The organism is Brumicola pallidula DSM 14239 = ACAM 615 (assembly GCF_000428905.1).
GTDB classification, from domain to species: domain Bacteria; phylum Pseudomonadota; class Gammaproteobacteria; order Enterobacterales; family Alteromonadaceae; genus Glaciecola; species Glaciecola pallidula.
On the sequence record NZ_AUAV01000017.1, the window covers coordinates 1 to 115,343 of the forward strand.

Below are 115,343 nucleotides of genomic sequence, written 5' to 3' on the forward strand. Positions count from 1 at the left end.
CAACGCGCTAATAATAAAGCGCGTGTAAAAGCTATTCACGCAAAGATTAAAAATCGCAGAAAAGACACTCTGCATAAATACAGCCGCAATTTAGTGAATGAAAATGCGGCAATATTCGTTGGTAACGTCAGTAGCAAAAAGCTTGTAAAAACGAAGATGGCAAAATCCGTTTTAGACGCAAGTTGGTCGGCACTTAAGGTAATGTTGGAATATAAATGCGCTCACGCAAACATTATTTTCGAAGAAGTTAACGAATCGTACACCACCCAAACATGCTCGTGTTGCGGCTCACGCCTCAACAGCCCAAAGGGTAGAGCCGGTCTTGGAATAAGAGAATGGACATGTGAGTGCGGTGTCACTCATGATCGCGATATCAACGCGGCACGGAACATTCTTGCGGTCGGACTAGATCGTCTTGCAGAAGAAAAGGTCGCAGCATAGCGCTGCCCTAGTCTTTGAGCTGTAATAGCTCTTAGAATCCCCTTGCTTTAGCTGGAGGAGAAGTCAAGCTTTATAAAGTTGTTCTGCTTTGGCTGCACAAATTTAAACTTATCAAACACAATTTTTCAACTTGAGATACATGCTGGCGCGAAATACTCAGAATTTTGAAGCGGAAGGAAGCGGAAGAAGACGACTTTGCTGTTGCTTTTTTATAACTTCATTGTATCGATTTCACAACTAAGTAAGTCAGAATATGCTAAGCCATGTTCAGTGAAGTATTGCAGGCTGCTACTACTTCTAGGTAACCTAAAATAGACCACTTACTCCATATTTGGATTTGTCGTATCTTCATGCTGGGGTATTAAGTGTATACATAAATTTCGACTTAATACCGTGTTGGCAATTAACCTTATATCGCAAATAAATAAACAGAATGTGGCTTCGGGTAAGGCAAAGTAGGTATGACTATGAAGTCACTTTTATAATTTTTATTACATAATAAAAATGACTCAATAGGGAATACAATGTGTCTAATCAACAAGTTAACACTGAAAAAATCATACCCAAAGAAAGTATAAAAACCAAGTTGAATCGCCCGTATCCTCTACTTAGGGACCAAGCAGATAAGGTATACACAAATGCCGCTAAGGAGCATTACTCTAGCGAAGACTTAGAACGACTCATCACCCAATTACAGGTTGGTAAAAGAGGCTTCTTTGAAGATAAGGATCATCAATTCACGGTTATTCTAAAGGGCGTCTTATGCCTCGCTGACATCAATACAAGTGTGGCGCAATTCGTATTTAATCAATATCCTTTTGTTGAATCTCATATAAAAAAATCATTCAGAAATTCGAAGGAATGGCACGCAGCTCAGCTAATTCGCAGGCAGTAATGCGCCGTATTGTTAAACATTACGCGTTCGGAGAGAGGATTAAATTAGATTACATCGGGGAGTCCACGATTGGTTTGCCAAAAGACATTCTCAAGACACAGAAGCAAAATGCGACTATGTTGATTCGCTTCATTACCTTTATCATGGTAATTCAGATAAGTACTTGAAAAACTTGCTGTCCATTACCAACTCAATTAAAAAGCAAAAGTTGTCCAAAGGTATTTGAATTACTGAACCTGTAATTTGAAAGGAGGGCATCTGTCTTATTCTTTCCAGAAAAAGCCTTTGCCGATAGACTTTATTAGTTCATCGCTACCCTAGGTTCAAAGCACAATTGCGAATGTCAACTAGCTGTTATCAGCCCACATTACATAAGACTTATCCTGAACTGCTGTTTGCAACATCTTAATTAAAGGCAAAGCACGGTGATGGAGACTGACAGGAGTCACTTCCTCATTGTCATCTGCCGGCAATTCTGGTTCGGTTACTTGTTTTGCTTCCTCCATTGCAGCCTCTAGAACTGCTAACGCAGCAGGAACATCTTCTGCGGTTAACGCACTGGGAATGGTACCTCTGTGCCCCATCAGTTTAATTAGATGAACCGCTATATCCCCAAACATTATTATATCTGCAGATGACCGACTGGAAAAGGTTACTAGCATGTTTATATCCTCATTGTTTATGGTTGTATTTAGTAAAGCGAATTAACCTCAGCATATGCTAACTGAGGCTTGGCTAAATTTTTCTCGACCCAAGTATACTTGTGGATGCATTTTAAAGAAGAGTGGATTGAATTTGTTATCTACTATCGTTTTCTAAAAAGGGTAGCATACCGTAAATAAACATTTCAATATAGACGCCGCCATTTAGGTACAAATTCGGCCCACGTGTTCCTTAATAGATGAGCTTAACTCGATGCTAGCTAAGTAATTATTTTAAATTCAGGTGTCAAAGCGCAAACATTATTTGGGCTTTTTGCGAATATTATAGCTTGTCAGTTTACATTTAGAACTCATGTACCATACTGTAGGTGATATAGTTTTTTAGGAGAAAATGGAGTTATTATGAAGACAACAGGATATGCAGCAAAAAGCGAAGGATCTGAACTCACAGAGTTTTCCTTTGAGCGCCGCAGTTTACGAGATAATGATGTAGAAATTGAAATTCTATACTGTGGTGTTTGTCATACAGATCTACATGTCGTGCGAAACGATTGGGGTGGCAGTAATTACCCATTAGTACCGGGACACGAAATTGTAGGTAAAGTAATGTCGGTAGGTGGCGGTGTCACAAAATATAAGCAGGGCGATACGGTCGCTGTTGGTTGCATGGTCGATTCATGTAAAAGCTGTGACCAATGTGATAACCACGAAGAACAACTTTGCCGCGAGGGCATGGTTGGAACCTACGCAGGTAAAGATAGAATAAGTGGCGAGATGACTCAAGGTGGTTATTCAAAACATGTTGTTGTACGCGAAGAGTTTGTGCTCTCCGTTCCTCAGAGCCTAGAGCTTTCGCGCGTTGCACCACTATTATGTGCAGGTATTACTACGTATTCTCCGCTACACAAATGGGGCGTCAAAGAAGGCAGCCGTGTTGCAGTCCTTGGCTTAGGTGGACTTGGTCACATGGCGGTTAAAAATGCGGTCGCTATGGGAGCAACCGTGACCGTAATTGGTCGTAGTGAGTCTAAAAAAGAGGATGCTATTAACTTAGGCGCGCAACATTACGTAGTGTCAACAAATGATGATGAAATGAAAGATTCGAAGTCTGCATTTGATTTAATCATTGATACGATACCTGTAAAACATGATTTGTCAATTTACACACCTCTGCTTGATATAGACGGTACGCTTGTTATTGTTGGTCAAATAGGTCCTGTTGACGAAGTCAACACAGTGCCATTGTTAATGGGTCGACGCCGTATTACGGGCTCATTAATTGGTGGTATTAAAGAAACGCAGCAAATGCTTGAGTTTTGTGGTGAAAACAACGTATTACCAGAATGTGAAATGATCAATATTGACGAAATCAATACAGCGTATGAGCGAATGGAACGCTCTGATGTTCGCTATCGTTTTGTTATTGATATGGCGTCGTTAAACGCATAATATTTCAATGAGCAATTGATCGCTAAAGCCAGCACTGCTTAGTAGTGTTGGCTATTCAACAGCCCCTAATCAGAAATCGCCTGAGGATGCCTGTCGGCTTGATACCGCGCCACGGCATCAAGCGTATATTGCGGCGTAAGTGATCCGCTTTTGCTAATCACCAATGCCTTAGGGGTGCCCTGGGCCATTAGTTTATCGCCTTTATAAAAGTGATGACTGCAGTAAAAATATTTTTCATCAAAGTCCGTGATCTCCATGTGAATGTCTATTTTTGCAAACACTTTAATAGGGCGCATTTAGGTCATGGTATGTTCGGCAATAATCGGCGACCATTTATGTTTGAGCATTAAGCCGGCAATGCCAGAGCGCACAAAAAAGTCTACTCGAGTCAAATCACATAAGGTTAAATAACGACCGTTATTCACGTGCATGTTTACATCTAGGTCGTTGGGCATGATGCGGATGCTAATGCTGTTTTTTTAGTAGCGCCGGGGTAATAATGTCGCGCCGCAATGCATTTAGAACCACAAGTATTAATCTAAAATAAAGATTCATTTTTTTCCTATTATTTATTCGTGTTTTATATTCATAAGGCTTTGCGCGCTGAATAAGAGCTCATTTTACATAGCGGTTACTTGATTAAGCGTTGCTCATTATCGATGTATTCATGGTGCCTCCTGGGTGTCCAGCAAACCGCGACTGCGGAGCATGCCCAAGCAGATGTAAAGGCCTTATTTTTTGCCAATGTTGATTGGATTAGCCAGCAGCCGCAGTGGGCCCAATACGTGTTTCATCACCGCCCCAGTAGCAAAGGTCCTGGTCAATCCAAACTTAATGGTAAGGATGATAGCAGACGTGAAGTCCCACTCATTGATTATCGCGATTCTTTTGCTGAGGCCGCTTGGTTAAGCATTAAAAAGTAAGTTGTCTGTTCGTTTATCACTGCTAATATTAAAGGGCCTAATAAAACACAGTTAAACTACATGAAATTTTTGAGGAATGGGGAAACATATCTAAATATCGTATTTTTCTGCACCCTCGTTATACTTAAAAAGGAACGCGGATGAACACTGATGATATTAATTACTACTTAGGGTTACCTGAAAGATATAGAGACTGCGCTGTTGATTTATACGACGAAGCTTTTGGACAAAAATTTGCTGTAGCAATACCCTCGAGAGAAAAAAGAATCATTTTCTTAAGGAAATGTTTTACGCTCGACTATGTGATCGGTGCTATTTATGACGATAAGTTAATCGGCATAGCAGGCTTTCAAACCCCAGAGGGTTCTTTAACAGGCGGTATAACGTATCGCGAATTACTTTCTCAATTAGGATTCATCAAGGGAAATTGGGCTGCGATCATTTTTGCCCTTTACGAAAGAAAGGCTGTTTTTAAAGAATTAATTATGGATGGTATAGCCGTTCACTCTGATGCAAGAGGAAAAGGCGTAGGGAGTTACCCTCTAAAGGAAGTGGCAAAATATGCCAAAGACCATCAATTTAATACCGTCCGTTTGGACGTTATTGATATAAATACCAAAGCTAAAATACTATATGAACGAATGGGATTTAAGTCTGTTAAAACAGAATCCTACCCATATTTAAAATGGTTACTTGGCTTTAGTAGTTCAACCACAATGGAATTAACCGTGTAATTTCAAGCTAACAATAGAGTCAACAAGGACTAAAAACAGCGAGCAGTTCGCTGTGAGCCATTTTAGCCAGCAATTATTTGCCTCTTATAGAACAGTGGGATGGTAACCTCTGTGTCAGAGTGATGTAATAGACTTTGATTTTACAACATAACTACTTATAGGACTCCCAAAAAGGGGCCTACATTTATTAAGCTGTAAGCGAGTAATTCTTCAGTTATACTTTGCGTAGACAAATCAAAAGACCTCTGGTAGACAGTATGAATTCGAATGCGATAGGCTTCATTAAAGATGGTTGCCACATACAAACAAATATAAACATATCCCGTGTGAATTTAACTTTGTTTGCACTAATTATCCTTAGCCTTTGCGTTTCTTGCTTGGTTCAGGCTGCAAATTCAGATTCAGATTTCCAATATGCTCCTGTCTCATTTCAAGACGAAAACACGACCTTCGTGCCGGTCGACATTAGCCAACAGAACGTTTTTTGGTCGGTTTCTGACGATCTTTCCTCGGTTCAGGCGCGATCTGAAACAATTTTTTCTATTCAAGAAAGGGGCTCTCCGTTTCTCCTCTTAAATCCTAGCACAACAGGCGCTTTGGTTTCCAATAGTGGTAAAGAGCCCTTTGAAATTAAAAAAATGACCGCTTCGCCTTTTTCGAAAAGTAATTTTTACTATATTGATAAAGTGCTTGAACCGGGAACTTACGTCGTGCAGTTTCAATATAGTTTTATTCCAGATTTGAAGATGTCTTCTTTTTTGCCAATACAATATAACGCACATGCTTTTGGTGAAGCTGGCATACCAAGCAATTACGTCTACGATCATTTCAAACTTACCCTTGATATTACGATAAACAGTCAAACTTCAAATAAGTATCAGCTGATAACGAATGGCTCGGTGACAACGGGCGATAAGCCCAATACATTCCATGCACAATATCCCTCTCACTTTACCAGCATGAGCTTTTTTATCGATATTGTTGAAATAAGTAAAGTGATTGAAAGTAAGTTTGAAGAAACATCCATTGGCAGTAACAAGGTTGACGTTCTGATATATGGCACTTGGAGTGAAGTTGCGGTACAGGCATATAAGGAGCTAATTGATTGGGAATTCAATGAAATAGAAAAGGTTTTCGGCCCGTATCCGTATTCCTATATTATTTTAAAAACGTTTGGGGCAGAATCGCCTACCAACCTTGCAGGTGCCTTCGCGGGAGCAATGCTAATGCCGATTGACTATACTATGGAAATTTTTCATGAGCTAGGCCACAGTTGGTATATGCAAAATATATCGCCGGCGCAAGGCGATGACATGTGGCTTTACGAAGGGATAGGGATGTGGGCACCCAGCTATCTGCCCGCAGGAAAAGAGAACCGAGAGCCACAATTTAATCAATATATTGACCTCTCTGCAAACCCGTACTCCCTGTCTTCGACGAAATACATGCATGACGTTGGTCCGGCGATCCTGTCTGAAATTCATAGTCAGCTTCAATGCAAAGGTGGGTTGCTAAAATATCTCAAAAAAATCTACGAATTTAAAATGAGAGATGGGGGTATACATAATCGCACGCTTTCTACAAAAGAATTTAAGTTGCTGTTGGAGGAGCTTTCCGGAGAAAATCTAGATGAAATTTTTAGTTACTACTTCAAGAATTTTTGAGGAAATACCGCACGTTCTCGCATCGTTAAAAGTACTGCTATCTGGTGCAAAAACGTATTCATTGAGGCTTGTGGGATAAAATAGAACAAACCAGTACCCCTTCTTTTTTAGTAAAAGTGATGCTTAAACACAGAATCATAAGCCAAATACATCAGATGAGGTGGCGTGTTGTGTGAGGTCGTAGATGAAGAGTCGGTTCGACTACATAAAACCAGAGCAGTTAGGGTCTCGTTTTATACTATTCGTTACATTGACCTGCAAGGCTCATGAGATCCGACAAAGCCTTGCTTTTAGTCAACTATACCTACTTATTCTATGACGCTCTTTTTGTGTGCAAGTGTTCTGTCGTTATACATATCTTCATCTAACTCGCCTTCTGTCTTCGCAACGATAGTCGCAATAGTGCTGTCACCCGTTACGTTTACGACGGTGCGAGTCATATCAAGTAAACGGTCTATACCGATAATTAATGCGATACCCTCCACAGGTAAATTAACCTGTTGCAGTACCAATGCGAGTAATATCAATCCAACACCGGGTACGCCAGCGGTGCCAACCGATGCTAGGGTCGCTGTCATTACAACCATCAGCAAATCGACGGTTGATAAATCAACGTTATAAACTTGAGCAATAAACACGGTAGCTATACCTTGCATAATAGCCGTACCGTCCATGTTAATAGTCGCACCCAGTGGCAGAGTAAAAGAAGCTACTGAGCGACTGACGCCGAGTTTTTGTCTGGCTGTCGCCATTGTTAACGGCAGTGTCGCGCTGCTGCTTGCAGAACTAAATGCAAACATAGCGACTTCTCTCATTTTAAATAACAGGTTTGCAGGATTTAGGCCTGTAGTTATTTTTAGTAATAAAGGATAAACAATCACTGCGTGCAATATTAAGATGAAAAGAACATTTATAAAGTAGTTAAAAATAGCAAAAATTGCGCCTGAGTCTACTGTTGCCGATAATTTTGCCAACAAACAGAAAACCCCATAGGGCGCGAAATTCATTACAATGGTCACTATCTTCATAATGACTTCGTTGAGGTCGTTAAAGGAAGCTGCCATGCGCTTGCCTGCTTCTCCAGCGTATGTCAATGAAATACCAAATAAAATAGCGAACACAATAATCGGTATCATTTGTCCTTCTGCCATGGCGCTTATTGGATTACTTGGCACCATGTCAATGATGACTTGAACAAAGCCTGGTGACTCTGTTGCTACAAACTCGCTGGTTTCAGTGGGGGGGTTAAATCCTTCACCTGGTTTGAAAATTAATGCAGAGGTCATAGCAACAATAACGGCGACAAATGTCGTGAACATATACAGTGCAATTGACTTTCCACCCAAGCGTCCCAACTTTGAAGGGTCGCTCAAACTACTTGTTCCACATATTAATGATACGAAAACTAAGGGCACCACGAGCATTTTCAACGCGTTGACAAAAATCTTGCCCCCCGCATGAAATATACCATCTACGAAAAATCCATACGTAGAAAACGTCATTGAGAATATATTGAAATCAAGATCTCCTATAAGATAGTTTGCAACTTGCAGGAGAACACCTATCAGGATTCCGGCGCACATGCCGATAAAGATCCGAGTGGTTAAACTTAGTTTTGTGTTGTCGGTGGACATTTATAGACCTTTTTATTTTCGTTATATGTCTGTATACCCAAAGACTACCAATTCTTGAGTCAAAGCTAAACATATTTTGTTTTGGTGACCTGTTAATTGGCTAATTTACTAGCGAGAACTCAGTAGGGTATTTAAATGAAGGCGTTAATAAAATTTTTAGTAATGTGCACCACCTCTATTATGCTTTTTGCATGTGGTGGCGGAGGTGATTCTTTAACTAGAGATGGCGGTGGTGTTATAACGACACCTGACCCTGATCTGGTCGCCACTTATTCGGTAGGTGTGAGTATTGCAGATAATCAGGGCAATGCAGCGAACGAGTTGAGTGAAGGTAACCCATTAACTATCACGACAACATTAACCGCTACCAATGGTGGTATTATTAATGACGTGTTGGTTACTTTTTCTCTAAGCCAAGCAAATTTAGCAACATTTAGTAATGACACCGCAACAGCATTAACTAATGCTGACGGTGTCGCTGTTATTGGCCTTGAAGTCGGTAGTTTGCGTGGTGACGGTGTTGTTAGCGCAACTATAGAAGCGGGGGCATCAGGCACTGTAGGATTTAGCTCCGCAGGTATTCAGGAAGTTCAAGTAGTACCGGCATCCTTAGAATTGTTTGCAACACAAGTGCAAATGGCTTCCAGTGGTGATGACAAGGTAGAATTGATTGCGGTTGTCAAAAATGAACAAAACGTCTTGTTAGAAGGCGTAGTGGTTGCATTTTCTGCGGACGCGGGTTCATCAATAGAGAGCGTTTCAGGCTCGACAGGGCCAGATGGAAAGGCCACCGCGACATTAACGACTGAGAATAATCGCAGTAATAGAGTGATTAACGTTACAGCGAGTACAGCATCATTAACTGACTCGTTGTCAGTAGATGTTGTTGGTACAGAAATTAACATCAACGGTGCTACCTCGGTGATTATAAATGACCAGGCGCCAATTACATTTAACTTGGTCGATTCGTCAGGTATCGGTATATCGGGGCAGCAATTAACGCTTTCAACCGATGTTGGTCAGTTAGATAACGTTGCTCCAGTTACCGGTGCTAATGGTCAAATTACGGTTAACTTTACCGCGACTTCATCAGGTCAAGGGACCATTAGTGCTTCAGCATTAAATGCCTCCGGTTCGTTACAAATGACAGTGCAGCAAGATGATTTTTCATTTTCGTCATTGCCCGATGCAGATGTTCCTCTGCAAACGGATCAAAGCCTTTCAGTTCGTTGGTTCAAAAATAATGCCGCATTTGTAGGCGGCTCAGTTACGATAACAACTTCTCGTGGCATTATAGCAACACCAACAGTGACGACAAATTCGGCGGGCACTGCAACCGTCATTATTCGGTCCGAGTTTGCAGGTCCAGCCTCAATTTCAGCGTCAGGTACCGATGCAGATGGTAACAACGTTACAGCGCGAGCAAATATCGAGTTTATTGCTACGCAAGTTGAAAGCGTATTTGTTGATGCTACACCTGACTTGATTGGTCCAGAAGGACAGACCAGCACTATTAGTGCTGTTGTCCGTGATCCAAGTGGCAATCTAGTAAAAGGTAAAGTAGTTGATTTCACTCTAATTGATTCTAACGGTGGCAGCATTGAACCAAACAGCGCAACCACTGGCAGTGACGGAATTGCTTCTACTGTATACACATCAAATGCGGTTAGTCCAGAAGATGGTGTAACCATACAAGCAACAGCAGACAGTGTCGTGGGGCAGGTTGATTTAACCGTAGGTGATAGAGCATTTGATATCTCGATCGGAACCGGTAATGAAATTGAGGACCAAGACCCTTCAACATACCTAAAAGAATTTGCCGTGTTTGTGAGTGATTCCGTTGGTCGCCCAGTTGAGAATGCTGCTTTAACAGCTTCAGCAACGCCAATAAAGTTAGTTAACGATGGTTCCTACAGAAAGGGTGTATGGATTTGGGATACTGATAATGAAATATGGATTGCGACCACGACAATAGAGTGCGCAAACGAAGATCTTAACAACAATGGTCGTTTGGATGCAGGTGAAGATACCAATAATGATGAAGAATTAACACCGGGTATCATTGGTACCATTAGTTTCAAAGACAGTATTTCTCGCACCAATGCTGCAGGTCAAGCAACGCTTGAGCTTAGATATCCTAAGCAGTTTGCCGTGTGGGTAGGAGTAGAGGTATCCGTTTTTGGACAAAGCTCGGGTAGTGAAGCGAGAGATAGCCAGACTTTGACTCTGCCAATTGCAGCCACTGACATTGCTAGTGAGGTAAATCAGCCGCCGTCGAATCCATTCGGCTTTAGTTCAACGTGTACAGATCCAAATTAAAATAAGTTAAATTAAATAGAAAAAACCGCTAAATTTGACTTTAGCGGTTTTTTTATACTAATTTTGGAACCGATATACGCTCCCAAGGTGTAAAATTTGAGTCAGTTGGTCAAGTGCCGTACGCGATTCTATTAAGAGTTGTGGGTCGATTAAATCAGCAACATGTAACTCATCGCGATAGTGCTTGTTAACCCATTCACATAGTCGGTTATAGCTACTTTCATTAATGAAAGTATGTGGATTTACTTTGTTCTTTTCGACTTCTGTCATGGCTACTCTGAGCCTCAAACAAGCGGGTCCACCACCGTTTTGCATACTCTGTTTTACGTCGAAATAATGTACTTCTTTTATGGGCGTTTTTAAAGTGACGAGTTTTGCTAGATAGGCAGATACCACAGCATTATTTTCACATTCTTTTGGCGCAATGATTGCCATGTTTCCATTAGGTAGGCGAATAACTTGGGTATTAAATAAATACGTTTTAACTGCGTCGGCAACAGATACTTCATTGTCGGGTACTTCAATAAAATGAAAATCGTCTGAACCGAATTTCTTCAGTACTTCCGTCTGCATTTTTTGCGTGTTTAAGAAAGCCTGTTGATGATAAAATAAGACGTTTTGGTTACCCACAGCGATAACGTCATTGTGAAAAACACCGGCGTCAATAACGTCCGGGTTTTGCTGTGCAAATACAACATTATTTTCGCTTAAACCATGCAATCGTGCGACAGCTTCACAAGCCTCGTAGGTCTGTCGGGCTGGGTATTTTTGTGGCGCTGGTTTTGACTCATCAAAGGCATAGCGACCAAATACAAACAATTCGACACCATTACCACCATATTCTTGACACAAGCGGGTGTGATTTGCAGCACCCTCATCACCAAAATGTTCGTTGTCTGGCAAATGCTCGTGATGCGCGAAATAGTCTGGATCTGCAAACGTCGCTTTTAATATATTACCGGTTATTTGAGGCTCCAATGAACGATGATACTTGTTGGTTAAATTGGCCGGCGTAAAGTGTATTTTAGCATCGCCAGTATCGCCGCTGGGTGAGACTGTTGCTGCGTTTGCTGTCCACATGCTAGAGGCTGAGCAAGAGGCTAAAAAAATATGCGGTGCCTGCTTATACGCTTGCTGCATTACGTTGGCATCGCTACCGCTAAATCCAAGTCGGCGAAGTGCGTATATGTCAGGTCTTTCTTGTGGTGCTAGAACGCCTTGTATCATGCCCATATCAGCGAGAGCTTTCATCTTTTGGAGACCTTGCAATGCCGCTTGTTTCGGTTTACTTGCCACATTAGCGTTACTTTTCGATGCTACATTGCCGAAAGATAAGCCAGCATAATTGTGAGTAGGACCGACTAGACCGTCAAAGTTAGCTTCAAATTGCTTCATTTATACATCTCCAATAGTTGCCTTGTGTGTGCTTAAGCCAGCTAGGTTTGCTGAGTACAAGCAGATAAAGGATAGTGTTAGTTGAGCGAATTACACACGAAGTATACGCAATTTTTTTAACATGCCAATTCATAAATATGAAAAAGTCATAAAAAACAAAGAGTTTAGTCATTTTTAAAATATAAGTATGTGGAACAACTTGTTTTCTATTCACTTTGTAGATATATGTTAAAAAGGAAATTAATAACATTGTTAATCGCGTTAGACGCTTTTTATAAATAAATCACTGTATTTCATAAGGTTCTTTCCATAAATGGGTAAATCACTGGTAATAGTAGAGTCACCGGCCAAAGCGAAAACAATAAATAAATATCTAGGTAAAGATTTTATTGTTAAATCGAGCGTTGGGCACGTGCGAGATCTTCCAACTAAGGCATTAGGGAGAGTTGAGCCTAAAAAACCAGCGAAAGAACTAAACCAGTGGACGGAAAAAAAGAAAGCTGCATACCTAAAGGATTTCGAGTATCAGAAACTCGTTGACCGCATGGGGGTTGATCCAAAACAAAATTGGATGGCGCATTATCAAATTTTACAGGGTAAAGAAAAAGTTGTCGCAGAATTAAAGAAATTAGCCAAAGACGCTGACACCATTTATCTGGCAACGGATTTGGATAGAGAGGGAGAAGCTATCGCTTGGCATCTGCAAGAGCTGCTAGACAGTAAAGGCAAAACATTTCAACGAGTCGTGTTTAACGAAATTACTAAGAACGCAATACAAGAGGCTTTTGCAGACCCCGGCGTGGTTAATATTAACCGGGTAAACGCGCAGCAAGCACGTCGGTTTTTAGATCGTGTTGTTGGTTTTATGGTGTCTCCTTTATTGTGGAAAAAAGTTGCTCGTGGTTTGTCTGCAGGCAGAGTGCAGTCAGTCGCTGTGCGTCTTGTTGTTGAACGCGAACGAGAAATTAAAATTTTTGTACCAGAAGAGTTTTGGGATATTCAAGCGGACCTAACTACGCAATCTAAAGATGCATTGAACATGTTAGTTGCAAAGCACAAGGGCGTTGCATTCAAACCGGTCAATAAAAACCAAGCTGATGTCGCAGTTAGTGCATTAGAGTCTGCTGAGTACACCGTTGCTAGCCGCGAGTCTAAACCAACACAAAGCCGTCCTTCAGCACCTTTTATTACCTCAACACTGCAGCAAGCAGCGAGTACTCGCCTTGGATACGGCGTAAAGAAAACCATGACAATGGCGCAGCGCTTATACGAGGCTGGGCATATTACGTACATGAGAACTGACTCGACTAATTTGAGCAAAGACGCTGTGGAAGGTTGTCGCCAATATATTCAGAAGAATTTTGGTGTTCAGTATTTACCGAACGATCCACTCATTTATGGAAGCAAAGATGGCGCTCAAGAGGCACATGAAGCCATCAGGCCGTCGAACGTTGCCAACAAGGCAGATTTACTCAAGGAAGTTGAAAGAGATGCTCAGCGTCTCTATGAGCTCATTTGGCGACAATTTGTTGCATGTCAGATGACACCAGCAAAATATGATGCCACTACGATTCGAGTTGAAGCCAATGGCTATGAACTAACCGCAAAGGGCAGAGTGTTATTATTTGATGGCTGGACTGTGGTGCAACCGCAAATAAAACGCAAAGGTGAGAATGAACTTCTGCTACCGAACGTGAAGCAGGGTGACAAGCTCAAGCTAATTGAATTGGATCCTAAACAACACTTTACAAAACCGATTGCCAGATTTAACGAAGCATCATTGGTTAGAGAACTTGAAAAACGCGGTATTGGTCGTCCTTCAACTTACGCAAGTATCATCTCTACTATTCAAGACCGCGGCTATGTTAAATTGGATAGTAAGCGCTTTTACGCCGAAAAAATGGGCGAGATAGTCAACGATAGATTGGTTGAAAACTTCTCCGATCTCATCAGCTTTGATTTCACCGCCAAGATGGAGCAGCGATTAGATGATATTGCGCATGGTGAAACTAAATGGAAGAGCGTTTTAGATGATTTTTATTCTGAGTTTTCAGAACAACTAGAGATTGCAGAAAAACCCGTGGAAAATGGTGGGATGAAGCTGAATCAGCCCGTTCCTGTGGATATTGAATGTAGCAAGTGCTCGCGTGAAATGAATATGCGTACCGCTAGCACAGGGGTTTTCTTAGGCTGTTCAGGCTATAATTTGCCGCCTAAAGAAAAGTGCACCAATACGATGAATCTAACGCCTGGGGATGAGGTAATTAAGGTTGAAGATGAAGAAGAATTAGAAACTGAGGTATTACGCGCTAAACGTCGTTGTGACAAGTGTGGCACCGCGATGGACAGTTACTTGGTGGATGAAAAACGCAAGCTACATGTGTGCGGTAATGCACCCACATGTGATGGTGTTTTTGTTGAGCAAGGAACATTTAAAATAAAAGGCTATGATGGACCTATTATTGAGTGCGACAAGTGCGGCGGTAATATGGAACTTAAAAATGGTCGATTTGGCAAATACTTTGGTTGTACCAACGAAGAATGCAAAAATACGCGTAAACTTTTACGCAGTGGGGAAGCTGCTCCGCCGAAAGAAGACCCTGTATTTTTACCAGAATTAGAATGCGAAAAATCAGAAGCGCATTTTGTATTAAGAGATGGCGCAGCGGGGCTTTTCTTAGCCGCTCATACGTTCCCTAAATCACGCGAAACACGAGCGCCACGAGTTGCAGAGTTAGCGCGTTTTAGAGATCGAATTTCACCTAAGTTTTATTATTTAGCTGATGCACCAAAAGCGGATCCAGATAAAAATCCGTCGATTGTTCGATTTAGTCGCAAAACCAAACAGCAGTATGTGATGTCAGAAGACGATAAAAGTAAAGCAACTGGCTGGTCTGCATGGTATGAAAAGGGTAAATGGGTTGTCGACGATAAACGTAAGAAAGCGAAAAAATAGAGAATAATAATGGCATTATCGTTACAAGAACAGCTGCTTAAAGCAGGTTTGGCTGACAAAAAAAAATCAAAGAAAATTAAGCAGGAAAAGCATAAACAGGTCAAAGCAAAGCAGCGCAATAATCAAGAAATAGAAAGCGACTCTAAAAAAGCGGCGGCGGCTGCGCTGTCAGCCAAGCAGGAGAAAGATCGATTACTTAGCCAAGAGCAACGTAATGAAAGATTGCGCAAAGAGATTATTGCGCAAGTTGTCAACTTAATAAAAGTTAACGCACAACCTCGTCGTAAAGGTGATGTTGTGTTGAACTTTACTGACAATAACCTTGTTAAACGCATGTATGTTGATAAAAACATGCATAAACTTGTTACACAGGGCCGTTTGTCGGTTGTTAGCTGTGAATCTGATGTGTATGAGTTGGTGCCAACACCTGTTGCCGACAAGATCAAGGAGCGTGCTCCTGAGTCTGTGATATATCAAGCAACAGAACTACCAGACGATAAAGAGAGCACAGAAGATAATGATTGGTATGCTGACTACGATATTCCTGACGACTTGACCTGGTAGCTAATATAAGCAGCTCAATGTTGTTGGCAAGTTACTCTTTCATTAAGCAAAAAAAAGCAGAATCAATTGATTCTGCTTTTTTGTGTCTGCCTCAAATCAGCATTATGAACCAGAAGTGGTATTCTTCATCGGTGAACTAGCTTGCGACTTTGAATTCGCAACAACCGCTGACTTACCGCCAAGTCCAACATTACCTCTAAGATCGTCAGAAATAACGTGAACTATTTGTGGTTCCGATGGCATATCGACTTTTGCCGGTGTTGCCATAGGGTGAGACGCAGTCTTAACTGCAACCCTAACATAAGGAACTCGAGCCTTAGTTTCTTTTGCTTTAGTTTGAGCTTTTACCGGCGTTGCTTCTACAATTGCTGTTGGCGTTGCTTCTGCAGTTTCAGTTGGCGTTGCTTCAACAGTTGTTGCTGGCGCTGCTTCAACAGTTGTTGCTGGCGCTGCTTCTACAGCAGCTGTTGGCGTTGCTTCTACAGCTGTTGCTGGCGCTGCTTCAACAGTTGTTGCTGGCGCTGCTTCAACAGCTGTTGCTGGCGCTGCTTCAACAGTCGTTGCTGGCGCTGCTTCTACAGCTGCTGTTGGCGCTGCTTCTACAGCTGCGTTTGTCGCTGCTTCTACAGTTGCTTCTGCATTAGTGATGACAGTTGCTGTAGAAGTTACGCTAGCATCTAGCTCAATTTCCTTTTGAATAGGCTCAGGAGACGCTGTTTTTGAAGCTACTTTAGCACTTTGTGCGTCGCTTGGCTGGCTAGACGCGCTAGCAATAGGCTCGTCAAATTGCAATTCATCTTGCACCGAATTAGCATCATCAGCATCGTCTGAGGTGGTTTTCTCGTCCTTATCTTTCTTGCGACGTTGACCTGCAGCTCTAACGTGTCTTGGTGAACGTCGCCCTCTGCCACGAGGTGCTTCTGTTTCGCCTTTAGATACGTTGTTATCGTCAGTAGTGCTGACATCTGAGGTGTTAGCGTCTGAGGTGTTAGCGTCTGAGGTGTTAGCGTCTGAGGTGTTAGCGTCTGAGGTGTTAGCGTCAGTATCTGGTGACGCTACGGTTGTTGATGCTACTGCGACTTGGTCAACCGCTTCAACATCTACTGGTGCCTGCACTATAGCATCTGCAACGTTTGTTACCGGCTTATTTTCAAGGTCATGTTGCACAGAATCGTTGGTTTTGTTCAACGGTGATTCTTCAGCTTGATTTCCCGGCGCTGGCGCAGGGGAATCGTCATTGACGCGCACAGTATTTCTTGTGTCTCTGCGCTTTCTTCGTTCAGCTGGTGCTCGCTTCTTAGCGGGCTTAGGCGTTGATGAAGTGTCCGGTGTTAATTCAACACTTTCTTGTGGCTTTTCATCTTGTTTTTCAGGTGCTGTTTTACGCTGCTCGCTCTTTTGATGATCTGGACGATCATTATTGTTGCGACGCTTACGATTATTAGGACGCTCACCTTGTGGCTTATCTTGGCGCTCTGTAGAAACTTCAGATGTATTTTCCTTACTAGTTTCCTCTGTACTGGTACCGTCAGGACGATTTCCTCGAGGATTATTTCTACTGCGCTTATTTTGGTTTCTATTTCTATTGTTATTGTTATTGCGACGCGGCGGCACTGCCACCTCAGGTTGCTTCTCTTCTTCTTCAAAAAGTGATTTAAACCAAGCAATAGTTTTGGTAACAATAGAAGGTTCAACCTTCTCAACCTTCTCAATTTTCTCAACCTTTTCGGTTGGAGCAGGCGCTGGAGCGGCTTGAACCGGAGCAGTCATACCCGAAATCGCCGGCTCTTCTCGCACAACTACTTTAGGGGCCGTTGTGTCAGCAGCAGTTTGCGGTACCTGAGCTAACTCAATATTATAGCTAATATCATCAATTTTATCATCCGGACGTCGACGCACAATTTCATAATGCGGTGTTTCGAAGTTAGGATTTGGAATAATCAATAATTCAACGTTATGACGAGTTTCAACGCTCAGTAATGCATGTCGCTTTTCATTAAGCAGATAAGTTGCTACGTTAATCGGCAACTGCGCTTCAATTTGCCCTGTATTGTCCTTGATGCTTTCTTCTTCGATAATACGTAAAACAGAAAGTGCAAGAGACTCTGTTCCGCGAACAGTGCCATGGCCGCTGCAACGCGGACACACATGGTAGGCAGACTCACCTAACGACGGACGTAAACGCTGGCGAGACATTTCGAGTAAACCGAAACGAGATATGCGACCAAGTTGAATGCGAGCTCTGTCAGGTTTGACTGCGTCTTTCATTCTGTTTTCAACTTCACGTTGATGTTTAACTGGAGTCATATCGATAAAGTCGATAACAACTAAACCACCTAAGTCACGTAAACGTAGCTGTCTGGCAATCTCATCAGCTGCTTCTAAATTGGTATTAAACGCAGTTTCTTCAATATCACCGCCTTTAGTCGACCGGGCCGAGTTAATATCAATAGAAGTTAATGCCTCTGTTGGGTCAATAACAATAGAACCACCAGAAGGTAATCTAACTTCGCGTTGAAATGCGGACTCAATTTGACTTTCAATTTGGTAGTGACTGAATAACGGAACGTCGCCTTCGTAAAGCTTAACTCGACTAACAAAATCAGGACGAACCAACTCAATGTGCGCTAATGCTTTTTCAAAAACAGCAGGGTTGTCGATCAGTATTTCACCAATGTCTCTGCGTAAGTAGTCTCGAATAGCGCGGACGATGACGTTACTTTCTTGATGAATTAAAAAAGGAGCAGGTTTAGACTCTGACGCCTTCATAATGTTAGACCAGTGGTTGACTAAAACCCCCAAGTCCCATTGTAGCTCTTCATATGATTTGCCAACGCCAGCAGTACGCACTATTAAGCCCATACTATCAGGTAATTCTAATTTACCTAGTGCATGCTTCAGGTCAGTTCTTTCATCGCCTTCAATTCTTCGTGAGATGCCGCCAGCACGAGGATTGTTAGGCATTAACACTAAATAGCTACCTGCAAGTGAAATAAAGGTTGTTAACGCAGCCCCTTTTTGGCCTCGCTCTTCTTTATCTACTTGAACAATAACTTGTGTGCCTTCTCTAACAACATCTTTAATGTTGGGACGGCCCTCAAGTTTATAACCAGATGGAAAGTAAGTTTTTGCAATTTCTTTTAGTGGAAGGAAACCGTGGCGGTCAGCACCATAGTCGACAAAAGCAGCTTCTAAGCTTGGTTCAACACGCGTTATTGTACCTTTATAAATATTTGCTTTTTTCTGCTCGTGGCCGGGGCTTTCAATATCTAAATCGTAGAGTTTCTGCCCGTCTACAAGGGCTACACGCAACTCTTCAGATTGAGTTGCATTTATTAACATTCTTTTCATTGTATCTAACTCAGTATAGGAATAGTCCTAGTAGATACAGTTTTGAATTAACTGTTTTACTGAGCCTCACGGCTGAGTTAAATTGTCCGTTGATGCGATATCGGAAATTACAAGTTCTTGTTTATTATCATATTTATAAACTTTCATTGCACTAAAAATCCAACAACCCTTTAAAATTTAGGGCTTCCTTTACAATCTTTTAAACTAATGAGCTTACCTCACTAGCGTTAATTCAAATCTGTTCAACAGTCTATTTACCTGTTTAATTTAACCTTGTTGCATTTATTTTTGAATGCAGTGCATGTCTTTCCTAGCACTCGTTATCAAGGCGCACATTCATTTTTTTAAAACTGAATGTTGGTAATTGGTGTCGTATATCGCCCGCGAATACTCATTTTGGCATGTAGGGCTGACTTGACAGTTTCTCTATTTTGTAACAAGTCATTGACCTGTTGTATTGTTGCCAATAGATGGATACTGTCGCACCGAGTAGTATTATTGCTTATATTGCGCTGATAAACAAGGGTAGGTAAGTGAAATACAGTTTAAAAAATTCAGAAAAACAGTGATTTGCATGCGTATTTGATCCAAAGGTGAGATATAATGGTCAGATGAATGAAGAATATAATAGTGTGCAATCGCTGGAGATTGATGAAGACAATCAGTTTCAGCGTATAGATAACTTCTTAACCAGCAAACTCAAAGGCGTTCCGAAAAGTATGATCTATCGGATCGTCAGAAAAGGCGAGGTAAGAGTAAATAAAAAACGAGTTAAGCCGGATTACAAATTAATGATAGGTGATGTCGTGCGCGTCCCTCCGGTGCGCACAACGGTAAAAGAGCAAGTCAACGTTAACTTAAACCGCGTTTCTACATTGGAAAGTCACATCATATTTGAGGACGACCGCATTATTGTATTCAATAAGCCGTCGGGGCTCGCTGTGCATGGTGGAAGCGGGCTTAATTTTGGTGTTATTGAAGGATTGAGGGCGTTGCGTCCACAGCACCAGTTTTTGGAGTTAGTTCATCGCCTAGACCGAGATACGTCCGGTTGTTTATTAATAGCAAAAAAGCGTTCAGCTCTGAGGGATTTGCACGAACAATTGCGCAGTAGGCAAGTTGATAAACGTTATCATGCGCTAGTGGTCGGAGAGTGGCCAGCGGATTGCTTTAAAGTTCTTGCGCCATTACAAAAAAATGTACTCAAAAGTGGAGAAAGACTGGTCTCCGTTTCTGACCAAGGAAAAGCCTCTGAAACACGCTACCGAATTCTGCAAAGTTATGCGCGCTCTACGTTAATCGAAGCGAGTCCTGTAACAGGCAGAACACACCAAATTCGTGTGCATTGTTTACATGCAGGGCACCCGATTGCGATGGATAGTAAATACGGCGATGACGAATTTGATGCGCATTTAAAGAAGTTGAAGTTTAATCGGTTATTCTTGCATGCAAAAAGTCTGTCGTTCAGGCATCCGGTCAGTCAAGACCGGCTTAAGTTTGAAGCTGACTATGACAGCGCACTAAGCAAATTATTAGCGAAGCAAAGCCATGAAATTTGAATATATCATTTTTGACTGGGACGGCACAGTGATGGATTCAGCAGCTAAAATTGTTGCTTGCATGCAGAAGGCCGCTGAATTAGCGCAAATCGAGGTCCCGACAACAGCTCAAGTTGAGCACATCATTGGTATTAGTCTGCACCCAGCTATAAAGCAGTTATTTTCAATTGATGATAAAAAAGCGGATGAGATCGCTACGCATTATAAAAGTGTGTTCCTTGAACAAGATAAAATTGCCAGTCCGTTGTTTGATAAAGCCACTGAGACGCTAATTCATTTAAAGCAGAGCGCAAGGTTAGCCGTGGCCACGGGTAAAGCGCGTCGAGGATTAGAACGTGCTTGGAAACATACAAATACAAAACATTTCTTTGAATTATCGCGCTGTGCAGACGAAGCAGAATCGAAACCAAGTTCTGATATGTTGGTGCAAATAATTAAAGAATGGAACATTGAGCCGCAACAAGCATTAATGGTAGGTGATACCATTTACGATATGCAAATGGCTGAAAAAATTGGGATGCCCAGAGTCGGGGTTTCCTATGGGGTGCATGACAAGGCGGAATTGCTAAGACATAAGCCGCTGAGCATCATTGATAGCTTTGACATGATGAAAGTATTTGTTTAGTTAATCCCAACTATCTAACTTGCCCCTTGTACTAATTCGGGTTCACTTTACGTCGCTATAAATAAGTCACTATAAATAGATAAACTCACATTTCGCATAACCTTGAATTAAATAACGCCTGGCGTGTTAATTTAAAACCATGCACATCAGAGCAGCAAAATATTAAAACCAATATTAATTAGCATTTTATTTAACGCGATTAGTGGCAGTCCTATGAGTGTGTTCGGATCAGTAGATTCAATTTTATCAAACAGGGTGATGCCCAGTCCCTCTGCTTTAAAACTGCCTGCGCAGTCTAATGGCTTTTCAATGTTAATATAGCTTTGTATTTCACGCTGACTAAGTTGTCTAAACGTGACGTCAACATATTCTGAAATTATTTGCGCGTCATGTTTTGGCGAAAGGCAGCATAAACCAGTTACAAATCGGACTGATTTACCAGAACAAGCGGTTAATTGATGTATTGCGTTACTAATGGAATTAGGTTTCGTTAGAACGTTAATAGTAGATAAGCGACTACCTTTTTCCTCTTCCTTTATATACGCAACTTGGTCGGAACCAATAATCGTTGATTTGGGAAAGGATTTTTGAATGGCTAGGGCTTTTTCATAGCTGAGTCGTTCCACTAATGTCGATGGTGTCTCGCCATTGCGCCTTGACTCATCAATATTAGGAGACTGAGTGTTGAATTGATGGCCCAATTTTGCTAATTGTTGCTTGCGATATGGCGAAGAGGAGGCGAGTATTAAGCCGTGATCAAATACATTCATGCTGACTAGTTCCTAAATTATTAAAATAAAGACAAGCATTCTAGCTATATTTTGTTCCATTCGCCTAAAATCTTTGACTCAACGCTGGTAAACCTTTAGAATGCGCGCGCTATGGATAAAGTGAAACTACCCCAATTAATAGATCCGCTGAAAAGTGCGATGAAGCGTTCAACCTACGTTGGCGTTTATTCTACCTCTTTAATGGAGCGATTGGTCGGGTCTGTAATTTCTTGTGATGACCTTGTTTTCGTGGATATTAAGTTTTTAAAAGACGCGCAGAGTCTTACTTATTTTCAAGGAACAGCGAAAGCGCAAGTGACCTTACTTTGCCAGAGATGTAACCATGAATTTTCTCATTCAATTAGCGTTGATTTTTGTTTTAGTCCCGTGCAGGGCACTGACACAGAGGAAGAGTTACCAGAAGCTTTTGATCCAGTAGAGGTTAATGACCATGGAGAGATCGATTTACTTCAGTTAATTGAAGACGAGTTAATTTTGTCACTACCTATTGTTGCACTTCATGCAGAAGAAAATTGCAGTATAGGACCTGATGATATGACATTCGGAATAATCGAACCGGAACAAGAGCGTAAAAACCCATTTGCGGTTTTAAAAGAACTTAAGCGAGACTAGGAGTTTAACCTATGGCTGTACAGAAGAATAAAAAGACACGTGCACGACGCGGCACGCGTCGCTCACATGATGCATTAACAGGCGCAACTTTATCAGTTGATCAAACGTCTGGTGAAACTCACCTTCGTCACCATGTGACGGCGGATGGTTTTTACAAAGGCAAAAAAGTTATTGCTGTTTAATCCGGCTATAACAGTTGTCTAACGTAAAAATTGCATTAGATATCATGGGGGGCGATCACGGCCCCCATGTTCTTTTACTTGCTGCACGAAATTCCCTACAAAAATTACCTAAATTACAATTAACTATTTGTGGTCATGCTAGCGCATACGCCCAATTTAGTGATGATCTAGATGTCAAAACACGCTTGCGCGTCGATTTTGTTGACTGTGATGAAGTCGTTACCATGACTGACAAGCCGACTACGGCACTTCGCAAAAAAAAACGATCCTCTATGCGCAAAGTCATCGACTTAGTCAAATCAGGTGACGTTCAAGCTTGCGTAAGTTCGGGTAACACCGGAGCGCTAATGGCAATAGCGTATTACGTTCTCAAAACGCTACCAGGAATATCGCGGCCCGCACTTATTTCTTGGCTGCCCAAAGGCCAAGGTAAAAAAGTACTCCTTCTCGATCTTGGTGCATCGGTTAACTGTGATGCAGAAGGACTATTTCAATATGCAGTAATGGGATCTGTTTTAGCTGAACAATGTTCGCATATCCATGAACCCAAAGTTGCCCTACTAAATGTGGGTCAAGAAGATATAAAGGGAAATACACTGGTCAAGCATGCAGATCAACTGCTACGTGATTGTCCAAGCGTTAACTATATTGGCTATGTAGAAGGCGATGAAATTTTTTCTGGTGACGCTGATGTCGTCGTTACTGACGGTTTTACCGGTAACATTGCGCTAAAATCGAGCGAAGGTATTGCAAAATTAGTTATCAATGAAATCAAACAAGCGACAATAGAAACATTTTTCGCACGATTATTAAGCAAATTAGCCTTGCCGTTACTGAAAAAACTTTATCAACGTATCAACCCCGACCAGTATAACGGCGCCAGTCTGATAGGATTGCGCGGAATTGTTGTTAAGAGTCACGGGAACGCTTCGGCAGAAGCTTGTTATTACGCAATAAAACAAGCTTATGAGGAAGCAGAAAATGCAGTTCCAGACAAAATAAAAACAAAAATAGAATCAGTCTTGATGGAGCATTAATTGATATATTCACGATTTATAGGAACGGGTAGTTACTATCCAACTGATGTGCGTTCAAACGCAGATCTGGAAAAAATGGTTGAGACTTCAGATGAATGGATTATAGATCGTACCGGCATAAAAGAACGTCGGATAATTGGCAAGCAAGAAACTGCCGCGACAATGGGTGCTGAAGCATCCATAAAAGCGCTAGAAGCAGCAGGAATTAACGCGAGTGATCTCGATATGATCGTTTGCGCAACCACTAGCGGCCGTTATGCACTGCCAAGCACAGCCTGTGAAATTCAAAAAATCCTCAACGTAGACAACATTCCCGCTTTTGATATTGCTGCAGCGTGTGCTGGTTATTGTTATGCATTGAGCGTTGCCGACCAATATATAAAAAGTGGTATGGCAAAACGAATTCTAGTCATCGGTACTGATTGCTTGAGTCGCCTTATTGATCCAGCAGATAGGTCGATGGTTATTTTATTTGGCGATGCTGCCGGTGCTACGATTATAGAAGCGAGTGAAGAGCCGGGTATTCTCTCCACGCATATTAATGCAGCGGGTTCACACGGTGATTTGTTACGCATCGGTAATCCAACGCGCGGTGATGAGCAATCGGTGCATGAAAATTGGGGTGAAATGAAGGGCAATGAGGTGTTTAAAGTTGCGGTAAGAAAGTTGAGTCAAGTCGTAATCGAAACGCTTGAAGCCAATAACCTTGAAAAATCAGACATCGACTGGTTAGTGCCGCACCAAGCCAATTTTAGAATTATCAAAGCCACTGCTAAAAAGTTAGATATGTCACTTGATCAAGTCGTAATGACGCTCGAGAAATATGGTAATACATCGGCAGCGACCGTCCCCACAGCATTAGATACTGCAATACGAGATGGTCGTATACAACGCGGTCAGTACTTGCTGCTAGAAGCCTTTGGTGGCGGCTTTGCGTGGGCTTCGGCACTGGTTAAGTATTAGAGTAAAAAACCATCAATGATGTATTGCGCTAACCGCATTAGCAGTAAAACTGTGATTAATTAGAAACACACAATAGGTAGGATGGACAAATGAGTAAAACAGCATGTGTATTCCCAGGACAGGGGTCGCAAAGTGTTGGAATGCTAAAACAACTGGCCGAACAGTTTTCTGTTGTGACAGACACGTTCGCCGAGGCATCAGCAGCTTTGGGTTATGATTTGTGGAAGGTCGTGCAAGAAGATGATGGGACACATTTAAATCAAACTCACATTACACAACCCGCATTGTTAACCGCCAGTGTAGCTGCTTACAAAGTGCTTATATCTAAAAAGAACGTTTTACCCACGTTTCTAGCGGGGCATAGTTTAGGAGAATATTCAGCGTTGACGTGCGCGGGTGTTTTTTCATTACCAGACGCAGTAAAGCTAGTGCGTGCCCGTGGCGAGTTTATGCAACAAGCTGTACCTGCAGGAACCGGCGCTATGTATGCCATTATTGGTTTGCCGGACAGTATTATTACTGATATTTGTGCGCAAGTATCGCTTGCGACAGGACACGTTGTCTCAGCGGTGAATTTCAATTCACCTGGGCAAGTGGTTATCGCGGGCCAATCTGACGCAACCGATAAAGCCAGCGTATTGTGCAAAGAAGCAGGGGCAAAGAGGGCGTTGCCTCTTGCGGTTAGCGTACCTTCTCATTGCGCCTTAATGAAACCTGCTGCCGAAAAACTAGCCGAACTATTCAATGATATTACCTTAAAAAAACCACTAATCAGTGTCGTCAATAACGTTGACGTTAACATTGAAAGTGACTCAGATAAAATTAAAGATGCGCTTTTACGACAACTTTATTTGCCTGTTCGCTGGACAGAGCTAGTGTTGTATTTGAGCGATCAAGGTGTAAGCGATATTATTGAAGTTGGTCCTGGTAAAGTGCTCACAGGCCTCAATAAAAGAATTAATAAAAGTTTAGTGTTGTCATCTTTTAGTCAACCAAGTGACTTATAACGTTTTAGTGGAAAGGTAAATAATGTTTAGTTTAAATGGAAAAGTAGCCTTAGTAACGGGTGCAAGCCGAGGCATAGGAAAAGCAATTGCCGAACAGTTAGTTTCAATGGGCGCTACTGTTATTGGCACTGCAACGAGTGATAATGGCGCTTCTGCTATTGCAGCGTATTTAGCTGCAAATGGCACCGGAAAGGTACTTAACGTAAACAATGAGAGTTCAATGACTGACTTGTTAACACAAATTAATGAAGAGTTTGGTAGCGTAGATATTCTGGTTAATAACGCCGGTATTACTCGCGATAATCTATTGTTACGGATGAAAGACGATGAATGGAACGATATTATTCAGACCAATCTAACGTCTGTCTTTAAGCTATCAAAAGCGGTTTTGCGCGGCATGATGAAAAAGAGACACGGTCGAATTGTGAATATTGGTTCGGTCGTTGGTTCAACCGGTAATGCGGGTCAGGCTAACTACGCAGCGGCGAAAGCAGCAGTAATAGGATTTAGTAAATCATTGGCTAGAGAAATTGCTTCTCGCGGTATTACGGTCAACGTTGTTTCACCGGGTTTTATTGATACTGATATGACGAAGAACCTAACCGATGATCAAAAAGAAGCGATATTTAAAGATATTCCAGCAAATCGATTGGGGTCACCAAACGAAATTGCGGCAGCTGTTGGATTTTTGGTCAGCGATGAAGCTGGGTATATTACAGGCGAAACTATTCATGTGAATGGTGGCATGTACATGTCATAGTTGCTTGTCTATTGTTTTAATTGCAAATATAAGTAAAATAGCAAAAAAAGAGTCTGTTTTAGAGGCCGGCTCTGTAGTAAAATTGTGGTTAGACCACAGTCATTATTGCGGGAATGTCTTGCAAGCAGCCGGGTAGGCAAATAAACTACCGTTCAAATTTTTATAAGCACGTAAAGGGAACAAGAGATTATGAGTAACATCGAAGACCGCGTAAGAAAAATCATTATTGAACAACTTGGTGTAAAAGAAGACGAAGTAAAATCTGAAGCCTCGTTTGTTGATGATTTAGGTGCAGACTCTTTAGATACTGTTGAGCTAGTAATGGCTTTAGAAGAAGAATTTGATACTGAGATCCCTGATGAAGAAGCAGAGAAGATCACGACAGTTCAATCAGCTATTGATTACATTAACGCTAACAAAGACGCGTAATTGAATCTTTAGAAAAACGGCTCTTTATGGGCCGTTTTTTCATTTCTGAGTTTTACAAAAAAGTATGGAGACTATCATGACTAAACGTCGTGTAGTGGTAACCGGTATAGGAATGCTAACCCCCCTTGGTAATGATGTTGATACTACATGGAACAACATTTTAGCAGGCAAAAGTGGTATTGCTGACATCACTCGATTTGATGCAAAAGCGTTTTCGACTCAATTTGCAGGAGAAGTAAAAGACTTCAATCCTGAGGACTATATTGCGAAGAAAGAAACCAAAAAAATGGACCGTTTTATTCAGTTTGGTATTGCTGCGGGTATTCAAGCCCTGCGTGATGCTCAGATTGATATTGAAAAAGTGGATCCGGAACGAATTGGTGTTGCCATTGGTTCAGGTATTGGTGGATTAGAGTTGATCGAAGAAAACCACAGTAAGCTTTTAAATAGTGGCCCTAGAAGAGTCTCTCCATTCTTTGTTCCATCAACAATTACAAACATGATTTCAGGCTTTCTTTCGATTATGGAAGGTTTGAAAGGCCCAAATATAAATGTGGTAACAGCCTGCACTACAGGTGTGCATAATATTGGTATTGCTGCACGACTAATTGCATATGGTGATGCTGACGGTATGCTAGCTGGCGGGGCTGAAGCGGCAATAACGCCTCTGTCGATCGCAGGTTTTGGTGCCGCTAGAGCGTTATCTACGAATAATGACAAGCAACAGCAAGCGAGTCGTCCTTGGGACAAAGACAGAGATGGATTTGTAATGGGAGAAGGTGCTGGTGTTGTCATGTTAGAAGAATATGAACATGCGAAAGCACGCGGCGCTAAAATTTATGCAGAGCTCGTGGGCTTTGGTATGAGCGGTGATGCTTATCACATGACATCTCCTCCTGAAAATGGAGAGGGTGCGGCCTCTGCCATGAAGAATGCCCTTAAGGATGCCGGTATTGCAGCCAAAGAAGTGGGTTACATTAACGCTCATGGTACGTCAACACCGGCTGGAGATGTGGCTGAAGTTAGTGCTGTGAAAAGTGTTTTCGGTGATGCAGCAAAAAGCGTAAAAGTGAGTTCGACCAAGTCGATGACGGGTCATTTACTCGGCGCTGCTGGGTCGGTTGAAGCTATCTTCACTATACTAGCATTGCGCGATTCAATAGCCCCCCCGACGATCAACTTAGATAATCCAGGCGAAGGTTGTGACTTGGACTTTGTTGCAAATAAGGCTGCAAAATTTGATTCTGATTACGCATTGTGTAATTCATTTGGTTTTGGTGGAACTAACGGTTCACTATTGTTTAAGAAATGGACGGCGTAATTTCTGGTTTATTTTGATGAAAAACTAGTTACGAATGAGCACAATTTGCTATGATAAAAAGCCACGGTATCGTGGCTTTTTAGTATTCGCTGCAGTAAGGGGAATGACATTGAATAATATATTTAAGATCATGGTCAAAACATGACAAACCTATCGGGTTTTATAATAACTAAGTCACCTACATTAAAAAATCGTGCGTTAAATTATGGTGACGGTTGTTTTAGTACCATGTTAAGTAATAAAGGTCAGGTTGAGTTACTCCATAGACATGTCATGCGATTACTCACAGATGCAAAAAAATTACATATATTAAATGACGAAGTGATATTTACTATTAACGACTTAAAAGTACTTATCAATGATTTTGCTTTGAATAGTTATAAATTAAGTAATAAAAATGACCAAGCGGAATACCAAGTAGTTAAACTATTAATTGCTAGGGGAGACAGTGAACGCGGATATACACCGTCATTGCATAGTTCTGTGGTGTTGGTGCCAAGTTCACAAAATTATCATCGGATCGCAAACAGAACCGTGGGTTTAGGGCTTGCTAGAATGACATTAGCAGAGCAGCCGATATTATCAGGCATTAAACATTTAAATAGATTAGAACAGGTGATGGCTAAAATTGAACTGACTGATCACAAAGGCGTTGATGACTTAGTACTAACAAATGCAAAAGGCATCATGATTGAATTAACGTCATCCAATTTGTTTTATTGTATTGACGGTCAATGGCATACGCCCTGTTTAGATAAATCAGGTGTTAACGGCGTTATGCGACAATTTGTATTAGATTATATGCAGCGTAATAAGATTTCTTGCACGGTTTGTGAAATGAATGTGTCAGCATTAGCATTTGCACAAAGCGTATTTAGTTGTAATGCAGTGACACAAATAGTGCCCGTTTCTTTCCTTAACATGAATGGCAATTGTATTAAGTTTGAGACCCAATCGAGTCAACTATTAGCACAAAAAATTTCAGTTGAAATAGTGCAGGAACAAGTATGAAAAAATTTGCTATTTTTGCCTTAGTATTGCTCATTATTACGGTTGTAGTTTCTTTTTATGTTTATCAAAATATTGACCAATATGGTGTTGAAAATAAATACGCCGGCACTGCTAACTCAACGTTAACTATTCAGTTGAAAGCAGGCGACTCAGGTACGTCAGTATTAAATAAGTTGAAAGAAAAACGTGTTTTTGGAAATCCACTATTTGCTAAATTATGGTTAAAACTTCATCCACAATACAGCACTGTAAAAAAGGGGTATTACGAATTCGCTTCTGGTGCGAGTATTGAAAGTATTTTCTACGCTATATCGCAAGGTAAGGTAAAGCAGTTTTCAATTGCATTAATCGAAGGACTTACATTAACGCAATGGCTAGCATTATTAGCCAATAATGACGCAGTTAATTATGACATTGATGATACTAAAGCGTTATATGATGATGTTGTCGGCTTTGTTAACAACAGTGAGGCGAATGAAAATGTAGCGAATTTTGATACTTCCTTCTGTCTCAATGAATATCGTTCTTTGGAAGGCTGTTTATTGGCTAATACTTACTTTTTCGATTATCAAACAAGTGCTTCACAGATTATCAAACGTGCTTATAAGAGTATGCAAATAGTAATCAATCAGCAGTGGCAGGAACGATATCTTGATACCGCATATGATTCGCCTTACGAGATGCTGATTATGGCCTCTATTATTGAAAAAGAAACCGCTGTTGAAAGTGAGCGAGGATTAATATCGGGTGTGTTTGATAACAGATTAAAGCAAAACATGCGCTTGCAAACCGATCCCACGGTTATCTACGGGATTGGTGAAACTTTTGATGGTAATTTGACACGAAAGCACTTGAGACAGAGAACTCCTTACAACACCTATGTGATTAAAGGCTTGCCAATTACACCTATCGCGATGGCAGGTCCCGCCTCTATTCAAGCTGCTGCCAAGCCTGATATAACACAAGCAATTTACTTTGTTGCCAAAGGTGATGGAACTCATCAATTCTCAGAAACTTTAGCCGAACATAATGCAGCCGTTCGTAAATACCAATTGAAAAAAGGAAAGTAATGAACCCATCATTTATTGTTGTCGAAGGGTTAGAGGGTGCAGGAAAAAGCTCCGTCATTGAATTAATTCGTTCATTTTTAGTGTTCAAAGGGCATGCAGTTGAGTGCACCCGTGAACCTGGTGGCACGCCCATGGCTGAAGCAATACGAGAATGTGTGAAACAAAGTTGGGATGAAGTTGTTACCCAAGAAACTGAGCTATTGTTAATGTACGCAGCGCGCAGTCAATTAGTGGAAAATAAAATCAAACCTGCTATGTCTGCAAACAAATGGGTTATTGGTGACCGCCACGATATGTCCTCCGCTGCTTATCAAGGAGGAGGGAGAGGTATAGATCTAAGTGTGTTGAATGCTTTACGAACAATGACATTAGGAGATTTCGAGCCTGATTTAATTCTTTATTTAGACGTTGAACCAAGTGTTGGACTTGCTAGAGCGAGAGGGCGGGGTGAATTAGATCGCATCGAGTTATCAGGTTTAACATTTTTTGAAAATGCTCGGAAAACGTATAAAAAATTAGTCACTGCGTCAAATAAGGCGATCGAAATAGATGCGATGCAAACCATGGATGAGGTGCATTCTGATGTAACAATTGTGCTTCAAAATTGGTATGCAAGCTATCTACTAACTAGTCAATCCAATGGTGACAATAATAGTAGGAAAACATAATGTATCCTTGGTTGGAAACTACTTTTAACGCATTAATGTCGCGCTATCGAGCGGCTAAATTACACCATGGTTTGTTGTTTATAGGTGTAGCAGATGTAGGAAAAACACAACTTTGTCATTCAATAGCGAAGGCTCTTCTGTGTAAATCAGTGTCATCTAATACTCATGTTAAACCTCAAAACGCCAGCCATTTTGAATCTGATGACGCTCTTGCGCAGCCTAACAAGACAGCGCAGCCTAACAAGACAGCACAAGAGGCCTGTGGAATATGTAAATCGTGTTTATTAATTGACGCAGGCTCACATCCAGATTTACATGTTATTACCACAGATAAGTCACAAATTGGTATTGATGCTATTAGACAAACAATTGCAAAAGTGACACAAACTGCTCAGCTAAGCGGTAATAAGGTGGTTATTATTCCGCAAATTGAACTCATGTCTGAATCTGCTAGTAATGCCTTGTTAAAGACACTTGAAGAACCAACACCAAATACCTATTTGCTGATGACGACTAACCAATCTCAGCGATTGCTTGCTACCATACTGAGTCGTTGTGAGAAACAAATCATTGCGCTACCTAGTTACGATGAAAGCTGTCATTGGTTGCGCATGCTACAAATACCAGAGCCGAGTAAAGCGGCACTCATCGCCCATGGCTCTTCTCCCATAACCTTTAGGAATGAGTTAGAAGACGCAGATAGTATTGGTTTTGATGACTTCGTAATAACACTAAAAGGCATAATGGAAGGTAACGATACTGCTAATAGAGCCGCTTTAAAATGGCAAGTTGATGCGTCTAAAGTGGCCAAGTGGCTGGCGCAACATTGGCTTGAAATATATAAAAACAAGCAAAATGAATTCGCTTATGAAAACTATCAAGCCTGTTTAATTGCGTCAAAGCGTATGAGCCATCCTGGGCTAAACAAATCGCTAATATTGACCTCATTGTTTGCCCAATTACGTAGTATACAAGTAGCGTCTTTGCATTAGCCTAAGCACTAGAAACTTAACGCATGTTAGTTTATTTAGTAATAGATCCAAATACCTCACGGGAGAACATTTTGTTTGTAGATTCGCACTGCCACCTAGATAGATTAAAGAAGAATGATGACGAACTGGTCGAAACCGTCGCTGCAGCTAAAAAAAGAAAAGTTGAGCACATGCTGTGCGTTGCTGTGTCGGTAAAAGAATTTAATGATATGAAAGCAAAAGTATCAAAGTTTGATAATGTGTCAATGTCTTGCGGTGTGCATCCGTTGCACAATGAAGACGTTTGTAGCTACGATGAATTGCTAGCTAATGTTAAGCAGGATGACGTTGTTGCGGTCGGTGAAACGGGTCTTGATTATTTTTATAGTGCAGAAACAAAAGAGATACAAAAACAGTCTTTCATTGATCACATAAAAGTTGCCAATGTGGTTCAAAAACCACTAATAATTCATACTAGAGATGCACATAAAGATACAATTGAGCTGCTAAATAAACATAGACAGCCTTCGACAGTAGGTGTTCTACACTGTTTCACTGAGTCGCTAGAAATGGCGAGGGAAGCGATGGAAATGGGCTTCTATATAAGCATATCAGGTATTGTTACGTTCGCCTCAGCTAAAGAGTTACAAGATACAGTTAAACAGATACCACTTGATCGATTACTAATTGAAACCGACAGTCCTTGGCTAGCGCCGGTTCCTCATCGAGGAAAGGAAAACGAACCTGCAAATGTGGTTGATGTAGCCTACTTTATTGCGGAGTTGCGGGGTATATCGGTTGCCGAGTTAGCAGCAGCGACGACCACTAATTTTTATAAACTATTTTCAATGGTAGCTAAACCCAATGTCTGATTTTAAATTTCCGAGCTGGAGACAACGCCTTGTAAGAAGTTTGCATGTCAATCGTAGTCAGCCACAATCCAAATACTTTCAAGTTGCAAGCATCTCTGTGGATGGGCTTCCTAAAAATAGGACGATGGTATTTAGAGGTTTTATACCAGATTCTTTGAATTTGATTTCTGTCACAGATATTCGCAGTGAAAAAGTGTCAGATTGGCTATCTACTACCCCAAAAAAGTTTGAAATATGTTGGTATTTTGCCGGTTCTAGAGAACAATACCGTATTGCTGGGCATGTTTCATTAGTCAGTAATGACATACTTAAAGATGAGAGTGGGACTAATTCTAAAAGGCAATCTGTTTTCTTTTCAGAGAAGTTTTTACATCAGCAGTGGGCTAACTTGTCTCGTGGTGCGCAAGAACAGTTTCTTTGGCCCTCACCAAAAGCTCCTTTTGATAGTAAAGCCGGCAATAACATGAATGATGATGGCGAACAATTAGGCGCTACAAAAGCTGATAATTCGGTTAATGCGCAGATTATAAATGACGACGGAGCCGATATTCAGACAAAAGAGACCAGTAATGAATCACAGGTCAGCAGCAATGCGAAAAGCAGTAAAGCTGAAAGTGCTTTTGATATAAGTGACCATTTTTGTGCAGTCATTTTTACTCCTCTATCAGTCGATTACTTAAATTTAAAAGGTACACCTCAGTTGAGGTGTCTGTCTGACTTTGAAAATGATTGGTTAGAAGTCGTTGTTAACGCATAGTGTTAGTAGAAAGATCATCAAAAGTCACACTGTTGAATCTTTCTAATAGCCAGTTTCACCCAAGACAACACTGTAATTTTTGATAACGCCGTTAATATTTAAAAACACTGATTTGATCGTACCTGTATTTTGTGCAAGCCGCTTACGCTTTTTCTAAGTCATTTAATTGCAGTAAATTAAACTCTATTTTATCAGCAATAAAAATCACCTCTGTGCCACTAAATATGGCCATTTGCTTTAGCATTTGCACTTGATGTAAGGGAAGTGTTTCATCGCTGTAAATGACAGCACACGTTTTTGAGAATAGTAGTCGTTCAAGGATGTCGAATGCTGACGATGTTTGTGTCGGTTTAATATTTAACACTAATTTATGTGATGCGGCTAACTTGGTTTTGCATGAAACATGCGCTACCCAACGACTTTTTCTTATGTTCGATTTCTGTAATTGAAACGCAGAGTGGTTAGTAAACGAGACACCCAATAAGTCATCTGGGTTACTTGGTTTAATCAGACTAGAACTCACCATTGAGGACTTCGTTACTAATGAACTTCCTAATGCCTGACTGCCTACATATTGAGTTTGCATATAAGATTGAGTTTGCATTTGCATATGAGTGACCTGCTGTCTGTTTATCCACTATGTGTATACGTACAGTAGTACTGTATAAATAAACATGCAAGTACTATTTGAATATTTTTTAATTCTGGCACGTCTTAAGAACAATAAACAAGCTGTAAATGCCAAGTATGTTGCCGGTTCATACCACGCAGATTTAACCAGCCAAAGGTAGTGCAAGCAATCTAAAACAACGGCTACATATGCCAGGCTATGCAATATGAACCATTTGCTGCCCATGCTTTGTTTAATCCTGTTGACAGAAGTCACAGCAAGCACTATGAGTGTAACTAACGTCACAAATCCGACCGTTATATACGGACGTTTAATAATTTCAGAGATAATTAGTTGTATCTCAAAGTGTAACTCAAAGGCTATAAATACGTAAAAGTGGCTTAAGCAATACAGTGCAGAGTGCAATCCGATAGGGCGCCTGAAAGGGAGCAATTGGGTAAATTTGAAGAACATAGCAAGCGGTCTGATAATCAAGCTGATCACAAGTAAATTGAGCGCACCAATACCGGTAAAGTCGCGTAATGCTTGAACTGGGTCGCCACCAAGTTGGTCGCTAAACCCTTGATCAAATACAATGCCTAACCAAACTAAGATAACTACGTGTGCGAGCAGACGAACTGGCGCGCCGTTTTGACGTGGTAATGTTTTACCGTACATGCCTACCGCTTGGCATGGTTAATGGTTGCATTGCCTCATCGAGCCTTAAGCCTCCAAATAGGGATAATCTACACTACCGCCAGTAAACCGACTACGCTGCCCTGGCATTTGCTTGGGATCATATAGGGTTTGAAAGGTGACGTACTTGGCAATACTTAATGGCTGTGTTTTTTTAAGGATATTGGCTAACGAAAATCCCACCCATGGGATAACCATCGACCACGCCTCCACACATCGCAGTCTATAAATTCTCTCTTATGAATCAAAGGAAGAAAAAAGATCATCATAACAAAGAGTGATAGGCTTTTCGATAAGGCCCTCAATATATAAAGACCAAGGGTCGACTTTAAATGACTGCGAATTTTGTATCGGATGCGCTTTTCCAGTTGCAAATTCATAAAAGTTATTATAACTGGTGGCTTTGTCCATTGGCGTCAGAATATCAGAGGATGCGTTGGTTGCTAATTTTGAAAAATTAAGTGCTGACGTAGTGAACTTGGCTTTATCCTCATCACTAAACCAATCAAATGGCCCTGCAGTCGCTTTTGTTGATGCAGCAAGCAACGTCTCAGCACCGAGGTAGCCTAACTTCTATCACTGACGGCTTGGAGCATAAGACCTACTTCGAGCCGATTATATTTCAGCTAAGGCGTTAATGAGTCTAAAACCGCCCCCGATTTTGGCAAAAACAGGTGGTTATATAACCTAGTTGCGTACTCATCGGTCATCCCCGAAATATAATCAGCTAACACTCGGTGCTTTGCGTTAGCAGAGTCAGCCTCGATCCAACGCTTTGCAGTGTTAGTTGGCAGTAATCTCTCGGGCTCCGAACTGAAGGCTTCAAATAATGCCATTACTATCTGTTGACCTTTGTATTCTAAAAGCTGTAGCTCAGGCTTTCGAATAACGTAATTAAACACAAATGACTTAAAGAGTCCGAGCGCTATTTGATAATTCTTTGCAAAAGAAGCGTTAAAATCAATGAGTTCTGATTCAAATAAATCTTGTTTTTGAATACTAATGGCAGTGATAAAGCAATTGACCAAAGCGCCAATTGCATTCTTTCTTTGATATGGCATAGCACTGAACAAATTGTTAGTTAAAATGTCAATTTCGCTTGATAGCCAAGGGATCTCGAGAGTTTTAATAGGCTTAACTATTTCAAGCTCAAATGAGTCACGCGTAACCATTGACATGACGATAGCATCTTCAAGATCGTGAATTGCATAAGCAATATCATCGGCTAGCTCCATAATTGAGCAGTCAATCGATTTATAGCGTGTTTTAGCATGTCCATCGTCGCTAACTAAAAATTCCTTGAGGCGTTCTTGGTCGTTTTTACAGAATGGATCAAGCACCCAATCTAATGCTTTTTTGTCGCACAAGTATAATCCTTTGGGCGGCTGCCATTGTTTTGATTTTACTAAGCGGTGCGATTTTGGCTTGTCGGTTTTCAAGCTTTGGTTGGTTAACACGCCAATATAATTGGGGTATTTAATTAAGCCTAGCAGTGAACGCCGTGCCAAGTTCATTCCATCCGTTGGGCTATATGTTTCTAACTTGGTAAGAATACGAAATGTTTGTCCATTACCTTCAAACCCACCATGTTCATGCATCATATAATGTAGAGCGATTTCGCCACCATGACCAAAAGGAGGGTGACCAATATCATGTGCCAGACATATACTTTCAATAAGATGTTCATCAAGACCTAGCTGTGATGAGAGTTCGGGCTGTTTCTTAGACAATTGAGCGGTAATACCGGTACCTATCTGCGCTACTTCTAAAGAGTGAGTTAATCGTGTCCTGTAGAAGTCACTAATACCAATACCGAGTACTTGAGTTTTAGCTTGCAGACGCCGAAACGCAGCTGAGTGCATAATACGGGCTTTATCGCGTTGATAAGCATTACGGTGATCACCGTCGCGTTTCTCTAGTCGTGTAAGTATTCGTTCCGTCCATGCATTGCTATGCTTCATATTACCCCTAAATTTTGCGTATTTGAAATTAGCTTGAGTCGATCGCTATTCTGCAAGTTGATCGACGCTGACAAAACACTTTTCCTGAAAAATAGTCAGGAAATAGTCAACTTCAGGCATCGTGTTTCTAAATTCCATAAGCATCTTTTCAAGTCTGGTTTTTACATGTGAAAATTCTGAATTTTGAAAGCGTAGTTCATCACACGCTTTTAAGTACGCTGAAATAAGGTCGGCAGCCTTCACCAGTGCTTTATATTCAGGATCAACTTCCTTTTGCACTAATAAGGGTTTGAAAATAGGCTGCAGCTCAACGGGTAAGGTTTTTAAACATTCTAGCTCCGCCATTTCTTCAATTTTTTTGAATTCACGAGTCAGATCTGGATTGTGATATTTGGTGACATGATTAATGTCCTGTAACTTGGTCTCGGATACTTCGTGATATAAGGCAATAGTGGCTGCTTTTTCTGCATTTAATGTGCCCTTAAAGTAGGTGTTTCTGATAACAGCAAGGAGATGAGCAATAACCGCCACTTGATGGCTATGTTCTGCAACATTTTCATTTTTAACTGCATGCATTAATGCCCATCGTTTTATTAGTGGCATACGTAATATCCATGCTAAAAATGCACTATTCATTTATTTATATTTCCTTGTCGCGCTGCACGCGATTATTAATGTTTATTATTGAGTGCCTGTTATGCATCAATTTAAGCAATTGTTAATATTGAAAGTCAGACAGTCAATACTATGGGCTATTTATAATAGGCTATTGCTGATAACTGTTAAAAAAACTTTTCATTTGTAACAGAGCCGGTGATAACTGTTCTTTATGAGGAAGAAAAACCAATCTAAAGTAGCACCCTTCCTGCAGGTTGAACGCGCTGCCATGAACCAACAATATTTTTTCTTTATTGAGTAAGTCGAGCACCATATTGACATCATTAGAAATATTAAATTTCTTGCTATCTACCTTTGCAAAACAATACATAGCGCCCATCGGTTTTACGCACGAAATACCATCAATATCATTAAGGCCTTCGAATGCTAGATTTCGTTGTGATAACAAACGTCCATCGCCAGAAACTAAGTCATTGATACTTTGATAGCCACCTAGGGCGGTCTGAATTGCATGCTGACAAGGCACATTGGCGCACATGCGCATAGATGAAAGAATGGTTAAGCCTTCTATATAGCTTTTTGCAGATTGCTTGTCGCCGCTGACCAACATCCAGCCTGCTCTGAAACCGGCAACCCGATAGTTTTTACTTAAACCACTAAAAGTGACACAAAATAAGTCAGGTGCAAGCGAAGCAATGCATGTGTGCTTTGCATTGTCGTAAAGTATTTTATCGTAAATTTCGTCACTAAATATAATTAGGTCATGTTTGCGCGCTAAATCCGCAACCTGATTTAATAATGCAACACTATATACCGCACCTGTCGGGTTATTTGGATTAATTAATACAATGGCTTTGGTTCTTTTTGTAATTTTTGATTCAATGTCATCGAGATCGGGAAACCAATCGGCTTGCTCATCGCATCGATAATGCACTGCAGTGCCAGATGATAAATTCACTGCTGCTGTCCACAGGGGATAATCTGGGGCCGGTAATAATACTTCATCACCATCGTTGAGTAGCGCTTGCATTGACAGCATTATCAATTCGCTTACCCCGTTACCCAAGTATATATCCTTCACTTGAATATTTTTGATACCCATTTGCTGGTAATACTGCATTACCGCAACGCGCGCACTGTATATGCCTTGGGAGTCTGTGTAGCCTTGTGCACTGGGTAATTGGTAGATAACGTCCTTCAAAATATCGTCAGGCGCTTCAAAACCAAACGGGGCAGGGTTGCCTATGTTTAGTTTTAAGATCCGCTCTCCAGCCTCTTCCATTTTGTTTGCTTGCTCTAATACAGGCCCGCGGATATCGTAGTAGACATTAGCTAATTTGTTCGAGCGATTGATTTTTGACATTAATTATTGGTCTTAACACTAGATAGGTGATTACCGTTAAGAATAATACAGCTGAGGCCTCCTGTTAAGGGGCGATGACAAGTTTTGTCACATTTATTATTGCTCAAATTATCAACTCTCAACGTATAATAAAGATAATTTTATTAATTTACGGCTAATTTGGAGATTTTTATGCCTGCTCCCTTGTTGTGGTTAGGTGCTGCTTGTTTAGGGTTATATGCTTCAAACAAGGCAACTGATGCTTATTTAAGGAGCACTAATAGCGTCCGTAAATTACCGGGGGAATCCTCAAAACGTATTGTCCCAAGAAATGGCGCTATTGTTACCTGCGGTATTTATGGAGTATTGGACCATACAGGCGTTTGGGTAAATGGTAATATTTTTGAGTTGAGCGGTAAAGGGTTAATTCGTTCAGTGTCTCCAGATCGATTCTTGGATAACAGAAGTGGCAAAAAGATATATGTTGCTTGCGATGAAAATTTTAGATCCTTAGCTGCTGAGGAAGTAGCGCAGCGATGTATTGATAATTTGTATGGCTTGCGCGAATATCATTTGATTGATAATAACTGTCATCAGTTCGTATTAGAAATGCTGACAGGAGAAAAATCACAAATCACAAGTTTTAATGAATTAAATGAAGTACTTTATGCACTTTTCTTAACCAATATCAATTGGCATGAAGCTAATGTTAGTTTTCGTTGAGTAATTTTTGAACTTATTCAGTTTCTGGATTAGTATAAAGCGTAGCTATTGAAGTTTACGTTCAATATCCAAAAAAACTTATACTCCACAATGAATTAATTATTTACGCTTAATAGGAGATGTTATGTCTCAGCAGTTAGAAGAAATGCCAGAAGCCGGGATCAAGGACAGTGGTATCGCTCGGGTTATACCTTGTAAAAAGCTACAATTGTTTGATTCAATAAAATGGTTAGCCCTTGCCTTTGATGATTTCAAACGAGCGCCTGTCATCAGTTTAACCTATGGCGTCATTTTTACGCTCATTCCTTGGTCTATGTATTATTTAATAGATTTGACCGGTTGGTACATGATCATATTTCCAGCGATGGTCTGTTTCATGTTGATTGGCCCCTTCTTGGCAGCCGGTCTGTATGACGTTTCATGGCAATTGGAAAAGAAAAATACGCCATCCTTTACACACTCCTTAAAAGCAATGTCCAGAAACGCTGTAAACGAATGGGGTTTTGCTATATTACTAATGGTGTTGATGATTTTTTGGTTACGTATCGCATCTCTTATCCATGCTTTCTATCCTGAAAATCAAGCATACACCTTAGTAAGCCTTGCTGCGTTTTTGATTATAGGTACACTAGTTGGTGCAGCGTTGACGATATTCGTTTTCTTTATAACCGCATTTACACAACCAATATTGATGGAAAGACGGGTCGACTTAGCAACAGCAGTCCTAACCAGTATGAATGCGGTCTGGCTGAACAAGAGGGCTATGTTCTTTTGGGCATCCATTATTCTGCTATCAGTATTTATCGGTTTTGTTACTTTCTTTGTTGCTTTCTTAGTTATTATGCCAATTATTGGCTATGCCAGTTGGCATGGCTACATAGACACAATTGATGTGAAACGTAAAAGAACCTACGAGTAGGTCCTTTATACAAATAACTGTTAGCTTACAGACGCAAGCCACTGGCGTCAGCCTGTGGCTTTGTTTGATATCCACATTGTTTGATAAGGGGCAAGGCATAGCTGTTCAATAGCATGGTTTATTGGCTGTTTGGCGATCAGGTCATGCCACAAATTATTTTCAATCAGGTTAATATCTGATAATCGTACCTCTTGTGTCTCATCAGTAATATTCGACAAGCAAAATATACTTTGCTGACGGTCGATACTCTGCCTCCAGTAGCCAAATATACCAGTGCCCAGTTGCAACGTAAATTGGGTTGCATTTGGATGAAATGCAGGTTGAGAACGTCGAATTCTGATCAACATAGACAAACCAGATAACACCTTAGCATGAGTACTTTTTGGGTTATCTAACTCTGCTATCAGCTTTTCAAAATCCCAACGGTGACGATTGATACAACGATTTTGACCTGTATTTTTTACTTTATCTTCATCATTTGGTGTACCCAATAATGAATGAATATAAATTCCAGGAATACCTTCGAGCCCAAGCATCATTGCATGTGCGCAAATAAAGCGCGGTAGTTGATATTGGTCCGGCCCTTTTGTTGTTCCTTTGAGTGCGTCGATCAAAGCAATATTCATTTCATATGGCTTGTGCTGACCATTCTCTGTTTTTCTCCAAGAAACTTTACCACCAAAACGTTGCATGCAATTTGCAAAATCAGTGATCTCCTGATCATTCAACAAACCTTCAGCGGGACGTAAACCAACACCATCATGAGAGGCTATGAAATTAAAATACGTTGTACCATTTTGTGCTGGCGGCATGCTCATCATCCAACTTTTTAGATAACTACAATCACCCGTTACCAATGTATTTATTAGCAATGGCGGCAATGAAAAATTATAAATGGCATGAGCTTCGTTGGCATTACCGAAATAAGTCAGGTTTTCTCTATTTGGAATGTTGGTTTCAGTAATAATAATGGTTTCTGGCGCGGTATGTTCAATCAGCGTTCTTAAGAGGCGAACAACTTCGTGTGTTTCCAGTAAATTAATACTTGGGCTACCGGTAACTTTCCATAAAAATGCGATTGCGTCCAAACGAAAAACGGTTGTGCCTTTATCCAAATACAAACGAATAATATCAACGAAGGCAATCAAAACACTTGGATTTCTAAAATCAAAATCCACTTGGTCATGACTAAACGTACACCACACGTGCTTTGCGCCGTTTGGGGTATCAACTTCTTTTAATAGCTCTGATGTTCTTGGTCTGACTACCATGCTTACATCGTCAGTGGGTGAAGCTATAAAAAAGTAGTCGCTGCCAATTCCTTCTTGTTTGCTGAAATTTTCAAACCATTGACTTCGTGCCGAGCAATGGTTGATAACGACGTCTGTCATGAGTCCATATTCTTTCGAAATAGCTTCTATATCGTCCCAGTCACCTAAACTTTGATTCACTATCGAGTAGTCAATAATAGAAAAACCATCATCAGAACTATACGGAAAATACGGCAATATGTGCACGTGGCTAATAATCGAGGCAAAGTAGTCGTTAATAAAGCGTAAAAGTGTTTTTAATGGTTTTTGACTAAAGCCAAAATCAACACCTTTGGTATTTTCTACAATGCTATCACCATAGGTAATCATAATGACGTCTGACTCATCCCAACGGTTTTTATGCGGCGTTGGGTAGTGGCAATCATCCTTACCCGTAACGCCTATACTTATCTGTAATTTGGCTACCAGTAATTCTATTTCAGATGGGCTCAAGATATCTTGATAAATAACTTCTAAGTGGTGTTTAAGTTTTGCCGTAAATTGAAGAAAGTGATCTGCCATTTTATTGTCCTTGGCTAAATTCTTGAAAGTCTTCTTCGACTGCTCTTTTGAGACATTCTAAAACATCTGGTTTGGCACTGACGACACGGTTCCAACTTGGAATAAAGGGGGTTTCCATTGGGTTTTCTAAAAAGCTTTGTCCCGCTTTCATAATGTTGTGGGCGAACATTTCTACCGCTTTTTCTTCATTATGAATATCCAGTTTCAAGCCATTCATAACAGCATCATTGTGATAGGTTTCAATAAAATCTAAGGCAATTCTAAAATACGTTGCTTTTATGGTTCTAAATGTCTCGGTACTAAACGTGGTGCCTTGCGTCGCTAATTTTCTAAATAAGGCTTTAGTGATATCAATCGACATTTTAGATAAGCCACCTTGCTCATTATTTAATGACAGGTCTTGGTGTTTATGATCATATGTTTTTGCAATATCAGCTTGGCAGAGCCTGTTATGCGAATAGTTTCTGTGCATTTCAGATAAAACGCCAATTTCTAAGCCCCAATCACTCGGAATTCTAATGTCATTGAGAACGTCTCGTCTAAATGAAAACTCGCCTGCTAATGGGTAACGAAAGCTATCCATAAATTCTAAGTAATCATTGTGCCCTAACGTCATCTTAAGCGCTCGCAAAAGAGGCGTAACTAATAATCGTGAAACCCGACCATTTATTTTTCCGTTAGCAACTCGTGCGTAAAACCCTTTGCAAAACTCATAGTTAAAGTGTGGATTTGCAACTGGGTAAATAAGTCTTGCAAGCAAAGAACGGTCATAGGTTAAAATATCACAATCGTGCAGAGCGACACTTTCCACCTTTCCGGATGCAAGTATATAGCCCATGCAATACCAAACATTTCTGCCTTTCCCTAATTCCTTTGGTGCCAAGCCGAGTTCTTGTAATTCTGCGTCGAGTGCCTTCAGCCTCGGTCCGTCATTCCACAATATTCGATGGTGTTGCGGCAGCGTGGAGAAAAAGTTGAGGGCACATTTGTACTCTTCTAAGTTAGCACGATCAAGACCGATAACTATTTCAGACAAATAGGGGACTTTTTTAATGTGTTCTATTGTGGCTGGGAGCGCTTGCCCTTCTAGTTCGGAAAATAATGAAGGAAGGATTAATCCTAATGGGCGTTGCTTAGAAAACTCACTTAACTCGGCTTCCAGATCTTCAATCGAACGATCTTCTAAGTTGTGTAACGTGGTTACAATGCCATTTTGATAAAAATCAGCCACATGTAGCTCCTTAAGTTGTTTTATCAGTTTTTTTTGCTTGAACTAAAAAATACTGATTCAGGGATAAGCTGATCAAGTATTTCTGTCCAACCTTTTGGACCCAGTTTATTGCTAGTATATAATTTAAGGGTTCGTTCTAATTCGGGGGGCTTGTGTACGGGAGACGCAATTCTGACTGCGGTATCGGCAATCTCTAACATCGAAACGTCGTTTTTACCATCACCCAAAGCAATCGTGCTTATCGTAACACCCTTGTGTTGACGCTGATATTCTCTGAGTAACCAAGCCAATGCAATGCCTTTGCTACAATCACCACCAATGTGCAAAAAACGCCCACCTTTGACTGGATGCGCACCAATGCGACGCAACATGAGGATAAATTTCTCCAACTCGTCCTCACTGCCTTTCCACAGCAATGGTTCGCCAAATTGGCGTTGCGATGAGAGTAGGGCATCTTCTTCTGTAAGCCCCGTTAACTCGACAATTCGTTCAAGCGTCATATCCACAAATGATTCAAAAAGATGACCATATTCAGGAGCAATCTTTTTAATCAAGCCTAACCAGTAATTGCGTTTCGAACTAAATGATTTTACCCAAAAACCATCTTGCCAAACTGCGCCTCTGGGCTTTTCTGGTAGGAAATTTTTATTGATAAAAATAGCGGCACCATTTTCAACGATAAAAGGGCCATTTAAATTTAACCTCTTGCGCAGCTCCAGTAGTTCAGCAAAGGTTTTGCTGGTATTTGGAATAATTGGAATTCCATGACCTATCAGCCTTTCCATGCAAACCTTGGCGTCTTCGTGTTCATAGCTATAATGGTCTAGGAGTGTGCCGTCGAGATCTGTAAAAATCAGGACTTGCCGGTTGTATTTTCTAATTAATTCACTTTGCATTATGTCTACTTTTCGTAATGTTTCTTTCTTTGTCTAACTCGAATATAAAATCAGCATAGTTACCCAATGTATATAAAGTATGTTCAGTTAACCTTTGATAATATTGAATAAATGTAAGAATTTCTGCATCACTCATTATATGTGATGCATTACCAACACGCAGTTTCAATTTTTCCTCTTGTTCTCGCCGCCACGCATAGACCGCATCAAAACTTGGGGCTTTCAAAAACACCCAACAGCTCATGTATGCATAGAGCGGGGCGTAAGTTGTTGCTAGCGCAGAATTGACGTACTGGCGCCAAGTACCATCATGATCATATTTAGATTCAAATTCATTAACTGCTTGCGGTAATGCGTCGTTTTCTTGTGCTTGTGTTCCCCAGCACCAACCTTCCATGATGACGATATCAACAGGAGATCCTACTTTTTGCCATTTATCGATGGCCGCGCGGTCGTCAATTGATTTGTCAAAAGTGGGAATATTGGTGGCGTTACCTTGGGCTAATGAATGAAAAACCGCAGATATCAATTTAGTATCATGCGTGCCGGGTACACCTCTCGTTGCTAGCAGCGGATGTACAGTTTGCGCCAAGTTTACGCGTTCAGCTTTGGTATAATAGAAGTCATCGAGAGATAGAACAATCGACTTTTTTCCGTAATACTGATTAAATAAATGACTCATTAAGCCACTTAGCGTTGATTTACCGGAACCCTGGCAACCATTAACCCCAATAAAGTAAGGACTACTTTTGGCAGCTTGCAAATGATTTGATTTATTTTGGTGCAATTGAATTGAATCGCACAGTGGATTGAACCACTTTAGTGCATCATCGAGATAAGCCATCGGGAGCTTTTCTTTAACGATGTATTGTTCAATCAATGTTGTTAATTCTTGCATTAAAGCCTTATATAGCAAAGAGTGAAGCGCATTGCATTGATAATAAACGATGACAATGATGAGTCAGATATTATCTTGTTCGCCACTTAATGGCTGTATCAAGATAGCAGACGAGTACCAATATATTGACACTTTATTCAAAGACTATGCCAATCAAAAATTATTGCAATCAAATAAAGACGTTTTCTACGTGTTGATTATTATTTGATCATTTAGGCAGTTTTGCCTGTTTTAGGAGGAGATTTGATTTTGTTATTTTGACTCACTTATTGCTATATTATCATTATTTTTTTGTCGCAATAAAAACGGCTCGTTTAGGAGCGGGATAACCCTCTACTGTAAGTGAGGAGTTGTGGGGGTCTAAAAAATCAACCAATGAATGATTTGTCATCCATTGGGTTGCTCTTTGTTCTTCAATAGAGGTTATGTTTTCCTCCACTTTTCTAATATCCACAAACCCAACTCTTACAAGCCATTGCGTCAGTGCATCACAACTGGGCAAGAACCAGACGTTACGCATCTGTGCGTAGCGTTCACCAGGCATTAATACCGAGCTTTCATCGCCATCAATAACGATGGTTTCCAGAATCAATTGACCACCACTAGCTAATTGATTTTTCAACTGATATAAAAATCCAATGGGGTCACGACGGTGATATAGCACTCCCATAGAAAAAACCGCATCAAATGCATGCAATGCAGGCATATCCTCGATACCCTGAGGGATGAAATGTACCTTGTGTTGTGGTAAATATTTTTTGAAAATCTGAAATTGATAGAAAAAAAGATCGGTGGGATCGATTCCAACAACGAGCTTTGCATCTTCACCTAACATTCTAAATAAATGATAACCACTGCCACACCCTACATCAAGTACTGTTTTGTTTGCTAACGGTGCAATGTGAGGTAAAACACGGTCCCATTTCCAATCCGAGCGCCATTCAGTGTCAATATCAATACCAAAGAGCCGGAATGGGCCTTTTCGCCATGGCATAAATTGCTTTAAGACTGATTCGATATGCGCTAATTGCCCGTTTCCAAGAGTACCATCTTGCGTCAAACAAACTTGCGTCTTTAAATCAATTTCGGCTGGGCTAATGCAAGGCAGTTGCTGTAGTTGTTTTTGCCACTTTTTTGTATCGCCATGATCCGCGCTTTTCTCCCAGTTGTCTAGTTGAGGAATAAGCGTTGCAATCCAGTTTTCCAAATTTGTGCCGATTAAATCAGAATAAAAAGCCGATTTCCAATCCATATTACTGTCCTTTAATAGCAAAAAATGAAACGAAGTTAAGTTGTTGATACCAAATGCTAACAGCTTCAAAGCCTGTTTTTAGCAGTCTTTTTTGGTGTAGCGAATATTCATCAAGGATCATAACATTTTCAAGCGCGGTGCGTTTCTGACTTATCTCTAAGTCACTATAACCATTCTCTCTTTTAAAATCATGATGCAGATCGACTATGGCAGAATCCATGACTTCATGACTTAACTTTATTTTTTCAGATAAGATGAGAACACCACCGGGAATGAGCGCATCAAATAGCTTTATCATTAAAGCATCTCTGCGCTTTGGTTGAATAAATTGCAGAGTAAAGTTCATTACAATGACTGACGCGTTGTTTAAGTCGAAGTCGACTATGTCGGCTTCTTTGATGTGAATGGGGTTAGCATAGGTGTAGGAATCAACATGTCGTTGACAACGTTCAACCATTGCAGAGCTGTTATCAACGCCAATAATTTGTATGTCATGCTGCTGATTATGTTTTGCAATTGATAAACTAACAGCGCCAAGAGAACAGCCTAAATCGTAGACGTTGGATTTAGGAACGGTAAATTTGGCTGCTAATCTGCCAACCCCATCAATAATTTTCGCGTAACCTGGAATCGATCTTTCAATCATATCAGGGAAAACATCAACCACTTGTCGATTGAAGCTGAAATCGTCCACTTTATTTTGTGGATTTTGGTATATCTTATCGGGTGATGCTTTTTTTTCGTATTCTGACATTATTTTTGAAACTTATATTTAGATTGGCAGCAATAAAGCTATGGGATGTTTTACCTTGCTCTGATAATATAAACGCTTAGGCGTAGCGAAGTATATAAAAATCACCGTTGCTATAAAATAATAATCATAAATAAATAGGCTGATTACAACTATGCACAAGTTTTTGATTGCAGATGACCATCCTTTGTTTCGTGATGCTCTAAAAGGCGCATTATCAAGCTGTTTCCCAGATGTCACCTTTTTAGAATCAGACTCGCTTATTTCAACTATTGAGGTTTTGCGCAAAAATCGCAAAGTTTCTATTGTTATTTTAGATTTGAATATGCCTGGTTGTGATAATTTTTACGGCTTACTTCGTGTAAAGGAAGTATTCCCAATGATCCCTATCGTGGTGCTTTCTGCCAGTGATTCGGTAGAAACTGTCTCGCAAGTTATGGCATTTGGTGCAGATGGTTTTATTCCCAAAACGACTGCAACGCCGATGATTAAAGACGCAATACTGGCTATTTTGAAAGGTGGAAAGTGGTTGCCACCAGGAATGGAGACGGCATTACTAGACGTTGATAGCGACGCCAAAGATATCGCCGTAAAATTAAAGGAACTAACGCCTAAGCAGTTCCAAGTCTTGAAACTTTTAAAAGATGGCTTAATGAACAAACAGATTGCAGATAAACTTAACGTTACCGAAGCGACAATTAAAGCCCATATAGGCGTTATTTTTAAGAAGCTAGAGGTAAAAACCAGAACACAAATAGTGCTGGCTGTAGAAAAGCTGCAACTAGATTAAGCGGGTTCCGTTAATCAATATATTCGCACAATAAATTAATTGAGGCTAAGAAGTGTACGATAAAAGCTTACCCTTAGTTGATTTGCATCGCCATCTTGATGGTAATATACCGCCGAAACTCATTTGGCAACTAGCCCATGAGCACTCAATTGACTTGCCTGCGACGTCTGAATCTGAATTGGCTGAGCTTGTTTTTATAAAGGACAAGACGAGTGACTTATTGTCTTTTTTACAGAAATTGGATTATGGCGTATCCGTTTTAGCAACTCCTGAAGCTTGTTATAAAGTCGCTTATGAAAATGTACTTATGGCAAAAACTGAAGGCATCGATTATGCCGAATTTCGATTTTCTCCCTTTTTTATGGCTAACGCTTTTGGTTTACCGTTAAGTGCCGTAGTCGAAGCGGTTGTTGAGGGCGTAAAGGCAGGTAATGCTGAGCATAAAACCCAATATCAATTAATCGGTATTCTTAGTCGTACGTTTGGGGTGGAAGCATGCCACCGTGAACTCGCTTCTATTTTGTCATATGCAGACAATATTATTGCACTGGACTTGGCCGGAGACGAGTTTAATTACCCAGCTCATTTGTTCGTTGAGCATTTCAAAATAGCTAGAAACGCGGGTCTGCAAGTTACCGTGCACGCGGGCGAATCTGGGGGGCCGCAAAGTGTATGGGATGCTATTAACCTGCTTGGCGCAAAAAGAGTAGGGCATGGAGTCGCAGTTGCACAGGATCGCAAATTACTTGATTTTATGCTTACAAACGACATTGGTATCGAAAGTTGCTTAACGTCCAACTACCAAACAGGTACGTGGATTGATACTAAAAACCATCCTATAAAAACATTTCTGGAAAGTGGCGTATCCGTCAGTTTGAATACTGATGACCCAGGTATATCTAATATAGATATTAAACATGAATATAGTATTGCTAGTAATACAGTTAACTTGAGCCTAAAACAGATAAAGCAGATACAGTTAAATGGCCAAAATCAACGCTTTTTAAAAGCATAAAAAAAGGACCTCAAATTATCTGAGATCCTTTAACTACTTATCCACCAAGCTAGCTGCTTAGGCAACTTCGGACGACTTGGTCGTCTTGCGCTTAGTCGCAGGCTTTTTTACATTCTTACTCGTTGACATTAATAACTCTTGGTTGTCAAAGTCATCGACATTTATAGTTCTTAATCGGCCCGCTTCAGCCTCTTTCATTAGTTCCGCTTCATCAGTAGTGATGATACCTTCTTTGAGAGCTCGCTCGGCAAGCTTGTCGAGATTGGTCATCGGTAACTTCTTACCTAATTTTTTGCATATCTTGTCAAAAATAGGTTCGCATTTAACCATATTAACTAAAGTCTTTTCTAAGTCGCCTAGCAAATTACCATCTTCTTGAGTTAGATATTGACCATAGCCTAATCTGTCTCTGGTTGAATTTGGATGTTGCAAAATGTGTGCAATTTTGTGTTCAAGTTTATCTGAGGGCGCACTATAACGTTTCCCAAATGGCAACACCAATACGCGCATTGCAGCACCGATAGCTGGGTTTGGAAAGTTTCTCAAGAAATTATCAAGCGCTTCCTCTAACTTCGATAAACAATCTTGCATCGCCCAATGTACGAAAGGCAAATCGTCATGATTACGACCTTGCTCGTCAAAACGCTTCATTACTGCGGAACCAAGATATAAGTAACTTAAAATATCACCAAGGCGAGCTGATAATCTTTCTCTTCTTTTCAGTGAACCACCTAGTACGCCCATCGAGATATCTGTCAATAAAGCTAAGTTTGCGCTATAGCCTTGCATGCTTCTGTAGTATTTTGCAGTTTCGTCTTTAAATGGTGCTGAACTTAAGCGACCACCAGTTAAGCTAAACCAAATCGAGCGGAACGTATTACTAACAGCAAAACGAATGTGACCAAACACCGCATCATCAAACGCTTCTAGTTGTTCTTCTCGGTCTTTCATTTGCGAGGCATAGATTTCTTTTAAGACGTAGGGGTGACAGCGCATAGCGCCTTGGCCAAAAATCATCATATTTCTGGTTAGGATGTTGGCACCCTCAACGGTAATCGAAATGGGCACACCTTGATACGCTCTACCTAAGTAGTTATTTGGGCCTAAACAAATACCCTTACCGCCATGCACGTCCATGGAGTCGTTAACTACTTGACGCATTCTCTCAGTTAAATGGTATTTACAAATAGCAGAAATAACTGAGGGTTTATGACCTAAATCGACGCCCGCCGTTGATAAAGAGGTGACGGCATCCATTAAATAGGCGTTACCACCAATGCGTCCTAACATCTCTTCAACACCTTCCATTTGCCCTATAGGCATGCGGAATTGACGGCGAATTCGAGAATAAGCTCCGGTTGCTAAAGCAAGTGATTTTGCACCGCCTGCTGCAGAGGATGGCAACGTAATACAACGACCTACCGATAGACATTCCATCAGCATGCGCCAACCTTTGCCAGCCATGCTTTGGCCACCAATAATGTAACTCAGTGGCACAAAAATATTTTCTCCACGAACAGGCCCATTATGAAATGGTACATTCAGTGGGAAGTGACGACGGCCGCAATCTAAGCCTTTTGTTTCTCTTGGAATTAATGCACAAGTAATGCCTATGTCTTTGGTATCACCAAGCAATCCATCTGGATCCTGCAGTTTAAACGCCAAACCGATAACAGTAGCGACCGGCGCTAAGGTAATATAGCGCTTTGAGAAAGTCAGACGCATACCCAGCACTTCTTTGCCTTCAAACTCGCCTTTGCAAACAACACCGAAGTCAGGAATAGAACCAGCATCGGAGCCAGCCTCTGGACCTGTAAGTGCAAAACACGGAATTTCGTCACCAACCGCTAAACGCGGCAAATAGTAATCTTGTTGTTCTATTGTGCCATAGTGTTGGAGTAATTCACCAGGGCCAAGAGAGTTTGGTACGCCGACGGTGCTGGATAATACCGCGCTGACACCTGCTAATTTCTGCAAAACTCTTGATTGCGCGTAAGCAGAGAAAGCTAATCCGCCGTACTCCTTCTTGATAATCATGGCAAAGAATTTTTTGTCTTTTAAGTATTGCCAAATTTCATCCGACATATCAGCGTCAACATGATTTATCTGCCATTCATCAGCCATGCGACTGACTACTTCACATGGGCCATCTATAAATGCCTGTTCATCAGGAGTAAGTCGTGGCTGTGAGATGGCGTGAAATTTCTGCCAATCTGGTTTGCCACTAAATATATCGCCGTCCCACCAGACAGTGCCAGCATCGATAGCTTCTTGTTCTGTGGTTGACATTTCAGGCATGACACTTTTATAAAATGCCAATAGCTTTGTGGTGATGTAATCTTTGCGAAATGGCGCATAGGCCAGAGGTGTAACAACGATGGCAAATACAATCCAGCCAATAATTCCTATGCCTCCGGCGACGGTACCAATGACCATTGCAACGCTGATCGCGATAAGTGTTGTTTGTGACGATGTTTGTTTATAGGCTGTGACACCATAAACACCTAATAATATAAGTAACCATAATAATTCGTTCATGTATGCTCCCGCAGGTCTGACCAGATTGCTAACGGTATTACTTGATGAGTCAAAGATCAAGTAATTTAGCGTTAAAAAGGATATTTGTCCTAAACTCTAATTACGTAGTATACAGCAAAAAGGAACTAATTTTTTTGGTATGTTTTTAAACGAATATCACCTTGCTCTTCATCATCTTTGAATTGTTGCAGGCGTACTAGGACATAATCGAGGGTGGGGGCGAACCAAGCATAAGTTTGCCTTCTGCTGCTATCACGGTTTACTGTTACCTTTATTGCTTCAACGTTACCATAGGGAAGCGTTAATATTTCTTTTTCAAGTACTTCAATTTTGTAAATCCGCTTTTGACCGCGATAGTTAAGAAATTTGTATTCAAAGTGTGTTTTTTCTTGCGCTAACTGCCTTGATATATCGATACGAAATAATTGGTTATCAAATTCGCCATCCCATTTTATGTTGTCTTGTTCTTGTAGGATGATAGTTTCTGTGTTGGCGTCGAACTTAGCGTTTAAGGATTTATTTGGACCGGTTCCCCTGCGCTTAAAATTGTACGTGATGGGCGTAATCTTGCCATTGATAAAGGAGAAGGTGGTTGTTTCATAACGTTTATCAGAAAGAAAGAAGCGTGACACTTTCGAAGAATATTTGAGTTCGTAGAGGTCAGCACTAGTTTGCTTTAAACTAAGTTCAGCGCTGCCGATGTTTCTTGCATGACGATACGCTTCATAATGAGCGACAAAAGGAGAAGGTAATTCGATAACATCTTTTGCAAAACTAACACTGCAGAACAGTGCAAGCAAAACAACGCTAATTCCCTTCAACAATTTAGTCGCTCGCATATCCACACTCCGGTAATTCTTGTCCATCAAAAAACGCTTTCTTATTATTTAGCGCTATTCTCCCATTACACAACCAATTAACCACGAGTGGATAAATTTTATGTTCTTGTACTAATACACGCGAAGCTAGATCGTCAACGGTGTCGTTTTCGAACACAGGAACCTTTGCCTGCAAAACAACAGGACCACCATCTAGTTCTGGAGTCACAAAGTGCACAGAGGTGCCATGCTCACTGTCTTCGTTGTCTATTGCACGTTGGTGAGTTCGTAAGCCTGTGTACTTCGGCAACAAAGAGGGGTGAATGTTCAATAATCTTCCCAAATACTTTGCAACAAATGCGTCACTAAGGATCCGCATAAAACCTGCCAGTACAATAATATCAGGCTTTGCTGAGTCAATCTCTTGTGACAATGCGATATCAAAAGAATCTCTATCATGAAATGTTTTATGGTCAATACAGGTCGATGGAATATTTGCTTGTGCCGCCATTTCTAACGCATGTGCGCTCTGTACATTGGATATTAATTTTACCACTGAACCATTGATAGCCTGCGTCATACAAGAATCAATAATAGCCCGTGCATTTGAGCCATTGCCTGATACGAGAATGACTATACGCTTTTGACTATTAGCCATTATGAGTTTATTACCACTTGTTCTTGACCCGCAGTTAATAAATGGACCTCACCAATAACCCATGCGTTTTCTCCCAAATCGTTGAAGGCTTTTGTGATTATCTCTGCATCTTCTGACTCGACAGCTAATATCAAACCAACACCGCAGTTAAAGGTACGATACATTTCGTGAGTTGTTACGTTTCCTTTGTTTTGTAAAAGAGTGAATATTTGCGGCCACTGCCAACTTTTGCCGTTAACTACTGCTTGCATGTCTGATGGCAATACTCGCGGTATGTTTTCCCAGAATCCGCCACCCGTTATGTGCGATATTGCGTTGACATTGTATTTTTCTAAAATAGCCAAAACTGATTTAACATAAATTCTGGTTGGTTCAAGTAAATGCTCGCTCACTGTCTTACCATCCAAATCAGTATTTAAATCCATCTTACTGACTTCAATAATTTTACGTATTAATGAATAACCATTAGAGTGAGGTCCAGACGATGCTAAGGCTATCAATTTATTACCGGCAGCAACTTTGGAACCATCGATAACCTTTTCTGCCTCAACTACGCCAACACAAAATCCAGCGACATCGTAATCCTCACCTTCATACATTCCAGGCATTTCAGCTGTCTCACCACCAATTAAAGCACAGCCAGCTAAAAGGCAACCTTCTCCAATTCCGGTGACCACTGTTGCAGCGGTATCAACATGCAACTTACCAGTTGCATAATAATCTAGGAAGAAGAGTGGTTCAGCGCCTTGAACAATAAGGTCGTTAACGCACATTGCAACTAGGTCGATACCAATGCCATCATGTTTATTTTGGTCCATTGCTAAACGCAGTTTAGTGCCAACGCCATCGGTACCTGAAACTAACAGGGGATGTTTATATTTTGTAGGGATAGAACACAAAGCACCAAAGCCACCTAAACCGCCTTTCACTTCTGGACGATGGGTTTTCTTGCTTACAGACTTGATTCTTTCAACTAATTGATTCCCTGCATCAATATCTACACCCGCATCTTTATAACTTAGGGGTTTTGTTTGCTCAGTCACGCGCTTTGCTCCGAAAATTTTTAAGGCAGAATTTTAACAGCTCAATGAACGAAAAGGTATAAAAAACGACTAAGAATAAATATCGGATGCAAAAAAGGCCAAAATATCTGACAATAGCGGTTGACCGTTATAAGGATCCACTAGTTTTGAATAAATTGCTTGCCATCTTCGTGCTTACTTTGTGCTTGGTTACGTCAATGCGTTCCCACGGCACGCCCATTGAACACTTGAATAAAGGACAAATCATTGTCACTGATCAATCAAATTTGACGCAAAAGAAAGCGGGCGAACGCGCATTTCAACAGGTTGTTGTTAAGTTAAGTGGTGACGTTGCGGTGCTTGAAAATCTTCAAGTAAAACGCGCTGCGACAAATTTTGAACAATATTTGGTCGCAAGTAAGTTTATTCAAGAAGGTGATAAATTACTATACCAAGCAGATTTTAATGAACAAAAATTGGTCGATCTGTTGCGTTCAGAAAGTCTTAAGGTTTGGGGTAAGCGTAGGCCATTAGGCTTATTTTGGTTAGCGATCGAAGATGATGTTAGCAAAGACAAAACTCTTGTTACGCAATCTAGCACCAGTAAATACATAGACATTATTCATCAAGCTACCTATGACAGAGGAGTTGAATTGCTAATGCCAATTGGTGATTTAACTGATTCGATGAATATCAATGCGCTGGATGTTTGGGGCTTGTTTTCGTCATCCATATTCAATAAGTCGACTCGTTATGGCACTAATTATGTCATTGGTGCAAGAGTCGGTGTTGTATTCGATGATTTTAGTGCCCGTGAAAAACTACAACTTTCGTACTTTATAACTAACGGCCAAACGATTCAAACAAATGCAATCGTTGGAGATAGTATTGCCGCGCTGATTGGTGAGTTTGTTAATGAGTACGCAACGTATTTAGCCAATCTATATTCGATAGAGGCCAGCGAAAGTGGCCAAATTTATTCGTTGACCTTGAATATTGCAAACGTAAACACGCTCGTCAAATACAGAACAGTGCTAGAAATATTATCTTCACTAACAGTAACCCAAACCGTTGAATTGAGTGCTCAATCAAAAGACGTGGCGAGTTTTACATTGGCATCCAATGTTCCTCTCCAGCGCTTAAAAATAATTTTGAAGCTTGAGCAAAACCTGCGAGAGCCCGAATATCAGCGCCTATATCCTGGCGTTGTCATTGACTATGAATGGCGGGGTAAATAGGCTTGCAATTAAGTCTACCCGTTTCACTGCCGGATGATGAGACCTTCGATTCTTTCCTTGAAGTTGACAACGAATTTGCTGCTTCGTACTTGAAGGCGTTTTGTGATCACGGCAACAATAGCAACAAATCATTGTGTTATTTATTTGGGGCTTCGGGAGTAGGCAAGTCACACTTGTTATTTGCTTGTTGCCATCAAGCTACTCTGAATGGGCTGCAAACCGTTTATCTCAATATGCTTGAATTGAAGGAAATGCCAACCCAAGTTATCAGTGATATTGCTGATTATGATGTCATCTGTATTGATAATTTACATGAAATTGCTGGCCACCAAACTTGGGAAAGAACCCTATTTGATTTAATTAACCAAGCCGTAGAACGAAGTCATCAACCTAGGCTCATTATGGCTGCGAATGCGTCACCCTTAGTTGTTGGCTTTCAATTACCTGATTTAATTTCACGACTTACATGGGGTGCTGTTTTTCAGCTTGCATCACGTTCAGATAAATCGCTTTGCGATATTATTCAATTCAGAATAGAGCACCGAGGATTAGAAGCCAGCGAAGACTGTATTAAGTTTCTGTTAACAAGGGTCGATAGAGAACTTAGCAATCTGATGTTAATTGTCGATGAATTAGACAAAAAATCTTTACAAGCGAAGCGCAAGCTTACGATCCCCTTCATTAAGCAAGCACTTAACTTGTAGTTAGTCTTTGTTGGGTAATGTTGGCCTTCCAATGTGTCTATTCGTTTCATCAATAATGGATGTTATCTCCAAACGATAGGGGACTTGAATTGCATTCTGGCTTTGTACGTTTTCACGTAAATCAACATTATCAAACCAACTCACGTTTGAACGCAATTGTGTGGAGGCGGGCAGTCCGGCTTGCAATGCAGCTATGTTTCCCAGTTCAGGTAAAATATTTTCTACCGTAAATCGCGTCCTTGCCTGAATAGTCGAGTGATTGAAACGGTCTCTTTGGCCCCAGGTAACTAAAAAATTAGCATTGTTTTGCGTGTTTACGATGCCAATATCAGCGGACGCGTTCAATCTATACTGCATCATGAAACGCTCAAATAATGTTGCAAAGTCTTCTCTTTCATTTAAATATGAATAATAAGAAGAGGCTATATCGGGAGTGAAAAATGCTTCAATATCGCCGGCGACATAGGTCTTTTGTGACGCATTCGCTGTTTCACCTGCAAAACTAACTTGCGCTAATCCTTTCATTTGCGCCGAGTTGAGAGGGAAGCCATTAATCATTAAGTCGGAGTTTGTACCATTGTTTCTAAAAAAGCTGAGGGGATCGTCTGAGTTTGACAAGCCCGCCCAAACATCATTCGGGAAAAAGTCATTCGCATGACCTAATTCGTGGTACATCAACCAAGAAATATCGGCTTCCAATGCATCAAATGTTCTGCTGTCTCTGGCCGCAGAAGAGAAATTTGCACCAGGCATATAAGGGGCGTTATCTTTCACATAGCGCCACAATACTCTAAATTGTAAATCACTACCAAATCCACTTCTAAAGTCGGGTACTTCATTTAGTGTGTCTCTTTCTTCTGGTATTACCCAAAAGTTTCGAGCATCTAAATAAATCGCGCCAGTGGCAGCCCAATAAAACGAAGGGCGCACATCATAAGAAATAACAACAGCGGTAACACCCCGTAATAGTTTTAACATATCTGGGCCCGCTGCGGATTGCTCGAGATACTGCGTAAATCGTTGTCCCATCCAATCATGTGATACCAGCGTTCTATCGAGGATGTCGGCAATCGTTGGATCAGTAGACTGTTGACCAATTAGAGGTAGCGTGCCAAAAGTACAAGTACTATTTAGCGAATTGGTATATATGCACGATTCAATCGCAGCTTTATAAGGCGAGTCAGTCTTAAAAGAAAATACGTCTTCACTGGTAATAATATTACTGTTTGGGAAATAGGCCGCATCAACTATTTGTGTATCATTAATCGTAACAATGCTTTTATCAATTGCGCTGCTGCCATCTGAAAATATGACTGTGGTTTCAAATTGAACAATCTGATCGCTGTCTACCGCTGGAGCATTAAAAAACGCTCTATTATCCTGAGTTTGCAAATCTAAAACCGATGGGCCTGCTACCTGCTTCCAAACGATAGTAGCGTTATTTATATCGTTGTTGAATGAGTCGACGCGAAGTGACACTTTGCCTCGTTCTGTTACCGTATGATCAAGCCGCAGGTTTGCCACTGTTAAGGCGCTTTGCTGCACTGCAAACTGGTGCGTAATTTGCTGAGTTCCAGTATTGGTAGTAACGTCAGCTTGCAAAGTATAATTACCTGCTTGCAGCGCATCAAAACCGATGGTTTGAGAATTAGTTGCCAAAACGATTAATTCTGGACCGCTCATTTGCTGCCAATTGACATCTGTTATTTGACTATTATCATTGGTGGTAAGGGCAAAGCCATATGAACCATTAGTGATAAATTCGCTATCGCCATACAGCTCAATATTACCAAAGGTCATGATGGGATCAATTGTGCCCACGCTGTCAGTGATAACAATCGGTGGCAACTCTGCACGACCGCTAGTTTCGCCGTCATTTGAAGAACCACCGCATGCAGTTAAATAAAATGAACAACAAAAAACAGTGGCCAAAGTAAAAATACTTTTATTAGTAAAATATTGATTACTCATTTGACTCGCCCTCATATAGGTCTTTTTCGTCATCCATTACGCTTTTTAGCTTTGGTAAACCAGTGCCTAACTCTTGGCCGCGTAAGCGAGCAAAGCTACTACATCCTGCAAACATACCAATCGCGAGAACCAGTTCGATGCTTGCATAGATTATTTGTGTAGGTTCAGCATATATAACCGTAATCGAATGTAAAAAATAAAACAACACAATAAAACTAGCCCAAGCATGGGTGTATGGTGAGCCTTGAATAATTCCCGGCAACGGCAGTAATAAAGGAATAATGTAGATAAGAATTATAAAGCCAACTGAGTAATCAGACGTCGTTGGCAAAAAGAAATACCAGGTAATCATCCACCCAATTAGCCCAACATGAGAGTACAAAGCGAGGTATCTCAGCGTTTTAACAAGATTGCTCATTGGGACGGTTGTTTTAGTTTTGCTCATATTAAATTCCTGAATTCATCTTTAACTTTTTAGCAATAGTGGCAAGGCGCTTGCCCTGGGCAATGGCTATTTCTTGCTCTTCATGACTTAGTTTTGTTTTATTAGGTAAAGCAACTGCAGAAGCGCCATAAGGAGTGCCACCTGAAGTCGTTTTATGCAACTCTCCAACAGAATAGGGAACACCAATATACACCATGCCATGGTGAATTAAAGGCATCATCATACTAATTAGCGTTGTCTCCTGACCACCATGCAAACTTGAGCTAGATGTAAAAGTGCAGGCAGGTTTGTCGATCAAACTTCCTTTTAGCCATAATCCAGAGGTTGTATCCCAAAAGAATTTCATTGCGCCAGACATATTTCCAAAGTGAGTTGGGCTGCCAAGTGCTAATCCATCGCAATTGGCTAGATCGTGTAACGTAACGTAAGGCGCGCCACTTGCTGGAACCGCTGAAACCGTGGTATCAATATTATTACTAACATCGGGTACCGTTCTCAACAAAGCCTCAACACCCTCGGATTCGATACCCTTTACTATCGAATCGGCTAATTTTTTTGTTAATCCGTGTTTGCTGTAATACAACACGAGTACTTGGCATAATGCACTGTTCATTATTTATCTTCTATCCCTTTAGTTGAAGTCCGACTAATTCTTTGATGTTTTCTAGTGGGCGACCAATAGCCGCATGTTTGCCGTTAGTGAGAATAGGGCGCTCTAATAGTTTTGGAAACAACATTATGGCTTCAATAATGTCGCTATTAGATGACGTTAGTGTTAATCCTGATCCTGCAAATTCTGATCCCTTGGTTCTGACCATATCAAGGGCACTGAGGAAACCTAAGGCTTGCAACAGGTTTGAAATTTCATTCGTCTCAAAGGGAACGCTTAGGTACTCTTTGATGTCTATCTGAATATTATTTTCAGTTAAAAAGGCCAAGCCATGTCTGCTTTTGGTACACCTAGGATTATGATAGTAAACGTAATTAGCCATTATTATTGTCTCTATTGATTCTTTATTAACATTTAGTGTATTACTATATACTAAAAATTATCATGAACAGTCTAACTAACCCTGTATTATCTTATCGGGTTCAAATCGAGCAAGGAGTGGCGAGTGAAAAAAATTCTGTTATATCTGGTTGTTGGTATTGGCTCTCTCACGCTAGGTGTTAGCTATCAATTAAGCAACAGATACGATTTCACTACCCTTGACGGTTCAACCTATCGATTCGAAGAATTACAAGGTAAGTGGGTTGTGATTAACTATTTTGCTGAATGGTGCGCGCCTTGTTTGCGTGAAATCCCAGAACTAAACGAGTTCAAAGCGTTAACTGATGGAAAACAAAATGCCGTTCTATTCGGCGTAAGTTACGATGCAATGCAGGATCATGAACTCTCTTTACTGGCAAAAAAATACAACATTGAATTTCCACTGATTAACAATGTTAAAACTGTTTTACCCTTTGAAACACCAAAATACTTACCGGCAACTTACCTTATTCGACCCGACGGCACATTAGCTGGACAGCTTCTAGGTGAGCAAAATAGTAAAAGTCTCAAACAAGCAATTGCAAACGACTAGAGTCTCTCTAGTGTTTCCATTTCATTTCTAAATTGTTCTATTCTTGCTTTTATTCGTTGTTTCTCTAAAAAGTCCATGCCGGTTTCATTATAGGCAAACTGAAGTTCGTCAATGGCCTTAGGATAGGCAAGTAGCAATCCAAATCGTTCTGCGCTCGCTCGGTACATCTGTCTCTTTTGGCCAGTAGCAATGTATGCGTCAATCAATAATGAATAAGACAAGAATTGCTCTGGGTCAACCAACAACAGATCGCGCAATATTTGTATTGCTTGTGGATACTGTTCTGCTTTTATCATTGCGTTGGCTAAATTTAGCGCCAGAACCTGGTTTTGTGGTTTGAAGCGCCACAGTGGGGTTAGCATTTCTACCGCCGCTTCAGGATTCTGTTGAGCTATCAATACGTCCGTCATGGCATCTAGGTAAAATAAATTTTCGGTATCATTACTCAACAATTCAGTCAAAATTTGTGCCGCAGATGCATACTGTTCGCTTTCAAAATAGGACAAGGCTAAGCCATACATTGCTGCCTCACGAAATATATATTTTTTTTCTTGTACCTGATAACCAAAATAGTTGATGTTGCGAAGTGGGTTACCCTCGTATCGGGCAATAATTCTGGATTTAACTAAATGAAAATTCAAGCTTTCTGGTACGTTACGAGTGCCGTAAGTTGCTGCTCTAGCTCGTGTCTCTGAAATTCGATTCTCTGGCACAGGGTGGGTCCGTAAAAACTCTAACTGATTGCTTTGACCACGAGATTGTTGGGCTAATTTTGAAAAAAACGCAGGAGCACCCGCTGGATCAAAACCCGCTCTGGCTAACATCGAAATACCAATATTATCTGCTTCTTGTTCCATACTTCTTGTGTAATTAATTCGACTTTGCGCTGCGCCGGCATTTCCTGCGCTGATCGCGGCTATACCTGCCTCGGGGTTAGCCATTGCCAATAAAATACCACCAATAAGTGATGCGATTTGCAACGGCGCGCCGCGTTTTTGAGCCTGACTAGCACGGGCAAGGTGTCGTTGTGTTACGTGCGCTACCTCGTGTGCGAATACAGAAGCAAGTTCACTTTCTGAGCCAGCTTGAGTGATCAAGCCGGAGTGAATACCGATGTGACCACCGAAAAATGCAAACGCATTAATAGTAGGGTTGTTAAGCATGAAAAAGGAAAAAGGAAATTTCGCATTATCAGCTTCAATAACTAACCTATTTCCTAGATCTTGAATATATTCGTTAATGACGGGATCATGTATAATCGGCGCCTGGCCCCTTAATTGACGCATCATAGCATCGCCAATCAATAATTCCTTATCAATTGTTAGTGTGTCAGACGCTACTACACCAATCTCCGGTAACTGATTTTTGTTGCTATCGATAGATTGTGTATTGCCTATAATAGGGATCAGGAAGCAAGTGAAGGCGATAAATGCTTTCTTTGGAAGATTCATACTCATGTGTCGTTTTAATTGCCCATAACGTAAGTAGTAGTATATACGATCCATAGACCGCGATAGCACAAGATAGTTTCACTTTTTCTGGTTTTAAGTCGAAACTAGGTTTACCATAATTGTAATTAAGCAAAAAATCAAAAAGAAGGATATAGTCACAGTATGTTTGGCGTTTTCGATCGTTGGTATCAACGCAAGTTTTCAGACCCTAACGCAATGATGTTATTGATGTTAATCATCGTTACTGCCGTTATTTTGCTTGTATGGGGTGGGATTTTATTGCCTGTCATTGTGTCTGCCATTATTGCCTATTTATTAGACTGGCCGGTGACGCACTTGCATAAGCGCGGTATAAATAGAACGCTCGCGACTTCTATAACACTGATTATCTTTATTCTTATCAGTATTCTGATGTTAATTGGAATAGTGCCCATTATTAGCAAACAGAGCATCAATCTTGTTCAAGAAATGCCCTTGATATGGGATTCAGCACAAAAATGGCTCGCGAGTTTGCCTCGTAAGTATCCGGATTTAATTGAAGTTGATTACATTAAAAACGCGATGGCTAGCTTAAATCAGCGAATAGTTGGAATAGGTCAGCAGGTAATTAGTATTTCGGTTAGTTCAATTGGTAATTTAGCTGCTTTGTTGATCTACATGATATTGGTACCGCTAATGGTCTTTTTCATGTTGAAGGACAAAGAATTATTTCTTAAGAGTATTTCCAGAGTGCTACCGAACGAGCGTCGCCTAATCAGCCAGGTTGGTGAGGAAATGAACTTGCAGATAGCAAATTACATTCGAGGCAAGGTAATCGAAATTCTCATTGTCGGCGGTTTAACATCCGCAGCTTTTGCGTTTATGGATCTGCGTTATTCCTTGCTGCTCGGAGTGTTGGTTGGATTTTCGGTATTGATACCTTATATAGGCGCTGCGGTAGTGACTATCCCGGTCGCTATTGTGGGTTTATTTCAATTTGGGGTGGGGCCTGAGTTTTGGTATCTAATGCTTGTGTATACCATTATTCAGGCATTAGATGGTAACGTAATCGTACCGGTGCTGTTCTCCGAAGCAGTCAGTCTGCATCCGCTCTACATCATTATTGCTGTGCTGGTGTTTGGCGGGATGTGGGGATTCTGGGGCGTGTTTTTTGCTATTCCTTTAGCCACCCTAGTGAAAGCTGTTATTGCTGCCTGGTCGTCGCCCGTTGAGGCCGACTCAGGCCCTGAGCTAATTGAAACTAAATAGTAGAACAAAAAAAGACGATCATTTCAGATCGTCTTTTTTCTTGACGCCGATGTTAAACTAACAAGTCTAAAACAACTTGATGATGTTCTTTGGTTTTAAACTTATCAAGCACATGATTAATAACACCATTTTCATCTATTAGGAAGCTGAGGCGGTGTATTCCATCATATTCTTTGCCCATGAATTTTTTCAGGCCCCATACACCAAAGGCATCAGCAACAGCATGGTCCTCGTCACTTAGTAGCGTGAAGTTTAATGATTCTTTTTCAATAAACTTAGGCAAACGTTTTACTGCGTCTGGACTAATACCAAGCACAACAACATTTTTATTATCTAAATTGTTTTTTATATCGCGCAAGCCTTGAGCTTGGATCGTACACCCAGGCGTCATCGCTTTTGGATAAAAATAAACTAATATTTTTTTACCCGCAAAATCGGCTAAAGAAACAGCGTCATCAGATTGGTTTTGTAGCGTAAATTGCGGTGCTTTATCACCAGCTTTCAATGTGTTCATTTTCTTCCTTAATTTCATTATGTGTTACTTTGCCAGACAGGCCCAATTTACACATGAGTTGTTTTATTTCTTCATCAAAATTAACTAAATCTAATTCTTTGGTCGCACTGAGTACCATTTTACATTTTACATTTTCGACGTTCGTTGTCTTATCAATAAAGGTTCGTTGTCTAAATGCACTAACAGATACTTGGCGTTCAGCAAGAAAACCAGTGACTCGCGTAATTATTCCTTTGGCATCTTCTCCAGAAAATTCCAAATTAATAAGTTGCTCTAAATTCTGTTTTGCGTGTCCACTCGTGCGTTTTATCATTGAGAGCAGATCATACTTCATGCACAAGCTCGACAGCTGCACTTCCAATTTAGTAATTGCTGATTGGGTACCCTCAACAATCATGGAAAGCGAAAAGTCGGTACCGTAAATAACATGACGACTGTCGAGAATGTTGCAGCATTTATCATGCACACACGCGCTAATCTCACTTAAAATACCTAACTTGTCGGCACCTAAAATATTCACAATAATCTGTTGATTCATACTAATTTTGTACTTGTAGATGGGGAACCGGATATTAGCACAAGTAAAAATTGAGGAACATTGTTAGTCAAAATATGTTGTCACATAAAATATCAGAAAAAAATGTATTGCCAATAGGCTTTATGTGCTTGTGTTTATTGCTTGTGAACACTAACATGGCGGGCAGATTTAAAGGGGGAATAATGTTCAAAGGAAGTTATGTCGCGTTAGTTACACCTATGTTGCCAAATGGCCGCGTAGACGTTACTAGTTTGAAAAGGTTGGTTGAGTTTCATATAGACAATGGTACGCATGGTATTGTTGCGGTAGGGACAACCGGCGAATCAGCAACCTTGCCATTTAAAGAACATATTGACGTGGTTAAATTGATTATTGAGTTTGTCGATAAAAAGATACCTGTGATGGCAGGGAGCGGCGCGAACTCTACGTCAGAAGCTATATTCTTAAGTGAACAAATGTGTGGTTTAGGGGTCGATGGATTTTTAAGCGTCGTTCCTTACTATAACAAACCTCAACAGGCAGGCATGGTTGCGCACTTTAACGCAATTGCGGACGCGACAGATATTCCCTTAATGTTATACAATGTGCCTGGACGAACGGTAGCTGACATGTTGCCAGAAACCGTTGCTGAGTTATCAAAGCACAAGAACATTGTTGGTATTAAAGATGCGACCGGCGATTTATCGAGGTTAGAGCAAACCAAATCGTTAGTCGCTGAAGATTTTTTATTTTTCAGTGGTGATGACGACTCTGGTTGCAACTTTATGTGTCAGGGTGGCGATGGCGTCATATCGGTAACCGCCAATATAGTGCCAAAAGCAATGGCATCCATGTGCGAAGCCGCGCTGCAAGGCGACGTGCAATTATCGCAGCAATTAAATAATCAAATAATCGAGTTACATCGGATTTTGTTTGTTGAACCAAATCCGGTTATGCCAAAGTGGGCATTATATAAAATGGGTCTTATCGATGATGCTTTTTTGCGACTTCCAATGGTTCTGCCTGAACTTAACAGTCAAAAAGCAATCGAAGAGACTCTTAGTGCGTTGAATTTAATTTAGTTAGGTTTTTAATGAAATATAAAGCGGTAGGTTTAAGTCTCGTTGCATTCGCCATAGTTGGCTGTGCGGGCAAGGCAGAGCGTGAATTAGCATCAGGTAGTTATAAATACTTGGAAGCGGCACAACATAAGACAATGGATGTTCCTGAAGATTTAGATTCTCCGAATTATTCTCAACGATACATATTGCCCGAGTTAGGTGAGAACGCGCCAACCGATCTAAAAGGTAAAAAATTAAAGATCATCCCACCGACATTAATATTGCCATTGGTGACCGGAACGCATGTAGAGGAAGGTTCAGGGAGCGCTAAAGTTCTGTTTGACCAAGTTGATGATAGCGAACCTTTACAAAAAACGGTTTGGGACACCGTACTAACTTATTTGGAGAAAAGTAACGTTGGCGTTGAAAAATTCGATAAAGACAACAACATATTAGTTACCAACTGGGTAACCGAAGTGCGCGAAGTCCCTACTAGTTGGTACGACTTTACTGATAATTTTATATCTGTGAATAAAAAATTCAAATTTACTATGGAGTTAGCTCCACACGGGCGCACAGCATCACTCAAAACCGAACTGGTTGATTATGTAGATGAGAATGGTCAATCCGTAATAGAACAGGTTGATTTGATCAGTAAACGTACCGACGAATCAAATTTCCTGAATAGCGTTATTATTGAATATGATTTTGGTATTCGCCTTGCGAACACGCAACGGATAGCAACAATCCGTCAAGGTTTCAATAGTGAAATGGGCTTTAACTCGAATGGCGACCCTGCATTTATGGTTGATGCCGTTTATGAAAACACATGGCCGCGGTTATTACTTGTTTTACGTAAAATGGGCTTTGACGTTAAAGATTTAGACCAATCAACGGGTCTGTTGTTTGTGCAATATAATGGTGTTGAAAGTTCTTGGTGGTCAGGTTTATTGGGCAGTAAAGATGAACTTGATATTGAAAAAGATGAGTACCGCTTGAAGCTAGAAGGGATAGGTGAGAAAACCGCGGTTACCTTCATGGATGATGAGAGTAAGCCCTTTGACGCGAAACAAGCAGTAAAAATATTTGCACCATTTAAAGATTATATGGGCAATGAAGATCTAGATATTTAGGCTTAGGGGCTCTTTCCATGCAAAAACGAGATGAATTGTATCGCGGCAAGGCAAAAACTGTTTTTTTAACTGACGATACTGACAAGTTAGTATTGTATTTTAGAAATGATACGTCGGCTTTCGACGGTGAAAAAATTGAGCAACTTGAGCGTAAAGGCGAAGTAAACAATAAATTCAATCACTTTATCATGCAAAAACTCGAAGCAGCCGGCATAAAAACGCAAGTTGAGTCTTTGCTGTCAGACACTGAATGTGTTGTAAAAAAATTGACTATGATACCGGTCGAATGCGTTGTTAGAAATATTGCAGCAGGTTCAATGGTACGCCGTCTTGGTATAGAAGAAGGGCTTGTTTTAGATCCCCCCACATTTGAGTTTTTCCTGAAAAATGATGCTTTGCACGATCCAATGGTAAATGATTATCATATCACCGCTTTTGGATGGGCAACTCAAGAGCAAATAGATGAAATGAAACGTCTTACCTTTGCTGTCAATGATGTATTGAAACCATTATTTGAAGAAGGTGGTATGTTGCTTGTTGACTATAAACTGGAGTTTGGTTTGAGCAACGGCGAACTTATTTTAGGTGATGAATTTACGCCAGATGGTTGCCGACTTTGGGATAAAGAAACTCGCAAAAAGTTAGACAAAGACAGATTTAGACAAGGTTTAGGTTCAGTCGTTGAGTCATATATTGAAGTGGCGAAAAGGATTGGTCTCGACCTCAACTTTTAGATACTTATTTAATTGAAAATACTATTTTAAGAGAAAAAAAATGATTATAAGAAGTCTTTTAATACTCGTCGCTATGACTAGTTTTGCAAATGTCGCTTATGCGCAACAGAGCGATTTGGAGCAAGTCGAAAATAACTTAAGGAATGCAAATGCGCAATTTGGAAGTGCGAGAATTGTGGTCGTGCGTGAATTAAGCAACGAAAAATTTCCTGGTTTGTATGAAGTGAACGTGGATGGCCAATCACTCGTTGTGTCTAAAGATGGGACCAGAGCTATTGTCGGTGATGTCTTTGATTTAGAGAAGATGATCAACCTAACGCGAATAGAAAAGCAAAAAGGACAAGTGGTTATCGTGGAGCAAGAGATAGCCAAATTGGATAAAAACGATTTTGTTATCTATCCTGCAAAAGGAAAATCGATTGGTCAACTCTACGTATTCTCTGATACCACTTGTGGTTACTGCAAAAAACTTCATTTAGAAGTTCAAGATTATCAAAATGCAGGCATAGATGTTAAGTACATTCCATACCCAAGAAGCGAACTAGTTGACGGCCAACCTGCGTTTGAAAACATGAAACAGGTTATGTGCGCAAAAGATAAAGCGGCGGCAATGACAAAAATTAAAGCCGGTACTGACAACGGTGAATTCGTTCAAGAAAGTTATGCGCAAGAATGTGTAGACAGCGTTATAAAAGGAAAGATGGCTGGCCAAAACGTTAGATTAGAAGGGACTCCGTTTATGTATTTAACCAAAGGTCAGATACAAATTGTTCCGGGCTATCAACCTTCAGAAAATATTATCTCGTTATTTACCAAGTAAATATAAAAGTAACGTAGGGTTAGCAGATATAAACCGTTTGTTGATTTCAAACACTCTATTATTAGGGGACTTGAAACTGATAAGCGGTTTTTTTATTGCGCATGAAAATAGTCCAATAAGGCAATTTTGCTTACCGCATAATAAAGGGGGGTTAGTATAGTTTGATTTGGATATCGGTAGTTGGCTTGCAACAACAAGGTAATATTTCGTCATCATCTATGAAGGCAAGGGGATCGGTGGTGTATTCAACCTCACCAGATATCAGTTTAGTTCGACAAGCGCCACAATAGCCTTCTCTGCAATGAAAATGAACTTCGATATTTTGCTGTTCTAGGTGAGACAATAGTGAATCGTCGTTATTCTTGCAATTAAAAGGGTCCGAGCCTTCGACTCGGACCTCATACATACCTGATTTTTCTGTCACGTTAGAGTTCGAATGCCTCAAAATCCTCAACAGCAACTTCACTGTCAATTTGGCCAACAAGGTAACTACTGATTTCAGTTTCTTGAGGAGCAACTTGAACGTTGTCTGAACTAAGATAGTTGTTCATCCAAGGAAGTGGGTTACTTTTGATATCAAAAGGTTGTCCCATACCAATGGCAGCCATTCTATGGTTAGCAATATATTCGACGTATTGACACAATATTTCTTCATTAAGACCTAACATTGAGCCATTTTTGAAGAGGTAATGAGCCCATTCTTTTTCTTGCTCTACCGCTTTCAAGAAAATAGCTTTTGCTTCTTCATGACATTCTGCCGCAATTTCAGCCATCTCAGGATCATCTTTTCCTTTCGCCCACAAATTAAGTATATGTTGGGTAGAGGTTAAATGAATGTTCTCATCACGAGCAATGAGGCGGATTATTTTAGAATTACCTTCCATCAATTCACGTTCTGCAAATGCGAATGTACATGCAAATGAAACATAAAAACGTATTGCTTCTAGCGCATTGACTGAATTCATACACAAGTACAATAATTTTTTCAATTCTCGCATATTAATGACGTGATTTTTACCGTCAATAATATATTCGCCTTCACCCTGAGTTTGCCACAACTGCGTTGCAAAGATGAGGTCGTCATAATATTTAGATATATCAGTCGCACGTTTCTTAATTTCATCATTCACTACAATGTCTTCAAAAATAGCACTCGGATCAGAAAAAAGATTACGTAAAATATGCGTATATGAACGTGAATGTATGGTTTCAAAAAACGACCATGTTTCTACCCACGTTTCTAATTCTGGAATAGAAATAATCGGCAAAAAAGCAATGTTTGGACTGCGACCTTGAATCGAATCAAGCAAGGTCTGATACTTTAAATTAGACGTGAAAATGTGTTTTTCAGCATCAGACAACTTTTGAAAATCCATTCTATCTTTGCTGACATCAACTTCTTCAGGACGCCAAAAAAACGAAATTTGTTTTTCGATTAACTTTTCGAAAATCGGATGCTTTTGTTGATCGTAGCGAGCTACGTTAACCGGATTACCGAAAAACATAGGCTCAAGCATCGCATTGTTATTTTCTTGATTAAATGTTGTGTATTTCATTGTTTTATATTTTCACTTATTGGTTCAATCAAATGAGGCTAAATTTTACAAGCGCCGCCAGCACAGTCATCATCTTCTTCAATAATCACTTCTTGTGCTGGTTTAGAAGAGGCTTCTTCTACAAAAGCTTTATCAGTATTGTCTGTGGCGCCGTCTCTGGTGTTGTGATAATAAAGCGTCTTAATACCTAATTTGTAGGTTGTCAGTAAGTCTTTTAATAATACCTTCATTGGTACTTTATTACCTTCATACTTACCTGGGTCATAACTGGTGTTTGCCGAAATAGCTTGGTCAATAAATTTCTGCATAATTGCGACTAACTGCAAGTAGCCATCATTCGACTTAAGTTCCCACAAAAGCTCATAGTTATCTTTCAAACGCTGATATTCTGGAACTACTTGTTTCAGAATGCCGTCTTTACTAGCTTTTATACTGATATGTCCGCGTGGTGGTTCAATACCATTAGTTGCATTTGAAATTTGTGATGAAGTTTCCGAGGGCATCAGCGCTGATAATGTGCTATTTCGTAAACCATGCTTGACTATATCGTTGCGCAAGGTGTCCCAATCGTAATGAAGAGGCTCATTACAGATGCCGTCGACGTCTTTTTTGTAGGTATCAATAGGCATTAAGCCCTGTGAATAAGTGGTTTCGTTGAACTTGGGACAAGCGCCTTTTTCTTTGGCCAACTCCATTGATGCTTTCAGTAGATAATACTGCATTGCTTCAAATGTTCTATGAACTAGGCCGTTAGCACTGTGGTCGCTGTATTTAACACCATTTTTAGCAAGGTAATAAGCTAAATTAATAACACCAACACCTAAGGTGCGTCTGCCCACTGTGGCATTGTATGCCGCAGGAACCGGATAGTCTTGATAATCTAGCAAGCTGTCGAGTGCGCGCACTGCTAAGTCTGATAATTCTTCGAACTCGTCTAAGCTCTTTATTTCGCCCAAGTTGAATGCTGACAAGGTACAAAGTGCTATTTCACCCTCTTCGTCATTAATGTGTGACAGTGGTTTAGTGGGCAACGCAATTTCTAAGCATAAGTTACTTTGGCGCACAGGGGCGAATTTTGGGTTGAACGGACTGTGAGTATTGCAATGATCAACATTTTGTAAATAAATTCGGCCCGTACTTGCACGCTCTTGCATAAATAAACTAAATAGTTCGATGGCCTTAATACGCTTTTTACGAATGCTGTCATCAGCTTCATATATTGTATACAGGCGTTCAAATTCATCCTGATCCGCAAAGAAAGCCTCATACAAGCCTGGTGTATCTGATGGGCTAAACAAGGTGATGTAATCGTCTTTGATCATTCGGGTATACATCAATTTGTTAAATTGTACGCCGTAATCTAAATGACGAACTCGGTTCTCTTCAACCCCACGGTTATTTTTCAATACCAGTAATGATTCAACTTCCATATGCCACAACGGATAGAAAAGAGTTGCCGCGCCACCACGAACACCGCCTTGAGAGCAACTTTTTACTGCCGTTTGGAAGTGCTTATAAAAAGGGATACAACCGGTATGAAAAGCTTCGCCGCCTCTAATAGGACTACCCAGTGCTCTAATACGACCGGCGTTAACGCCAATGCCCGCGCGTTGGCTAACGTATTTTACGATCGCTGATGCTGTCGCATTAATTGAATCTAAGCTGTCACCGGCCTCAATCAACACGCACGAACTGAATTGACGAGTCGGGGTTCTCACACCCGCCATTATTGGCGTTGGCAGAGATATTTTGAAAGTGGAAGCAGCGTCATAAAAACGCTTAATATAATCCATGCGAGATTTGACTGGGTATTTTGCGAACAGACATGCAGCAACTAGAATATATAAGAACTGAGCACTTTCATAAATCTCACCGGTGACGCGATTCTGTACTAGGTATTTACCTTCTAACTGCTTAACGGCGGCATAACTGAAGTTCATATCACGCCAATGGTCGATGAAATTATCCATTTCTTCAAATTCAGCTTGCGTATAATCTAGCATTAAATGGTTGTCATACTTTTTAGCTTCGACCATTTTCTTTACATGAGTGTGAAGTGCTGGCGGCTCAAATTGACCGTAAGCTTTTTTACGTAAATGGAAAATAGCTAAACGTGCGGCGAGGTATTGATAATCCGGTGCATCGGTTGAAATAAGATCAGCTGCAGACTTAATTAGAGTTTCGTGAATTTCTGCTGTCTTAATACCGTTGTAAAATTGAATTTGAGCTTTTATTTCGACTTGTGACACTGACACATCGGTCAAGCCGTTGGCTGCCCATTTCACCACTTTGTGTATCTTATCTAATTCAATGGGTTCTTGGCTGCCGTTTCTTTTTGTTACTAGAATAGTACTGTTCATTTTTTATTATCGCTCATTGGTCTGCGCCGAGTTAATTAGCGTGATTTGAAAATCCCTTAAAATCCTGCCAAAAAAACACGGTGTGTAGTGTATGAATTTCCACACTTATTATTTGGTGTTTGTCATTGGATAAACACAAGATAGAGAGGTTTTGGCTTAGATGCAACCCAACATATAGTGTTTTTTACTAATTTTGGCACTAGTTAATAGTTCAGTTAGTAGGGACTTACGATAACGCAACCAAATTGCCAAGGTTATATAGGATGCAACTTAATTTTATTTATTTATTTTTTTGTAAAATAAATTAGTCTAAAAAGTGTTTCTTTATTCTTTTTTGTTTTAACTGAAATCGTTTATCTAGTGTTTAATAGTATAATAACCACTAGATATAGTGGTTATAGAGGTTTTTCGCAATAAAGTATATAATTAACGTCGACATTTTTATCTGACAGATAATAGGTATTGTTAAGGGGGTTTAAATGTAAACCAGTTATGGCTTTTGGGACCAAGCTTGTGATGTCTATCCATCCCGTCATTTCAGCCGGAGTAATAAACTTCTTATGCTCATGGGTCCCTTTGGGAACCAGGTTAAGAACATACTCTGCGCCTAAAATTGCCATTACCCACGATTTTATATTTCTATTGATGGTAGAAAAGAAAATCCGACCTCCGGGCTTAACGATATTTGCACAAGCTCGAATAACAGAAGCAGGGTCGGGCACATGCTCTAGCATTTCTAAACAGGTAACAATGTCCTTACTTTCGGGGAAATCACGCGCATAATCTTCCGCGCTGGTTAATTCATAACTTACATTGACGCCCGATTCCAGTCCGTGTAATTTTGCTACATCTAACGAATCTTTAGCTAAATCAATGCCGGTTACTAAAGCACCAACCTTAGCCATCGATTCAGCAAGGATCCCGCCGCCGCATCCGACATCTAATATCTCTTTTGAAAACAATCCCTGCGACTTTTCCTCTATAAAAGAGAGTCGCACCGGATTTATATCGTGAAGAGGTTTAAACTCGCCATTAAGGTCCCACCATTTGGATGCTAAAGCGGAAAACTTCGCTATTTCATTGTTATCAACATTAACTGTAGCCATGTCCATCCTCAAAGAATTATTGTTTTTTCAGTCTTTAACGCTGTGAAGCGCTTGAACTGACAATTTTTATACGAATTATTATGACATACATCTACATATTCAACAGCCTTAATGATAATATCTATTCGCCAAACCTTGGCTAAAATAACAAGTGAGCGGTTTACGTCAGATCAACGTCTATTTATAGAATAGATAGCATCAGTTTGTAAATGCTCTACAAATAATAAAGGACAGTGCAGTTCATGACTGATAACGCTAAAGAAATCCTGCCGATTAATATCGAAGATGAATTAAAGAATTCTTACCTAGATTATGCGATGAGTGTCATCGTGGGTCGTGCTCTTCCCGACGTAAGAGATGGCTTAAAACCAGTTCACCGCCGAGTTTTATTCGCGATGAATGAGTTGAAAAACGATTTCAACAAGCCTTATAAGAAGTCTGCTCGTGTCGTTGGTGACGTCATTGGTAAATATCACCCTCACGGTGACTCAGCCGTTTATGACACTATTGTTCGCATGGCTCAACACTTTTCACTACGCTACATGCTAGTTGACGGTCAAGGTAACTTTGGTTCGGTTGATGGTGATTCAGCTGCTGCAATGCGTTATACCGAAATTCGTATGTCAAAGATTGCGCATGAATTACTCGCTGATCTTGAAAAAGAAACCGTTAATTTTGTACCAAACTATGATGGTCAAGAACACATTCCGGAGGTTCTACCCACTAGAGTGCCTAATTTATTGATTAATGGTTCATCTGGTATAGCGGTTGGCATGGCGACAAACATTCCGCCACATAATTTAACCGAAGTGGTAAACGGTTGTATTGAACTTATCAATAATCCCGATTTAAGTATCGATGAATTATTAGACATCATTCCAGGCCCAGATTTCCCTACAGCAGCTTTTATTAGTGGTCGAAAAGGTATCGTAGAGGCTTATAAAACAGGTCGCGGTAAAATTTACTTGCGAGCTAGGGCTGAAATTGAACAAGAAGATAATGGTAAAGAAACTATCATTGTTCATGAACTGCCTTATCAGGTTAACAAAGCCCGCCTTATTGAAAAAATTGCCGACTTAGTTAAAGAAAAACGCATTGAAGGTGTTTCTGCATTGCGTGATGAGTCTGATAAAGATGGCATGCGCATCGTCATTGAAGTCAAACGCAATGAGTCAGGCGAAGTGTTATTAAACCACTTATATGCAAACACACAACTGCAAACTGTGTTTGGTATTAATATGGTTGCGTTGGATAACAAACAACCACGCATTTTTAACCTAAAAGAGATATTACAAAAGTTTGTATTACATCGTCGCGAAGTTGTTACTCGAAGAACTGTTTTCGAGTTGAAAAAAGCCCGCGATCGAGCTCATATTCTTGAAGGTCTTGCTATCGCGTTAGTCAACATTGACGCAATCATCGAAATGATCAAAGCGTCACAAAGCCCATCTGATGCGAAGAAATCATTAGTTGCTCGCGGTTGGGATTTAGGTGATGTTGCAGAAATGCTTTCAAGAGCAGGTAACGACGCCGCTCGTCCTGATTGGTTAGCTCCAGATTTTGGTATTCGCGAGGGACAATACTTCTTAACGGAAGAACAAGCTCAAGCAATCCTAGATTTGCGCTTAAACAAATTAACGGGTCTTGAGCACGATAAGATACTTGACGAATATAAAGCCTTACTCGATATTATTGCAGAGCTATTACATATTTTAGCAAACTCAGAACGCTTAATGGAAATCATCCGTGAAGAGTTAGAAGCCATACGCGATGAATTTGGTGACGAACGTCGCACAGAAATCACCGCAGCGACTCATGATATCGATATTGAAGATTTAATTGAACGCGAAGATGTGGTTGTTACTTTATCTCGTGAAGGCTACGTTAAGTATCAGAAATTATCTGACTATGAAGCCCAGAGACGCGGTGGTAAAGGTAAGTCTGCAACGAAGATGAAGGGCGAAGACTTTATTGAGAAGTTGCTAGTTGCTAATACTCATGATCATATACTTTGTTTCTCAACAAGAGGCAGATTATATTGGCTTAAGGTTTATCAATTGCCGCTTGCGAGCCGAAATGCGCGCGGTCGTCCAATTGTTAATATTCTTCCTCTTGAAGAAGGCGAGCGTATTACTGCAATCCTTCCAATTCAAGAATTTGAAGCTGGCAAATATGTATTTATGGCGACCACAAACGGTACGGTCAAGAAAACCGAGCTGACTCAGTATTCACGTCCAAGAGCTAACGGTATTATTGCGGTTAATCTAAATGACGGAAACGAATTAATTGGTGTTGACTTAACCGACGGACAAAGTGAAATAATGTTGTTCTCTGACGCTGGTAAAGTGGTTAGATTTAGTGAAGAGCAAGTTCGTCCAATGGGTAGAACAGCAACCGGTGTTCGCGGTATTCGCTTAATGGAAAATGAGAACGTTGTTTCCCTTATTGTTCCTCAAGGTGAAGGCGATATTCTAACTGCTACTGAGAATGGTTTTGGTAAACGCACACCAATAGAGCAATACCCAGCTAAGAGCAGAGCAACTAAAGGCGTCGTTTCTATAAAAGTATCAGAGCGAAATGGCCTTGTTGTTGGTGCTATTCAAGTAGACGAAAGTAAAGAAATCATGCTTATCAGTGACAAGGGTACGCTGGTTCGCACACGCGCCTCAGAAGTATCAACGGTTGGACGAAATACACAAGGTGTTCGCTTAATTAGAACAGCTGACGACGAACTTGTGGTCGCTCTTCAACGTATTGATGAGGTGGAACAAGAAATACTCGAAGACATGGATAGAGAGTCGGTAGAGGACACTGTGCAAACGGCAGAATCTACTGAAGCAGATCCACCTAGTGAAATCCCTGATGCAGATACGCCATCTGACTCAGAATAAGCATTAATTACGCAAAAAAGTAATTAGTTAAAGTGTATAAATAAGCGGCGTTTGGCCGCTTATTTTGTTTTTGGAAGATGAAAGTTAATGCAAAACATATTTAATTTTAGTGCCGGCCCCGCCATGCTTCCACAAGAAGTTATGCAGCAAGCTCAAGAAGAACTAATCAATTGGCAGGGGCTTGGTACCTCGGTAATGGAGGTGAGCCACCGAGGTAAGCCTTTTATAGAAGTAGCGGAGCAAGCTGAATCTGATCTTCGTGAACTACTTCAGATCCCTTCCAACTATACCGTCTTGTTTATGCATGGTGGTGGCAGAGGACAGTTTTCAGCAGTACCTTTGAATATTTCAACATCATTTGATTTAAGTCAGCATTTAGTATCTGGACAGTGGTCTATTGGCGCGGAACAAGAAGCACAAAAGTTTTGTCGTACCAGTATTGTTGCAACTAGTAAAAAGATTGACGGCAAAATGTATGTACCAACACAAGACGAGTGGTCAATTGCTGAAGAGTCTGGTTATTTTCATTATTGCACTAATGAAACCGTAGACGGTGTTGAGATTAATTGGGTACCAAAATCTGCCAGCGGTAATGTCCCTATTGTGGCTGACATGTCTTCGAATATTCTATCAAAACCCATCAATATAGAAGATTTCGGGATTATTTATGCAGGAGCACAAAAAAATATAGGGCCATCAGGACTGTCAGTCGTGATTGTACGAAATGACCTTATAGGCAAGGCTAGAAAAGACACACCTGCAATTTTTAATTATCAGTTACAGGCAAACAGCGGATCGATGTATAACACGCCACCTACCTTTTCTTGGTACTTAGCTGGTTTGGTTTTTAAATGGCTAAAAGCGCAAGGCGGATTAGAAGCTATGGCGCAGTTAAATCTGCGAAAAAGCCACATTTTATATGAGCAAATTGATGCGACCGGTTTTTATAAAAATAATGTGCACAACGATTATCGTTCAAAAATGAATGTTACCTTCCAGTTGCGTGATGAGTCGCTCAATGATTTATTTTTAGAGCAAGCCGAATCTAACGGTTTAGTTGCATTGAAGGGGCATCGAGCGGTCGGCGGAATGCGGGCAAGTATATACAATGCAATGCCATTAGCAGGGGCTCAAGCATTAGCTGATTTTATGCAAGAATTTGAAAGGAAGAACGGATAGATGGAAAGTTTAACGCTTGAGCCTATTAGCCATGTCGAGGGCGAAATAAACGTTCCTGGTTCAAAAAGTTTATCAAACCGGGCCTTACTGCTAGCCGCTCTAGCAAAAGGCACAACCACACTGACCAACTTATTAGATAGTGATGATATAAAGCATATGTTAAATGCACTAACCCAATTAGGTGTTAGCTACCGTTTAAATGATAATAAAACTGAGTGCGAGGTTATTGGTCTTGGTGGTCAATTTTCGACGCATAAGCCACTCTCATTATTTCTCGGCAATGCAGGAACGGCTATGCGTCCACTTTGTGCAGCGCTAGCGTTTTCAGACGTTGACGTTGAGTTGACTGGCGAGCCACGCATGGAAGAACGACCTATTGGTGATTTAGTCGATGAGTTAATTAATGCGGGCGCGGACATAAGTTATAAAAAAAATAAAGGTTATCCACCGCTGCGCATTAAAGGTAGTAAATTAGAAACTACGTCATTCAACATTGACGGCTCTGTTTCAAGTCAGTTTTTAACGTCGCTATTAATGGCGGCACCTCTGCTTGAGCATGAAGTGAGTATTAATATTGTAGGGGAACTCGTTTCCAAGCCATACATTGATATTACGCTCAAGACGATGGCCACTTTTGGGGTTAGCGTCTTGAACACTAACTACCAGTCTTTTATTATTAAAGCGGGACAACAATATCAGTCACCTGGTACCTTTCTTGTCGAGGGAGACGCATCTTCCGCGTCATATTTCTTAGCAGCGGGTGCAATAAAAGGGGGCACGGTTAAAGTCACCGGCGTGGGTAGAAATTCGATTCAAGGCGATATTGCATTTGCTGATGTACTTGAAAAAATGGGCGCAAAGATAACTTGGGGTGACGACTTCATATCGGTAACGGGTGCTCCGTTAAGTGCTGTCGATATGGATATGAATCATATACCCGATGCTGCAATGACCATAGCAACAACTGCGTTATTTGCTAAAGGGACAACCTGTATTTCAAATGTGTATAATTGGCGTGTAAAGGAAACTGATCGCTTACATGCAATGGCAACTGAATTAAGAAAAGTCGGTGCTATGGTTGAAGAAGGACATGATTATATTAAAATCACGCCACCGGAACAGCTTAAATATGTAGCAATTGATACGTATAATGATCACCGAGTCGCGATGTGCTTTTCATTGTTAGCTTTGGGTAATGTTGGCATCACAATTAATGATCCCGGATGCACAGCTAAAACCTTCCCTCGCTATTTTGACGAATTTCGTAAAATAGCGAGGTAAATAGTGTTCGCATAAATTAGCAAATAGCTAGTTTCAAGGCAGTTGAATGTCCTTAAAGCATTGCACTGTTGGCACATGTGCGTATAATTGTCGCGTTTTTCGGCCAGCAAACGTAATGGAGTAATTATGCAAAAAGTGCCAGTCGTAACTGTTGACGGACCCAGCGGAGCGGGGAAAGGGACCCTAAGCACGCTTTTAGCTGAACATTATCAGTGGCAATTCCTAGACAGCGGTGCAATTTATAGAGTGCTAGCTGTAGCAACAACACATCATGGTATTGAGCCTGATGACGAAGTTGGTATCGTGCCATTAGCTGCTAGTTTGGACGTCACTTTTGACACCCAAAATGGAGTAACCCGGGTTATCTTAGAAGGTGAGGATGTTACTGACGATATTCGAACCGAAGAAGTGGGTTCGGTTGCCTCAAAAGTAGCTGCTTTGCCAACCGTAAGAGAGGCGCTTTTAAGAAGACAAAGGGCGTTTGCCGAAGCGCCAGGACTGGTCGCAGATGGCAGAGATATGGGCACTGTGGTGTTTCCAAATGCGGATGTAAAAATATTTTTGACAGCAAGCGCTGAATCGAGAGCGCAAAGACGATACGATCAGTTGAAACTTAAAGGTTATGATGTTAACCTTTCGCGCCTTTTATCGGATATACAAGCTCGAGATGAGCGTGATTCAAATCGTTCGGTTGCTCCCTTAGTTGCGGCAAACGACGCTTTAGTACTTGATTCTACCTCAATGGGTATAAAGCAAGTTCTTGATAAGGCAAAAGATTTCATTGAAGCCAAGCTGTTTGGTGGAAATGTTTAAAGACTGTTGTTAGGACGACGACGGTATCATTAACAACCCCGTAACCCCACGGATGATATTACGGATTAAAAAAGACTATCAAATAATATGACTGAAAATTTTGCACAACTTTTTGAAGAAAGCTTACAACAGATAGAAACTCGCCCAGGCGCAATCGTTAAAGGTACCGTAGTATCTATCGATAAGGACATTGTTCTTGTTGACGCTGGCTTGAAATCAGAAAGTGCTATTCCGGTAGACCAATTTAAAGCGGCTGACGGTTCATTAGAAATCGCTGTTGGTGATGTTGTTGACGTTGCATTAGATGCAATCGAAGATGGTTTCGGTGAAACTATTCTTTCTCGTGAGAAAGCGAAACGCCACGAAGCGTGGGTTGAGCTTGAAAGAGCTTACGAAGAGAAAGAAACCATTAAAGGTGTTATCAACGGTAAAGTTAAGGGTGGTTTCACAGTTGAAGTTAATACTGTACGCGCATTCTTACCAGGTTCACTTGTTGATGTTCGTCCTGTTCGTGAAACAGTACATCTTGAAGGCAAAGAATTAGAATTTAAAGTTATTAAGCTCGATGCTAAGCGTAATAACGTTGTTGTATCTCGTCGTGCAGTTATCGAAGCAGAGAGCAGCGCAGAACGTGATCAACTTCTTTCTAACTTGGAAGAAGGCGATGAAGTTAAAGGTATCGTTAAGAACCTCACTGACTATGGCGCGTTCGTAGACTTAGGTGGTGTAGATGGTCTTCTACACATCACAGATATGGCTTGGAAGCGCGTTAAGCACCCAAGTGAAATCGTTAATGTTGGTGATGAAATCAACGTTAAAGTACTGAAGTTTGATAAAGAAAAGTCACGCGTTTCATTAGGCATGAAGCAAATGGGCAACGATCCATGGCAAGAAATTGCTAACCGTTACCCTGAAGGCGCTCGTTTAAGTGGTGCAGTCACCAACTTAACTGACTACGGTTGCTTTGTAGAAATTGAAGACGGTGTTGAAGGTCTAGTTCACGTTTCAGAAATGGATTGGACTAACAAAAATATTCACCCATCTAAAGTCGTTAATCTTGGCGATGTTGTTGAAGTTATGGTACTTGAAATTGACGAAGAGCGTCGTCGTATTTCTCTTGGTCTTAAACAGTGCATTGATAATCCTTGGGAAACATTCGCTAAGTCACACGAAAAAGGTGACAAAGTGTCTGGTAAGATCAAGTCAATTACGGACTTCGGTATCTTTATTGGCCTTGACGGCGGTATTGACGGTCTTGTTCACTTATCTGACATTTCATGGCAGAAAACCGGTGAAGACGCCGTTCGTGACTATAAGAAAGGTGACGAAATTTCAGCTGTTGTTCTCCAAGTTGACCCAGAACGTGAGCGTATCTCACTAGGTGTTAAACAAATTGAAGAAGACCCATTCAATAAGTATCTGACAGATAACAAGAAAGGTGCTATTGTTAATGGAACAGTAATTGAGGCCGATGCTAAAGGTGTAACAGTTCAACTTGGTGAAGAAGTTGTTGGTTATATCCGTATTGGTGACCTTACACGCGATAGAGTGGAAGATGCTGGTGAAGTAGTGAAGGTTGGTGATGCAATCGATGCTAAATTCATGGGTGTTGACCGTAAGAACCGCATTGTTAATCTTTCGGTTAAGGCTAAAGATCACGCTGATGAAAAAGAAGCGATTGATAGTGTTAACAACAAGACTGACGAGGCTGGTTTTGCTAGCGCGATGGCAGAAGCATTTAAAGCTGCTAAAGGCGAGTAATGCAATTCGGAGCGACAGTCCCTGTCGCTCCAATTTCTCCCTGGTTGCTGTATATCATTCTTAAATAGGAGATTGGCGTGACCAAATCAGAACTTATAGATCGTTTAGGCGAGAAAGCACAGCACCTGCAGGGTAAAGAGCTTGAACTTGCAATTAAAGAGTTATTAGAACAAATGGCCCAAACTCTTCAACGCGGTGAACGCATTGAAATAAGAGGTTTTGGCAGTTTTTCATTACATTACCGTTCACCTCGCACAGGTCGTAACCCTAAAACAGGAGAGACTGTAGAGTTAACGGGTAAACATGTACCGCATTTTAAAGCAGGCAAGGAACTCAGAGATAGAGTCGACCTGTAAATATTCGCTATTCAGTAATCAAGGCTATTCGATGAAAGGAATAATCGTTGTCGTTGTCATTATCATGTTATTAATGATATCGATTGTTATTGGTTCTCAAAATACCCAGATGATTACCGTCAATTACCTCGTCGCTAAAGCTGAGTTAAGAGTCTCTACGTTTATGGTTGTCACCATAGCATTGGGTTTCTTAATTGGTTTTTTGATGATGCTACTCCGTTTTCTAGGCCTCAAAATGCAAAATACACTTTTGCAACGAAGGCTGAAGAAGCTATCAAAAGATTCCGCATAAATGTTAGAAGCATTATTTTTAGCGTTGCCAGTTGCAGTTGCATACGGTTGGGTAATGGGCCGAAACAGCCTCAGGAAAGCCCAACGTAGACAGTCCTCTATTCTTTCAAAACACTATTACAGGGGCTTAAATTTTTTACTCTCCGATCAACCCGATAAAGCGGTTGATACCCTTATGAAAATGATCAGTGTTAATAATGATACCGTTGAAACTCATATCGCAATGGGCAACTTCTTTAGACACCGAGGTGAATTAGACAGAGCGATCAGAGTCCATCAAAACCTAATCAGTAGAGACGAAATAAGTAATAAGCAAGAGGCTCTCGCCCTCTTGGAGTTGGGAACTGACTACTTACTGGCTGGCTTTTTGGAACGAGCCGAAGGCGTATTTTTACAATTATTAGAACAGACTCAACACTTTGATGTAGCCCAGCAAAAACTGTTTAATATTTATCAAGTGACCAAAGAGTGGAACAAGGCGATTGAGTTAGCAAGTACTAGTATTCAGATAACGCCAAACGACAAACACTTGTACGTTTTGCTCTCTCACTTTTATTGTGAACAAGCCAAAGCATTGCTTGAAGAAAACAAAAAAGATGAAGCCACTTCGCTATTGAAAAAAGCAATTATGATAGATGGTAGTCAAGTGCGAGCATGGCTAGATCTTGGAAAACTGGCACTTGCCTCAGAAAATTATAAAGAAGGTTTTGCGTACTTATCCGAAATACCCAAGCGTGACTTAGATTGGTTAAGTGAAGCGATCCCCTTGTTAGAAGAATGGGCGAGTAAAACAGATGGTTGGGAGCAGTTAGAAAAACTGTTAGAACCTTATTGGCAAAAATGTGCCTCATCTTATATTGCTAAAGTGAATATTATTGCTCGCAACGGCGACAATGAACATGCTATTGATATTCTCGTCTCGCAGTTGCAGAAACACCCGACTATGCGCGGATTCAAAACACTACTAAAGCTCTATGAAGACAACTTCAGTGATGCTAAAAAAGCGCAAGAAAGTTTAAGTCACTTACAATCGCTTCTCGACAAGCAAATAAGTCAACGTCCTAAATATAGATGCAACAGCTGCGGTTTCTCTGGTCGTCAATTGCATTGGCTCTGTCCTGCCTGTAAAACTTGGTCCAGCATTAAACCTATTAAAGGCCTAGACGGAGAATAATATCAGTATGTCTTTAACTTCTTGCGACCCTAAAGTAATTGTTGCTCTTGATTTTGATAATCAAAACGCTGCAAATGAGTTGATCTTAAAGCTCGATCCAAATGCATGTCGTTTGAAAATTGGTAAGGAAATGTTTACTTATTTCGGGCCCGATTGGGTTAAGAAAGTGGTTGCATTAGGCTTTGACGTTTTCCTAGATCTAAAATTTCATGACATACCCAATACAGTAGCTAAAGCGGTTAAAGCAGCCGCTTCATTGGGTGTTTGGATGGTCAACGTGCACGCCAGCGGTGGTCCAGATATGATGAAGGCTGCCATCAAAGCACTCAAAGAGACTGGAACAAATAGACCTTTGTTGACAGCGGTCACGGTTTTAACCAGCATGGACCAAAACCAATTGGATTCAGTGGTGGGTAATATACAAATTAGTGAGCAAGTTAAACGCTTAGCGTTGTTGACCCAAGAGTGCGGTTTAGATGGGGTCGTATGTTCTGCTCAGGAAGCTATTGAGTTAAGAAAGGTACTGAATAATGATTTTTTATTAGTGACGCCTGGTATTAGGCCGATTGGCTCAAAAACAGGGGACCAAGTGAGAATTGCAACACCGTTAAGCGCTCTTCAAAGTGGTGTTAATTATTTAGTTATAGGTCGACCTATAACTCAAGCAACTGATCCTCTTAGTAGTTTGAATGACATTAACGCTTCAATTTGTCACTTCGCTAAATAGTACTCATTTATAAAAAAGGAGCCTAAATCGGCTCCTTTGATACTTATAATGGTAATACTTAACTATTTAGTGCTTCTGCCGCAGGTAAGTAAATTAAGCCTAATTTCTCGCCTAATGCGTCAGCTACCGCTTTGTATGTGACAATACCATTGTGCACATTCAATCCATTTAGCAAGTGTTGGTCATCTAGCATTGCTTGCTTAGGACCTTTGTTTGCTAGTGCTAAACCGAATGACAATGTAGCGTTATTCAGCGCCATTGTCGATGTACGTGCCACACCACCGGGCATGTTTGCTACACAGTAATGCACCACATCATCAATAATATAAACAGGGTCTTGATGTGTTGTTGCTTTTGAAGTTTCAAAACAACCGCCTTGATCAATAGCAACATCAACCACGACCGACCCCGGCTTCATATTTTTAATATGTTCACGATTTAGCAGTTTTGGAGCCGCAGCACCAGGTACTAAAACAGCACCAATGACTAAGTCGGCTCGTGATGAATGATAATCGATTGCTTCAGATGTTGAAAATACAGTCGCTAAGCGGCCTTCAAATATATCATCTAGTTCACGCAAACGATTTAAGGAACGATCAAGGATAGTGACATCAGCGCCCAGCCCCATTGCCATTTTGGCTGCATTTAAACCAACAACACCACCGCCAATAATGAGCACTTTCCCTGGTGCAACACCAGGTACACCGCCTAATAACGTGCCGCTACCACCACTTGCTTTTTCTAGATAATGAGCACCCGCTTGAATTGACATACGACCTGCAACTTCGCTCATTGGCGCTAAAAGTGGAAGCGTTCCGCGATGGTCTGTGACTGTTTCATAAGCAATGCAAGTGGCACCTGATTCAACTAATAATTGTGTTTGCACTGGATCTGGAGCAAGGTGTAAATAGGTGTATAAGGTTTGCCCTTGACGCAGCATTTTGCATTCGTTTGCCTGTGGTTCTTTCACTTTAACTATCATATCTGCTTTAGCAAATATTTCTTCAGGCGTTGCAATAATTATGGCACCTGCATTTGTATAAAGTTCGTCTGTGAAACCTATTGACGCACCTGCATTAGTCTGCACAAGTACCTCATGACCGCATTTAACAAACTCCTGAACTGCAGCCGGAGTAAGTCCGACGCGATATTCATGATTCTTTATTTCCTTTGGTACACCAACAATCATCTTTAGACCTTAAATGTTAATTAATTGCGTGCAGTTTACTGTATTTTTACTAAATAAAAATATCGAAGATTTCACAAATGCAGTATAATCTTCTGATAATTGAACGATTAATGAAATTAAATGCTAGTTAAGACGCCCAAACATATTGACCGAATTGACCGCAAAATACTGACTGCACTGCAATTAGATGGAAGACTTTCCAACGTAGAATTAGCAAAGAATGTAGGTTTAAGTCCTAGTCCATGCTTAGAAAGAGTTAAAAGACTTGAACAGCAGGGTTATATAACTGGCTATACAGCGACAGTTGATCCGGCTAAGCTGGGTGCCGCAATGTTAGTATTTGTCGAAATTACACTTTCAAAAACTTCGGTTGATATATTCGCAGAATTTTCTACGGCAGTGCAAATATTGGACGACATTCAAGAATGTCATTTAGTTTCAGGGAATTTTGATTTTTTATTGAAAGCTCGAGTTGCTGACATGTCTAGTTATCGTAAATTGTTAGGTGATACTTTATTGCGTTTACCTGGCGTAAGTGAATCGCGTACTTATGTTGTGATGGAAGAAGTAAAACACAGCAATAGAATAAAAATTAACGATAAATAACATTCAGCCTGTATGCAGTTGTTTGGATTATGATATTCTTGACAACCAATAAGGATTAGTTGACACAACACTAGTTCAATAAGAATTATAAATAAAAGAATTGTAGGGATATGGCGCGATTATCCGGAACACAGCGATTGATGGAAGTAGGCATGATGTTGTCATGTGCAACTGCTTTTTTCTTGCTGATAGCATTAGCTTCATTTCATCCTAGCGACCCAGGTTGGTCGCAGGCTGGATTACACAACGAAATTCAGAACTTGATGGGCTCTACGGGCGCATGGGCTGCTGATATTCTGTTATTTACTTTTGGTATTACGGCATACGTTCTGCCCTTTGCTTTGGCGTTTTGTGGCTGGTTTATATTTTTGCATTTAAAGAGTGTGTCTAAACTCGACTACCTGACAATTAGCCTTCGTCTGGTTGGGGCATTGTTAGTTGTGTTCGGTTTCACGGGTATCGCTAGTATCAACTTTGATGACTTCTACAGTGTATCTGCTGGCGGCGCTATGGGTGATATTATTAGTACAGCGCTTATTCCTTATTTTAGTTTTGTGGGCACTGTATTACTGCTTATTTGTTTTTTCTGTACTGGTTTTACGCTAGCAACCGGTATTTCTTGGTTGAGTATTATTGACAGCATTGGCTCTTTTACTATTAATAGAGCGAAGGACTTATATACGTTACCGCAAAAAGTGAGTGCGCTCTCGCTACCGACTTTTGCGAATAAGAACGAAAATGCATTGCCTAAACCTATCAATACCGAAAGTTCTGAATTAAATATAACCAGTTTACGTGCTGAGCCAGAGCCTGAAGTAAGTGAAAATATAACAAACAAAACAAACAACTCAGATACAACAAACGCGTCAAACTCATGGACTAAATCAGAACCTAAATTCCATATTCCTGATGCGGTTTTCATGTCAGAAGACGATAGTATTGACGCTATTGAATCTCCTGATAAATATGTCCATAACACTGAGGATGAAGAGGATGAACTGAATTCAACCCCTGCAGTGGAGCGTCAGCGCATCAAAGTTGTTAGGGCTTCAAAAAGTGCAGGGCAGGGCGGATTGCGGGCAGAACAGAGTATAAAGCCTGCAACATCAAGTCAAGATGACGCTTCAATACCGGTCAGGAAAACACTCATGCCGTCATTTGATTTATTAGAGCGCGCTGACAAACATGAAAATCCAATTACTCAAGAAGAGTTAGACCAAGTTTCTAGGCTATTAGAAGCAAAACTAGCTGACTTTAGCATCATCGCAAACGTGGTTGATGTTTTACCTGGTCCTGTTATTACCCGCTTTGAACTGGACTTAGCGCCGGGCGTAAAAGTGAGTAAAATTACTGCCTTAGCAAAAGACTTAGCAAGAGCAATGTCAGCGATTTCGGTGCGTGTTGTCGAGGTTATTCCCGGTAAGTCGGTTATAGGTTTAGAGCTCCCAAACAAACATCGTGAGATGGTTCGCCTAAGCGAAGTGATTGAAACCAAAGCGTTTCAAGCCAGTGAATCGCCATTAACCATCGTGTTAGGAGCCGATATTTCAGGTAAACCGGTTGTGGTTGATTTGGGTAAAATGCCACACTTATTAGTTGCTGGTACAACCGGTTCAGGTAAATCGGTTGGCGTAAACGTCATGATATTAAGTTTACTTTATAAATCGACTCCTGAAGATGTTCGCCTCATCATGATCGATCCAAAAATGCTTGAACTTTCAGTTTACGAGGGCATACCGCATTTGTTAACTGAAGTGGTAACTGACATGAAACAGGCGTCAAACGCATTGCGTTGGTGCGTTGGTGAAATGGAACGACGTTATCGCTTAATGTCTGCGCTGGGTGTTAGAAACCTAAAGGGTTATAACAAGAAAATAAAAGATGCCAAAGACATTGGTGAACCGATACTTGACCCGCTATGGAAGTCTGAGGAGAGCATGGAAGAAAGCGCTCCAGAACTCAATAAACTACCCAGCATCGTTGTCATTGTCGACGAATTTGCTGACATGATGATGATCGTAGGTAAAAAGGTTGAAGAGCTAATCGCAAGGATTGCACAAAAAGCACGTGCGGCTGGTATACACCTTATCTTAGCGACTCAAAGGCCGTCTGTAGACGTTATAACAGGTTTAATTAAAGCCAACATTCCAACTAGAATTGCATTCCAAGTATCTAGTAAAATTGACTCAAGAACGATACTTGACCAACAAGGCGCAGAATCATTGTTAGGGGCTGGAGATATGCTATATAACCCTCCTGGTACCAGTATCACGACTCGTGTGCATGGCGCATTTGTGGATGACCACGAAGTTCATGCTGTCGTTGCAGATTGGAAACAACGAGGTGCACCTCAATACATCGATGAGATCCTAAATGGCGAAGCAACATCAGAAGTATTGTTGCCTGGAGAAAATCCTGATGGAGAAGATCAAGAGTATGACGCATTTTATGACGAAGCGGTCGCTTTCATTACCCAAACACGCCGCGCTTCAGTATCAAGCGTACAACGTAAATTTCGGATTGGTTACAATAGAGCAGCTCGTTTAGTTGAACAAATGGAACAGAGCGGTGTCGTAAGCTCACCCGGCCACAATGGCAATAGAGAGGTGTTAGCACCACCTCCACCAAAGGATTAGATTATGTTGACTCTGGTCAAAAATAAAAATTTTAGCTTACTCAAAAATAGGCTTCGAAGGTTAACTTCATCTGCTGTCATTGTGCTTAGTTTAATGACGGTGAGCAGCACTGCTATCAGTGGTGACGCTGCTGCGCAAGAAACACAAAACATCACGGCAAAGGATGAGTTGAAAATAAAACTCAGCAAGTTAGTTTCATATTCAGCTAACTTCTCACAGAGTATTTCTGATATTAGTGGCAAAGAGTTACAAAAGTCATCGGGTACATTGACCTTAAAAACGCCAAATATGTTGCGTTGGGAGACTCAATTACCGGACGAAACCTTGCTTATTGCCGATGGTACAACTGTGTGGAATGTTGACCCATTTGTAGAACAAGTTACGGTCATGCAACAAACATCGATAACCCAAAATAATCCGTTAATGCTGCTAGTTTCAGATGATGAAAAACAGTGGAATGCGGTAACTGTTGAAAACAAGCAGTCTCGATTTGTCGTGACCTCGAAAAATGAAAATGCCAACATCGTTGCATTGATTATTGAGTTCAACGGCGATGAACTTACTCGCCTGCAATCAACAGATAGACAACAGCAGAAGAGCTTATTGGTGTTTTCAAATATAACTCAAAATGAATCTGTTTCGCAGTCGCTATTTTCGTTTGATATTCCAAAGAATTATATTATTGACGACCAACGCAGTCAATAATAAAGCGAAGCTTCTATCGCCTAAAGTCGTCGTTAACATCGAGTGCTAAATGAAATCCTCTGCATATAAACCCCTAGCTAGTCTATTGAGACCAAATCGTCTCAGTGACTACGTGGGCCAGTCTCATTTAATTGGAGAACAGGGCACTATCTCCAGGATGCTTGCACAAAAGAACTGTTATTCAATGATCTTCTGGGGTCCTCCCGGCACTGGTAAAACAACGCTAGTGCATTTAATCGCAGAACAACTGGATGCCGACGTTATTGAGCTTTCTGCTATTAACTCAGGTGTGAAAGAAATACGAGCCGCCATCGGTGACGTTAGCGGGTCTTTAACCACTGGTAATTCAGATCTATTTGCAAGACAAAAAGTCGTCTTTGTAGACGAAATCCACCGTTTTAATAAAAGCCAACAAGATGCTTTTTTACCCTACGTTGAAAGCGGTCATATTATCCTTATTGGTGCTACAACAGAAAATCCAAGTTTTTCAGTTAATCGCGCTTTGCTCTCTCGTTTACGTGTGTTTATTTTAGAAAAACTATCAACAGACGAATTAATGACGCTATTGAATAGTGCAATTAATTTTTTGCAAGAACGCGAAAATAAATGTATTGAGTTTGAAGAAAATGCCTCAGTAGCGCTAGTCTCTCAGGCTAACGGCGATGCAAGAAGCTTGCTAATGTCGGTCGAAATTTGCAGTGATTTAGCCCGTAACGGTGAAAAAATCAGTCTAGAATTGATTAAAAAAGCGACGGGTGCTAAAACGTTAGCGTTTGATAAGAACGGCGATCATTATTACGACTTATTGTCTGCATTTCATAAATCCGTACGCGGCTCTTCACCCGATGGCGCTTTATATTGGTTTTGTCGCTTGCTGAAAAGTGGTGGCGATCCCTTAGTTATCGCAAGGCGTTTGTTAGCCATTGCATCTGAAGATATCGGAAACGCAGACCCCAGAGCATTGCAAGTTTGCTTAAACAGCTGGGACCTTTATCATCGAGTAGGTCCTGCTGAAGGCGAGCGAGCTCTAGCCCAAGCTGTGATTTATTGCGCCCTTGCGCCAAAAAGCAATGCGGTATACTCCGCCTTCAAAAAAGCACAACAGCTTATTGAAGATACACCAAGTTACGATGTTCCTAAGCACTTGAGAAATGCACCGACTAGTTTGGCCAAACAAATGGGACACGGAGAGGAATATCGCTATGCTCATAACGAACCTAATGCCTATGCTGCAGGTGAGTCATATTTACCTGCCGATATTACGGATCAGGTATTTTATACCGCCACCGATAGAGGTTTGGAAAAGCAATTGAGTGCTAAAATGGTTTTCTTAGCAGAACTTGATGCTCAAGCGCTAAGACAAGGAAATTCAAGAACAGATAAAGTGAGTAAATAAGATGCAGACCTTCCAAATATACTTATTTGTAGCTATTGGGGGCGCAATAGGGGCCTCCATGCGTTACTTTGTTCTGCAACTTGCCACTAATCTATTGGGAAAGAGCTTTCCATTTGGTACTCTTGCAGTAAATGTATTGGGATCGTTTGTTCTGGGCCTAGTGTATGCATTCTTACAACAGGATAATGGCGAAAACACAGGATTAAGGGTATTAGTAGGCTTTGGTCTAATAGGCGCGTTTACTACCTTTTCCACCTTCTCACTCGATACCGTATTACTTATTCAGCAAGGCGAATTAATTAAAGCCGCGCTGAATGTATTTTTCAACGTCACTGTTTGCCTCATTTCAGTGTGGTTGGCGTTCCTAATTTATCAAAGGATAATGTAAAAAATGTTAGATCCTCGATTGCTCAGAAATAACCTCGACGAAGTTGCTGCTAAATTACAAACGCGTGGTTATTCGCTAGATGTTGCTGCAATAACTGAGTTAGAAGAAAAACGTAAAGCGTTAAAAGTCACAACTCAAGATTTACAAAACGAGCGAACGATTCGTTCTAAAGCAATCGGCAAAGCCAAAGCGTCTGGAGAGGATATTAAACCTTTACTTGAGGCTGTGAGTGGCTTAGGAGAAAAGCTTGAAGAGGCCAAATCAAGCCTAGAAAAAGTAATGAACGCACTCAACATCATTTACCAAGAAACGCCAAACTTGCCCGCTGATGGAGTACCTGCAGGCAGAGATGAAAGTGAAAATCAAGAAGTGCTTAAGTGGGGTGAAGTCCCCACTTTCGACTTTGAAGTGAATGATCATGCCGATGTGTCACTGAGATTAAATAACGGACTTGATTTTGAAACAGCGGCTAAATTATCTGGTTCACGATTTGTTGTTATGAATGGAGCTGTAGCGAGAATGCATCGTGCACTTGGTCAGTTCATGCTTGACATGCATACTGAAGAACACGGTTATCAAGAAGTTTATGTTCCTTACCTAGTTAACTCCGAGAGTCTCTACGGAACCGGGCAATTGCCGAAGTTTGGAGAAGATCTATTTCACACTAAACCGGCGACCGAGGAAGGTCAGGGCATGTCACTGATCCCAACTGCTGAAGTACCTTTAACTAATATAGCACGCGACGAAATATTTCCACTAGAAGCACTTCCGATCAAGATGACCGCGCACACGCCTTGTTTTAGAAGTGAAGCAGGCTCATATGGTCGTGATACTAAAGGGCTTATTCGTCAGCATCAATTTGATAAGGTTGAGATGGTTCAATTAGTTCATCCAAGTACCTCAATGGCCGCACTAGAAGAGTTGACAGGCCATGCAGAAGCTATCTTACAAAAGCTAGGATTAGCTTATCGCAAGGTACTGTTGTGCACGGGTGATATGGGCTTCGGTTCAAGCAAAACCTATGATTTAGAGGTTTGGCTTCCTGCTCAGGACACCTATAGAGAAATTTCTTCATGCTCAAATATGGGGGATTTTCAGGCCCGCAGGATGCATGCAAGATATAAGTCTCATGATATGAAGAAGCCTGAATTGCTACACACGTTAAATGGTTCAGGTTTAGCCGTTGGCAGAACGCTAGTCGCTATATTGGAAAACTATCAACAGGCTGATGGTAGCGTTAAAGTACCAGCAGCCTTAGTGCCTTATATGAATGGTGTAGAAGTTATGGCACCTTCTGCATAGAGTGTGACTACAGGCATTTTGCTGGCTTAGGTAGGCCAGCTATTTTAGTTGCTTGTCTCGCCGGGCCTTTTGGAAATAAACGTTGCACGTAACGGCTGTTTCCAATCTGGGGCCCAAATTTATTCGACAAACTTTTAACCAAGACTCGTATTGCAGGACTGGTTTCATATTCTTCGTAAAACGCCCTAACAAAAAGCACAACCTCCCAATGAGCGGGGGTCAAATCAATTCCTTCCAGTTGCGCTATCACAGTGGAGAGCTCTTCGTCCCAGTCTAAATAGTCCAGTAGATAACCGTTTCCATCTATTTCAATTTTTTTGCCGTCGTATTCTAAAAAATGTTGCATACTATTTTGATCTACACTCTTTATGTCAGTTTTCTACCAAGACCCGGCACGACAAACTTTGATGTAAAACGTGGGGAGTTAATCATTGTAGGGTAATACATGGGCTATGTTGAGTGCTCAACCTTACAAATTCTTCAAAGTCGATTATATTAACTCTATCGTGCTCTGCAAAGTTTGCAAGCAGACCCGCTGCCTGTAAGTCACGTTTGAGTGCGTGAATAACAATATCATGACGATCATCTAGTTCTTGTAAAATATTATTCAATTGATATACACCGTGTTGCGCAATAATAACGGCATGAGGCTTATCTATTTCTACCTTGGGTAATATAGATGGGATCGATTGATATTCAGAGCCTAAAAATACAATTAACATGCGTACATAATCCTAAACTAGAAACGTAAAATTGCGTTAGAAACAGCGCATAATTGATTGAACTTGTTGGTATCTATTGATTCTGCAGTTGATGTCAATGCCTGACTTGAAAGTGCAAGGTCAATCATATCTTCTGCAATATAATAAACAGCATCAATATCATACAAGGGTAGAACGTTAATCTGCTTTGCTATCGATTTTCTTTGCACGCAGGTACTGTCTTGACCATCTAATAGCTGGTAAAGACCTTGTTGAGCAAATACAAAGGTGACTTCCACACCAACGTTACTCGCTGCAAGTGCCGCTTCTAACGCATCTTGCGCAGCACTGGTGACATAAGGGGCCTGAGTTGAAATAATGAGTAATTTCGTCATACCAACGCTCTAAAACTGCATACAGATAAGCGCATCAGGGTCACAAGAGGAACTTGTATTCAGTGCAGAAAAGTAGTCAGCCATACCTACTGGGTTGAATGCACAGTGAACATTGCAGTGCAGACGCATAGCCGTTGCGTCTGGCTCTGACAAGACACCACGCTTAATTGATGCGGTAACACAGACGTTTAATGGTGTTTTTGTTTGTTCTGAAAATGCAAGCCATTGCGCAAGTAAATTTTTCTCACCAGTCGCGGGTTGAATGTCAACATTAGCTTGTTGAACCCCTTGTTGATAAAAGAACACTTGCTCTATTTCGTGACCTAACTCAATTGCTGCTTCACAAAAAGACAGGGCCGTTAGTCCATTCAAAGAATCAAATGGCGAACGGGTAACAAATATAAGGAATTTATTCATAACAAACAAAAACACCCCTAAAAGGGGTGTTTTCCATAATTAACGTGATTGATCAATCGTCGCCGCCAAACGCATTTAGCAAGGCAAGCAAGGCAGTGAACAGATTATAGATGTTCAAGTAAAGCGATACAGTTGCCATGACATAATTGGTTTCGCCGCCTTTTATAATTCTGCTAGTGTCGTATAGAATGAAACCAGAAAATATAAAGACGATGACCGCATTAATTGCTAAGTGAACAGCAGGTACCGCAAAGAAAATATTAGCGATACTGGCAATAATCGCAAAAACAAGTCCTACGATTAAAAAACCGCCCAAAAAGCTAAAATCTTTCTTGGTCGTAATTACATAGCCAGAAAGAGCGACAAAAATAATAGCTGTTGTTCCGAAGGCTTCCATAATAAGACCAGGATAACCGACAGCCACGTAATAACTTAGCAATGGGCCGAGGGCAGCACCCATTAAACCAGTAAATAGAAACGTTAGTGGTAAAGCTGCTGCTGAATTGGCATATTTTGAAACAGCGAATAAAGAACCAAACGCTGCCAACATAAGGCCGATTCTCGCAAAGCCACCTAAGTTCATACCCATTGTAATCCAAGCACATACTGCACTGAAGACTAAAGTCATAGACAGTAATAGATAGGTATTTTTCAAAACCTTGTTAATTTCTACTGCCGACCGATTGCCAGAAGCAGAATAGACTGAACGTTGTTCCATTTGTACGTCTCCACGTTAAATATTAATTGAGTAAATCACTTGGTTATTTGTTAGATACTTTGTATGGTGTTTGGTTCCATAATTCAAGTAGTTTTCACTAACTAATCTATATTATTACAGGAATGTGTGAAAAATGTTCAAACGAACGAAAAAAATCACTTTTTTCTGTGTAAAGACTTTACAACAGGCAATTTGGGCCTTAGTATGCGCACCTCAGTACGGAGAGTTGGCAGAGCCCGGTTTAATGCACCTGACTTGAAATCAGACGAAGAGTCAAATCTTCCAGAGGTTCGAATCCTCTACTCTCCGCCACATTCTAGCAAAAGCCCCGATTTCGGGGCTTTTCGCTTTTTGGATATGACTACAAATTAAAGTAGATTTGCGCGTACGTAAAGTCTAAATATCGTATTTAAAGCGCCCAAAAAAAACGCTTAGTTTTGTTCTGTTCAGTATCACTTCCTAGCAAGGCTTAAAATTACTATAGCGGATATAGCTACTATAACTATTATAGCTACTGTAAAGAGTGGCAACAATTAATTCCGTACAATCGAACTTATTCTTTTGATTCAGTTCGATTGATATACAAACCTATTTCAATATGGTGCGTTTTATAAGATAATCCTTGGTTGCAGGACTTTGTATTAATCTAATAATAAGAAATTGAGGTTCCTACGTGATCAAGATTTTATTGGTTGATGACCATGAGCTCGTTAGAACAGGGATCAGTCGGATATTAAATGACGTTAAAGATTTTAACGTCATTGCATCTGTTGGAAGCGGTGAAGAAGCTATTGAACAGTGCAGAAAAAATCCCCCTGATATCATTATGATGGATGTAAGTATGCCGGGTATCGGCGGTCTAGAAGCGACTCGAAAAATTTTACGTTTTTGTGATAGCGCTCGGATTATCTGTTTATCAATGCACAAAGAAAATCCAATACCGACCAAAATCATGCAAGCTGGTGCGCATGGTTTTTTGACCAAGGATGCCGACCCGAGTGAAATGGTAAACGCTATCTATAAGGTATCGTCGGGGCAACGCTATATATCTGCTGACGTGGCTCAGGAACTTGCTATCGGCAGTACCTCGCAGAACCATGACAATCCGTTTGAGAGTTTGTCGGATCGAGAGTTAGAAATTACGATGATGTTAACAAGAGGAACTCGTGTGCCAGAGATTGCGTCAAATCTTAATATTAGCGCTAAAACAGTCAACACATATCGCTATCGTATGTTCGTCAAGCTTAACGTCAGTTCAGATGTAGAGCTCACCCATTTAGCGTTGCGCCATAAGCTGATACAAACCGAATAATAATGAGTGACCAAGCTGTCTTTGATTCAGAATCCTTCCTAAAAAACTTAACTTCAAAACCTGGTGTTTATAGAATGTATAACGTCAGGGAAGAAGTTATTTATGTTGGTAAAGCTAAAAATTTAAAGAAAAGAGTTAGTTCATACTTTCGTAAGACGGTAGATAGTGTAAAAACCCAATCACTGGTAAGTCATATTGCAAAAATGGATGTGACGATAGTGTCGAGTGAAACTGAAGCTTTTATACTCGAAAATAATTTCATTAAAAAATATCGGCCTCGCTATAACGTTGTATTGCGAGATGATAAGTCGTATCCATTTATTTTTCTGTCAGATCACGAGCATCCTCGGCTGAGTTTTCATCGGGGCACGAAAAAGCGCAAAGGTACCTATTTTGGTCCTTATCCAAGTGCTTGGGCGGTAAGAGAAAGCTTGAGATCGATGCAACGCATATTTCCAATTAGACAATGTGAAGATAGTTACTATCGCGCTCGCAGCAGACCCTGTTTGCAATATCAAATGAAACGTTGTTCGGCGCCTTGTGTCGAGGGATATGTCAGTGATGACGAATATAGAGAGCAGGTAAACTTAGCAACGTTATTTCTCCGGGGGAAAAACTCTGAGGTTATTGCTTCACTAGTAGATAAAATGGAACAAGCCAGTGTTGCCTTAAATTTTGAAGGCGCAGCCCGATATCGCGATCAAATAAGTGCACTTCGTCGCATACAAGAACAACAGTTTGTTACCGGTACTCAAGAAGAAATGGACGTATTTGGTTTCGCCTTTAAGAATGGGTATGCCTGCGTACAGGCGTTGTTTGTTCGCGATAGCCAACTACTCGGCAGTAAATCTTTTTTTCCTAAAATCCCTAGAGATATAGACGATGAAACGGTATTCCAGTCTTTTATCTTGCAGTTTTATCTTGCCGGAAATAAGACAATCCCTAAACAGATCGTTGTTCCCATTAAGTTTCCAGACATGGACGAGATTGAAAAAGTATTATCAACCGAAGCAGGCTACAAAATTAAATTCTTTGAGGGGATTCGGGATGAAAAGCGTCAGTATTTACAATTAGCTAATAAGAATGCTGATAATTCGCTTGAAACCCAACAGAATCAACAGAAATCGATGTTTGCACGTTATGTTGATTTAGAAAAAGCGATTGAACGAGATACCCCAATCACTCGAATGGAGTGTTTTGATATTAGTCACACCTCAGGTCAGCAAACGGTTGCTTCTTGTGTAGTTTTTAATCGAGACGGGCCACTAAAAAGTGACTATAGAACCTTTAATATTGAAGGTATTACTCCGGGTGATGACTATGCAGCAATGGCGCAAGCATTAAGACGACGCTATAAATCTCCTAGTGCAGACGCCAAGCTGCCTGATATTTTATTTATAGACGGCGGAAAAGGACAGTTGTCACAAGCAGAGACGCATTTTGAGGACTGGCCATTGGAAAGTAAACCGATGCTTATTGGAGTCGCGAAGGGGAGTAGTCGAAAAGCAGGCTTGGAAACATTAATTAGAGCCGGTTCTTATGAAACAATTCCAATGGAAAGCGATTCCCCTGGTTTGCACTTAATACAACATATAAGAGATGAGTCGCATCGGTTTGCTATATTAGGGCATCGCAACAGACGTCAAAAAGTTAAAACAACCTCAACGTTAGAGGGAATACCAGGTATAGGACCTAAGAAGAGACAAACTTTATTAAAATATTCAGGTGGGCTACAAGGTCTTAAAAAGGCGAGTAAACAAGAAATTAGCAAGGTTCCGGGCATAAGCGAGGATCTTGCCGATATCATATATGATCATTTGCATTCTTAATTGAACCTGTTCTGGTATCATATCCCCAGTTAAGAGAAGTAAACCAAGGTTTTTAGTAAATATGTGGACAATCCCCAACATTATCACCATGTTCAGAGTCTTATTGATCCCTGTATTTGTGTTTGTTTATTTTCTTGATTGGCGCTGGGCCCATCAAGCTGGCGCATTTATATTTTGGCTGGCAGCCATTACGGATTGGATCGATGGTTACTTAGCCAGAAAATTAGAGCAATCCACACCGTTTGGTGCATTCCTTGATCCCGTTGCTGATAAATTAATTGTTGCTGCAGCGCTTCTTATGGTTACCCACACCTATGCTAGTGTATGGATAACAGTTCCAGCAATCGCCTTATTGATGCGTGAAATATATGTTTCCGCGTTGCGTGAGTGGATGGGACAGCAGGGCAGTGCGTCGACGGTCAAAGTCTCGTTTATAGGGAAGTCTAAAACGATGATGCAAATGCTGGCATTAATTGGTTTGTTGTCAGGTTTAGAAGTGTTTATGGGCTTTCCAATTTACTGGGTAACGATAGGTACAATATTATTGTATTTTTCTGCGGTGTTATCGGTGTGGTCTATGGTGGTTTACACTAAAGCCGCTTGGAAGCAACTAAGCAAAGTAAAAAGTTAGCTTTCAGTCGTTTCAGTGCAAAATAGCAACGAACTGTACAAATTTTAATAAAACAGTATATTTCTTTAAGATTTAGTGTTGACAGGTTTTATATAGAGGGTAGAATGCACGCCACATTGCAGAGCGGGAATAGCTCAGCTGGTAGAGCACGACCTTGCCAAGGTCGGGGTCGCGAGTTCGAATCTCGTTTCCCGCTCCAATCTTTTTGATTGACGCAATGTGAAAGCAACAATGTTGTGGCGGAATGGCAGAATGGCTATGCACCGGATTGCAAATCCGTGAATCTCGGTTCGACTCCGGGTTCCGCCTCCATTAATGCTAGCTAGGAACGTCGCAGTATCAGTGCCCGGGTGGTGAAATTGGTAGACACAAGGGATTTAAAATCCCTCGCTCGTAAGAGTGTGCCGGTTCAAGTCCGGCCCCGGGCACCATTTTATAGTTAATGTCTACTAGCTGTAAGATAATATGCACTAGATGTGCAGCAGTTCACATTTAACCATCACCTTTCCTTTCAAATCCTTTGTCAACTACCGAGTTATTATAAGCTACTCCTATAGAAAGGTCATTATGTTCTATCTGACGCTGGCTTCCTTTATATGGGCTTGTTAGCACAACTACAGTGTTTACATCTAATGACCAATGCTAGTGCCACTTATTATTTGCACTTGTGCGATGTCTGCCTCACCGTTAAGCACTTTTATTATTGTATCTTGCGTTAGTGTTCGCATGCCATCTTGCATTGCTTGCTTTTGCATTTCAGGAATAGAAGACCCTTTATAAATTAGTCCACGTAATTCAGGGGTCATTGATAGTAGTTCATGCACGCCTGTGCGGCCTGTGTAACCGGTGTTGTCACAGTCAGTGCAGCCTTTGGGTCCGCACAACTGTGTTTCCGGTGTAAACGCCAATTCATCAACATACTCGTCGCCATATTGACGATGTAAAAATGCGACTTCTATGTCACTCGGTGTATAGCGCTCTTTGCAGCTTGAGCATAAAGTACGGATCAAACGCTGTGCAAGAATACCAATACAGGCGTCTGAAAAGTTAACCGGATCAATACCTAAGTCGAGCAATCGCGTGATAGTTTCTGGTGCTGAGTTGGTATGTAAAGTTGACAATACCAAGTGGCCTGTCAAAGAAGCTTCAATGCCGGCATTAGCGGTTTCTTTGTCACGCATTTCACCAATTAGGATAACATCTGGATCTGCTCTTAAAAACGCGCGTAGGGCCTTAGCAAATGTGAAACCAATTTTGGGATTTACTTGAACCTGCTGCAACCTATATTGCGTAATTTCTACCGGATCCTCTGCTGTCCAGATTTTTTTGTCGGGGGTGTTTAGAAAGCCTAAAATAGCATGTAGCGTTGTGGTTTTTCCCGAACCAGTAGGACCAACAACTAATATGACACCATTAGGAATAAGTACCATTTTTTTGATTTTATCGATATTGTGCTTAGCCAAATTAATTTTCTCAATTGGCATTGCATCATTACCCGCAAGTATTCGCAGAACGATACCCTCACCCGCAACGGTTGGAATAGTTGCCACTCTAACCTCAACGTTTTTTTGTGAGGCAATAAAAGTAAGCTTGCCATCTTGTGGAATACGCTTTTCAGCAATATTGAGGTCCGACATTATTTTAATCCGAGCAACCACTGAATTGTGTTGTGATGCGGGTATTTCTTTAATATCCCTGACCACGCCATCAACTCTCATTCTAACAAGGGTGGGCCGCTCGTGCTCCGGGTCAATATGTATATCTGACGCGTTGAGTCGTTTTGCTTCAATCAGAATATTGGACACCATTTTTACAATATCTGATTCTTTCTCCGGTGCATTATCATTGAAGGTATGTGTGTCTTTTTTAAGTGCTACTTTATTACTTATCTCATTTATTTTGTTTGTTACAGTTTGATTTTCGTTTCCCTCTAAGTACTGGAGTATTTGGTGCGGTAGGCTAAATGCTAATTGATAATTTTGGGTCCCTAAGGCACTTTCAATTTCCATCACTAAATCGGTGTTGTTTGGTTCGTACATAACCACAATGAGTCGGTCTCGAGTATCTTTGAGCAGTACTACATGGTTTCGCTTCAAATAAGATATGCTGAGTTTCGTATTGCTTTGGGTTGATTTGTATTTTCGTGGTAAATAATCAATAAAGGGGACCTGAAAATACACCGACAATGCTTCGTAAATAAGTTTTTCTGAAATTTTATGTTTGTTTTTTAGTTGATGCGTACCTTGACTAATACTCGCGTTGATTGAAAATTCACTCAATGCCTCAGCCGATAAGCTGCCATTATGAGCTAGGTAGTCAAATGCCCTTGCCGTTCCGCCTAGTTGATATCTATAGGCTTTCCCAATAATGTCAGAGACATTTAAAGCGAGAGTAATGTCATCATCGTTTAGCTCTTCAACTTCTTTGTTCTCAATTTCCAATACACCGAGCAACACGCCTTTATACTTGATGGGCACGCTGAGTATATTGTCTGTACGCATATGACGTAAGCGGTCATATTTCTGATCAAACCTCAGTTTATTGTGAATTTTACGTAAGGCGTTTTCATTGTATGGGTTGGTAATTTTGACAGCTTGTTGTGCCATAGCCACGTAGCCAGCTATCGACTGCGTATTGATAGCGACTTTGAGTTCACGAATTTCATTGCTTGTATGGTAGCGCGAAACTAAATCTTTGTGGTGCGAGCGTCGCTGAAAAATACTCATACTCTGAGCACCAAACGCTTCTAATATTAAAGGTTGAAGATGCTCGAACGCAGCGCTAAGCGAAGAATGTTGTTCCACCATTGTTTGTAAGGCTCGGATGAAGTCGGATTGCAGTGAACTATTGGGCATTGAAATTCGCTTTTTTATTGTTTTGTTTGATGTATTGAATACTACTTTACGCTGGGCTTATAAAGCCGAGATGCTTACTAAAACTAATATTGAGAGTTACTAACCATTGAATAATTTGCGAGAGCAGTTACGCTACCTGCGAATTTTGGTTATACCCTGAGGGCGTCATTTCATCATGCTCTTGTACTTGATTGGATTCTGTCTTTTTACTCAGCATATGATCATCAAAAGTAAGCATCTTATTTCCGCCATTTTTTTGAGCCTCGGTAAGGGCCATTATTGCTTGTGAGGTTATTTCTTCAAGGTCAATAATACTGCCTTCAGCAAACTCTGCAATGCCGATGCTAATTGATAATGTTTTTAAGTTTTCAACGTTTGTATATAAGTGCTCAATCTGGGCCTTGTTGATTAAATTCAACAGTTTAGCAGAAAAAGAACTTGCGTCTGATTTGCATGCATTGGGAATAACTAGGGCAAATTTTTGTTTGTCAAAACGGGTCATGAACTCACCGCCTCTGGACGTTGCTTTTGCCAGAATATTTGCGACAGAACGAGTACATTCATCAGCTTCACTTTCAGAATACTGTGCTTTGTATTGCGAAAAGTAATCAACTTCAATCACCACAAGACTTAATGTGCTGTTGATGCGCTTGGCGCGTCTAATTTCTTCATCAATAATTAAATCAAAAAGGCGCCGGTTAAACAGGCCCGTTTCTGGATCATCAAAAGTAGCAGTTTCAACCTTCGTTTTGTAATAGTCACTTTGCTGCGCTGCGTCTTCGTATTTTACTTGCATTATTACACCGTTTATTAGAAAACGATTTACCGAAATACCTAAAAATAAGACTAAACCAGCAAATGTAGTGAGGCTGGCGGCTAAGATAAAAGATAAGGGCTGAGCAATTAATATAAAACCGATAACTAAAGGTGCGAAAGTAGGTAACAACATGGCGAGTATTATTTTTTTCGAATACAAACATGTCATTATTGCACTCCCCATATGCATCGCAGCAATGAGCGCAAGTATTGCCCATAGCTGTGGGTCTACGAGAGTAACAATATAATAATAAGCGGCTGCAAATATCACGCTAACCACCAGTGTAATAAACACAAGCATATCCTCCCACTTTGCAATTTTTTGGGTTTGCTGTACTTTACGGCGATTAAATCTAGTTTGACAAAATAAACCGATGACTAATGCACACCCGAGCACTGACAACCAATAAAAGGCATAATCTGGTATAGTGGTTCCCCATGTCATTGCCATTAGAAAAGCGGCAAACATGATGTGAATAGCGGTATTTGCACTTGAATACTTGAACAGATTTATAATCCACAATTCTTTGCTGCACTGCGTTACGGTAGTCGTCATAGCTTGTTTTTCCATTTATGCTGCTGTACAAGATCGTCATTGCTAGTAAATCGCTAGCCGCTCAAAGATTAATAGCGTAATTTTTGATATGGCTTTTAGTCGGTTAATTTTTTAAACAGCATGCACTCGAAATAGTAGTATGAATTTCACTCTTAAAGTGCTTGAAATTTATACATGATTATTAATAACGATAACAATAACTGGCAATAAGCAGGTACTTAATGGCTGGACGCTAGCGGGGGTAATCAAGTCGTGACCGCAATCAAGTAAAACGGTCAGACTTTTTACAAAAGGATTAATTTAAAAACAGATTAACTTTTTGGTAGTGCCCAGTCAGGTCTTGGAAAATGACAAGTGTAGCCATTTGGGCGGGTTTCTAAATAGTCTTGATGTTCCGGTTCGGCTTCCCAAAAGTCACCTACAGGCTCTACTTCAGTGACTACTTTTCCTGGCCACAACCCAGATGCATCAACATCTTCAATAGTGTTAAATGCTTGGGTTCGTTGCGCCTCAGAAACATAATAAATAGCCGAGCGATAAGACACACCAAGGTCGTTTCCTTGCCTGTTTACCGTACTAGGATCATGGATTTGAAAGAAGAATTCCAAAATTTGTCGGTAGCTAACAAGCTCATTGTCAAATAATATTTCGATACCTTCAGCATGTGTTCCATGATTTTGGTAAGTCGCATTTGGCGTCTCACCGCCGGTATAACCAACACGAGTTGAATTTATGCCAGGGCGTTTGCGAATGAGATCCTGCATACCCCAAAAGCAGCCACCGGCCAATACTGCGCGTTCATTTGCCATTATAAAATTTCCTCAATTTGATCGATATAAGCTTCGTAGCCTTGGCTACTCATATCATTTTTAGCAACAAAACGTAATGACGCTGAATTAATACAATAACGCAAACCACCTTTATCTTTAGGACCGTCTGTAAATACATGGCCTAAGTGACTATCACCATATGCAGAACGCACCTCGGTGCGGCTCATACCGTGCGACGTATCCGTAATTTCATTTACGTTAACCGCCTCAATAGGTTTGGTGAAACTTGGCCAGCCACAGCCTGATTCATATTTTGCAGATGATGCAAACAAAGGCTCACCAGAAACAATATCTACGTATATGCCCAGTGATGTATTATTTAGCCATTCCCCGGTGCCGGGGCGCTCAGTGCCGTTCTCTTGGGTTACTCTAAACTGCTCAGCGCTTAGACCCGAAATGACCTCTGCAGATTTTTGATATTTACTCATTATACTCTCTCTTTATCCTTACTTTACTAATGTTGTTTGTTACGTTCTAGTTCGACTATTAGATTTGTTTACATCGTGCATTACACAAAACTTGCTAATTTATCAACTTACACAGCCAATCACGCAGGATTTCGCTATCAAATTTTGATTTTTTTTCGCATCCAAAACAACAATTTTGAGTGCCACATTGTCATTGAATAACTATTAAAATATAGATGCTCATAAAAGGTAACTTAGCTAGGTTATGTATGTGATTTAATCCTCCATATGCCAACATATTTGATTTTTGGTGTGTAGAGCAGTTTACGGATTAATTTACGTAGACTTTACTATACTCATTTTCAGCAACACATAAAAGCCATCGCATCGCGGGACTCTTGGTTGATGCAGGTGTGAACCTACTGCATAATTATCGCTGCATTTTTTTTGCAAACTTCTATGTATGACAAAATCGTGGTTTAATTATGTAACTTAACATTGCTTAACAGTATTGGTTTGCATTCCTCATGACAACTACAACACTTCTTTGCTGCGAACTTGCTCAAAAAATCGAGCTTGTCGCTAACAATAAATTCAAAATACTATTCACTACAATGCAGAGCGCACCAACCTCTAAGCCAGATTTGGAGCGATCCGGTCTACCTTGTTTTATACCTAATTCTTTGTTCTTCGACTTTGAAAATGAGTTTGTCGATAAAGATGCATCGTTTAGCAATATGATGCCCTGCGTGGATGTGTTTCAAACGGCAGCGCGGCGGCTTGGCTTGAACTTAGAAGATGAAATCGTAGTTTATGATGACTTTGGTAATTTCTGCGCATCAAGGGCTTGGTTTATGCTGCTAGCCATGGGCTTTACTAATGTTAAAATACTGGATGGCGGATTGCCAGAGTGGCTCAATAGTAAACACCCAACCCAAAAAGTACTAGCAAGCCCTATTGCAACATCAAGTGTTGAGCTCAAACCATCGGCTAATTTTGGCTTTGTTGGCGCTGACTACATTAGCAACAAACTATCAATGTTGGTCTCACCCAAAAACACGACTGATTTAATCCAGATTATTGACGCCAGAAGTAACGGTAGATACACAGGAGCCGAACCTGAGCCGAGAACTAACATGAGGTCAGGGCATATACCAATGTCTTCAAATATTCATTATGCCAGCGTGCAAGTTAATGGTACTTTTAAAAGTTATAATGAATTAGTCGCTATATTTGAGAATGAAAAGATTGACCTTAGCAACGAAATTGTTATCAGTTGTGGTAGCGGCATTACCGCCTGTATCATTGCTCAGGCAGTTTTCTCATTAGGGGCTAGTCGAGTAAAAGTATATGATGCAAGTTGGTCAGAGTGGGGGGCTAGTCAAATCCTGCCCATTGAGATTAGTCAATGATTGATACAACTGCTTTTAGTTGGGTTGAGTTCTTCTCAATTGCGGTCATTCATTTCTTCGCAGTTGCTAGTCCAGGTCCAGACTTCGCCGTGGTATTGAAACAATGTATTCAACAGGGGCGGGCAGCAGCTATTTCGACTAGTGTGGGGATTAGCTGTGGCATACTTTTGCATGTTACTTATTCCTTGGTTGGTATCGGCCTGATCATAAAAACGACACCTTGGTTATTAAACATATTGCTTTATTTGGCTGCGGCCTACTTAGCCTGGATTGGCGTTAGTGCTCTTAGAAGTCAAGCGCACGGCCAGACACAAGTTTCAACAACGGCAGGTAAACCTAAAAGCCTGACGAAATCATTCATGCTAGGTTTCATTACTAATGGATTGAATCCGAAGGCCACGCTATTCTTTTTATCTGTTTTCACGGTTGCCATTTCTTCTGACACATTATTGGCGCACCAAATGATTTATGGTTTATACATGGCTATCGCTACAGCAGCATGGTTTGTATTTCTTTCCTTTATTATTTCACATAAAAGGGTACGCGCATTTTATGAACTCAACGGCTATATATTTGACCGCACGATGGGTGTTGTTCTGATCGTAATGGCTATATTTTTAATCCTTAATAGTTAGCGTGAATATTGTATAATTGGGGTTATGGTCACCGATATTGAATGATTCATAGTATTAATAATCGCATAGGCGAACTCCTTGCGCGTATAATTAAGCTATACATTATGAGCAGTTATTTGCACGACCAACAAATAACAGACAAAGAAATTAATATGGAAAATTAGTCTGCAATGAATAAAGCACCATCACAAAATTACAATATAGATATTAAGCGCCTTTTTGAACGAGGGAATACGGCGACAAAGCAAAACTTTTCTGTCATTCTTCGGTGTATTTTTATTTTATTATTCATTGCATTAGCTGCATTTGTTGTATTGTTTAATATGTATAATATTGAGACCGTAGTGCAACTTCAAGAAATGCAAACAGAAACCTATTTTTTTAATATGTTGCTTACTGTGTTTATGTCACCGCTAATGGCTGGGATTAGTATGTTGGCAGTTAAAACCGAACGCAAACAGCCTATTAATGTAATAAGCCTATTTATGTATGTCCCTTTCATACTATGGCTAGCAACGGCGGAATTGATTATTTCATTGTTAACTCAGATTGGTATGACACTATTTATTCTGCCGGCGATATATATTTTTATCTCGACTATTTTTACCAAGTTTCTAATCGCTGATAAGCAACTAAGGCCATTTATGGCGATAAAACTGTCGATTCAAATGTGTAATCGATATCTATTGCAATTGACAATCTTATTCGTTATTTTCTTTGTGCTATTTTTACTTGGTATGATAACGTTTGGGCTCGCATTCATTTGGATAGTGCCCTTGTATTATAACGTTATAGGTATTTTATATAACGACTTATTTGGGGTTCAGGAAGAAACACAACAATCACAACCAGTTGCCAACTCAGGGGAAACTCATTTTGATGCATAAATTAAAAATTATTTCGATAGCCTCTAGTGTTTTGGTTCTAGTGCTGTTTGGTATATATTTATTGCAACCTGAAAAATCGGTTATACAGACAATTCCACAAAGTGAATCTGCAAAGAAACCCATACCTGATTTTAATCAGTACAATGACACAACCGAGAAAAAGAAAGCTTTCTTTAGTTACTTGAGGCCCGCAATTGAAATTCAGAATAAGCATATCTTAATGCAAAGAGAGTTCATTCATGGTTTACGAGCAAAGCATATATCTGGTGAAATGATCACAGAAAAACAAATGCTAGAGCTTGATTGGCTCGCAGATGAATATCGAGTTGAGAAAAATGATGATCTGGGTCCGGTATTTGATAGGTTATTAACAAGAGTTGATATTATTCCTGTAGAGTTAGTGTTGGTCCAAACCGCCAATGAGTCTGCTTGGGGAACGTCAAGATTTGCTCGTAATGGGTATAATTTTTTCGGTCTTTGGTGTTTTAAAAAAGGGTGTGGGTTTGTGCCCAAACGTCGCGATGAAGATGCTGCGCACGAAGTAGCTAAGTTTAATAACTTATCGAGGGCGATGTACACCTATATGCGAAACTTAAATAGACACAGTGCTTATAGCGAGATGCGCGGTATTAGAAAACAACTGCGCAATAAAATGCAGCCTATTTCAGCCCTTGCATTAAGCGAGGGCTTAACTAAATATTCCGAGCGTGGAGATGATTACGTGGTGGAATTAAAACAAATGATTAAATTTAATAGGGAACTTATGTAATGCGCAAGCCGGTCTTATCAATTGTGTTAGCGCTGTTGCTAACACAACCAGCAATTGCTGACGAAGTAGAGGTTAAATATAAGACTTTTTATGGTCATGTTAGCAAGTTAGACAATGAAGATACCCAAGCTCTTCAATTTGCGTTTGGTTTTCAACACGTCGGTTCCGGTGAACTTTGTACTATTAACAAAGCACGCATTAGCACCCAGAAAGTTCAGATCCCATTAACTGTGACGCCAGAAAATCGTTTTACTATTCAATCAGAAAAAGCACTTAGCCTGGCCAATGCATTTGTTGTGATTGATTTTAAAGAACCATCAAATCAATGCGATATATCAGTTCAACTTGAAACAAAGTCTGAGTATTTAAAAACTGAATATACGTTTCAAGAAATGCAATTTATCTACCAACAGTACGAAGCATTTTTTAATGAAATGGGCAGCTTCCTGTCGTTTATGATGCCAACAGTAAATGGATTAATGCTTCAATTTAGCGATAAAAGTCTTCGTGAAACGACTAAAACAGGTGAAATGATCAATCAGGGCACATTGATGTTAAATAATGAATGGTTTGAACGTAACAAAGGGCTTAAGCTGCAAACTATGCCGTTACGCATAACCGCTATTGCAACTAAGTAGCAAGGAATGCTTACGCCTTTTCTACTAAATTTAATTGAAAGGCAATTTGTTTAGCTAAACGCTCAACAGCTTGACGGCCTTTTTCAGCCACCTCACTGGCACGATGAAATTCAAGTAAACCCACATCATGTAATTGCGGTTCAATAAGAATATCAGGTGGTTCGCCAGCAAGTCGGGAGCGGGTTACTCTAGCTTGCAGGATTTCTAGGGAACCACTCATTACACCGACAATTCCTGGTGGTTTTTTCTTATTCGCTTTCACTTCTGGCGAAAGCCACTTTTTAATAAAACTATCGCTCGCTCTCTCTAGCATTTCATCTGTTTTTCTTTGATTTTCTTTATGTTCAAGTTCACATGTTTCAATCAGCCTTGGCCTGAAATCAGCACTTAGATTGACAGCAATAACAAAGTCGGCCCCCATCTGTCTGCATTGATTGACTGGGACAGGGTTAACCACGGCACCGTCAACTAACCATCTGCCGTTATGATCGACAGGACTAAATAGGGCGGGAATAGCACACGAAGCTTGAATAGAGTCGCCAATTTCACCTTTATTGAATACCACTTCTCTGCCAGAATAGAGATCAGTTGCAACACAAGCAAAAGGGATATTCATCGCTTCGAAGGTAGGCGCACAAAAATCGCTTTTTAACTTATCAAATACTTTTTGTCCGCTGGCTATTCCACCACGTCTAAAGCCAACACCGAGGAGTTTAAAAACCTGCCACTCAGTCAATGAATTTGCCCACATTTCTAAGTCGTCTAGTTTGCCACTAGCAAATGCAGCGCCAACATATGCACCAATCGAACAACCAGCGATAAAGTCTATTTCAACGCCAGCCTTTTGCAGTGCCCTAATAATCCCTATATGCGCCCAGCCTCTGGCGGCACCAGCACCAAGTGCGAGTCCAATTTTCATGTCGATCCTTTCGTAAGTTTACGCTGTGTATAATCAATGTTTGTTGATTCTGCCGACTATCTGGTTGTTCTAATCGTGCAGCATTAAACGACTATTTGAATACTAAAGATTTTATTGCAAACAGCATCAGTTGCAAGGAATAGTAGGTTGGTTTTGAATTTCAAAATAGCGTTATTAGATAAAGTCCTATGCCAAGCTAGGTTTTTTGACTGTTATTTTACAATCATAGTGTCACATTCTACAGCGTCAATAATAAGTTCAGCTGTATTGCCAAGCAAGGCCGCTGAGAATCCTGTGCGACCAACCGAACCAATGACTAATAAATCTGCTTTATATTTTTGACATACTTCAGGGATAATATCTTCAGGCAGCCCTTCTAATACATGCACATTGTCGGTAGCTACTTTATAGGTTTCAGCTAGTTCGAGCACTTTTTTTGTATGCCTGTTTTGTACTGATTTATTGTAAACCTCGGGCGTAAAATTAGGTACTTCCACCGCTATGTGCAATGGTGCACCTGCAAATGAATTTGCAAAGTGAAGGGTAGCGTTAAGTAGTTTTGATAAACCATGAGCGGTTTCAGCCACTTTATCACTTAAGCTGTTATGTTCGTCATCTTTAGCTAAAACACCAATAGAACTCACAACAGTGCCTTTCTGGGGCCATTCATGAGACTTAACTAACATAACGTTCACCGAAGAATTGCGCACAATGTGCCAATCACTTGGAGTGAATAAACTAGATGACAACATACCGTGCTTTTTCGTCGCTTTTACAATCAAGTCACACTTATATTCGTGGCACGTATCGATTACCGCCTCATGTAACTTTTTATACCAAGTCACAACAACGTCAACATTAGCGTCGCAATTTAATTCGTTAACTAAAGCCGCTAGTTTTAATTTTTCATGTTCAACCAGAGCTTGTTTCATATTGAAACGCTCGTCACTGGTTAACACGGCGGTCATGTCATAAGACTTATCATAGATGCATGAGAACAGAATAATTTGGGCATTTGTTTTTTCAGCAATGCGCAACGCTCGCAATAACGAGGACTGTTGGTCAAGGGTAGGGTCGGTAACAGCGAGTATTTTTGTACAAGTGAACATCGTTTTCTCCAAAGCTTAACTATCTGCTTTTATTCTGAATTATTTTGAGGCAATGTACTAGTAACCACATTGCCCTAGATCAAACTAAGGTCTAATAAAACAATTCTCCGTCTTAGGGCAGCTCAAATAAAAGATGAGTTTACGGAATTTGAGGGTCTATATTTACTTTATTAAAATTAACAAACGCTAGTAACGTTAATTTCCATATCAGGAAAACGCTTTTTAATACCGCCAAAATCAATAATAGATATTAACTTACCATCTACCTTTATTAACGCTTCTTTCTGAAAACGAGTTAGTAGTCGACTAATGGTTTCAACTGTCAAACCTAAGTAGTTGCCGATTTCATTTCTAGTCATCGACAAGTTAAACTGTTTGGCAGAGAACCCTCTCTCTTCAAATCGCTGAGATAGGTCCATCAAAAAATGCAAAAGACGTTCTTCTGCGCTGCGCTTACTTAATAGCATCATTAAGTCATGATCATGCTTTATTTCAGCACTCATAAACCGCATTATCTGCTGCCTAAGCTTCGGAAATTTAATCGACATTTGATCTAATGTATCGTAGGGCAATTCGCATACCATGGCGGTTTCCAATGCTTGGGTGTAACTACCATGTTTATTGTCTTTTAAAGCATCAAATCCAACTATGTCGCCTGGGAAGTGAAATCCAATTATCTGATCGACACCGTCTTTGTCACTTATGTATGATTTAAATGAACCCGAGCGAACAGCATATAACGAATGAAAATCGTCACCATAACTAACCAACTTATCATTCTTGTGAAGCGGTTTTTTGCGCTCGATGATGTCGTCCAACGACTCGAGTTCGTCTTTATTCAAACTAACAGGTAAACATAAGTGGCTAAAACTGCAGCTTTGACAGTGAATCGACAGTTCAGAATCTTTTGCCATGACCTACTCCTTGTAATTAGTTTAGGATCAAGTATGACTCAAAAATAGATTGTAGGTCAAGATCAAAGAAAAGCCAAAGAGTAGGATTGAAATGATTTTTCGTGTCATTTTGTGCTGAAAAATAGGGACCAAGAAGCTCGCACCTAAGCTTGCAGCTAAAAGAGTAGGAAGGGTTCCCAAACCAAATGAAAACATAACTAATGCGCCTTGCATTGCCGACTCACTGGCTAGAGACCAAGTTAATACTGAATACACTAAGCCACAAGGTAACCAACCCCAGACCATGCCGTAAGCTAGCGTGTAGAATGGATTTTTGAATGGAATAAGTTTTTTTGATAAGGGCGCTACTTTTTTCCAAAGTTTACCACCAAGCTTCTCCAGAAGTGATAAGCCCTTATACCAATCGCCAATATAAAGTGCCAGCAAGACCAAAAATATAATACTAATGATCTGTAAAATAGGTAAGCCGGACTGGATATTGACTGTGGCTATCCCCCCCACAAAACCAGTGATTGCGCCGGCTATTGTGTAGCTAATAATACGACCAAGGTTGTATGCACAAATATAAGGAAGTTGTGGTTGACCTTTAGGAATGGCAAATGAAAAAGCACTTGCTATGCCACCGCACATACCAATGCAATGCACACCGCCAGCAATTCCAATCAAGAAAGCCCCGAGGTAATTAATGTCGAGCATTACTTGCTATCGTCAGTTTTATCAATTTTCTCTTTTTGTTCATTAGTATCAACGTCTTTCTGGTTAATATCGTCGTCAAACAAAATGCTATATCCCTGTCGATCTAAATCATCAAATTGATTTGACCTTACAGCCCAAAAGAATATGATCACCGCAATACCCACAATAATAATGGCTAAAGGGATTAACACATAAATAATACTCATAAGCGCTTACCCATTTTTTTACCTTAATCTTTAAGAAGACGTGTCGAATTATAAACCACGATAATTGAGCTGATAGACATACCTAGTGCTGCCATCCAAGGCGTCAAAAAACCAGCCATCGCTAATGGTAAAACTAACACATTGTACCCAATCGCCCATACCATGTTTTGCTTTATCTTACGGCGTGCTCTTTTTGCCATCGTCAGTACCAGAACCAGCGAGTCTAATTGAGCATTTAGTAATATCACATCGGCTGCATTTTTAGCTAAGTCTGATGCGTTGCCCACCGCCACTGATACATCAGCAGCCGCCAATACAGGAGCATCATTAATGCCGTCACCTAGCATTAATACTTTTTTACCCTGTTGTTGGAGTGTCTTTATAGTATCTAATTTTTGCAGTGGTGTGCGCTGCGCGTATGTTTTACCAATGCCTAATTTAAGCGCAACATCGCGTACATTCTTTTCACTATCGCCACTCAGTATACTGGTCTCATAGCCGCTTAGCGTTTTCAATACGTCAGCGACATCATGTTTAATTTTGTCCGCCAACCAAAATGCGGCAACAACACAATCATCCTTTGCAAGGACGATTGTGGCATCATTCAATTCGTTAATAAACTGATTTTCATTATCTATGCCAATGAAATTAGCGGAGCCCAACTGATAAAGATGACCATTAATATTGCCAGAGATACCATTACCGACACTGACTCTAAAGTTGCTGATGTGTTGATGCTTAATATCAATATCTAACTTTGAAAACGCTTTTGCAATAGGGTGCTCAGACCTTACTTCTAATGCTGTTGCAATAGATAATAGGGCATCCTTTTGCGATCCATCAGCCACCCATACTTTTTGTATGGAAAACTCTCCACAAGTTAGCGTGCCTGTTTTATCAAACACAATGTCAGATATATCGGTAAGTTGCTCAAGTGCATCCGCACGTTTGAGGAGTATTCCGCCCTTATTTAGTTTAGCCATGGCGCAAGTCAAAGCTGACGGCGTTGCCAAACCAAGTGCACAAGGGCAGGTTGCAACAAGCACAGAAATAGCAATCCAAAATGCATGAGGACTGTCTTGCAAGTACCAAAATGCATATGTAAAGGCAGTGAAGGCCAATACGATAATGCTAAAGTGGCGGCTAAGTCTGTCTGCAAGTAGAGCTACTTTTGGTTTATTTGCCATAGCAGTTTCTTGTAGCCGCAGAATTTGATTAACCATCGCATACTTTAGTGTCTTGGTTACTTTAATGGTAATAACACCCAATTGATTAATTGTACCGCCATAAACATACGCGCCTTGTCGTTTGTCGACGGATTCAAATTCACCGGTTAACATTGATTCGTCGATTGTAGCGTGTCCTTCAGTGATTTCTCCATCCACCGGTATAATTTCACCTGCTTTAACTAACACTAGATCGTTAACTTGTAGTTGCTTTGCTAATACCGAGGTTAATTCACCGTTGATCCATTTATAAGCTGTGACTGGAATATGCTTTAACATATTTGAGGAGATTTGATTCGCTTTATGCCTTGTTCGCTGTTCTAGATAACGACTAATAAGAAGAAAGAACACGAACATACAAATTGATTCAAAGTACACTTCTGCATCAACCTGATTGACAGTTATAAAACCAGCGATATAAGTTGATAATATGGCGACGGTAACCGATATATCCATGTTGATTGTTTTTGCCATTGTCGCTTTCAATGCACTAAGATAAAAAACACTACCGGAATACAATACAACAGGTGTTGTTAAAACAAGACTGATCCAATTAAAATAGCGAGTTGATTCTGCGTCAATATCACCAAATAGATCAAAATATTGTGCCATTGCTAACATCATGACCTGCATGGTCATTAAACCCGCTAAGCCCAGTTTCTTTAAGTAACTCTTTTGTTCATTTTGAAACGACGCTTCGTGTTTATCAGCTTGGAAGGGGAGAGATTCATACCCGATGTTCTTCAGTTGTTTAAGTAGACCGGAAAGTTTAATTTCTTTATCGTTCCATGCAATCATTGCTCGGCGAGCACCAACATTAACAGATACTTGTTTAACACCGACAACTTTAGCGAGTTGCTTTTCTATCAGCCATCCGCATGCGGCGCATGTAATGCCTTCTACTGTCAATTGGATTTGTTTGTGTTTTCCATTTTCGAAAACAAATTCTTCTTGTAGCTCAGGTTCGTCATATACGGCCAGCTTGTTCATTGTATTATCCAGCGCAGAGTCACCTTTTGTTGCGGGTTCTGTTCTGAATTGATAGTAGCTTTCTAGTCCATTTTCAACGATCGCTGAGGCCACTGCTTGGCACCCGGGGCAGCACATATTATGCGTTTTGTGGAGAATGGTGACAGGATATTTGTCACCTTCTAAATTAGGCAGGCCGCAATGAAAGCAATCGCCTTTTGAGACATTAATAGCCATTAAGAATGGGCACCGCCATTAAGGGTTGAAGCTGATCGCCATGGATGTTGGCAAAATGAGAGTTTTCTGAACTTTCCAACTTTCATCAAGTGGCGTCAGACGTAAACGCCATTTACCGTTGACAAGTGTATCTGTTTCCGCCCTGTAAATACCATTAGCATCTGCACTTAACAATACTTGAAAGTCTCTTTCCGCAAGCGTTACATGATAAAAGTCTAGCTTAAGTGCTTGTTTAGTTTGGGGGGCGCCGGATAAAAATTCGACAGAGATAAAATCATTATTAATATTTAATTGGGTCGTTATGTTAAGCGTTTGAGCTTCTTCAATCTTACCAAGTCTCTCATTAATCGCCTTACCTTCTTTATAGTAATCGTCCACTACCAACGTGTTTGTTCCGTCCGTTGCGAAACTGACAACAAATCCGCCAACAATAAATGAAGACAACGGGATACAGATTAAAAACCAAGGCCAAAACTGCTTATACCAGGGTTTAATGTCTGATTCTTCCATAATGCGTAAACTCTTCTTTAATATTAAGTGCAATAAAAAAAAAGAAACCCCGTTAACACGAGGCTTCTTTAGTCGTTATTACTTATTTTGGGATAGGCTAAAAACATAAGCTGCGACAACGTGCACCTTATCTTCACCAAGTGTCTCTTTAAACGCGGGCATAACACCATTGCGTCCGTAATAAAGGGTTTGTGTAACCGTCTTCTGGTTTCCGCCGTACAACCAAATATTATCTGTTAGGTTAGGAGCACCAAGCATTTGATTCCCTTTACCGTCTATTCCATGACAGGCAGCACAAACCACAAAGCGTGCTTTGCCCGCGTTTTTCAGGTCTAAATCAACGTCTCGACCGCTCAGGCTTAGGGTATATGCGACAACTTCTGCTACACCGTCTTCACCCATGCTACCTAACCATCCTGGCATAGCGCCACGACGACCCAAGATTAAGGTTTCTTTAATCTTGTCACCGGAACCACCATACAACCAGTCGTTATCAGTTAGATTAGGAAAACCCGATGCTGCGCCCTTAGCATTTGAACCGTGACATTGTGCACAATTTTGCAAGAATAAGCGCTGACCAACTTGCACAGCACCTTCGTTTTGCGCTAGCAGCTCAACGGGTGTTTTTGCGTATTCAGCGAATATAGGGTCAAATTTTTCATTCGCGTACTTGATTTGAAGGGCGTACTCATTCCAGTTACCTTCGTCAATGTCTTTCTGTAACGCCAGCTTTGACTCTTCTAATGAAAGAACACCTTGGTTAGAACTAGTCCAACCTAAAACACCTTTAAAACTGCCTAATCCTGGATACAGGATTAGATACGCAATGGCCCAGATCAAACAAATGTAAAATAATATTGTCCACCAACGGGGTAATTGGTTATTCAGCTCTTCTATGCCGTCAAATACATGTCCCATTGACGCACCTTCTTCAATACCAGTATCGTTTGATAAACACCAACGAAGCAGTAAGAAGCACCCTAGGATCGAGCCTAGAGTTATAACAGATATCCATACTGTCCAAAACATACTCATAAGTTTAAGACTCCTGATCTTCTTTATTTGAAATTTTGTGTTCTTCGTCATCGAAAACTAAATTTGCTGCTTCGTCGAAGTTCTTTTTATTGCGGCTGCTGAATGCCCAATAGCAAACTCCAACGAAAGAGACGAAAACGATGACCGTAAATATGCTGCCTATAGTTCCTTGGTCCATTATTTTAAGTGTGTCCCAAGTTGCTGCAGATATGAGATTAAGGCTTCCATTTCTGTTTTGCCTTTTACTGCAGCTTCAGCACCTGCAATATCTTCATCTGTATACGGCATACCTAACATACGGTTGACTTCCATTTTCTTGACGATATGCTCACCATCAAGTTTATTTTCAGCCAACCAAGGGTAACCAGGCATATTTGATTCAGGAA

General features: G+C 40.6%; 113 protein-coding genes, 4 tRNA genes and 1 pseudogene (1 of these 118 running past the window's edge). 64 read left to right on the plus strand and 54 right to left on the minus strand.

The features are described 5' to 3' along the window. Together G399_RS0107760 and G399_RS0107765 are read left to right on the plus strand one after the other, a co-directional pair. Positions 1-441: RNA-guided endonuclease InsQ/TnpB family protein (locus tag G399_RS0107760; RefSeq protein WP_026843565.1), on the plus strand; the 441-nt coding region annotated here is incomplete at its 5' end. Positions 442-967: 526 nt separating this feature from the next. Next, positions 968-1,336, plus strand: a complete 369-nt coding sequence (locus G399_RS0107765; protein WP_006011439.1) for a hypothetical protein — start codon at positions 968-970, stop codon at positions 1,334-1,336. Between the two features lie 347 nt (positions 1,337-1,683). On the opposite strand, the gene G399_RS0107775 is transcribed toward G399_RS0107765, so the two are convergent. Then, positions 1,684-1,998 carry a DUF1840 domain-containing protein gene (locus G399_RS0107775; protein WP_026843566.1) on the minus strand — a complete coding sequence of 105 codons (315 nt, stop codon included), beginning with the start codon at positions 1,996-1,998 and terminating at the stop codon, positions 1,684-1,686. Between the two features lie 402 nt (positions 1,999-2,400). On the opposite strand from G399_RS0107775, the gene G399_RS0107780 reads away from it, so the two are divergent. Next, positions 2,401-3,447 carry an NAD(P)-dependent alcohol dehydrogenase gene (locus tag G399_RS0107780; RefSeq protein WP_006011443.1) on the plus strand — a complete coding sequence of 349 codons (1,047 nt, stop codon included), beginning with the start codon at positions 2,401-2,403 and terminating at the stop codon, positions 3,445-3,447. 65 nt (positions 3,448-3,512) lie between these two features. On the opposite strand, the gene G399_RS21240 is transcribed toward G399_RS0107780, so the two are convergent. Continuing rightward, the gene (locus G399_RS21240) at positions 3,513-3,743 is read right to left on the minus strand and encodes a hotdog family protein (RefSeq protein ID WP_051288514.1); all 231 of its coding nucleotides are present in this window, start codon (positions 3,741-3,743) and stop codon (positions 3,513-3,515) included. Then, the gene (locus G399_RS21585) at positions 3,744-3,902 is read right to left on the minus strand and encodes an acyl-CoA thioesterase (protein ID WP_006011446.1); all 159 of its coding nucleotides are present in this window, start codon (positions 3,900-3,902) and stop codon (positions 3,744-3,746) included. It abuts the gene before it with no gap. A 204-nt stretch (positions 3,903-4,106) separates the two neighbouring features. Here G399_RS21585 and G399_RS0107790 point away from each other — a divergent pair, with 204 nt between their 5' ends. The 3 genes from G399_RS0107790 (at position 4,107) to G399_RS0107800 (ending at position 6,768) form a co-directional block, all read left to right on the plus strand. Further along, entirely contained in the window at positions 4,107-4,370 is a 264-nt protein-coding gene (locus tag G399_RS0107790) for a hypothetical protein (RefSeq protein WP_006011449.1), read from the plus strand. Between the two features lie 140 nt (positions 4,371-4,510). Then, on the plus strand, positions 4,511-5,104 hold the full coding sequence (locus G399_RS0107795) for a GNAT family N-acetyltransferase (RefSeq protein WP_006011452.1): 594 nt from the start codon (positions 4,511-4,513) through the stop codon (positions 5,102-5,104). A gap of 257 nt (positions 5,105-5,361) precedes the next feature. Then, entirely contained in the window at positions 5,362-6,768 is a 1,407-nt protein-coding gene (locus tag G399_RS0107800; RefSeq protein WP_006011455.1) for a gluzincin family metallopeptidase, read from the plus strand. A gap of 308 nt (positions 6,769-7,076) precedes the next feature. Here G399_RS0107800 and G399_RS20390 read toward each other — a convergent pair whose 3' ends face one another. After that, positions 7,077-8,402, minus strand: a complete 1,326-nt coding sequence (locus tag G399_RS20390; RefSeq protein ID WP_051288516.1) for a dicarboxylate/amino acid:cation symporter — start codon at positions 8,400-8,402, stop codon at positions 7,077-7,079. Between the two features lie 135 nt (positions 8,403-8,537). On the opposite strand from G399_RS20390, the gene G399_RS0107810 reads away from it, so the two are divergent. Then, positions 8,538-10,721 (plus strand): Ig-like domain-containing protein, encoded by a 2,184-nt coding sequence (locus tag G399_RS0107810; protein ID WP_026843567.1) that lies wholly within the window; start codon positions 8,538-8,540, stop codon positions 10,719-10,721. A 57-nt stretch (positions 10,722-10,778) separates the two neighbouring features. Here the strand turns inward: G399_RS0107810 and astB are convergent, their stop codons facing one another. Further along, complete coding sequence (gene astB / locus G399_RS0107815; RefSeq protein ID WP_006011462.1) at positions 10,779-12,116, minus strand: N-succinylarginine dihydrolase; 1,338 nt, start codon at positions 12,114-12,116, stop codon at positions 10,779-10,781. A gap of 313 nt (positions 12,117-12,429) precedes the next feature. Between astB and topA the strand changes: the two genes are divergently transcribed. Then, positions 12,430-15,072, plus strand: coding sequence for a type I DNA topoisomerase (topA, locus tag G399_RS0107825; protein ID WP_006011464.1), 2,643 nt, complete (start codon positions 12,430-12,432; stop codon positions 15,070-15,072). Between the two features lie 9 nt (positions 15,073-15,081). Further along, positions 15,082-15,636 carry a DUF2058 domain-containing protein gene (locus G399_RS0107830; protein ID WP_006011465.1) on the plus strand — a complete coding sequence of 185 codons (555 nt, stop codon included), beginning with the start codon at positions 15,082-15,084 and terminating at the stop codon, positions 15,634-15,636. Positions 15,637-15,738: 102 nt separating this feature from the next. Here the strand turns inward: G399_RS0107830 and rne are convergent, their stop codons facing one another. Further along, the gene (gene rne, locus G399_RS0107835) at positions 15,739-18,978 is read right to left on the minus strand and encodes a ribonuclease E (RefSeq protein ID WP_026843569.1); all 3,240 of its coding nucleotides are present in this window, start codon (positions 18,976-18,978) and stop codon (positions 15,739-15,741) included. A gap of 620 nt (positions 18,979-19,598) precedes the next feature. On the opposite strand from rne, the gene rluC reads away from it, so the two are divergent. Further along, on the plus strand, positions 19,599-20,546 hold the full coding sequence (gene rluC / locus G399_RS0107840) for a 23S rRNA pseudouridine(955/2504/2580) synthase RluC (RefSeq protein ID WP_006011470.1): 948 nt from the start codon (positions 19,599-19,601) through the stop codon (positions 20,544-20,546). Next, positions 20,536-21,171 (plus strand): HAD-IA family hydrolase, encoded by a 636-nt coding sequence (locus G399_RS0107845; protein ID WP_006011472.1) that lies wholly within the window; start codon positions 20,536-20,538, stop codon positions 21,169-21,171. The genes rluC and G399_RS0107845 overlap by 11 nt, the downstream gene beginning before the upstream one ends. 146 nt (positions 21,172-21,317) lie before the next feature. Here the strand turns inward: G399_RS0107845 and G399_RS0107850 are convergent, their stop codons facing one another. Beyond that, positions 21,318-21,941: a Maf family protein gene (locus G399_RS0107850; protein WP_006011473.1), complete on the minus strand. Its 624-nt coding sequence runs from the start codon at positions 21,939-21,941 to the stop codon at positions 21,318-21,320. 111 nt (positions 21,942-22,052) lie between these two features. Between G399_RS0107850 and yceD the strand changes: the two genes are divergently transcribed. From yceD to G399_RS0107920, 14 genes are all read left to right on the plus strand, one after another. Then, positions 22,053-22,574, plus strand: coding sequence for a 23S rRNA accumulation protein YceD (yceD, locus tag G399_RS0107855; protein ID WP_006011474.1), 522 nt, complete (start codon positions 22,053-22,055; stop codon positions 22,572-22,574). Between the two features lie 11 nt (positions 22,575-22,585). Then, complete coding sequence (gene rpmF, locus G399_RS0107860; RefSeq protein ID WP_006011475.1) at positions 22,586-22,756, plus strand: 50S ribosomal protein L32; 171 nt, start codon at positions 22,586-22,588, stop codon at positions 22,754-22,756. A 14-nt stretch (positions 22,757-22,770) separates the two neighbouring features. Next, positions 22,771-23,793: a phosphate acyltransferase PlsX gene (gene plsX, locus G399_RS0107865; protein ID WP_026843570.1), complete on the plus strand. Its 1,023-nt coding sequence runs from the start codon at positions 22,771-22,773 to the stop codon at positions 23,791-23,793. 3 nt (positions 23,794-23,796) lie between these two features. Then, on the plus strand, positions 23,797-24,756 hold the full coding sequence (locus G399_RS0107870; RefSeq protein WP_026843571.1) for a beta-ketoacyl-ACP synthase III: 960 nt from the start codon (positions 23,797-23,799) through the stop codon (positions 24,754-24,756). A gap of 89 nt (positions 24,757-24,845) precedes the next feature. After that, the gene (gene fabD, locus G399_RS0107875; protein ID WP_006011478.1) at positions 24,846-25,763 is read left to right on the plus strand and encodes an ACP S-malonyltransferase; all 918 of its coding nucleotides are present in this window, start codon (positions 24,846-24,848) and stop codon (positions 25,761-25,763) included. Between the two features lie 22 nt (positions 25,764-25,785). Next, complete coding sequence (gene fabG, locus G399_RS0107880) at positions 25,786-26,523, plus strand: 3-oxoacyl-ACP reductase FabG (RefSeq protein WP_006011479.1); 738 nt, start codon at positions 25,786-25,788, stop codon at positions 26,521-26,523. A 189-nt stretch (positions 26,524-26,712) separates the two neighbouring features. Further along, complete coding sequence (gene acpP / locus G399_RS0107885) at positions 26,713-26,952, plus strand: acyl carrier protein (protein WP_006011481.1); 240 nt, start codon at positions 26,713-26,715, stop codon at positions 26,950-26,952. A gap of 76 nt (positions 26,953-27,028) precedes the next feature. Continuing rightward, positions 27,029-28,273 (plus strand): beta-ketoacyl-ACP synthase II, encoded by a 1,245-nt coding sequence (fabF, locus tag G399_RS0107890; protein ID WP_006011483.1) that lies wholly within the window; start codon positions 27,029-27,031, stop codon positions 28,271-28,273. A 141-nt stretch (positions 28,274-28,414) separates the two neighbouring features. Further along, positions 28,415-29,284: an aminodeoxychorismate lyase gene (gene pabC / locus G399_RS0107895; RefSeq protein ID WP_006011485.1), complete on the plus strand. Its 870-nt coding sequence runs from the start codon at positions 28,415-28,417 to the stop codon at positions 29,282-29,284. Then, complete coding sequence (gene mltG, locus G399_RS0107900) at positions 29,281-30,354, plus strand: endolytic transglycosylase MltG (RefSeq protein WP_006011486.1); 1,074 nt, start codon at positions 29,281-29,283, stop codon at positions 30,352-30,354. The genes pabC and mltG overlap by 4 nt, the downstream gene beginning before the upstream one ends. Further along, positions 30,354-31,022, plus strand: coding sequence for a dTMP kinase (gene tmk, locus G399_RS20395; protein WP_006011487.1), 669 nt, complete (start codon positions 30,354-30,356; stop codon positions 31,020-31,022). Before mltG ends, tmk begins: the two co-directional genes overlap by 1 nt. Continuing rightward, positions 31,022-32,014, plus strand: coding sequence for an AAA family ATPase (locus G399_RS0107910; protein WP_006011488.1), 993 nt, complete (start codon positions 31,022-31,024; stop codon positions 32,012-32,014). The genes tmk and G399_RS0107910 overlap by 1 nt, the downstream gene beginning before the upstream one ends. Positions 32,015-32,085: 71 nt before the next feature. Further along, positions 32,086-32,865, plus strand: coding sequence for a TatD family hydrolase (locus tag G399_RS0107915; protein ID WP_006011489.1), 780 nt, complete (start codon positions 32,086-32,088; stop codon positions 32,863-32,865). Then, positions 32,858-33,622, plus strand: a complete 765-nt coding sequence (locus G399_RS0107920) for a pyridoxamine 5'-phosphate oxidase (RefSeq protein ID WP_026843572.1) — start codon at positions 32,858-32,860, stop codon at positions 33,620-33,622. The genes G399_RS0107915 and G399_RS0107920 overlap by 8 nt, the downstream gene beginning before the upstream one ends. Positions 33,623-33,764: 142 nt before the next feature. On the opposite strand, the gene G399_RS0107925 is transcribed toward G399_RS0107920, so the two are convergent. The 6 genes and pseudogenes from G399_RS0107925 to G399_RS0107955 form a co-directional block, all read right to left on the minus strand. Then, positions 33,765-34,232, minus strand: a complete 468-nt coding sequence (locus G399_RS0107925) for a hypothetical protein (protein WP_006011491.1) — start codon at positions 34,230-34,232, stop codon at positions 33,765-33,767. A gap of 27 nt (positions 34,233-34,259) precedes the next feature. Beyond that, a complete protein-coding gene (locus G399_RS20400; RefSeq protein WP_226988967.1) occupies positions 34,260-34,865 on the minus strand; it encodes a protein-methionine-sulfoxide reductase heme-binding subunit MsrQ in 606 nt (201 codons plus the stop codon). Further along, positions 34,860-35,474 (minus strand): annotated as a pseudogene (gene msrP / locus G399_RS22510) (protein-methionine-sulfoxide reductase catalytic subunit MsrP); the annotation flags it as partial. The gene G399_RS20400 and the pseudogene msrP, both read right to left, overlap by 6 nt. An 80-nt stretch (positions 35,475-35,554) precedes the next feature. Beyond that, a complete protein-coding gene (locus G399_RS0107945) occupies positions 35,555-36,889 on the minus strand; it encodes an anti-phage deoxyguanosine triphosphatase (protein WP_006011499.1) in 1,335 nt (444 codons plus the stop codon). A gap of 45 nt (positions 36,890-36,934) precedes the next feature. Continuing rightward, positions 36,935-37,525, minus strand: coding sequence for a 5'-deoxynucleotidase (gene yfbR, locus G399_RS0107950; RefSeq protein ID WP_006011500.1), 591 nt, complete (start codon positions 37,523-37,525; stop codon positions 36,935-36,937). Between the two features lie 130 nt (positions 37,526-37,655). Continuing rightward, on the minus strand, positions 37,656-38,870 hold the full coding sequence (locus G399_RS0107955) for a pyridoxal phosphate-dependent aminotransferase (protein WP_006011501.1): 1,215 nt from the start codon (positions 38,868-38,870) through the stop codon (positions 37,656-37,658). A 171-nt stretch (positions 38,871-39,041) separates the two neighbouring features. On the opposite strand from G399_RS0107955, the gene G399_RS0107960 reads away from it, so the two are divergent. Then, on the plus strand, positions 39,042-39,572 hold the full coding sequence (locus G399_RS0107960) for a lecithin retinol acyltransferase family protein (RefSeq protein WP_006011502.1): 531 nt from the start codon (positions 39,042-39,044) through the stop codon (positions 39,570-39,572). A gap of 124 nt (positions 39,573-39,696) precedes the next feature. Further along, a complete protein-coding gene (locus G399_RS0107965; protein WP_006011503.1) occupies positions 39,697-40,491 on the plus strand; it encodes a DUF2189 domain-containing protein in 795 nt (264 codons plus the stop codon). Positions 40,492-40,538: 47 nt separating this feature from the next. Here the strand turns inward: G399_RS0107965 and G399_RS0107970 are convergent, their stop codons facing one another. The 6 genes from G399_RS0107970 to cmoA all read right to left on the minus strand — a co-directional run bounded on the left by G399_RS0107970 (position 40,539) and on the right by cmoA (position 47,354). Beyond that, positions 40,539-42,323 carry a sugar phosphorylase gene (locus tag G399_RS0107970; RefSeq protein ID WP_026843573.1) on the minus strand — a complete coding sequence of 595 codons (1,785 nt, stop codon included), beginning with the start codon at positions 42,321-42,323 and terminating at the stop codon, positions 40,539-40,541. Between the two features lies 1 nt (position 42,324). Further along, positions 42,325-43,554: a glycosyltransferase family protein gene (locus tag G399_RS0107975; RefSeq protein WP_006010917.1), complete on the minus strand. Its 1,230-nt coding sequence runs from the start codon at positions 43,552-43,554 to the stop codon at positions 42,325-42,327. A 23-nt stretch (positions 43,555-43,577) separates the two neighbouring features. Further along, positions 43,578-44,450: an HAD-IIB family hydrolase gene (locus tag G399_RS0107980; RefSeq protein ID WP_026843574.1), complete on the minus strand. Its 873-nt coding sequence runs from the start codon at positions 44,448-44,450 to the stop codon at positions 43,578-43,580. Continuing rightward, positions 44,440-45,348 (minus strand): hypothetical protein, encoded by a 909-nt coding sequence (locus G399_RS0107985; protein WP_006012153.1) that lies wholly within the window; start codon positions 45,346-45,348, stop codon positions 44,440-44,442. Before G399_RS0107985 ends, G399_RS0107980 begins: the two co-directional genes overlap by 11 nt. Positions 45,349-45,631: 283 nt before the next feature. Continuing rightward, on the minus strand, positions 45,632-46,600 hold the full coding sequence (gene cmoB, locus G399_RS0107995) for a tRNA 5-methoxyuridine(34)/uridine 5-oxyacetic acid(34) synthase CmoB (protein ID WP_006012148.1): 969 nt from the start codon (positions 46,598-46,600) through the stop codon (positions 45,632-45,634). A 1-nt stretch (position 46,601) separates the two neighbouring features. Next, positions 46,602-47,354: a carboxy-S-adenosyl-L-methionine synthase CmoA gene (gene cmoA / locus G399_RS0108000; protein ID WP_006012146.1), complete on the minus strand. Its 753-nt coding sequence runs from the start codon at positions 47,352-47,354 to the stop codon at positions 46,602-46,604. Between the two features lie 151 nt (positions 47,355-47,505). Between cmoA and G399_RS0108005 the strand changes: the two genes are divergently transcribed. Together G399_RS0108005 and add are read left to right on the plus strand one after the other, a co-directional pair. Continuing rightward, positions 47,506-48,141, plus strand: coding sequence for a response regulator transcription factor (locus G399_RS0108005; RefSeq protein WP_006012143.1), 636 nt, complete (start codon positions 47,506-47,508; stop codon positions 48,139-48,141). A gap of 52 nt (positions 48,142-48,193) precedes the next feature. Further along, on the plus strand, positions 48,194-49,156 hold the full coding sequence (add, locus tag G399_RS0108010; RefSeq protein WP_006012140.1) for an adenosine deaminase: 963 nt from the start codon (positions 48,194-48,196) through the stop codon (positions 49,154-49,156). A gap of 57 nt (positions 49,157-49,213) precedes the next feature. Here the strand turns inward: add and fadE are convergent, their stop codons facing one another. The 4 genes from fadE to purM form a co-directional block, all read right to left on the minus strand. Further along, positions 49,214-51,694 (minus strand): acyl-CoA dehydrogenase FadE, encoded by a 2,481-nt coding sequence (fadE, locus tag G399_RS0108015; RefSeq protein WP_006012137.1) that lies wholly within the window; start codon positions 51,692-51,694, stop codon positions 49,214-49,216. A gap of 125 nt (positions 51,695-51,819) precedes the next feature. Then, complete coding sequence (locus G399_RS0108020) at positions 51,820-52,533, minus strand: DUF3108 domain-containing protein (protein WP_148277421.1); 714 nt, start codon at positions 52,531-52,533, stop codon at positions 51,820-51,822. After that, positions 52,520-53,170, minus strand: a complete 651-nt coding sequence (gene purN / locus G399_RS0108025; RefSeq protein ID WP_006012132.1) for a phosphoribosylglycinamide formyltransferase — start codon at positions 53,168-53,170, stop codon at positions 52,520-52,522. Before purN ends, G399_RS0108020 begins: the two co-directional genes overlap by 14 nt. After that, positions 53,170-54,213 (minus strand): phosphoribosylformylglycinamidine cyclo-ligase, encoded by a 1,044-nt coding sequence (purM, locus tag G399_RS0108030; protein ID WP_006012130.1) that lies wholly within the window; start codon positions 54,211-54,213, stop codon positions 53,170-53,172. Before purM ends, purN begins: the two co-directional genes overlap by 1 nt. A gap of 146 nt (positions 54,214-54,359) precedes the next feature. Here purM and G399_RS0108035 point away from each other — a divergent pair, with 146 nt between their 5' ends. Then, positions 54,360-55,430 carry a DUF2066 domain-containing protein gene (locus G399_RS0108035; RefSeq protein ID WP_226988975.1) on the plus strand — a complete coding sequence of 357 codons (1,071 nt, stop codon included), beginning with the start codon at positions 54,360-54,362 and terminating at the stop codon, positions 55,428-55,430. Between the two features lie 2 nt (positions 55,431-55,432). Next, positions 55,433-56,134: a DnaA regulatory inactivator Hda gene (hda, locus tag G399_RS0108040; RefSeq protein ID WP_006012126.1), complete on the plus strand. Its 702-nt coding sequence runs from the start codon at positions 55,433-55,435 to the stop codon at positions 56,132-56,134. On the opposite strand, the gene G399_RS0108045 is transcribed toward hda, so the two are convergent. Genes G399_RS0108045 through G399_RS0108060 form a run of 4 tightly spaced genes read right to left on the minus strand, consistent with a single transcriptional unit; the run spans position 56,135 to position 59,542 of the window. Continuing rightward, the gene (locus G399_RS0108045) at positions 56,135-58,105 is read right to left on the minus strand and encodes a hypothetical protein (protein ID WP_006012124.1); all 1,971 of its coding nucleotides are present in this window, start codon (positions 58,103-58,105) and stop codon (positions 56,135-56,137) included. Continuing rightward, a complete protein-coding gene (locus G399_RS0108050; RefSeq protein ID WP_006012122.1) occupies positions 58,098-58,550 on the minus strand; it encodes a DUF2069 domain-containing protein in 453 nt (150 codons plus the stop codon). Before G399_RS0108050 ends, G399_RS0108045 begins: the two co-directional genes overlap by 8 nt. 1 nt (position 58,551) lies before the next feature. Further along, entirely contained in the window at positions 58,552-59,163 is a 612-nt protein-coding gene (gene wrbA, locus G399_RS0108055) for an NAD(P)H:quinone oxidoreductase (protein ID WP_006012120.1), read from the minus strand. A gap of 10 nt (positions 59,164-59,173) precedes the next feature. Beyond that, positions 59,174-59,542, minus strand: a complete 369-nt coding sequence (locus G399_RS0108060) for an ArsC/Spx/MgsR family protein (RefSeq protein ID WP_026843577.1) — start codon at positions 59,540-59,542, stop codon at positions 59,174-59,176. A 123-nt stretch (positions 59,543-59,665) separates the two neighbouring features. Between G399_RS0108060 and G399_RS0108065 the strand changes: the two genes are divergently transcribed. Further along, on the plus strand, positions 59,666-60,133 hold the full coding sequence (locus tag G399_RS0108065; RefSeq protein ID WP_006012114.1) for a TlpA family protein disulfide reductase: 468 nt from the start codon (positions 59,666-59,668) through the stop codon (positions 60,131-60,133). On the opposite strand, the gene bepA is transcribed toward G399_RS0108065, so the two are convergent. After that, complete coding sequence (bepA, locus tag G399_RS0108070) at positions 60,130-61,590, minus strand: beta-barrel assembly-enhancing protease (RefSeq protein WP_026843578.1); 1,461 nt, start codon at positions 61,588-61,590, stop codon at positions 60,130-60,132. The genes G399_RS0108065 and bepA overlap by 4 nt on opposite strands. A 156-nt stretch (positions 61,591-61,746) precedes the next feature. Here bepA and G399_RS0108075 point away from each other — a divergent pair, with 156 nt between their 5' ends. After that, positions 61,747-62,832 carry an AI-2E family transporter gene (locus G399_RS0108075; RefSeq protein ID WP_006012108.1) on the plus strand — a complete coding sequence of 362 codons (1,086 nt, stop codon included), beginning with the start codon at positions 61,747-61,749 and terminating at the stop codon, positions 62,830-62,832. Positions 62,833-62,884: 52 nt separating this feature from the next. On the opposite strand, the gene bcp is transcribed toward G399_RS0108075, so the two are convergent. After that, complete coding sequence (gene bcp / locus G399_RS0108080) at positions 62,885-63,346, minus strand: thioredoxin-dependent thiol peroxidase (protein WP_006012105.1); 462 nt, start codon at positions 63,344-63,346, stop codon at positions 62,885-62,887. Next, positions 63,324-63,884, minus strand: coding sequence for a glycine cleavage system transcriptional repressor (locus G399_RS0108085; protein ID WP_006012101.1), 561 nt, complete (start codon positions 63,882-63,884; stop codon positions 63,324-63,326). The genes bcp and G399_RS0108085 overlap by 23 nt, the downstream gene beginning before the upstream one ends. 182 nt (positions 63,885-64,066) lie before the next feature. Here G399_RS0108085 and dapA point away from each other — a divergent pair, with 182 nt between their 5' ends. The 4 genes from dapA to G399_RS0108105 are packed head-to-tail and all read left to right on the plus strand — an operon-like array spanning position 64,067 to position 67,611. Beyond that, positions 64,067-64,945 carry a 4-hydroxy-tetrahydrodipicolinate synthase gene (dapA, locus tag G399_RS0108090; protein ID WP_006012095.1) on the plus strand — a complete coding sequence of 293 codons (879 nt, stop codon included), beginning with the start codon at positions 64,067-64,069 and terminating at the stop codon, positions 64,943-64,945. An 11-nt stretch (positions 64,946-64,956) separates the two neighbouring features. Continuing rightward, the gene (gene bamC, locus G399_RS0108095; RefSeq protein WP_006012093.1) at positions 64,957-66,057 is read left to right on the plus strand and encodes an outer membrane protein assembly factor BamC; all 1,101 of its coding nucleotides are present in this window, start codon (positions 64,957-64,959) and stop codon (positions 66,055-66,057) included. A gap of 17 nt (positions 66,058-66,074) precedes the next feature. Then, positions 66,075-66,791, plus strand: a complete 717-nt coding sequence (purC, locus tag G399_RS0108100) for a phosphoribosylaminoimidazolesuccinocarboxamide synthase (protein ID WP_006012090.1) — start codon at positions 66,075-66,077, stop codon at positions 66,789-66,791. A 40-nt stretch (positions 66,792-66,831) separates the two neighbouring features. Then, positions 66,832-67,611: a DsbC family protein gene (locus tag G399_RS0108105; RefSeq protein WP_006012087.1), complete on the plus strand. Its 780-nt coding sequence runs from the start codon at positions 66,832-66,834 to the stop codon at positions 67,609-67,611. A 151-nt stretch (positions 67,612-67,762) separates the two neighbouring features. Here the strand turns inward: G399_RS0108105 and yfaE are convergent, their stop codons facing one another. The 4 genes from yfaE to ubiG all read right to left on the minus strand — a co-directional run bounded on the left by yfaE (position 67,763) and on the right by ubiG (position 72,633). After that, positions 67,763-68,017 (minus strand): class I ribonucleotide reductase maintenance protein YfaE, encoded by a 255-nt coding sequence (gene yfaE / locus G399_RS0108110; protein WP_026843579.1) that lies wholly within the window; start codon positions 68,015-68,017, stop codon positions 67,763-67,765. A gap of 19 nt (positions 68,018-68,036) precedes the next feature. After that, positions 68,037-69,167: a class Ia ribonucleoside-diphosphate reductase subunit beta gene (gene nrdB / locus G399_RS0108115; RefSeq protein ID WP_006012081.1), complete on the minus strand. Its 1,131-nt coding sequence runs from the start codon at positions 69,165-69,167 to the stop codon at positions 68,037-68,039. A 38-nt stretch (positions 69,168-69,205) separates the two neighbouring features. Next, the gene (gene nrdA, locus G399_RS0108120; RefSeq protein ID WP_006012079.1) at positions 69,206-71,527 is read right to left on the minus strand and encodes a class 1a ribonucleoside-diphosphate reductase subunit alpha; all 2,322 of its coding nucleotides are present in this window, start codon (positions 71,525-71,527) and stop codon (positions 69,206-69,208) included. Between the two features lie 395 nt (positions 71,528-71,922). Then, positions 71,923-72,633 carry a bifunctional 2-polyprenyl-6-hydroxyphenol methylase/3-demethylubiquinol 3-O-methyltransferase UbiG gene (gene ubiG / locus G399_RS0108125; RefSeq protein ID WP_006012077.1) on the minus strand — a complete coding sequence of 237 codons (711 nt, stop codon included), beginning with the start codon at positions 72,631-72,633 and terminating at the stop codon, positions 71,923-71,925. Between the two features lie 242 nt (positions 72,634-72,875). On the opposite strand from ubiG, the gene gyrA reads away from it, so the two are divergent. The 9 genes from gyrA (at position 72,876) to pyrF (ending at position 83,106) form a co-directional block, all read left to right on the plus strand. Beyond that, positions 72,876-75,524 carry a DNA topoisomerase (ATP-hydrolyzing) subunit A gene (gyrA, locus tag G399_RS0108130; RefSeq protein WP_006012075.1) on the plus strand — a complete coding sequence of 883 codons (2,649 nt, stop codon included), beginning with the start codon at positions 72,876-72,878 and terminating at the stop codon, positions 75,522-75,524. Positions 75,525-75,611: 87 nt separating this feature from the next. After that, positions 75,612-76,703, plus strand: coding sequence for a 3-phosphoserine/phosphohydroxythreonine transaminase (gene serC, locus G399_RS0108135; protein WP_006012073.1), 1,092 nt, complete (start codon positions 75,612-75,614; stop codon positions 76,701-76,703). Then, positions 76,704-77,984 carry a 3-phosphoshikimate 1-carboxyvinyltransferase gene (aroA, locus tag G399_RS0108140; RefSeq protein WP_006012071.1) on the plus strand — a complete coding sequence of 427 codons (1,281 nt, stop codon included), beginning with the start codon at positions 76,704-76,706 and terminating at the stop codon, positions 77,982-77,984. A 126-nt stretch (positions 77,985-78,110) separates the two neighbouring features. Next, positions 78,111-78,797, plus strand: a complete 687-nt coding sequence (gene cmk / locus G399_RS0108145) for a (d)CMP kinase (RefSeq protein ID WP_006012069.1) — start codon at positions 78,111-78,113, stop codon at positions 78,795-78,797. Positions 78,798-78,884: 87 nt separating this feature from the next. After that, entirely contained in the window at positions 78,885-80,558 is a 1,674-nt protein-coding gene (gene rpsA / locus G399_RS0108150; RefSeq protein ID WP_006012067.1) for a 30S ribosomal protein S1, read from the plus strand. A gap of 77 nt (positions 80,559-80,635) precedes the next feature. Beyond that, positions 80,636-80,914, plus strand: coding sequence for an integration host factor subunit beta (gene ihfB / locus G399_RS0108155; protein ID WP_006012065.1), 279 nt, complete (start codon positions 80,636-80,638; stop codon positions 80,912-80,914). Between the two features lie 31 nt (positions 80,915-80,945). Further along, entirely contained in the window at positions 80,946-81,206 is a 261-nt protein-coding gene (locus G399_RS0108160; protein ID WP_006012061.1) for a lipopolysaccharide assembly protein LapA domain-containing protein, read from the plus strand. Next, positions 81,207-82,379 (plus strand): lipopolysaccharide assembly protein LapB, encoded by a 1,173-nt coding sequence (gene lapB / locus G399_RS0108165; RefSeq protein ID WP_006012058.1) that lies wholly within the window; start codon positions 81,207-81,209, stop codon positions 82,377-82,379. 7 nt (positions 82,380-82,386) lie between these two features. Next, positions 82,387-83,106 (plus strand): orotidine-5'-phosphate decarboxylase, encoded by a 720-nt coding sequence (pyrF, locus tag G399_RS0108170; protein WP_006012056.1) that lies wholly within the window; start codon positions 82,387-82,389, stop codon positions 83,104-83,106. Positions 83,107-83,164: 58 nt separating this feature from the next. Here the strand turns inward: pyrF and ald are convergent, their stop codons facing one another. Continuing rightward, positions 83,165-84,295, minus strand: coding sequence for an alanine dehydrogenase (gene ald, locus G399_RS0108175; RefSeq protein WP_006012054.1), 1,131 nt, complete (start codon positions 84,293-84,295; stop codon positions 83,165-83,167). 120 nt (positions 84,296-84,415) lie between these two features. Between ald and lrp the strand changes: the two genes are divergently transcribed. The 6 genes from lrp (at position 84,416) to serS (ending at position 91,328) form a co-directional block, all read left to right on the plus strand. Then, a complete protein-coding gene (gene lrp / locus G399_RS0108180) occupies positions 84,416-84,901 on the plus strand; it encodes a leucine-responsive transcriptional regulator Lrp (RefSeq protein ID WP_006012052.1) in 486 nt (161 codons plus the stop codon). A 110-nt stretch (positions 84,902-85,011) separates the two neighbouring features. Further along, on the plus strand, positions 85,012-87,537 hold the full coding sequence (locus tag G399_RS0108185) for a DNA translocase FtsK (RefSeq protein WP_026843580.1): 2,526 nt from the start codon (positions 85,012-85,014) through the stop codon (positions 87,535-87,537). A 3-nt stretch (positions 87,538-87,540) separates the two neighbouring features. Then, positions 87,541-88,242, plus strand: a complete 702-nt coding sequence (gene lolA, locus G399_RS0108190; protein WP_006012048.1) for an outer membrane lipoprotein periplasmic chaperone LolA — start codon at positions 87,541-87,543, stop codon at positions 88,240-88,242. 49 nt (positions 88,243-88,291) lie between these two features. Next, positions 88,292-89,638, plus strand: coding sequence for a replication-associated recombination protein A (locus tag G399_RS0108195; protein WP_026843581.1), 1,347 nt, complete (start codon positions 88,292-88,294; stop codon positions 89,636-89,638). A 1-nt stretch (position 89,639) separates the two neighbouring features. Then, the gene (crcB, locus tag G399_RS0108200) at positions 89,640-90,026 is read left to right on the plus strand and encodes a fluoride efflux transporter CrcB (protein ID WP_026843582.1); all 387 of its coding nucleotides are present in this window, start codon (positions 89,640-89,642) and stop codon (positions 90,024-90,026) included. Positions 90,027-90,029: 3 nt separating this feature from the next. Beyond that, the gene (gene serS, locus G399_RS0108205) at positions 90,030-91,328 is read left to right on the plus strand and encodes a serine--tRNA ligase (protein ID WP_006012039.1); all 1,299 of its coding nucleotides are present in this window, start codon (positions 90,030-90,032) and stop codon (positions 91,326-91,328) included. A 7-nt stretch (positions 91,329-91,335) separates the two neighbouring features. Here the strand turns inward: serS and G399_RS0108210 are convergent, their stop codons facing one another. The 5 genes from G399_RS0108210 to G399_RS0108230 form a co-directional block, all read right to left on the minus strand. Further along, complete coding sequence (locus G399_RS0108210; RefSeq protein WP_006012036.1) at positions 91,336-91,674, minus strand: TusE/DsrC/DsvC family sulfur relay protein; 339 nt, start codon at positions 91,672-91,674, stop codon at positions 91,336-91,338. 82 nt (positions 91,675-91,756) lie between these two features. Continuing rightward, positions 91,757-92,050 carry a DsrH/TusB family sulfur metabolism protein gene (locus G399_RS0108215; RefSeq protein ID WP_006012033.1) on the minus strand — a complete coding sequence of 98 codons (294 nt, stop codon included), beginning with the start codon at positions 92,048-92,050 and terminating at the stop codon, positions 91,757-91,759. A 17-nt stretch (positions 92,051-92,067) separates the two neighbouring features. Next, positions 92,068-92,424 carry a sulfurtransferase complex subunit TusC gene (gene tusC, locus G399_RS0108220; RefSeq protein WP_006012030.1) on the minus strand — a complete coding sequence of 119 codons (357 nt, stop codon included), beginning with the start codon at positions 92,422-92,424 and terminating at the stop codon, positions 92,068-92,070. Positions 92,425-92,433: 9 nt separating this feature from the next. Continuing rightward, positions 92,434-92,841, minus strand: a complete 408-nt coding sequence (gene tusD / locus G399_RS0108225; RefSeq protein WP_006012027.1) for a sulfurtransferase complex subunit TusD — start codon at positions 92,839-92,841, stop codon at positions 92,434-92,436. 52 nt (positions 92,842-92,893) lie between these two features. Continuing rightward, a complete protein-coding gene (locus tag G399_RS0108230; RefSeq protein WP_006012025.1) occupies positions 92,894-93,559 on the minus strand; it encodes a Bax inhibitor-1/YccA family protein in 666 nt (221 codons plus the stop codon). Between the two features lie 220 nt (positions 93,560-93,779). Between G399_RS0108230 and G399_RS0108235 the strand changes: the two genes are divergently transcribed. The 7 genes from G399_RS0108235 to G399_RS0108265 all read left to right on the plus strand — a co-directional run bounded on the left by G399_RS0108235 (position 93,780) and on the right by G399_RS0108265 (position 97,762). Next, positions 93,780-93,871, plus strand: a tRNA-Ser gene (locus G399_RS0108235). Between the two features lie 361 nt (positions 93,872-94,232). Further along, entirely contained in the window at positions 94,233-94,871 is a 639-nt protein-coding gene (gene uvrY, locus G399_RS0108240; protein ID WP_006012023.1) for a UvrY/SirA/GacA family response regulator transcription factor, read from the plus strand. A gap of 2 nt (positions 94,872-94,873) precedes the next feature. Then, a complete protein-coding gene (uvrC, locus tag G399_RS0108245) occupies positions 94,874-96,700 on the plus strand; it encodes an excinuclease ABC subunit UvrC (protein ID WP_026843583.1) in 1,827 nt (608 codons plus the stop codon). Between the two features lie 61 nt (positions 96,701-96,761). Then, positions 96,762-97,331, plus strand: a complete 570-nt coding sequence (gene pgsA / locus G399_RS0108250) for a CDP-diacylglycerol--glycerol-3-phosphate 3-phosphatidyltransferase (RefSeq protein WP_006012019.1) — start codon at positions 96,762-96,764, stop codon at positions 97,329-97,331. 123 nt (positions 97,332-97,454) lie between these two features. Continuing rightward, positions 97,455-97,530: transfer RNA gene (locus G399_RS0108255), tRNA-Gly, on the plus strand. Between the two features lie 39 nt (positions 97,531-97,569). Then, positions 97,570-97,643, plus strand: a tRNA-Cys gene (locus G399_RS0108260). 32 nt (positions 97,644-97,675) lie between these two features. Beyond that, positions 97,676-97,762 (plus strand) — tRNA-Leu (locus G399_RS0108265). A gap of 198 nt (positions 97,763-97,960) precedes the next feature. Here the strand turns inward: G399_RS0108265 and G399_RS0108270 are convergent. From G399_RS0108270 to msrB, 4 genes are all read right to left on the minus strand, one after another. Beyond that, positions 97,961-100,186 carry a GspE/PulE family protein gene (locus G399_RS0108270; protein ID WP_006012017.1) on the minus strand — a complete coding sequence of 742 codons (2,226 nt, stop codon included), beginning with the start codon at positions 100,184-100,186 and terminating at the stop codon, positions 97,961-97,963. Positions 100,187-100,313: 127 nt separating this feature from the next. Continuing rightward, positions 100,314-101,573 carry a GGDEF domain-containing protein gene (locus G399_RS0108275; protein WP_006012011.1) on the minus strand — a complete coding sequence of 420 codons (1,260 nt, stop codon included), beginning with the start codon at positions 101,571-101,573 and terminating at the stop codon, positions 100,314-100,316. A gap of 296 nt (positions 101,574-101,869) precedes the next feature. Next, positions 101,870-102,367 (minus strand): peptide-methionine (S)-S-oxide reductase MsrA, encoded by a 498-nt coding sequence (msrA, locus tag G399_RS0108280; RefSeq protein ID WP_006012007.1) that lies wholly within the window; start codon positions 102,365-102,367, stop codon positions 101,870-101,872. Beyond that, positions 102,367-102,816 carry a peptide-methionine (R)-S-oxide reductase MsrB gene (gene msrB, locus G399_RS0108285; RefSeq protein WP_006012004.1) on the minus strand — a complete coding sequence of 150 codons (450 nt, stop codon included), beginning with the start codon at positions 102,814-102,816 and terminating at the stop codon, positions 102,367-102,369. Before msrB ends, msrA begins: the two co-directional genes overlap by 1 nt. A 506-nt stretch (positions 102,817-103,322) precedes the next feature. Between msrB and G399_RS0108290 the strand changes: the two genes are divergently transcribed. The 5 genes from G399_RS0108290 to G399_RS0108310 all read left to right on the plus strand — a co-directional run bounded on the left by G399_RS0108290 (position 103,323) and on the right by G399_RS0108310 (position 107,136). Continuing rightward, on the plus strand, positions 103,323-104,207 hold the full coding sequence (locus G399_RS0108290; protein ID WP_006012002.1) for a sulfurtransferase: 885 nt from the start codon (positions 103,323-103,325) through the stop codon (positions 104,205-104,207). After that, entirely contained in the window at positions 104,204-104,842 is a 639-nt protein-coding gene (locus tag G399_RS0108295; protein ID WP_006012000.1) for a LysE family translocator, read from the plus strand. The genes G399_RS0108290 and G399_RS0108295 overlap by 4 nt, the downstream gene beginning before the upstream one ends. A 170-nt stretch (positions 104,843-105,012) precedes the next feature. Continuing rightward, entirely contained in the window at positions 105,013-105,729 is a 717-nt protein-coding gene (locus G399_RS0108300; protein ID WP_006011995.1) for a DUF975 family protein, read from the plus strand. Next, positions 105,722-106,498 (plus strand): glucosaminidase domain-containing protein, encoded by a 777-nt coding sequence (locus G399_RS0108305; RefSeq protein ID WP_006011993.1) that lies wholly within the window; start codon positions 105,722-105,724, stop codon positions 106,496-106,498. The genes G399_RS0108300 and G399_RS0108305 overlap by 8 nt, the downstream gene beginning before the upstream one ends. Next, positions 106,498-107,136 (plus strand): DUF2987 domain-containing protein, encoded by a 639-nt coding sequence (locus tag G399_RS0108310; protein WP_006011990.1) that lies wholly within the window; start codon positions 106,498-106,500, stop codon positions 107,134-107,136. The genes G399_RS0108305 and G399_RS0108310 overlap by 1 nt, the downstream gene beginning before the upstream one ends. Before the next feature lie 10 nt (positions 107,137-107,146). Here the strand turns inward: G399_RS0108310 and rssA are convergent, their stop codons facing one another. From rssA to ccoO, 10 genes are all read right to left on the minus strand, one after another. Beyond that, complete coding sequence (gene rssA / locus G399_RS0108315; RefSeq protein ID WP_006011987.1) at positions 107,147-108,055, minus strand: patatin-like phospholipase RssA; 909 nt, start codon at positions 108,053-108,055, stop codon at positions 107,147-107,149. A gap of 212 nt (positions 108,056-108,267) precedes the next feature. Next, positions 108,268-109,164 carry a universal stress protein UspE gene (uspE, locus tag G399_RS0108320; protein WP_006011984.1) on the minus strand — a complete coding sequence of 299 codons (897 nt, stop codon included), beginning with the start codon at positions 109,162-109,164 and terminating at the stop codon, positions 108,268-108,270. 176 nt (positions 109,165-109,340) lie between these two features. Further along, positions 109,341-110,078 (minus strand): fumarate/nitrate reduction transcriptional regulator Fnr, encoded by a 738-nt coding sequence (fnr, locus tag G399_RS0108325; RefSeq protein ID WP_006011982.1) that lies wholly within the window; start codon positions 110,076-110,078, stop codon positions 109,341-109,343. Positions 110,079-110,105: 27 nt separating this feature from the next. Next, on the minus strand, positions 110,106-110,774 hold the full coding sequence (locus tag G399_RS0108330; protein ID WP_006011980.1) for a sulfite exporter TauE/SafE family protein: 669 nt from the start codon (positions 110,772-110,774) through the stop codon (positions 110,106-110,108). Beyond that, entirely contained in the window at positions 110,774-110,980 is a 207-nt protein-coding gene (ccoS, locus tag G399_RS0108335; RefSeq protein ID WP_006011978.1) for a cbb3-type cytochrome oxidase assembly protein CcoS, read from the minus strand. Before ccoS ends, G399_RS0108330 begins: the two co-directional genes overlap by 1 nt. Before the next feature lie 23 nt (positions 110,981-111,003). Further along, positions 111,004-113,412 (minus strand): heavy metal translocating P-type ATPase, encoded by a 2,409-nt coding sequence (locus tag G399_RS0108340; RefSeq protein WP_006011976.1) that lies wholly within the window; start codon positions 113,410-113,412, stop codon positions 111,004-111,006. 18 nt (positions 113,413-113,430) lie between these two features. Beyond that, complete coding sequence (locus G399_RS0108345; protein ID WP_006011974.1) at positions 113,431-113,922, minus strand: FixH family protein; 492 nt, start codon at positions 113,920-113,922, stop codon at positions 113,431-113,433. Between the two features lie 78 nt (positions 113,923-114,000). After that, a complete protein-coding gene (gene ccoP, locus G399_RS0108350) occupies positions 114,001-114,957 on the minus strand; it encodes a cytochrome-c oxidase, cbb3-type subunit III (protein WP_026843584.1) in 957 nt (318 codons plus the stop codon). Positions 114,958-114,961: 4 nt separating this feature from the next. Next, entirely contained in the window at positions 114,962-115,135 is a 174-nt protein-coding gene (locus G399_RS0108355) for a cbb3-type cytochrome oxidase subunit 3 (protein WP_006011972.1), read from the minus strand. Beyond that, a protein-coding gene (ccoO, locus tag G399_RS0108360; protein ID WP_006011970.1) for a cytochrome-c oxidase, cbb3-type subunit II crosses the window boundary here: on the minus strand, positions 115,135-115,343 show its 3' portion. It continues 397 nt past the right edge of the window; only the last 209 of its 606 coding nucleotides appear in the window; its start codon lies off the right edge, out of view; the stop codon is at positions 115,135-115,137. Before ccoO ends, G399_RS0108355 begins: the two co-directional genes overlap by 1 nt.

Excerpts from the sequence above, each read along its gene's own strand:
- G399_RS0107775 (WP_026843566.1), bottom strand. The coding sequence starts at position 1,998 with ATGCTAGTAACCTTTTCCAGTCGGTCATCTGCAGATATAATAATGTTT.
- G399_RS0107780 (WP_006011443.1), top strand. The coding sequence starts at position 2,401 with ATGAAGACAACAGGATATGCAGCAAAAAGCGAAGGATCTGAACTCACA.
- G399_RS21240 (WP_051288514.1), bottom strand. The coding sequence starts at position 3,743 with ATGCGCCCTATTAAAGTGTTTGCAAAAATAGACATTCACATGGAGATC.
- G399_RS21585 (WP_006011446.1), bottom strand. The coding sequence starts at position 3,902 with ATGCCCAACGACCTAGATGTAAACATGCACGTGAATAACGGTCGTTAT.
- G399_RS0107790 (WP_006011449.1), top strand. The coding sequence starts at position 4,107 with ATGTATTCATGGTGCCTCCTGGGTGTCCAGCAAACCGCGACTGCGGAG.
- G399_RS0107795 (WP_006011452.1), top strand. The coding sequence starts at position 4,511 with ATGAACACTGATGATATTAATTACTACTTAGGGTTACCTGAAAGATAT.
- G399_RS0107800 (WP_006011455.1), top strand. The coding sequence starts at position 5,362 with ATGAATTCGAATGCGATAGGCTTCATTAAAGATGGTTGCCACATACAA.
- G399_RS20390 (WP_051288516.1), bottom strand. The coding sequence starts at position 8,402 with ATGTCCACCGACAACACAAAACTAAGTTTAACCACTCGGATCTTTATC.
- G399_RS0107810 (WP_026843567.1), top strand. The coding sequence starts at position 8,538 with ATGAAGGCGTTAATAAAATTTTTAGTAATGTGCACCACCTCTATTATG.
- astB (WP_006011462.1), bottom strand. The coding sequence starts at position 12,116 with ATGAAGCAATTTGAAGCTAACTTTGACGGTCTAGTCGGTCCTACTCAC.
- topA (WP_006011464.1), top strand. The coding sequence starts at position 12,430 with ATGGGTAAATCACTGGTAATAGTAGAGTCACCGGCCAAAGCGAAAACA.
- G399_RS0107830 (WP_006011465.1), top strand. The coding sequence starts at position 15,082 with ATGGCATTATCGTTACAAGAACAGCTGCTTAAAGCAGGTTTGGCTGAC.
- rne (WP_026843569.1), bottom strand. The coding sequence starts at position 18,978 with ATGTTAATAAATGCAACTCAATCTGAAGAGTTGCGTGTAGCCCTTGTA.
- rluC (WP_006011470.1), top strand. The coding sequence starts at position 19,599 with ATGAATGAAGAATATAATAGTGTGCAATCGCTGGAGATTGATGAAGAC.
- G399_RS0107845 (WP_006011472.1), top strand. The coding sequence starts at position 20,536 with ATGAAATTTGAATATATCATTTTTGACTGGGACGGCACAGTGATGGAT.
- G399_RS0107850 (WP_006011473.1), bottom strand. The coding sequence starts at position 21,941 with ATGAATGTATTTGATCACGGCTTAATACTCGCCTCCTCTTCGCCATAT.
- yceD (WP_006011474.1), top strand. The coding sequence starts at position 22,053 with ATGGATAAAGTGAAACTACCCCAATTAATAGATCCGCTGAAAAGTGCG.
- rpmF (WP_006011475.1), top strand. The coding sequence starts at position 22,586 with ATGGCTGTACAGAAGAATAAAAAGACACGTGCACGACGCGGCACGCGT.
- fabD (WP_006011478.1), top strand. The coding sequence starts at position 24,846 with ATGAGTAAAACAGCATGTGTATTCCCAGGACAGGGGTCGCAAAGTGTT.
- fabG (WP_006011479.1), top strand. The coding sequence starts at position 25,786 with ATGTTTAGTTTAAATGGAAAAGTAGCCTTAGTAACGGGTGCAAGCCGA.
- acpP (WP_006011481.1), top strand. The coding sequence starts at position 26,713 with ATGAGTAACATCGAAGACCGCGTAAGAAAAATCATTATTGAACAACTT.
- fabF (WP_006011483.1), top strand. The coding sequence starts at position 27,029 with ATGACTAAACGTCGTGTAGTGGTAACCGGTATAGGAATGCTAACCCCC.
- pabC (WP_006011485.1), top strand. The coding sequence starts at position 28,415 with ATGACAAACCTATCGGGTTTTATAATAACTAAGTCACCTACATTAAAA.
- mltG (WP_006011486.1), top strand. The coding sequence starts at position 29,281 with ATGAAAAAATTTGCTATTTTTGCCTTAGTATTGCTCATTATTACGGTT.
- tmk (WP_006011487.1), top strand. The coding sequence starts at position 30,354 with ATGAACCCATCATTTATTGTTGTCGAAGGGTTAGAGGGTGCAGGAAAA.
- G399_RS0107910 (WP_006011488.1), top strand. The coding sequence starts at position 31,022 with ATGTATCCTTGGTTGGAAACTACTTTTAACGCATTAATGTCGCGCTAT.
- G399_RS0107920 (WP_026843572.1), top strand. The coding sequence starts at position 32,858 with ATGTCTGATTTTAAATTTCCGAGCTGGAGACAACGCCTTGTAAGAAGT.
- G399_RS0107925 (WP_006011491.1), bottom strand. The coding sequence starts at position 34,232 with ATGCAAATGCAAACTCAATCTTATATGCAAACTCAATATGTAGGCAGT.
- G399_RS0107945 (WP_006011499.1), bottom strand. The coding sequence starts at position 36,889 with ATGAAGCATAGCAATGCATGGACGGAACGAATACTTACACGACTAGAG.
- yfbR (WP_006011500.1), bottom strand. The coding sequence starts at position 37,525 with ATGAATAGTGCATTTTTAGCATGGATATTACGTATGCCACTAATAAAA.
- G399_RS0107955 (WP_006011501.1), bottom strand. The coding sequence starts at position 38,870 with ATGTCAAAAATCAATCGCTCGAACAAATTAGCTAATGTCTACTACGAT.
- G399_RS0107960 (WP_006011502.1), top strand. The coding sequence starts at position 39,042 with ATGCCTGCTCCCTTGTTGTGGTTAGGTGCTGCTTGTTTAGGGTTATAT.
- G399_RS0107965 (WP_006011503.1), top strand. The coding sequence starts at position 39,697 with ATGTCTCAGCAGTTAGAAGAAATGCCAGAAGCCGGGATCAAGGACAGT.
- G399_RS0107970 (WP_026843573.1), bottom strand. The coding sequence starts at position 42,323 with ATGGCAGATCACTTTCTTCAATTTACGGCAAAACTTAAACACCACTTA.
- G399_RS0107980 (WP_026843574.1), bottom strand. The coding sequence starts at position 44,450 with ATGCAAAGTGAATTAATTAGAAAATACAACCGGCAAGTCCTGATTTTT.
- G399_RS0107985 (WP_006012153.1), bottom strand. The coding sequence starts at position 45,348 with ATGCAAGAATTAACAACATTGATTGAACAATACATCGTTAAAGAAAAG.
- cmoB (WP_006012148.1), bottom strand. The coding sequence starts at position 46,600 with ATGGATTGGAAATCGGCTTTTTATTCTGATTTAATCGGCACAAATTTG.
- cmoA (WP_006012146.1), bottom strand. The coding sequence starts at position 47,354 with ATGTCAGAATACGAAAAAAAAGCATCACCCGATAAGATATACCAAAAT.
- G399_RS0108005 (WP_006012143.1), top strand. The coding sequence starts at position 47,506 with ATGCACAAGTTTTTGATTGCAGATGACCATCCTTTGTTTCGTGATGCT.
- fadE (WP_006012137.1), bottom strand. The coding sequence starts at position 51,694 with ATGAACGAATTATTATGGTTACTTATATTATTAGGTGTTTATGGTGTC.
- G399_RS0108020 (WP_148277421.1), bottom strand. The coding sequence starts at position 52,533 with ATGCGAGCGACTAAATTGTTGAAGGGAATTAGCGTTGTTTTGCTTGCA.
- purN (WP_006012132.1), bottom strand. The coding sequence starts at position 53,170 with ATGGCTAATAGTCAAAAGCGTATAGTCATTCTCGTATCAGGCAATGGC.
- G399_RS0108045 (WP_006012124.1), bottom strand. The coding sequence starts at position 58,105 with ATGAGTAATCAATATTTTACTAATAAAAGTATTTTTACTTTGGCCACT.
- G399_RS0108050 (WP_006012122.1), bottom strand. The coding sequence starts at position 58,550 with ATGAGCAAAACTAAAACAACCGTCCCAATGAGCAATCTTGTTAAAACG.
- wrbA (WP_006012120.1), bottom strand. The coding sequence starts at position 59,163 with ATGAACAGTGCATTATGCCAAGTACTCGTGTTGTATTACAGCAAACAC.
- G399_RS0108060 (WP_026843577.1), bottom strand. The coding sequence starts at position 59,542 with ATGGCTAATTACGTTTACTATCATAATCCTAGGTGTACCAAAAGCAGA.
- bepA (WP_026843578.1), bottom strand. The coding sequence starts at position 61,590 with ATGAGTATGAATCTTCCAAAGAAAGCATTTATCGCCTTCACTTGCTTC.
- G399_RS0108075 (WP_006012108.1), top strand. The coding sequence starts at position 61,747 with ATGTTTGGCGTTTTCGATCGTTGGTATCAACGCAAGTTTTCAGACCCT.
- bcp (WP_006012105.1), bottom strand. The coding sequence starts at position 63,346 with ATGAACACATTGAAAGCTGGTGATAAAGCACCGCAATTTACGCTACAA.
- G399_RS0108085 (WP_006012101.1), bottom strand. The coding sequence starts at position 63,884 with ATGAATCAACAGATTATTGTGAATATTTTAGGTGCCGACAAGTTAGGT.
- dapA (WP_006012095.1), top strand. The coding sequence starts at position 64,067 with ATGTTCAAAGGAAGTTATGTCGCGTTAGTTACACCTATGTTGCCAAAT.
- bamC (WP_006012093.1), top strand. The coding sequence starts at position 64,957 with ATGAAATATAAAGCGGTAGGTTTAAGTCTCGTTGCATTCGCCATAGTT.
- purC (WP_006012090.1), top strand. The coding sequence starts at position 66,075 with ATGCAAAAACGAGATGAATTGTATCGCGGCAAGGCAAAAACTGTTTTT.
- G399_RS0108105 (WP_006012087.1), top strand. The coding sequence starts at position 66,832 with ATGATTATAAGAAGTCTTTTAATACTCGTCGCTATGACTAGTTTTGCA.
- yfaE (WP_026843579.1), bottom strand. The coding sequence starts at position 68,017 with ATGTATGAGGTCCGAGTCGAAGGCTCGGACCCTTTTAATTGCAAGAAT.
- nrdB (WP_006012081.1), bottom strand. The coding sequence starts at position 69,167 with ATGAAATACACAACATTTAATCAAGAAAATAACAATGCGATGCTTGAG.
- nrdA (WP_006012079.1), bottom strand. The coding sequence starts at position 71,527 with ATGAACAGTACTATTCTAGTAACAAAAAGAAACGGCAGCCAAGAACCC.
- ubiG (WP_006012077.1), bottom strand. The coding sequence starts at position 72,633 with ATGGCTACAGTTAATGTTGATAACAATGAAATAGCGAAGTTTTCCGCT.
- gyrA (WP_006012075.1), top strand. The coding sequence starts at position 72,876 with ATGACTGATAACGCTAAAGAAATCCTGCCGATTAATATCGAAGATGAA.
- serC (WP_006012073.1), top strand. The coding sequence starts at position 75,612 with ATGCAAAACATATTTAATTTTAGTGCCGGCCCCGCCATGCTTCCACAA.
- aroA (WP_006012071.1), top strand. The coding sequence starts at position 76,704 with ATGGAAAGTTTAACGCTTGAGCCTATTAGCCATGTCGAGGGCGAAATA.
- cmk (WP_006012069.1), top strand. The coding sequence starts at position 78,111 with ATGCAAAAAGTGCCAGTCGTAACTGTTGACGGACCCAGCGGAGCGGGG.
- rpsA (WP_006012067.1), top strand. The coding sequence starts at position 78,885 with ATGACTGAAAATTTTGCACAACTTTTTGAAGAAAGCTTACAACAGATA.
- G399_RS0108160 (WP_006012061.1), top strand. The coding sequence starts at position 80,946 with ATGAAAGGAATAATCGTTGTCGTTGTCATTATCATGTTATTAATGATA.
- lapB (WP_006012058.1), top strand. The coding sequence starts at position 81,207 with ATGTTAGAAGCATTATTTTTAGCGTTGCCAGTTGCAGTTGCATACGGT.
- pyrF (WP_006012056.1), top strand. The coding sequence starts at position 82,387 with ATGTCTTTAACTTCTTGCGACCCTAAAGTAATTGTTGCTCTTGATTTT.
- ald (WP_006012054.1), bottom strand. The coding sequence starts at position 84,295 with ATGATTGTTGGTGTACCAAAGGAAATAAAGAATCATGAATATCGCGTC.
- lrp (WP_006012052.1), top strand. The coding sequence starts at position 84,416 with ATGCTAGTTAAGACGCCCAAACATATTGACCGAATTGACCGCAAAATA.
- G399_RS0108185 (WP_026843580.1), top strand. The coding sequence starts at position 85,012 with ATGGCGCGATTATCCGGAACACAGCGATTGATGGAAGTAGGCATGATG.
- lolA (WP_006012048.1), top strand. The coding sequence starts at position 87,541 with ATGTTGACTCTGGTCAAAAATAAAAATTTTAGCTTACTCAAAAATAGG.
- G399_RS0108195 (WP_026843581.1), top strand. The coding sequence starts at position 88,292 with ATGAAATCCTCTGCATATAAACCCCTAGCTAGTCTATTGAGACCAAAT.
- crcB (WP_026843582.1), top strand. The coding sequence starts at position 89,640 with ATGCAGACCTTCCAAATATACTTATTTGTAGCTATTGGGGGCGCAATA.
- serS (WP_006012039.1), top strand. The coding sequence starts at position 90,030 with ATGTTAGATCCTCGATTGCTCAGAAATAACCTCGACGAAGTTGCTGCT.
- G399_RS0108210 (WP_006012036.1), bottom strand. The coding sequence starts at position 91,674 with ATGCAACATTTTTTAGAATACGACGGCAAAAAAATTGAAATAGATGGA.
- G399_RS0108215 (WP_006012033.1), bottom strand. The coding sequence starts at position 92,050 with ATGTTAATTGTATTTTTAGGCTCTGAATATCAATCGATCCCATCTATA.
- tusC (WP_006012030.1), bottom strand. The coding sequence starts at position 92,424 with ATGACGAAATTACTCATTATTTCAACTCAGGCCCCTTATGTCACCAGT.
- tusD (WP_006012027.1), bottom strand. The coding sequence starts at position 92,841 with ATGAATAAATTCCTTATATTTGTTACCCGTTCGCCATTTGATTCTTTG.
- G399_RS0108230 (WP_006012025.1), bottom strand. The coding sequence starts at position 93,559 with ATGGAACAACGTTCAGTCTATTCTGCTTCTGGCAATCGGTCGGCAGTA.
- uvrC (WP_026843583.1), top strand. The coding sequence starts at position 94,874 with ATGAGTGACCAAGCTGTCTTTGATTCAGAATCCTTCCTAAAAAACTTA.
- pgsA (WP_006012019.1), top strand. The coding sequence starts at position 96,762 with ATGTGGACAATCCCCAACATTATCACCATGTTCAGAGTCTTATTGATC.
- G399_RS0108270 (WP_006012017.1), bottom strand. The coding sequence starts at position 100,186 with ATGCCCAATAGTTCACTGCAATCCGACTTCATCCGAGCCTTACAAACA.
- G399_RS0108275 (WP_006012011.1), bottom strand. The coding sequence starts at position 101,573 with ATGGAAAAACAAGCTATGACGACTACCGTAACGCAGTGCAGCAAAGAA.
- msrA (WP_006012007.1), bottom strand. The coding sequence starts at position 102,367 with ATGGCAAATGAACGCGCAGTATTGGCCGGTGGCTGCTTTTGGGGTATG.
- msrB (WP_006012004.1), bottom strand. The coding sequence starts at position 102,816 with ATGAGTAAATATCAAAAATCTGCAGAGGTCATTTCGGGTCTAAGCGCT.
- G399_RS0108290 (WP_006012002.1), top strand. The coding sequence starts at position 103,323 with ATGACAACTACAACACTTCTTTGCTGCGAACTTGCTCAAAAAATCGAG.
- G399_RS0108295 (WP_006012000.1), top strand. The coding sequence starts at position 104,204 with ATGATTGATACAACTGCTTTTAGTTGGGTTGAGTTCTTCTCAATTGCG.
- G399_RS0108300 (WP_006011995.1), top strand. The coding sequence starts at position 105,013 with ATGAATAAAGCACCATCACAAAATTACAATATAGATATTAAGCGCCTT.
- G399_RS0108305 (WP_006011993.1), top strand. The coding sequence starts at position 105,722 with ATGCATAAATTAAAAATTATTTCGATAGCCTCTAGTGTTTTGGTTCTA.
- G399_RS0108310 (WP_006011990.1), top strand. The coding sequence starts at position 106,498 with ATGCGCAAGCCGGTCTTATCAATTGTGTTAGCGCTGTTGCTAACACAA.
- rssA (WP_006011987.1), bottom strand. The coding sequence starts at position 108,055 with ATGAAAATTGGACTCGCACTTGGTGCTGGTGCCGCCAGAGGCTGGGCG.
- uspE (WP_006011984.1), bottom strand. The coding sequence starts at position 109,164 with ATGTTCACTTGTACAAAAATACTCGCTGTTACCGACCCTACCCTTGAC.
- fnr (WP_006011982.1), bottom strand. The coding sequence starts at position 110,078 with ATGGCAAAAGATTCTGAACTGTCGATTCACTGTCAAAGCTGCAGTTTT.
- G399_RS0108330 (WP_006011980.1), bottom strand. The coding sequence starts at position 110,774 with ATGCTCGACATTAATTACCTCGGGGCTTTCTTGATTGGAATTGCTGGC.
- ccoS (WP_006011978.1), bottom strand. The coding sequence starts at position 110,980 with ATGAGTATTATTTATGTGTTAATCCCTTTAGCCATTATTATTGTGGGT.
- G399_RS0108340 (WP_006011976.1), bottom strand. The coding sequence starts at position 113,412 with ATGGCTATTAATGTCTCAAAAGGCGATTGCTTTCATTGCGGCCTGCCT.
- G399_RS0108345 (WP_006011974.1), bottom strand. The coding sequence starts at position 113,922 with ATGGAAGAATCAGACATTAAACCCTGGTATAAGCAGTTTTGGCCTTGG.
- ccoP (WP_026843584.1), bottom strand. The coding sequence starts at position 114,957 with ATGAGTATGTTTTGGACAGTATGGATATCTGTTATAACTCTAGGCTCG.
- G399_RS0108355 (WP_006011972.1), bottom strand. The coding sequence starts at position 115,135 with ATGGACCAAGGAACTATAGGCAGCATATTTACGGTCATCGTTTTCGTC.